Source organism: Corynebacterium riegelii (assembly GCF_016728505.1).
Classification (GTDB): Bacteria; Actinomycetota; Actinomycetes; order Mycobacteriales; family Mycobacteriaceae; genus Corynebacterium; species Corynebacterium riegelii.
Genome location: NZ_CP068159.1, coordinates 921,203 through 1,033,471 on the forward strand (window position 1 = coordinate 921,203; position 112,269 = coordinate 1,033,471).

Consider the following 112,269-nt stretch of genomic DNA (forward strand, 5'->3'; position numbering starts at 1 on the left):
CCGCGTGCCAAGGAGCAGGCTGGGTCGATGAGTGCGCGCTTAAGCTCCTATGGCGCAATCCCGCAGTCTGTGCCCACCATTTCCATGGAGCCGCCGCGCAACCCCGCGCAGATGGACCGTGCGATCAAGGGTATTGTTGAGGGCCGCTACCAGTGGGTGGTGTTTACCTCCGTCAACGCTGTTGATGCGGTGTGGGACAAGTTTGCTGAGCTGGGTTTGGATGCGCGTTCCTTTGCCGGCGTGCACTTGGCTGCGGTGGGGCAGAAGACTGCGGACGCTGTGCGCGCCCGCGGCATGATGCCGGAGCTGTTGCCGCACCGCACGAAGCAAAACGCGGCTGGCCTGGTTGAGGTGTTCCCGGAGTACGTCGAGGACATTGACCCAGTGTCGCGTGTGCTGCTGCCGCGCGCTGACCTGGGTACGGACGTGTTGGTGGACGGCCTTTTGGAGAAGGGCTGGGAAGTAGATGACGTGGTGGCCTACCGCACCGTGCGCGCCGCTCCGCCTGCACCTGAGGTGCGCGACATGATCAAGACCGGCGGTTTTGATGCCGTGTGCTTCACCTCTGCTTCCACCGTGAAGAACCTGGTTGGCATTGCTGGTAAGCCGCATCAGCGCACCATCATCGCCTGCATCGGCCCCATGGCGGCGGCTGAGGCGAAGGAGCAGGGCCTGCGTGTGGACGTGGTGCCGGAGGTTGCGGATGTGCCTTCGCTGGTCGACGCTTTGGCGGAGCACGTTGCGGAACTGCGCGCCGCTGGCCAGCTGCCGCCCCCGCGCAAGAAGCGCCGTGCCCGGCGGAAACCCGCTGAGGTAGAGACGGCCGCTGCAGCAGTTGCGGACGGAGCTGCGAGCGGGGAATAGGATGGGGCGCATGTCTTATGACTCCGCTATTGACCTGACCATGCTTCGCCGCCCGCGGCGTCTGCGCCAAAACCCGAAGATCCGTGAGCTGACGGCGGAAACCCGCCTGCACCCAGCGGACTTCATCCTGCCGCTGTTTGTCGCAGACGGCATTGATACCAAACGCGAGATTTCCTCCATGCCGGGTGTGTACCAGCACACCACGGACAGCCTGAAGGCCATCTGCCACGAGGCGTTGGAAGCCGGCGTGACGTGCGTGGACCTCTTTGGTGTTCCGCGCGATGAGGATAAGGATGCCACGGGTTCGGTGTCCTGGGATGAAAACGGCATTCTGAACCGGAACCTGACTGCGCTGCGCGAGGAGTTCGGCGATGACCTACTGATCATGGCAGACACCTGCTTAGATGAGTTCACGGATCACGGCCACTGCGGTGTGTTAGAAACGGACCGTTTTGGCCAGGAGATCGTGGCTAATGACTCAACGCTTGAGCTCTACGTGAAGATGTCACTGGCCCAAGCCGCCGCAGGTGCTCACATTGTGAGCCCATCCGGAATGATGGACGGCCAGGTTGCTGTCATCCGTGAGGCGCTGGATAGCGCTGGCTACCAGGATGTGGCGATTATGGCGTACTCCGCGAAGTACGCCTCCAAGTTCTTCGGCCCGTTCCGCGACGCGGTCGGCTCCTCGCTGAAGGGCGATCGCCGCACTTACCAACAGGACCCGGCAAACATTCGGGAGTCCATCCTGGAAACGCAGCTGGATATTGATGAGGGTGCGGACTTTGTCATGGTGAAACCCGCCATGCCGTACTTGGACGTGCTGGCCAAGGTGGCGGAGATGTCGCCAGTGCCGGTTGCTGCCTACCAGGTCTCTGGTGAGTACGCGATGTTGGTTGCCGCAGGCCAGAACGGCTGGATCGACTTTGAAGAGACCATGATGGAATCTCTCATTGGCATCAAGCGTGCTGGCGCTAACCAGATTCTGACGTACTACGCTATTGAGGCTGCCAAGCGCCTCAACCAAGCAGGGGGCGTGCGTGGTTAGTCTGCCGCCAGGCCCCACAGGGCCGAAAGGTCCCACAGGCAACCCCAACTCCGCCTCGCACGTTGACCCGGAGGCGGCCCGTGGCGGGAAGCCGGAAACGGTGCGCTACATGCTGGCGTGCTGGGCGTTCATGATTGGTGGTGAGCTGCTGCACCAGGCTTTGACCGTGGTTTCGCTGCTGATGGACCCCGCCGAATTGATTGCTTCAGCTAAGCAAGCCTCGAAGCAGACCGGGGCCATGTCCGGAGCCATGTCCGAGGGGTTGATGAACGTTGCGGTGTGGGGATCTGTTGCGCTGATGGCGTTGATTCAGCTGAGTATTTTGGCGTTGTTTGCGTTTGCGTTGGCGTCTATAAGCAGGCAGCGCAAAATGGCAGGAACCGCACGCAGGCTGCTGATGGTGTTCTCTGTGTTCTTCGCGCTTCGCGCGTTGATGGTGTTTGCCATGCGCCCAGCCAGCACCACGGTGCCACTTGCGTTCTACGCCTTCGATGGGGTTATCCAGATCATGCTTGGCGTGGCGGGCGCACTCGGCCTGTTCTACGCTTCCCAGAAGGAATCGGCTGATTGGGTAGACGCCGGCGCCGGCAAAAACGGAGCTAAAGGAGCCTAAAACGTGGCGGGCATGTTTCCAACGATGGTTGCGGACCCGAATGACCGCAACCGCAGGCATACAGATGCGGCGGGTGAGACCTGGCCAACGCCGCTGAAGGTGGCGTATTGGCTGGTTGTTGCTGCCGCAGTGCTGATGTTGGTCACGGCCGTTGACCTGTTTGCCACTGTGTTCCTAGGCACCTACGTGCCGCCGGATCTTGACACTGACGTGACCAAATCCCTGCTGTTGAACACGCGCATTGTTGCTGTGGGCAACATTGCGTTGGCCTTGGGGTTGGCGGTGTGTGCGGCGTTTTTTGAGCGCGGTTCCAAGCGTGCGCGCCGCTTCGCTTCTGTGCTGGTCATGCTCGCCGTGTTTATAAACTTGGCCGGTTTTTTCGTGCACGCAGTTGGTTTTGTGGCATTTGTCATTGTGATCCTGCTGGCGTTTGCTGGTTTCTTTATGTTCCGACCGGCGGCGAATGCTTTTGTTGATCACCGCAGCGGGGACCTGTGGGAAGGGCTGCGCTAAAGCGCAAGGTGAACCATGTCAGTTTCTGAAGATCTTTCCCGTTCGATTGAGCTCGCCCGCGACGCCGCGAGGCTTGCCGGAGTTGAGACCAGCGGGCAGGGCTTGCGTAATAGCGATGGCGATGATGACCACCAACACCGCAACATCTCCTATGCCTTTGAACTCGTAGGTGTGGAGGATGCCCCACAGCTGGCGGACATTGAGGAGGCGTTGGAGGAGATCCCGGGCGTGATCGCGCGCATGGTGTATCCGACGTCAATGGCGTGGATTACCGCGCCGTCTGATGTGCATCCGGAGCAGCTGGAGAACATCATCCAGGCGTTTGGTGTGGATCCGGTGATGACGGACACCACCTTGCAGCGCCAGGCGTTGCTGAAGGATGCGGTGGAGCCGCGTTCGCCGCGCAAGAGTACGCGTGGGATGTCGGTGCGGATTCGCCGCCGGCGCCGGGATGCGCAGGCGAGCCTGAGCGCTGCGCGTGATGCTGGCTTTGTGCGCCGTGCGCGTACCCGGTCCAGCTCTAATGACGTGCTGTTTACCGCCCGCGACCTGGTTACCCCGGCGAGGTTGATCACGGCAGTGGTGTTGTCGCTGCCGGTGATTGTGCTCAGTTACTCGCCGGCCGTACAGTTCCCGGGCTGGCAGTGGCTGTGTTTGGCGCTGACTACGCCGGTGGCGTTTTGGTGCGCGTTGCCGTTCCACCGCGCGATGGCTGGTGGCGTGCGCCGTGGTCTTTCGGCGCTGGATGGTGCGAGTTCGGTCGCTGTGCTGGCGGCGTATCTCTGGTCTGTTGTAGCGCTGTTGTTTACGCCCGCGGGTGAGATCGGTTGGGTGTCTGCAACCGGGTGGACGCCCACGCGGCGCGGGGATGAGATGGATCTCTTCTTAGACGTCGCCTGCGGTGTCACAGCGCTGCTGTTGGTGGGGCGTTTTTACGCGAAGCGTGCTGGTGCGTCGTTGGTGGATCAGATGGCGTTGTTTACTCCGCCCTCAGATACGGAATACAACGTGATTCGCCGTGGGCACGGTGATGAGGAAATCCTGCCGCTGTCTGAGATCAACCGCGGCGATGACGTGGAGGTAGGCCCCGGCCAGAGCATCCCCGTAGACGGCGAGGTGGTTGGCGGCTCAGCCCATCTGGATCACGTGCTGGTTGGCGTGGATGCGGAACCGAACGTGAAGGTGGGCGATGAGGTGGCCGCCGGGGCGATGGTTGACCGCGGCAAGATCAAAGTCCGCGCACGCCGCACCGGCCATGCGACCAAGTGGGCGTGGGTGAGCCGTTGGGTGGAGGAGGCGTCGCGTCGAGAAAACGCTGCGACGATGATGTCCACGCGTTCGGCCGGCATGATGATCCCGGCCGCGTATGCGCTGGCAGTGATTGATTTTGGGCTTTGGTGGCTTATCGACGGCAACATCAACGCCGCCTTCTCCACCGCCCTTGCCATCCTGGCCGTAGTTGCACCGGTGGCGCTGGCTATTTCACCCGCACTGGCGATCCGCCACGGCATTGAAGCGGCGGCGCGCCACGCGATTTTGGTGCGCGATGGTGCAACGCTGCGCAAGTGTGAAGAAGTGGACACGGTGGTGTTTAACCGCGTGGGCACTCTGGTGGAACCGGAGATGACCGTAGAGACGGTCACTGCCGCGGAAGGCGAGGACACCGAGGTGGTGCTCCTCGTTGCGGCGGCGCTCTTGGTGGAGTCCAACCACCCCTCTTCACGTGCGATTGTTGCCGCTGCACGTGAGGCGAAAGGCCACGGTGCACCGTGGCGTGTGGATCTGGAAGAGTCCACCATCCACCAGGACGGCACCACCACCGGGCGCGTGACCCTGCGTCCCGTGGTTGATGGGCGTGTGGCGGATGATGATGAGGCCACCCATCTCGACGCTGAGCTGTGGCGCCCCACCAACCTGTCGCGCCTGAAGGGGCGCTTGGCGCTGGCGGCGGTTAGCGGCGGTGCGCCGATTGTGGTGCGTTGGAAGAACCGCGACCGAGGTGTGATCACGCTGCATGACCCGGAGAAGCAGGATGCGGCGGATGCGGTTGATCGTCTAGAAGCAATGGGCACCTCCACTGTGATGCTGACGCGTGACACCTACGCGGTGGGACGCCGGTTTGCCAACATGCTGGGCATATCCTCGGTGCTGGCAGGAGTTACCGCGCATGACAAGGCGGGTGCCGTACGCCAACTGCACAGCCGTGGAGCAAACGTGGCCATGGTGGGCAGCCTGTCTGTGCTGGACGTTATTGAGGTCGGGGACCTTGGCGTTTTGTATGCCGAGGAGGATTTCTTCGAAAGCAACATGAAGAAAAACACCGAGCTTGAGATCGACGCGCTGGTCATGCGTGATGACGTGATGGCAGTGCCCCAGCTGCTTGAGCACGGCCGGCGCGTCTCTCGCATCATTGACTCCAACATGGCGTTCGCCCTGATCTATAACGCGTTAGCTGTGGGGCTGGCCATGACCGGTGTGCTGCCGCCGATGGGCGCCACCCTAGTCATGCTTGGTAGCTCTTTGATCATCGGGCAGCGTTCCTCGCGCGCTGGGCGTTTCCCGTCCTAAAGGTGCTGGCGGATCTGAAGTAGGCTTGTAAGCCATGACCAGACGTGAGCTTGTTAATGCCCCGCTTCTTCAGGCCGCTAACGGCCAGACCCCGTCGCGCACCCCGGTGTGGTTTATGCGCCAGGCGGGCCGCTCCCTGCCGGAGTACCTCAAGGTACGCGAAGGCATCCCCATGTTGGACTCCTGCTTCATGCCCGAGCTGCTGGCGGAGATTACGATGCAGCCGGTACGCCGCCACGATATGGATGGCGCGATTCTGTTTTCTGACATTGTGGTGCCGCTGAAGGCTGCCGGTGTTGGCGTTGAGATTGTGCCGGGCCGCGGCCCGGTGATGGATCAGGCGATCACCTCGCGTGCGGACGTGGATAATCTGCCGATTCTGGACCACCACGTGGAAGAGGTGGCCAAGGGCATTGAGATCATCCTGGGTGAGCTGAAAGATACCCAGGCGCTGATCGGTTTCGTGGGCGCGCCGTTTACGCTGGCCAGCTACCTTGTTGAGGGGGGGCCGAGCAAGAACCACGAGAAGACCAAGGCCATGATGCACGGGGATCCGGAGACTTGGCACGCGCTGATGCGTCGCCTGGTGCCCACCATCACCACGTTCCTGCGCACCCAGGTTGAGGCCGGCATTGACGCGATGCAGCTCTTCGATTCTTGGGCGGGCTTCCTCACGGAGGCGGATTACCGCGAGCACGTGCTGCCGTACTCGGTGGAGATCTTAGAGACGGTTGCCGGTGAGATCCCGCGCATTCACTTCGGCGTTGCCACCGGTGAGCTGCTCGGCGCCATGTCTGAGGCTGGTAGCGAGGTCATGGGCGTGGACTGGCGTGTGCCGTTGGATGTGGCGGCCAAGCGTTTTGCCTCCCCACGCGTGCTGCAGGGCAACCTGGATCCGGCGATGCTGTTCGCGGGCACCGATGTGGTGCGCGAGGAGGTCACCCGCATTAAGGCTGAGGCTGCCCGCGCGGTCGAAGTGGGGGATGCCACCGGCCACATCTTCAACCTCGGCCACGGCGTTTTGCCCACCACGGATGCGGATGCGATTACGGAAGCCGTACGCATTATTCACGAGGAGGCGTAGAAAGCGTGAACGTTGCCATTATTGGCGCAGGTCTCGCCGGGTTGACCGCAGCCTATGAGCTGCGCCGTTTGAGCGAGGCTGAAGGCGTAACTGATCTGCGTGTGGATGTCTACGAGGCGACCGACCGCATCGGCGGCAAGCTCTACACCGTGGCGTTTGAGGCCGGGCCGACGGATATGGGCGCGGAGGCGTTCATGGCGCGCAGGAAAGATGCTGTGGAGTTTTTCACCGAGCTGGGCCTCGGCGACTCTTTGGTGGAACCTTCGGGTCTGCGCTCCTTGGTGTGGGTTGACGGTACGGCGCGTGAGCTGCCAACCGGCGGTGTAATGGGCATCCCGTCATCCTCCGAAGGTGTGAAGCACCTAGTCAGCGAGGAGACTGCGCGACGTATTGACCAGGAGGGCGAGCAGCCCGGCTTCGAGTGGGAGATCGGCGGCGACGTGAACCTCGGCGCCCTTGTTCGCGAGCGCTACGGCGATGAGGTGGTGGACAACATTGTCACCGCACTGCTGGGCGGCGTGTACTCCTGCACTGCCGATGACCTGGGTGTTCGCGCGACTGTGCCGCAGCTGGCGGCGGAGCTTGACCGCCTTGCCGCGGATGGCCCCGTGCACTTGTCTACAGCCGTGGCCAACTTGGAGGCCGCGCGCAAGGAGCTACCCACCGGCCACGGCGCCGTGTTCAACTCCTTCCGCGAGGGCTACCAGGAGGTCTACGAGGCCCTGGCGGAGCAGTCCGGTGCCAACATTTACATCGACGCGTTTATCTCCGCGCTGACTCGCGATGGCGCAGGATACCGCCTCAAAGGCGGCGAGGATGTGGTGTATGACCACGTCGTCCTTGCCGTGCCTGCCCCGACGGCCGCGCTGCTGCTGAAGAGCGTTGCCCCCGAGGCCTCTGCTGCGCTGAAGTCGGTGCAGCTGGCGAACTCCGCGGTGGTGGGCATGCGTTTCGCCACCGATGAGGGCCTGCCGCAAAACTCCGGCGTGCTGGTAGCCAACGATGCTCAGGACGTGCACGCTAAGGCGTTCACCTTGTCTTCCCGCAAGTGGCCGCACCTGGCTGCGCGCGGCGGCGCGCTGGTGCGCGCCAGCTTCGGCCGCTTCGGTGACACCGTGGCGCTGTCCGCCAGCGAGGACGACCTTGTGGACTGGGCGTTGGATGACCTGCGCACCATCACGGGTTTCGACGGCCGCGAGGCCGGCCTCGAAGAAATCTACGTCCAACGCTGGTTCGGGGGCCTGCCGCGTTTCGACGCCACGCACCTGACCACCGTCGCCACCGTCAAGCAACTGCTCGCCGACGCGTTGGCGGGCGCTGGTGCTGGTGGTGTGAGTGTGACTGGCGCTTGGGTCGCCGGCGTTGGCGTGCCCGCGGTGATTGCAGACGCCCGCGCCGTCGCCGCCGACGTTCTGAAGTCCTAGCTGAGCCCCTGTTCGGTTCTGTACCCGTCGCCCCGTGGTCGCCGAACAGTTCCCAAAGGTAGATATGCAGGGGAAGATATGCAGGTTCGCAGGTCACGGGGCATTTTCATTAACGGGGCCCTTATTGAAAAAACGCTCTGACCATTACTCCTGCATATCTTCCCCTGCATTTCTTCACCTGCATATCTGTTGAAGCCGGACTTGGTTTGGGCTCGGCTTGGAATTGGCGTGGACTCGTGTGGAGGGGCTGTACCGCCGACATTGGTTACGGCATCAGTTCCTGGGCGCATGACGAAACCCCCATCGCCACACCAACCGGAGTTGGTGCGATGGGGGTTTCGCGTTGCTGACCGTTATTGACCGCTGTCTAGCGCGACTTACTTGGTCTCGGTTGCAGTGGAGTCCGTTGCAGTGTCTGCAGTGGAATCAGAGCTGGAGCCAGTGCTGGAGTCTGCAGTGCCAGTGGTGTCGCTGACGGTGGAGTCGGTCGTCGTTGCATCGTCAGCGCCGGTGTCGTTGCAAGCAGCCAGGCCGGTCGATGCGAGCAGAACAGCAGCAGCGGTAGCAGCAAAGCGGGTCTTGGTGTTGGACATGTCGTTTCTCCTTTAACAAAAACAGCTATTTCGTGCCAGCTGTGTTTCGCTAGCCCCATCATTGATACGAGCCGTTTCTGTATGTTGGTTGAATTTTGATTCAAAATCCCCATGTAATCTCACGTCGATTGGATCAGTAGCGCGAATTATTGGGCAGAGTTTCTGCCATGGGTTCGTCTGCACTGTGTTCTGCACTAGGTTGATTCCCTATGAGTGACAACGTGAGCGCCGGCGAGCCAAACGCCGAGCCAACCACCGCCGAAACCACCAACAAGGAATGGTGGGAAGAAGACGGCCTGCCGTGGAACGGTAAGCCGTCGAAGGCGGACTACTGGTGTCTTGGCTGGTTCGGGTTTGTTGGCCTGTTCGGCCTGGCCATGATCCCGCTGCGGGCCTGGCTGCTGGGACTAGACCCGCCGATCATGCTGGCGTTGACGGGTTCGAGGTTGGGTGCGGCGTCGACAGGAGCACTGGCAGCGGTGGGCCAAGCACCACACTGGCTGCTGTACCTGCTGATCGGCTCACTGGTTGCCATCAAATTTGACTGGATCTACTGGTGGGCAGGCAAGCTGTGGGGCCGGGGGATTCTGGAGGTCCAAGCATCCAACTCCAAACGCGCCGCCAAAAACATCGAGCGTGTTGAGTACTGGGCGCTCAAACTCGGCTGGCTCGGCATTTTCTTGGCGTATGTACCGATTCCGCTGCCCATCGCCTTCGTCGTGTTCGTGCTCATGGGCATGACCGGGATGCCGCTGTGGAAGTTCATGGTCCTGGACTTTGTGTCCAAGACGCTGTGGTCCTTCCTGTACCTGGGCCTTGGCTGGTGGATTGGCGAGCCTGTGGTCACCGTGTTGGACCACTACGCCAAGATTGCCAACTACATCGCCCTCGCCCTGGTGGTTGTGGTGTTTATCGGGGTGTTCCGGAGGCAGTCGAAGGCCAAGACGGCCAAGCCGCAGGCTTAAACGTTCGTTGCACTGACAAATTTGACAATTTCCCCTCTCTGTCAGGGTGGCGACCTGGGGAAATGTCAATCGGCTCGTCAAATTTGTCAGCCTGACCCAACGGGAGATGAAACAATTCCCGGAGGGTGAGCAGCCACCTGGGGAAATAGGCGCCGGAATGCACTAATCTGGAGATTGGTGCAGCGGCGCGCCCAAAACCGGCCCCAAAACCGGCCCCAACCACCCCCAGAACTACACGTCGCGGTTAACCACCACGGAGGACAGGTCCTTGTCGCCATTGCCGGCAGCCTGCTGTGCTTCCAAAGAGCGCAGGGCTGCGGCGACGGCGGGCAGGTCGGTGTCAGCGGCGTCGAGCATCAGGCGGGCATCCTTGGCAATGGCGTCTACCGAGAAGTCTCCAGGAGAAACAGAACGCTCACCCAGCAGGAACGGCGCCTTCATGTTCACGATGAACTCCAGGCCGGTGGAGCCGAGCATGGAAACCACCTCGGACTCAGAAAGGCCTTGCGAAAGACCCAGGTCCAGCGCTTCGCGGAAGCCTTCCAGGCTCACGGCCAGGGCCAGGTTGGCCAGCAGTTTGCCCACGGCGGCCTTGGCGGCGGTGTCTACTTCGCGCAGGCGCTCGGGGTTGGCGGCGGCCCAGGGGGAGACGGTTTGGGCGACTACGTGGCGTCGGGAAGCATCTGCTCCACCTACGTAAACTCCCAGCTTGCCGGCGCGGGCGGGCGGCAGTGTGCCAACCACCGGGGTGTGGACGAAGCCGGGGACGGCGGCGGCGAACTCGGCGGCATCCGCAGGCGAAATGGTGGTGGAATCCGCCCAGGTCACATCAGGTGCGATCAAGCCGGGCTCAATGACAACTTCGCGGACCTCATCCGGCCCGAACAGTGAGGTGATAACCAGCTCAGCGCCCTCAACCGCCTCCTCGGGGGTTGCTGCGGCGCGCGCACCGGCGGCAACCAAAGGTTCGGTTTTGGCTGCGGTGCGGTTCCAAACGGTGAGCTCGTGGTCATTGACAAGTTTGAGCGCAAGCTCAGTTCCCATGCGGCCGAGGCCTAAAAACGCGATCTTCATATGGCCTAGGATAGACAAGCATGACCACGCAGGACTTTAGTCAAATGCCAACCTCAGCCAACACCAAGCGCTCGGCGGAGCTTTTTGCCCGCGCGCAGCAACTGACCCCGGGTGGAGTGAACTCGCCGGTGCGCGGCTTCGGCTCCGTCGGTGGCCAGACTCGCTTTATCAAGAGCGCGCATGGCTCCAAGCTTATCGACGTTGACGGAAACGCCTACGTTGACCTCGTGAATTCCTGGGGGCCGATGATCAACGGCAACGCGCGCCCGGAGATCCTTGAGGCCGTCCAGGCGGCGATGGTTGACGGCCTGAGCTTCGGTGCACCGACCGAGGCTGAGGTGGAGATTGCAGAGCACATTGTGCAGCGCACCAGCGTTGAAGAGGTGCGCATGGTCAACTCCGGTACGGAGGCCACAATGTCTGCGGTGCGTTTGGCGCGCGGCTTTACGGGTCGGCCGAAGATTATCAAGTTTGACGGCTGCTACCACGGGCACGTGGACGCACTGCTGGCCTCGGCGGGCTCCGGCTTGGCTACGTTTTCCCTGCCGGACTCCCCGGGTGTGACCGGTGCGCAGGCGGCGGACACGATTGTGGTGCCGTACAACGACATTGATGCGGTGCGTCGTGCGTTTGAGGAAAACCCGGGCGAAATCGCCTGTGTGATCACGGAGGCCGCGGCCGGCAACATGGGCACCGTTGCGCCGAAGGACAACTTCAACCAGAAACTGAAGGATGTTGCGCATGAGCACGGCGCACTTCTGATTTTGGACGAAGTGATGACCGGCTTCCGCACTTCCTATTCCGGCTGGTACGGCGTGGACGGCGTGGCGGGTGACTTGACCACGTTTGGCAAGGTCATCTCCGGTGGTCTGCCGGCGGCGGCTTTTGGTGGTCGCCGCGAGATTATGGAGAAGCTCGCACCGAATGGTCCGGTGTACCAGGCGGGCACCCTCTCCGGTAACCCGGTGGCGATGGCAGCGGGCTTGGCCTCGTTGAAGCTTGCCTCTGAGGACATTTACCCGCAGCTGCACCGAAACGCGGACCTGCTGGGCAGCCTGATTAGCAGCGCCTTGACGCGCGAGGGCGTAGCCCACCACATCCAGCGTGCAGAGACCATGCTGTCCGTACGCTTCGCCGAGGGCGCTGGCCACAACTTCGCGGACATGAAGGCTGCGGACACCTGGCGTTATCCGGCGTTCTTCCACGCGTTGCTGGACGCGGGCGTGTTCGCGCCGCCGAGCGCGTTTGAGACCTGGTTTGTGTCCACGGCGCTCACCGATGAGGACTTTGGCCGTATTGAGGCGGCGCTGGTTCCGGCGGCGAAGGCTGCGGCGCAGGCGGAGCCAACCGCATGACGCGCACCATCGTTCACCTTGTGCGCCACGGCGAGGTGTTTAACCCGCAGCGCATTTTGTACGGGCGCCTGCCGGATTATCACCTGAGCTCTCGTGGACAGTCCATGGCTGCGGCCACCGCGGAGTTTTTTGAGGGCCGCGACGTGACCTACCTTGCGGCCAGCCCGCTTGAGCGCGCGCAGGAGACGGCGCAGCCGATTGCCCAGGTCACGGGTTTAAGCGTGGATACGTGCGAGGACATCCTTGAGGCCGGCAACACCTTTGAGGGGCTGCGCACCAAGGGGTGGCGTTCCCAGTTGTGGAACCCGAAGCGTTGGCGCTACATGCTCAAACCCTGGGAACCCAGCTGGGGCGAGCCGTACGAGGAGATTTTCCAGCGTATGGATCGCGCCATTGAGCAGGCACGTCAGAAGGCCGAGGGCCACGAGGCGGTGTTGGTGAGCCACCAGTTGCCCATTGTCACTGTGCAGCGCTTCGTGCAGGGCAAGTCTTTTGCGCACGCCAGCCGCGAGTGTGACCTGGCAAGTGTGACGTCACTTGTGTTTGAGGGTGACGTTGTTATTGACTGGTCATATTCCACCCCGGCCGGACACATCTAGAAAACCCTGAGCCAAACCTTAAGAAAGCTACTTGTGAGAACGAAACGAATCCTGCCCGCACTTGTGTGCGCGCTCGCCCTTGCTGGTTGCTCAACTACTGGCGGCGATAGCGGCGGAACGTTTTCGTTCCACTCTCCAGGCGGCCAGGTTGAGATCCGCTATGACCAGGCAGACCGCAAGCCGTTGGCAAACTTCAGCGGTGAGTCGCTGATGGAGCCGGGCACCGATATCAACCTGGATGACTTCGCTGGCCAGGTCGTGGTGTTGAACGCGTGGGGCCAGTGGTGCGCCCCGTGCCGCGCGGAGGTTGATGATCTGCAGGAGGTCCAAGAGCACTTCGAGGAGATCGGCACGGGCACAGTACTTGGTATCAACGTGCGTGACCCGAACCCGGAGATTTCGCGCGACTTCCTCAAAGACAACGCGGTGACCTACCCGTCTTTGTATGACCCGCCTTTTAAAACCGCGGCGTTTCTTGGCGGCGTGCCCAGCTCCGTGATCCCAACCACCGTGATCCTGGACAAGGAACACCGCCCAGCGGCGGTGTTCCTGCGTGAGGTAAGCGCCCAGGACATTCTTGACGTGGTTGCAGAACTTGAGGCGGAGTAGCCGATGGGGGAGGCGTTTTCACAGCTAGCGGCAGAAGGACCGCTGCTGCTTGGCATGCTGGCCGCGGCGTTGGCCGGGTTAGTCTCTTTTGCCTCCCCGTGCGTGATCCCGCTGGTGCCCGGCTACATTTCCTACCTCACGGGCGTGGTTGGCGGTGAGGTCAGCTACGGGGAGGACGGGCCGCGGGTGACTAGAAAACGAGGCGCGGTCGCCGGTGCGGCAGCGCTGTTCATTGCAGGGTTTACCGTGGTGTTCCTGTTGGCCACGGTCAGTGTGTTCGGGGCGATTAGCATGATTCGTCTCAACGCGGAGATGCTCATGCGCATCGGTGGTGTGGTGACCATCCTGATGGGCGTGGTGTTCATGGGGGCGGTCCCGGCGCTGCAGAAAGACACCCGCATGCAGCCGAAACGCTGGGCCACCATCTTCGGTGCGCCCCTTTTAGGCGGCGTGTTTGCGCTTGGCTGGACGCCGTGCCTTGGGCCGACGCTGGCTGCGATCATCTCCGTCGCCGCAGGTACTGAGGGCATGACGGCGGCGCGCGGCGCGATTCTGGTCACCGCCTACTGTTTGGGGCTGGGCTTGCCGTTTCTGCTTATCGCCATTGGCTCGGCGCGTGCGGTCAAAAGCGTGGATTTCCTGCGCAGGCATTCGCGCCAGATCCAGATCATCGGCGGTATCGCCATGATTGCGGTTGGCATTTTGCTGCTCAGTGGCGTGTGGGAGACATTTATTGGGTGGACGCGTCAGTTCACCGTCGGTTTCGGAGAGACAGTAATTTAAAGGATTCAACATGCAGATGCTGAAGAAGGCGTGGCACTGGCTGACAAGCATGCGCACCGCGCTTATCTTGCTGTTCCTGCTGGCCTTGGCGGCCATCCCGGGTGCACTGTTGCCGCAGCGGCAGGTCAGTGCGTCGCTGGTAGATGACTACCTCAAGGCCAACCCGACGATGGGGCCGATCTACGACAGGCTGCAGTTTTTCGACGCTTTCTCCTCCACCTGGTTCGTCGCCATCGTTGTGCTGCTGATGATCTCCCTTGTTGGCTGCATCATTCCGCGCTCGGTGGATCACTGGCGTGCGTACCGCGCGAAGCCGACGCGTGCGCCGAAGTTCCTCTCCCGCATGCCGTTGCATGAGTCCGGTGTGGTGGCGGCACCGGTGGATCAGGTGAGCGCAAATACGCAAAAAGCCCTTCGCCGCTGGCACACCGCGGTCTATGAGCCGGGGGAGGACCGTGCCGGCGCGCTGTCCATTTCGGCGGAGCGCGGCTACTCGCGAGAGCTGATGAACCTGCTGTTCCACGTGGGCATTGTGGGCATGATTGTCACCTTCACCCTTGGCAGGATGGCCTTTTATGAGGGCCAGGCGATCGTGGTCACCAACTCCGAATCCGAGCATGCGGTGCCCGTGCAAAACTCGCGCGAGTTCTGCAACACCAGCCCGTCTAACTTTGATGTGTTCAGGGCCGGTTCGCTTTTCGACGGCACCGGGCTGACCCCCTTCTGCTTCGAATCCCAAAACTTCCGCTCTGATTACCTGCCGAATGGCCAGGCGTTGGGCTTTTGGTCCGACGTGACCTACACCGATGACGTGACCGCGCCGAAGGAGACGTGGGAGCAGGCAACGCTGCAGGTCAACCACCCGCTGCGCATTGGCCAGGACCGCGTCTACCTGCAGGGGCACGGGTTTGCGCCGCAGATTACGGTGACGTGGCCGAACGGGGAGTCGCGCACGCAGATGGTGCAGTTTAGGCCCACGGACCTGCAGACGTTTTTGTCCTCTGGCGTGATGCGTTTTGATCCGCCGGCGGGCATGTATCCGGATCTGATGGAGCGCCGCCAAAACCAGCTGGCGTTTGAGGGCGTGTTCGCGCCGACTGCCCAGTGGACCGGCCCGAACCAGGACATGCTGCAGTCCGCCTTCCCGTCCATGGAGGACCCGGCGATGGCGGTGGAGGTGTATGTGGGCGACGCCGGCCTGGACACTGGCCGCCCGCAGAACATTTTCGTGCTGGACCAGTCGCTCATTGCATCCGGCCAGCTGCAGAAGACGCAGCGCCTCACCCTTGAGCCGGGCGAGGAAGCCCGCGTGGACGTGGGTGATCCGGCCGGCCCGATCACTGTGCGTTTCGATGGCGCCGCCGAGTTTGCCAACTACCAAATCTCCCGCGACCCGTTCCAGCGCTGGGCGCTGGTGACCACGATGATTATGTTGGCGGCGCTGGCGGCGTCGTTGACCATCAAGCGTCGCCGCGTGTGGGTGCGCCTGCACCCGGAGACCACCGCCGCCGGGGAGGCCGTTACCCGCGTAGAGATCGCCGGCCTTGCCCGCACGGACCGCGCCGGTTGGGGCAGCGAGTTCGAGGAACTGGTGGGCGTGATCCTTGGCACCCACGATGAGAGCGAAGAAGAGTTCGAAGAGGGTGACCTCTAGGACGTTGCTAACAGGCCTGTGACCCGCCAAAAGGTTGGAATTGGCCTGGTAAGTGGGGTACGTTAATGCACATGCTCGTGGATACAACAATGGCCTCACTTTCGGACTTGACGTTCCGCACGGCGTTTGTCATTTACATCGCTGCGCTGCTCATGTCCTGCATCTACTACGGTCGCCTGCTTGGCATCGTGGACCTTCGCCGTGAGCGTGCGGAGCTCGCCGCCCGCGCGGAGGAGAAAGTGGCCGTTGGCGCTGGTTCTTCGGTGCTGACCAAGGAGCGCCCCGAGGAGCCGGTTGATAGCGCTGCGCTGGACACCGAATATGAAACCCGTGTGGGCAAGGCGCGCCAGTGGGCGAACATGACCCAGGCGTTGGTCTGGTTCGGTGTGACGCTGCACATTGTCGCCTTTGTTACCCGCGGCATTGCGGCGCAGCGTTTCCCGCTGGGCAACCTGTATGAGTACATCCTGTTCATGACGGCGGTGATCATGGTGACCGCGGCCGCTGTGGTGCAGCGCAAGGGCTGGCACTCCCTGTGGCCGTGGCTGCTCTCACCGATGGTGATCACCATGTTCTTAAACTCCACGGTGTTCCACCTGCAGGCGGCTCCGGTGGTGCCGGCGCTGCAGTCCTACTGGATGCCGGTCCACGTGTCCACGGTGTCCATCGGTGCGTCCATTGGCATTGTCTCCGGCGTGTTCGCGCTTCTCTATCTGCTGCGCATGTGGCAGCCGAAGGGTGAGGAGCACGGCTTCTTCGGTGCACTTGCAAAGCCGCTGCCAAGCGCGAAGACCTTGGACACGATCACGTACAAGACGGCGATTGTGACCCTGCCACTGTTCGGCATTGGCATCGTCTTCGGCGCGATCTGGGCTGAGGTTGCCTGGGGCCGGTTCTGGAACTGGGACGCGAAGGAAACCGTGTCCATGATCACCTGGGTGCTCTACGCGGCGTACCTGCACGCGCGCGCAACCGCTGGCTGGAAGAACTCCAAGGCCGCGTGGATCAACGTCTTTGCATTGGCAATGACGGTGTTTAACATGACGTATGTGAACTTTGTTGCTGCGAGCCTGCACTCCTACGCTGGGCTGAACTAAACCATGAAGGTCCTGATTACAGGTGGGGCTGGCTATATCGGCTCCACCATCGCCAGCTGCTGCGCGGACAGCGGTATTACGCCGGTGATTCTGGACGATTTTTCTACCGGCCTTCGCGCCTTCGCCCAGCGTTTTGATTACTACGAGGGCGATATCGCAGATGCCGCCCTGGTCCACCGCATCGCCACCGAGCATCCTGATATTGACGCGGTGATTCACTGCGCGGCGAAGATTGTCGTTCCGGAAAGCGTGGAAAAGCCGCTTGCGTATTACCACAACAACGTGGCCAAAAGCATCGAGCTGCTGCAGACCCTGGACCGCCACGGCATCACGCGGTTCATTTTGAGCTCCACGGCGTCCATGTATGAGCCAGGCCCGGACTACATGGTGGATGAGCACAGCGCGGTCAACCCGCTGAGCCCCTATGCTGCTTCCAAGCGGATGGTGGAGCGCGTGCTGGAAGACACGCCTGCGATCACCTCGCTGTCGTTGCGATATTTCAACCCCATCGGCGCCGACCCGAAGATGCGCACCGGCCTGCAGAACCCGCACCCCACGCATGCGATGGGCAAGATGATCGAAGCGCACACCGCCGGCGAGCCGTTTACGGTCACGGGTGTGGACTGGCCGACTCGTGACGGCTCCGGCCTGCGCGACTACGTCCACGTGTGGGACCTTGCGCGTGCGCATGTGGCGGCGCTGCGCTTCCTGGCCGAGACTTCTCACGCCCACACCACCATCAACCTGGGCACCGGCCAGGGCACCACGGTCTTCGAACTTGCCCAGGCCTTCGGCGAGGCCACCGGCACACCCCTGGACATCCGCACCGCCCCGCCGCGCGACGGAGATGTGGTCGGCTGCGCCACCCGCACCACCAAAGCTTTGGAGGTTCTTGGTTGGTCCCCGGAGCTTTCGCTTATCGACGGCGTACGTCACGCCCTCACCTGGTCCCAACACCACCTACCGGCGGTGTTGGACGAAGAGGAAGGGCTGCGCGGTGACTAGCAGTGGCAGTGTGGCGAAGGGGCAACCGCGCAGTCAGCCAAGAAGTCAGCCCAGGGATACGCCTAGGAGTCAGCCGCGCAATAAGGTGGGCAAACCCGCCAGCAGCAACCCGACGTTGTTGGCGCTGGGGGAGCAGCTGGCTTCCCAGCGCCGCGAACTTGGCCGCGTGCAGCAGGACGTTGCCAGCGCTGCCGGTGTATCCCGCTCCACGCTGCACACCATCGAGCATGGTGGCGAGGGCGTGCGCTGGGAGAAAGTCGCCGCGGTTGCTGAGGTGCTCGGCCTCCGGCTGTCGCTCACGCCCGGCTCTGGTACCGGCGCCTAGCCCCGAAACCCCCCTGACCAGCGCTAACCCCACCTGTCACACTGGCCTCATTGCAAACATTTCGATTTGTTACGGATGTGACTAGAAAACCGCAGGACGCTGAAAGATTTCGCATTTGTTTTCAGCGCCAGCCCACGCGCGGCACCCGGGCAACCCCCGCTACTGCCCTTCTTCTCGACGCTTCCGCCGCTCCTCTTCCTCTTTCTTACGCCGTTCCGCCTCTTCTTTCGCGCGGCGTTCCTTGAAGCGGTTCTTCTCAATGTTCCAGAGGAACTCTTCGTCATCATCAGGGCCTTTGATGGCCGGGCGTTGCTCGGGGGCGCGGGTTCCGTAGCGTTCGGCGGAACCCGGGCCGAAGGCGCGCCACATGAGGTAGACGGCAAGGATGACAAGGAGGATGAGAAGTACGCGTCCCATAGATTCCAACATTACTAGTCGTCGCATTATGGTTGGGAAGCGTGACCGATACGCAACCAACCATTGACCCGAACGCCCGCGCCCGCGCAAACAAGGCGGCCGCCATCTACGGCTTGTACCGTTTGCTGCTGTTTTTGGCGCTGACGGTGGTGATCCAGGGCGTGGCCATGTTGATTGGCGCGCCGGTGCCGTTGATTATCTCTGCATTGCTGGCGTTGATTGTGGCGTTCCCGCTGTCCATGCTGGTCTTTACCAAGCAGCGTGTGGAGGCGACGGAGGCGCTTGCGCAGTTCAAGGCGCAGCGCCAGGCGCGCAAGGAGTGGATCGAAGGCGAGCTCGCCCAGCGCTAAAAGCGCTAGTGCCCGAACAGCAGCGCGATCACCAGCATTGCCGGCAGTGAGAGGAATGTGGTGATGAAGACGGTGTCGCGGGCCACGGTTTCGCCGACGCGGTAGGTGGCGGTGTAGTTGTACACGTTCTGCGCGGTTGGCAGGGCGGCGAGGATGACAGCGGCGTAGAGGTCGTTGCCGCTAAGCCCAAACGCCAGGCCGATGGCCCACGCCATCGCCGGCATGCCTACCAGTTTCAGGGTGGAGGCAACCAGGGTTGGTACGCGCTCCTCGTGTAGGACGCCGTCGCCCTTTAAGGAGGCGCCGAAGCTCATCAGGATCAGCGGGATGGACGCACCGCCGAGGATCTCTAGCGGCGCCATTATGGGTTCGGGCACCGTCCAGCCGGAGGCGGACACCACGAAACCGGCGATAGCGGCGATGACCATCGGCGCGGTCAGGCCGGCCACGATTGCTTTCAAAGTCGCGCCTTTTTCGGCGCCGCCCCAGTTCAGGCCGGTGATGATCAGTGGGGTGAGGATTGCTACTTGGAGCACCAGGACGGGCACGGCATAGGTGGCATCCCCGATCACGTAGGTGGCAATTGGCAGTCCAATGTTGATGGAGTTGTAGTAGCTGGAGCTGGCGGCGCCGGCCATGGTTTCGGCGACTGGGCGTTTAAAAGCAAAAAAGCTCAACAGCCAGTACAAAACCATGATGCCTACGGACGCCACCGCCACCACCCCAACCACCTTGGAGTAGAACACGCTGGTGTCGGATACCGCGACGCTGGAGAAAATCAGCGAAGGGGTGGCGATGTAAAACGCGATCTGGTTCAACATCAGCCGGTTGTTTTGACGAATGATGCCTTTCTGGGCAAGAAAGAAACCGGCACCAATCACCACGAAGATGATTGAGAAACCGGTTAAGACATCAAGCATGTCGGACAGCCTACGCCATTAGAATGGCATGCCAGCCGTAGGCAGGTGCATGGACCACCCGAAGTCGGCGCCGCCTTCGGTGTAGGGGACTGGCTGGCCCCAGAAATAAGCACCGAAGAACGCCAAGCCGAGGGCTGTTGTGATTGACCAGATCAGCATCGCTTTGCCGTTCATCCCCAGCACGGGGATCAGGTCCTTGCCAGTTGCGCCGCGGCGCACAATTACTATCGACGCCACCGCAAACGGCAAACCCGCAAACCCAACAAACACCAGCGGGGTACTGAATCCAAGCAGGATGGTGACTACGAATGGGACGAGGGTGAGGACGGTAAACAGGGTTCGAGACGCAGAATCACCAATGCGCACCGCGAGAGTTTTCTTGCCGGCGGCGGCGTCCGTGCGGATGTCACGAATATTATTGGCCAGATTCACCGCGGCCGAGATCGACCCGATCGCTATGGCACACAGGAAGCCTTCGCTGGAGAGGAATCCGGTCTGCACAAACTCCGTGCCCATTACGGCGACGAGGCCGAAGAAGATGAACACGGCCAGCTCGCCAAAGCCGGCGTAGCCGTAGGGACGCGAGCCGCCCGTATAGAACCACGCCGCGGCGATACAGATAATGCCGACCAACAGCAGCCACCACGATGAAGTTGCCGCCAGGATGAACCCGAACACCCCAGCTACACCGAACGCCACAAATGCCGCGAGCTTGACGGTTTCCGGCGGCACCGTTCCTGACGCCGTCAGGCGCGCTGGGCCCGTGCGGTCTTCATCAGTACCGCGGATGCCATCGGAGTAGTCATTGGCAAAGTTCACGCCAACGATCAACGCCCAGGCCACAAGGAGCGCGAGTAGCGCCTTGCCCACGTGCGGGCCCTCAGTACCCCAGTACGCCGCGGCACCCGTACCGGCGACGACCGGCGCGAACGCGTTCGGCCAGGTGTGGGGGCGCGACGCTTGCCACCACGCTTTCCAGTCAATTGCGTCTGTGAAGGGGTTCTTGCTTGCGCCCGAATGCACGTTGGTCATGGCAACTATCATGCCCTTTCGCGGCGAATGGGGCTAGCGGCGTGGGCTAGCGGCGTCTTGTCTGCTAGCACTTGTCTGCTCGCACTTGTCTGCTAGCAGGCAGCGTGGTTCGTGGGGTTCTACTAGCACACAACACGAAAGCGGTGCTGTGTCTACACATTTCACCTGGGGTTTTGCAAGCCTGTTTTCGTTATCTGCTAGCAGGCAGCGTGGTTCATGATGGTCTGCTAGCAATTTCCAAGAACGCCATGGATTCCGTGTCCAAAAAGACACCGGACTCCATGTCCAAAAACCCTATGGACATAACAGGACTAGCGGCGTCGACCTTGCCTTCCTCACCAGTGGGGATACCGTCATTTCCCTGATCGCACACGGATCGAGGGTGAAGTTGGCACCTTCCAAGAACTGCCCGGCGGCAACGACACCCAGATTGCGGCGACGTATTCAGCAGAGGACGTGGGGCCCCGTTAGCCTCAGTCCATCTGCAGCACGGTGCGAAGTTCCTCGAACAGCTCCGGGCGCAGCCGGTGTATGACCGTCCTGCCCTGGCGGCTCTTTTCTAGGAGGCCGGCCTTGGTAAGCATGTTGAGGTGGTGGGAAACTGTCGGTTGGCTTAGCCCCGAGAGTTGCGTGAGTTCGCCCACGCTCATCGGCTCGCAGCCCTCTTCGGCGATTCTGGAGAGAAGTTGTAGCCGGCCGGGGTCCGCTAAAACTTTGAATAGGTCCGCGTAACGCGTCGCGTCGGCTTCGGAGAGCAGACCGGAGCCCAGCGAGCAGCAGTCGCGGTCAGTGTTTTCTGTAGGGGCGACGTAATCTTCCATGCTTCCTACCTGGTCATATTGACGGTGATAAATATGAGGCTTAGTGTTCGTTTTGAATGCCGTCAATTGATAAGGATTCCAGATGGAAGACACAACCTCTCAGCCAGTAGAGCGTATGTCATTTCTTGACCGCTTCCTACCGGTGTGGATCATGCTCGCCATGGCAGCGGGCCTCGCCCTTGGCCGGGCAGTGCCGGGGCTTTCGGGCGCACTTGAGAGTCTCGAAGTCGGAAGCATCTCGCTTCCGATCGCGCTCGGCCTGTTGGTCATGATGTACCCGCCCTTGGCCAAGGTGCGCTACGACAAGACCCGCGAGATTGCCACCGACAAACGGTTAATGACCGTCTCAATCATCTTGAACTGGATTGTCGGCCCCGCGTTTATGTTTGCGCTCGCCTGGATTTTCCTGCCGGATGAGCCGGAGCTGCGCACTGGCCTAATCATCGTCGGCCTCGCCCGCTGCATCGCTATGGTGCTGGTGTGGTCGGACCTGTCTTGCGCCGACCGTGAAGCCACCGCAGTGCTCGTAGCCATCAACTCGGTGTTCCAAGTGGTCATGTTCGGGGTGCTCGGCTGGTTCTACCTGCAAATCTTGCCGAGCTGGCTGGGTTTGGAGACCACCTCGGTGGAGTTCTCCTTCTGGGCAATCGTGTCTTCCGTGCTGGTCTTTTTGGGCATCCCGCTGTTGGCCGGGTTGCTGTCTCGCATCATCGGCGAGCGCACCAAGGGTCGCGACTGGTACGAAAACACCTTCCTGCCCCGGATCTCCCCGCTCGCGTTGATCGGTCTGTTGTACACAATCGTCCTGCTCTTTTCGTTGCAGGGCGACCAGATTCTCTCCCAACCGTGGACGGTGGCACGGGTGGCGATTCCGTTGCTGTGCTACTTCGTTGGCATGTTCGCTATTGCACTTGTGGTGTCCAAGGCATTCGGGATGGGCTACGCCCAGTCCGCCTCCGTGTCCTTTACTGCGGCGGGCAACAACTTCGAGTTGGCCATCGCAGTGGCCATCGGCACCTTCGGCGCCACGTCCGCCCAGGCGTTGGCGGGCACCATCGGGCCGCTTATTGAGATCCCTATCCTCGTCGGCCTCGTCTACCTCATGCGCGGGGTCGGGCCGAAAACTGTTCCCGGGCGATCCCACCTTGCCCAAGTTGTCCTAAGGAGACGTTGTGAAGCCTTCAGTCCTGTTTGTGTGCGTTGGCAACGGCGGAAAGTCCCAGATGGCGGCGGCGCTCGCCGAGAAGCATGCGGGTAGCCAGCTCGGCATCCACTCCGCCGGGACCAAACCTGGCACGTCGCTGAATCAGGAATCGGTCGAGGCGATCGCAGAGGCTGGCGCTGACATGTCGCACGGTGCGCCCAAACCTATCGATCCGGAATTGCTGCGCAGCGTTGATCGCGTCGTGGTACTCGGCGAAGACGCGCAGGTGAACATGCCCGATGATGCCCGCGGCACGCTGGAGCGCTGGCGTACCGACGAACCCTCGCTCCGCGGCATCGAAGGCATGCAGCGCATGCGTCTTGTGTGTGACGACATTGACAATCGCGTGCGCTCGCTTATCGACGAGATGTTGGGGCAGTAACTACCAAGCGGGGGGCGACGGGTAGGAGTTTCAGTAGCTTTGTTACGAAGCGCTAGTCTAGCGCCGCGCCCGCCAGCACCTCGATGGCGTCGCGCCACGAGACGTTGCCGGTGTCGGGGGCGAAGCGGTCCGTCGTTACGAGGACGCAGCGGGACCCGGTGGGCAGGGTATCGAACGGCGCGAGCTCGCGCGCGAGCGTTGCAGGCTCAGCCACCGTGAGCGCCACCTGGACGAAGAGCGTGCGCTGACCGTCATTGGCGATGAAATCAATCTCCCCACCGGGTACCTTGCCGGTGGAAACCTGGTAGCCACGGCGGCGAAGCTCCAGATAGACCATGTTCTCCAGGTCGTGGCCGAAGTTGAACGCGCGGGAGCCGAGCAGCGCGGTGCGCAACCCCGGGTCGACGAAGTAGAACTTGCCGTTGGTGCTCAGCCACCGCTTGCCCTTCGTGTCGTAATCCCGACACTGATAAATAAGGTGCGCGTCCGACATCAGGCCGAGGTAGCGGTCCACGGTTTCACTCGACGCCTTGAGTCCCTCGTGCTTGAGGTGGCCCACGATGCGATTCGTGGACACCGGGTTGCCGGCGTTGTCGAAGAGGAAGCGGGCCACGCGCAGGAAAGCGTCGGTGTCCCTGATCTGGCCGCGCAGGCAAATATCGCGGGTGAAGATGGAATCGAAGAGTGAGGAGTTCGCCTGACGAATCACCACCGGGTCCGCGAGCTGCACCGTAGCGGGGAAGCCACCGATGGTGACCCACTCCTGAAACGCGCGATCAAGGCCCGGTCGCTCGTCCGCCGAGTAGCGGAACTCCATGAACTCCGCCAGGGAAAGCGGCAGCATCGGGATCTCGATGTAGCGCCCCGCCAAATAGGTCAGCGACTCGCCAACGAACAGGGAGGCGTTGGAGCCGGTCACGCAGATCTCCAGCTGCTCATTGAGCCGCAGTGAGTTGATCACGCGCGCCCAATCCTCCAGTTCCTGCACCTCATCGACATGGAGGTAGCGCAGGCCGGCTGCGATGCGTTCCTTGACGGCATCGTGGAAAGCGTTCGGTTCCCGCAGCGCTGCGTTGGCTTGGTCCTCGAAGTTGATCACCATGATGGCGTCTTCCGGGGTGCCGTGCTCGCGCAGGTGGCGACGGTACAACTCTAGGAGGGTCGATTTTCCGCAGCGGCGCACGCCGGTGATGATGCGCACGAAGTCGTTATCGGTGACTGCCAGCAGGTTATCCAGGTACTGCTGCCGTGGGTGCAGGACTCTCATAGATTTCGAATATACCTGAAATTTACGCCGGAATTGAGCATAGTTTCAGGTATACCCGAAATCCGGGCCAAGCAGGCCACCAGTGCATTGTGGGCCTTTGCTTTACGACGCCCCTTCGACCTGCGCCCGCAACCCATCGATAAACACGTCCACGAGCCACCCCTGCTACGCGTGAACACCTTCAGCTCCGGTCCGGACGGGGTGCCGGTGGCGGTGGCGGGGCCGGAGCCATGGTGCGCAACCGTGACGCGGTCGGCGCGATCGCGATCGGTGAGGGCGGTGCCACGGTCTACACCGCTTCCGGTAACGGTGCACCGTACGTGCAGATGCTGGGTGTTTAGTAAGCGGAACGGAACCCAGGACGCTTCACGATGAAGATGAGTTGCGATGAAGACGGTCGAGCTGATGGTGCGCTCCACGTGCGGTTCGTGCGAGCGGGTGGAGGCGCAGATTGCTCCGGTGGTGGAGAAGTGTGACACGGAGCTAGTGCTTGTCGACGTCGACCTGGACCCCGACAACGCCGCCCAATACGGCGATCGCGTGCCGGTTGTCGTCATTGATGGGGAGGAGTTTGCCTGCTGGGAAGTAGACAACGCAGACCTTGAAGCCGAGCTCCTCTTTCCAACGCTGGGGGTTCTTTCGTTTTTATGTTGTTATGTTCGTTCCCGGTCCGTCGATGACGGGCGTAGCAGTGCATTCCGGGGTGGGGCCGAGCTTCGCATCGACCCCTTCCCGTCGACCAACTCAGGTCAGCGCGGTGACGGTGCGGGCGATGCCGGAGTACGAAGGGATCCGCCAGATTGCAATAAGAAATCCAGCCCACACTCTGAGCTTGGCTCGGAGGCGGGCTGAACGATTGACATGGACCCTAGCATGAGCGAGGCTAGTTCCGCAGGCATGAAAACTCGTTTGTATCAATTTGATAGCTGTAGCTCCCCGGAGATGTTTGTTGGGCTCCTCCGCTAGGGTAAAAACTACGTAACTAGCGGGAGGTGAGTGATGACTGTTCGAGTCGACATTGCAGCATCGACGTTGCGTTGGGCCATACAGCGGACCGGCGTCACGGTTGAAGAACTTGCCCAAAAAAGCGATTTTCGGTTGGTCCAGCAATGGCTGGAAGGGGAGGTATCCCCGACGCTGCGTCAGGCTCAGCACTTGGCATCGCTTGCATGTATCCCGTTTGGATACCTGCTTCTCGACGACCCCACGGATGACCAACCGGATTTTCCAGATTTCCGCACCGTAGACAGTAAGAAAGTAACCGAGTTCAGCCCGGAGTTGAAGGAAACGATTTACGCCTGTGAGCGGCGTTTGGGTTGGTACGCCGAATTTGCTCGTGCAGAAGGCATTGAGCCCCCACGTTTCGGTGGCGAATGGACATTACGTGATAACCCGGACGATGCCGTGCGTGCATTACTTCCTCAGCTCGCCGATGCTGGATGGAAGCCAGGCAGGGCGGCTACTGGTCGAGAGAATGTGCTGGAATTAGCGGAGGCAATTGAGCACTGCGGTGTCTTGGTGATGCGAAACTCCGTACTTGGAAATAACAACCACCGCAAACTCGACATCGACGAGTTTCGTGCTTTCACACTGCTCGATGGTGCTTACCCCTTGATCTTCATCAACGGCAGTGATTACAAAGTTGGGCAGTACTTTAGCCTTGCTCACGAGCTAGGCCACGTGCTACTCGCTGCAGAAGGGCTCACTGGAGCCATGAACGATCATCACGATGTAGAGCGATGGTGTAACAGGTTTGCAGCTGCCCTGCTTCTGCCGCAGCATGCGTTGTTGCAGGAATGGGACAGAAATCCCGATCTGAAACACATCACTGAATGGGCATACGATGCGTACCGGGTAAGCGCGGATACGACACTGTGGTCCCTTGTGGGGCAGCGCCGCCTTGGCAAACCACAAGTGCAGGAATTCCTTCGGCAACGTCCCTCGAACCCTACGCCTCCGATTGTTAGTGGAGGCGGTGACTTCTTCGTCACGTTGAAGTCTCGGCTGGGTGGCCGGTTCTTGGACACCGTAACCGGCGCATATGCAGATGGCGCAATTTCTCAAGAGGAAGCTTCGCGCCAACTGGGCATTGCAAAGACTGCGACGCTGAAGAATGCGGTTACTCGTATGCAGGAGGTCGCATAGGTGTACCTCATCGATACGAATATCGTGATCAGTGCGTTCAATCACCGTCCGCGAGACATTTTTGAATCGTACGACGAGTCCGAAGACATGGTTGTTGAAGACCTTGAGTTCGGCGACCGCAAGTTCAAGATCGACTAGGGCGATTACTTTAACTTCAAGATTCCGCTGGTATCTTCCGTCCAGTCTGCTCTGGACGTGAAGCCGGGGGCAGTCAGCGAGGCAGTGGAAGGCATCTCCGAGCAGGTCGATACCTACATCGGCAAGCTCATGAAGGACGGAGTGAAGAACTCCAACAAGGTGGGCACCCTCCCGCTCGACATTGAGAAGAAGGACGCGTACAAGACGCTGGTGGCGCTGCGTAAGAAACTCAACGCCACTTCGGTTCCGAAGATGGCCGTTTCGTGATGGTTGGCCCGGAGATGGAATCGGCGTTGCTGTACGACGAGCGCCTGGGCAAGGCAGTGAACAACAGCAATCTCTTGAACGGTGAGATTGGTCGCCTGCTCGGGTTCCGCATCATTTCCGCGCCGACGGTGCCGACGGTGGCGGGCCGTGAGGTGTCATTGCGGGCCACCCGATGGCTACCGCGTTCGGCTACCAGATCACGGAGGTGGCGGAATCGTCCATGCTGCCGTTCCGTTTCACCCGTGCGATTACGGGCCTCCAGGTGTACGGCGGTTCCGTGTTCCGCCCGGAGGTGCTGGCGACGGCTGAACAGGATGTGGTGGAGCCGACCACGGCGGGTGCTACCGAGTAGACGCTAGCCCGTAGCAGGCAGCGAAGGGGGTCAGGGTGTGTGCCTTGGCTCCCTTTACCCATACCTGGATGAAGGGCACACCATGAATAATCCGTATCAGGAAGAACTATTTAACCGTCTCTGTGACCATGAGAACGCGAGGGGTGAACGTGAACTGACCCGGCTTATCAACTGGGCTACATCCGCTGTGTTGAAGTACACAGCTGTGCGGGCGCTCACTAAGACGATGATTGAGAAGTGAGTCAGAGTTAAGGCAGCAGGGTGTGTTCGATGCCGTCTAGGATCACATCGATGACGAGGTCGTAGTATTCCTCGGACATCGCTTCTTCTTCATCAGGGTGTGAGAGAGGCTCCAGGTAAGAGTTGACAATACTGGTCAGTCCAACAGATTGAGCCATCATAGGCTCAAGCCTGACAAGCATTTCGTGCAGGTTGTGGCGAGGCTGGATTTGATTGGATGCGCGCAGGTTTCTCGCTCCGATCGTGTGGATGATCGAGTTCGCGATAATTGTGTAGGCCACAGGCGAATTGTCACCAAACCCAGCTTCTTGTAGTTTGGCCCAGGCTCCATCGATCATCGGCAAAAACTGTTCGGTGAACTTGCCCCGCGCGAACCTGTCGGTAATCCCCGGATATGCTAACAATGCGGGGCGTAGATTGTGAGCCATAGCTCGAAACCAGGCTTTCCATTCAAGGTCCGGGTCGGGAACTTCAATCCCGACACATACCCGGTCTACAACAGCATCACAAATGGCTTCCTTGTTTGGAAAATAATGATAAATCACTGAGGGAACCACGCCCAGTTCACGGGCAATGTCCCGTACTGACCATCCCTCAACGCCACTGATCGCGCTTAACTGTACAGCTTGTTTGACAATCAGCTCGCGTGATAGCCCAGCCCTTCGCCCCGTTAGCACAGTGTCCATAAGGTGACCCTAACTTATTCCTTGACCCTTACTAGAACACCATTCTACAATATCCCTAAGTGAAACAGTGTTCTAGTAATGGAGTGTAGTGATGCCCGACCCTCGTAGTAATAAGCCGACACAGAGCTCTATTGATCCAGCAGCGCAAGCGAACCTGGTAGTGGGAATCGTTTTTCTCGCCTTTATGGGGCAAATGATTCTCAATCCGATCATCGCGCCACTGTCACGACAGATGGGATTGCGGGAATGGCATATTGGCGCCACTATCTCTTTGGCAGCGATTGTACTAGCGAGCTTGAGTGCTTATTGGGGGCGAGCTTCCCAACGTGTCGGCGCTAAACGTGTACTCGCTGCTGGGCTTGTGATCGCGATCATCGCTTTGAGCGCCTTCGGTATTGTCTCCTACCTGGGGATGAACCAGGTAGTTGGCGGTGTCGGACTAGTTTTTGGTGTTGTGATCACTCGTGGTTTGCTCTATGGTGGAGGGATTTCAGCGATCGCCCCGACCGCGCAAGCCCACCTGGTCACGCATGCTGCCAGCGAGAACGGGCGGGTAAAAGCACTGGGCATGATTGGAGCGGCTCAAGGGATGGCCTCCATTGTTGGAGGTGTTACTGGAGGTGTGTTAGCCGCTGCTGGTGGCCTGCTCTTGCCCTTGGTGGTCATGCCCGTTGTGATGGTGATTGGTCTGGTTGTTCTCTTGGTGAGTTTCGCACCTCAAAGCCGAGGGCAACTTTTTGCAAAGCCTCAACGGATTCGCTTCACTGATCCGCGTGTAGCTCCCTGGCTAGCAACTGGTCTGGTGATGTTTCTTGTGTTTTCTTCTGTTGCTACGATTTTTGGATTCACTGTCCAAGACCGCTTCGCCCTGTCGGCAACTGCGACCGCAGGTATTTCCGCGATTTACCTGACCATCATGGGCGTGACCATGATCATTGCCCAAGCGGTGATTGCTCCAAAGACAGGGTGGGGAGCAGCGAAGCTTTTACGTACTGGTCTGGCCATTACACTAGTTGCAACTGTGCTCATTTGGCCTACCTCCTCGCACGCTTTACTGGTTGTCGGGTGTATCGTGCTGGGGGTAGGTATGGGACTGGCGATGCCCGGGTACAACACTGGCCCAACCTTGAAGATGAGTGCAGATGAGCAAGGCGCAGTGGCTGGCATCATCAACGCTAATAATGGGTTGGCGTACGCGATTGCCCCGCTGGCTTCGACCGCCCTTTACGGGTGGAACCCGCTGGCACCCTTCGCCGTCTGTATCGCCTTGATTGCAGTGGTCGTCATCTACGCCCAGACCGTACCCGCACTACGCCAATAACTATGAGCGTGCCTGAAGTAGCCGTTCCATCATGTTATCCGCAGGAGTCGGCCCCGAGTAGTCCACCAGCGAGTTGTCTTTGACGACATCGAAAATCTCGTACCAGAGCGTATTCGCCTGCTTGCTAAACGACTGAGACATGGCCACGAATGGGGACGCGATAGCTGTTAGGACCACGGATTTAGTAACACTGTGGTGAGTATCCAGTAACGCCCGAGTGAGTATCGGGTAACACCCGGGCGTTGACTATGAGCCGCTACTGCGTATTGGCTTCGAGGCGCATGTTTGGTCCTTCGAGTGTGATGATCTCAGCGCCAACGACAAGCCGATTCAGTATCGACTCGGCGATGACAGCATCCGGGATGGACTTGTACCACTCATCGGGTGTGAACTGGGAGGTGACAATGGTTGATCCCCGGTGTTCACGCTCAGCAAGAATGTTGAGCAGCTGGTGTGCTGTGGCAGCATCAATCGGCGTTGTTAAGAAGTCATCAAGTACGAGTACGTCTGCCAGGTGTAAGTCTTGAAGAAACTCCATGCGTGCTGTGTCATCATGGCGTAGCACCATCAGCTGGTTGGCCAGGGTGTCTGTGCGGAAGAAACGAGCAGAGTAGTCGTTTCTGCACGCAGCGGTAAGGAGTGCTTGGGCCAGGTATGTTTTGCCGACGGATGATTTGCCGAGGATGACAATGCTTTGCGCTTTTTGGCACCATTGGCAGTGAGCGAGTCTGGTGATTTGCTCTTTGTTGAGGTTGCGGCCGGGTGTGTAGGTGATGTCTTCGATACACGCATCGAGATTTGGCGATCGGGATGCTTTGAGTAATTTGTTGACTCGTCGTTCACGCTTGGCCGCGACTTCTTTATCCAGCGCGTAGAGCACTTTGTCAGAAAAGCTCCACGAGTCGAAGATGGGATCTGCTGCAATATCAATCACGGTTCGGCCAAAAGCCGTCATACGTAGATCGGTAAAGACAGGCAGGATCGATTCATCAGGAAAGCGCGCTGATGCTGATGCTGGTTGTGGCTGTGTCATGACTGTAGGGGTCCTTTCTTCGTGAGGTTTTCCATGCTGAACTGGGCAGACCCACCCAGATATGCGCCGCGGGTATCGCGTGCGTGTTCCACCGGTGGTGTTTCAGGCGGTGTTATGGCTGGCAGATCATGGCCTGTCGGGCGGGTTGATTAAACCGGCCTGGGTTGGTGAGAGGGCATGATGTAACACAGGAGGAACATCATGGCTATCAGCCCTTACGATCAGGAGACCCGCCAGCGGGCGGTGCGCCTGTATTTCGAGGAGCTCGCTGACGGCGCTTCATCCAAGGCAGCCGCACTACGCGCTGTCGAAGCTGTCATCGGCATCAAAACATCGACTATCCGCAACTGGGTACGCGCAGAAGAGAAGAAGGTAGACGCCGCCGTCGAGCAATCCGATGCCGAGAAAGACGCGGAACTTATCACCCTGCGCAAGGAAAATGCCCGGCTCAAAGAAGCCAACGAGATCCTGAAACTGGCCTCAGCTTTTTTCGCCCAGGCGGAGCTCGACCGCAAACTAAAGTGATTGTGGACTTCCTCCGCACTCACCGGCACCTGTATTCCATCGAGCGGATGTGCCGCGTGCTCAACGAGCATGAATACGCTATTTCACCAGCAACGTTCTACCGCTTCCAGGCCCGTGGTTTCGGGCCCACCCCTGCCGAGCTGGACGAGGCTTACACCGCGCACCGGCTCTTTGAGCTGTGGCGGGCCAATCGGCGGGTCTACGGGCGACGAAAACTATGGAAAGCCGCCCACCGGGCAGGCTGGAACATTGGCCGTGACCAGGTGCAACGCCTCATGAATATCCTTGGAATCGCGGGTGTACTCCGACGCAAGACCACACGCACCACCGTTGCTGATCCCTCCGCCGAGCGTTTCCCGGATCGTATTCAACGGGCCTGGTCGCAGGCTCAGCGCCCCACCACTGATCGGCGGATAGAGGCCGGACGGACTGAGCAGAGACACGTTTGGTTTATTGGTGATGTGATTCCAGTAGGTATCTAGGCATTTTGTGTAGCGAGAGTTATTTTGAGCCCTAGGGCTTTCATGATTTTCGTGATAGCCGCAAAGGACGGGTTACCGTCTTTTGATAGTGACTTGTAGAGGGATTCACGGTTGAGTTGAGTCTCTTTAGCGAGCTGGCTCATGCCGTGTGCTCTTGCAATGTCACGCAAAACCACCTGTACGGTTTTCGTATCGCCGTCTTCGAGTGCGATAGCCAGGTAATCGTTCATTGCTTCTTGGCTATCGAGGTATTTGCTTGCGTCGAACGCTGAAAATGTTACTTCCTTCACGACTGTTCCTCCCTTACCTGTTGTGCGAGCTTTTGAGCGGTTCGAATATCTTTATCCTGGCTGGATTTATCTCCTCCGGCCAGCAGGAAAACCGTTATTGCGCCTAGTCGGGTGTAGTACACCCGATAGCCGGGCCCGAAATGAAATCTCATCTCGCTAACCTTCTCGCCAACGGGTTTGATGTCTCCAATCATTCTTCCGTGTGCTTCGCATCGTGCTATTGCATACAAAATGCGCCGCTGAGCATGTTTGTCTTTTAGTTCACCTAACCAGGCGTCAAACAAGCTGCTGGAAATGATCTCCACACGCCCAAGTGTAGCCTAAAAGCTACATAGCTCAAGTGAGGGATACGCCTCTCATGGCTGACTCTGCTTTCGGTTTGAAGATTGGTGATGACGCCAGGAAAGCGTCTAAAGACGCATGCAGACTTGAGGGTGCGGTTGATGAGTTGAGGTCGAGGTGGATGACACGTCCGCTATGACCCGGATCTTCGGTGAGGTGTTCAAAGCCAACCTGGCGGTTGAGGGACCACCACACCGCTTTTCGATTTTCGCGATGAAGCCACGCTCTCTCGAGCCTCAACTGTCAATGAACCAAACGGCGTTATTCTCGCAGCCCCTCCAAGATCCGCACCGTTTCCACCGCAACCCGCGTCACCTTGCTAATCAGGTCCACGATGTAGCGCGGGTTGCCAACCTCATCGGCCCAATCGTTCGGGTCGTTGACAATCCCGGATGCCTTGTCCTTCTTCACCTGGTAGCGGTCAATCAACCACGCCAGCGCGGAACGCGAACCCAGCATGTACTCATCAGCCTCAGCCGGGATCCCGCTTATGGTGACGCGCTTGTTGTAGATCAACTTGGTCACGTCGTTGACGTTCTTGTCGGTCTCTGGGTCCTTCTTACGTGCCCACTTCATCTTCAACACACGCCAGGTATCTGGGTCGGACTCGTCGCCCTTGACCGCGATGTCCAGCGGGTACGGCTCCACATCCTCGTACCCAACGTGCAGATCCATGAGTTCCTTGCCGGCACGCGCAAACTTGTCGAACTCTTCACGCGAACCCGGCGTTTCAATGTGCGGCAGCATCTTCTTCAAATCCGCCGCGTACGCCTCCCGATAGTTCGGGTCGTGCAGCTTGCCGTAGACAAAGTGGAAGATATCGTCACCAGTGACATCGGCACCCAGCGCGTCGCGGTAGAGCGCCTTGATCTCGTCAGTGATGTTGTCCTTGCGCACATACCCCGCAACGACCTCACCGACCTGCCCATAAATGGAGGGCTCGCCCTCGCTTATCGACGCTCCCTCGCCAAACAGCCCACCATCTTCAGCATCCACGGACTCCCAGGTGAAACGGGGGAAGAACTGGGCAGTGTAAGTAAAGAACGAAAGATCCGGGAGTACATCGGTAGCCAACAGTGCAAAAGGAACCGCTTCGCGTGGCGCCATCACATCAAACCCGATGTTGTGGTGCTGCTGCGTCGGGAACATCGACGGCAACTGGTACTGTCTATCGATCAATTCTTTCGCGAAGTAATTACGTTGTTTGAAAAACGGGCGGTACAACGAGGTGTAGACACGGTCGGTATTGACCGTAATCTCTGTTCCGCGGGCTAACTCCTGTTTCAGGTTGACGTTCCATGAACCTTGCGTGCTGTCGACTAACGCAGGATGCTGGGCAAACAGTGCATCGACACCCCGCTTACTTTCCTCGAACCCACCACTTCGCAACAGGTCTTGCGCTTGGCGGTAGTTCGCAACGTGCGTTCCGATGTTTTCTACGAGTTGGGCGGTTGAAGAAGAATACGACCACGCATCACGGCCAGTTTTTAAGCCTGCGGAATAGACGTCAAAAAATGTCGTCACATTTTGATTCTTCTCGCCGATGACCGGCCAGGTTGCGAACTCATCACTGCGCTGGTTCAACCAGTCACCGTGCTGGTTCGGAGTGATTGAACGCCACTCAATCTGATCAACTGAGGCATTCTCTGCAAACGCCAGCTTCTCTTCACGCTTCTGATAATCAGCAGTCTGCGCATAATGCAGGTGGAAGCCGGTCCTCGAAGGATCCTTCACACCGATCAGTACGGCAACGCCAACCCGAATATCGAAGACATTGCCACCCTCGCGCTTGGCTTGTTCGCCAGCCATCCGAGAATTACCGCGCAGGTTCAACACGTACAGGTCCGTGAAATCCTCAGCCATCGACAAACGCACACCGTCGCTGGTGTTGCCATCAAGCCAACCAGAGTTTGCAATAAACGCCACGACACCCTGATCCCCAATTCGGTCGGTTGCCCACCGGAACGCACGCAGGTATGAGTCGTACAGGGAGTTCTTATTCGTCGCCGTTGACTTCGCCGCGTACGTCTCCGCGATACGTGCGTCCAGTGTTGGATACTTCAGATTCGCGTTGTTATCGTTCGCGCTCGTCTGCCCCACCGAGTACGGCGGGTTGCCCACGATGACATTGATCGGGGCTTCCTTTTGCCGAACGATGCGCTCGTTGTTGTTCCTGAATACCGTGAGGTCGAGGATGTCGCCATCCTCGTGGATCTGGAACGTATCGGCAAGCGCGATGCCTTCGAAGGAAACATAACGGGGGGGGGGTGCGCTTTCGCAGCGTTTGGCGGCTTCAGCCTGCAACGCGTTAAACGTCGTTTCAATGTTGGCGGCCGCCACGTAATACGCCAGCAACATGATCTCGGTGGCGTGCAACTCGTTGGCGTACTTGCGGGCCAAATCCTTCGGATCGATCAACCCGGACTGCAACAGGCGAACCATGAACGTGCCGGTGCCCGTAAACGGATCCAGGATGTGCACGCTCTCGTCCGTAAGTCCGCGGCCGAAGTGCTTCTTCGACACGTCATCGGCAGCGCGCAGGATAAAGTCCACGATCTCGACTGGGGTGTAGACAATGCCCAGCTTGTCGGCGTCACGCTTGAACGCTTTTTGGAAGAAGCGCTCGTAGAGCTCCTTGATCACCTGCTGCTTCCCGGACGCGCTGGTGACCTCAGAAGCGCGCACACGCACCGAGGCATAGAACTTCTCCAACGAGTCAGTCTCAGCATCGAGGTTGCTGTCGTCGAGGGCATCAACCATGCGCTGCATGACTTGGGAGACCGGATTGTGGGCGGCGAAATCGTGCTCGCTGAACAGGGCGTCAAAAACCGGCGCGGTAATCAGGTGCTGGGAGAGCATGCTGATCGCCTCAGCGTCAGAGATTGAGTCGTTGAGGTTGTTGCGCAGGCCCTCAACAAAGCGCTCGAACTCCTGTTGAAGTGTCGGGCTGGCGTTTTCAAGAAGTTTGTTGATTCGGGTGATCTGGCTTTCTGCGATCACCGCGACATCGTCGGCCCAGTCTTCCCAGTAGGTTCGGGTGCCTACCTTGTCCACCAGCTTGGTGTAGATCGCCTCCTGCCACTGCTCAAGCGAGAACAACGCGATCTGCTGGGCGGTGAGCTCGTTCGAGTCAAAGCCGGCAACCTGATCCTGCTTATCCAGTTCGGCCTTGGCGTCCTTATCTTTACGCGGGTCCGTCACCGGGTCCACAACAATCGGCAGTTCATCCTGCAGGTTGTCGTTCAACGAGATCGAGTTGACCTTGGCGTTGAAACGGTCATCATGCGCGCGAAGCGCGTTGAGGATCTGCCAGACCACCTTGAAACGCGTGTTGTCATTCAATGCCTCAGAAGGGGATTTCCCCGGTGGCACTGCCACGGGAAGGATGATGTAGCCATAGTCTTTACCCTCAGACTTACGCATCACTCGGCCCACGGACTGCACCACATCCACCATGGAGTTACGCGGGTTGAAGAAGATTACGGCGTCCAGACCCGGCACGTCAACGCCCTCAGATAGACAGCGGGCGTTGGTGAGGATGCGGGTTTCTTCCTCATCCATCGAGGCTTCCAGCCAGGAGATCTTGTTGCCGCGCTCCATGGCGTTCATACCGCCATCCACATGTTGGACGGCAACGGAAAGATCCACGTTGTGCAAGGAAACGTCATTCGTCGCAGCGTGTTCGCGCAGTGTTTCCTGGTGGCTGGCAATGAGCCCCGGGTAGGTGTTTGCAATCAGCTTGGAGGTCTTAATGTCCTTCGCAAACGCAACGGTGCGCCGCATCGGAGCAGCACCCTCATCAAAGCCACCCTTGGCGCCCTGCAGTTTTCCGGAGCGTTTCGCCAACGCGTTCCACGCACCGATCATCGCTGACGCCGTGGTCAGGTTCATACCCTCTTGGGTGTTGCGGGCCATGGCTTCTGCGGCAACGTCCTCGTCCACGGTCATGACTAGGACCCGGTAGTCAGTGAGCAGGCCCTTGTCTACGGCCTCGCCGAAGCCCAGGCGGTGGAACTCCGGACCATAAATCGCCTCATCATCCATGGACGCAATCTCGGCGGAGTGTTCTTCGGCTTTGGTCTTTACGGTGTCGTCGAAAAGCCGTGGCGTTGCGGTCATGTACAAACGGCGCGCAGCCTTGATGTAGTCGGCATCGTGGATACGCACAAAGTTCGACTCATCCGCACCCGCAAGCGTTACACCAGTTGTCCGGTGAGCCTCATCGCAGATGACCAAATCAAAGTCATCCAGGCCTGCAGCCTGCGCATCATGCACCGCGGGCAGTGATTGGTAAGTGGAAAACACCACGTTCAGCCCCTTGGCGCGCCTGCCGGATGCAAAGCGATCCGCAATGTCCTTGCCGTTGGTAGATACCGGCACCTCAAGGTCATAGGAAGCAATATCTTCTGCTTGGCGGCTGGCTTTGTTATCCGAGCACACCGCGAAGCTCTTCAGATCCAAGCGGGCTTGCGCGGTCCACTCCCGCAGCGTCTGTGCAAGCAGCGCAATGGAAGGCACGAGGAGCAGCACGCGTGCGCGGCCGCCGTTGTCCTCTGCCACGCGTTCTGCAAGCCGCAATGCCGTGAACGTTTTGCCCGTGCCGCAGGCCATGATTAGTTTGCCCCGGTCATGCGTGCGGAAACCATCCATGACCTTGTCAATTGCTTCCTGCTGGTGTGGACGCGGCTCAAACGTCTCACGGCGCGACAGGTTGAAGTGAATCTCCGAGCCAGGGAACACCACATCCCAGTTCACAGGGGACTCCGCGATCTGGCTGTAACCAATACGGCTTGTGGGAATCTGCTGGTTTTCTAGCGCTGCCTCGGCGTGCTTCGACCACTTATCGGTTGTGGAAATGATGTAGCGGTGCGCGAAGTGCTCTACTGCAGACTCGGTTTCAAACGAGCGACCCGACGCCTCAAAAAACGAGTCGATGTTCTGCTTCTGAATACTGGTCGTGGGTTTGTAAAATTTCGCCTGGATGGCGACCCACTTACCGTCATCACGCCGGCGCGCCACCAGGTCAATACCGGTGTCCGTCTGGCCACCGTTGTAGCGCCACTTATCTCACCGACACACCTCATCAAACTCCGCAGACAGCACCGGATCCGTTTGGAAAAAGTTGACCATCAACTTCTCAAACGCAATGCCGTACTTGCCCTGGGGCTGGTTATCGCGGAGCTGATCGAGGACTTCACCGAATGAGGACATGCGCTACATTCTGCCCTGAACGCGCGGGGCTTTTGGCGTAAGGGGAAAGAAAAACTCCGGAGGGGAGCAGTTCATTCGGTTCAGAGCCTCATTGGGGATTTTCGACTTTATAGCCAGACTCTTTCAGCAAATCCGCAGCACGAGTCAAATTGCTACGGATAATGTTGTCTACCTCTGACTCGTAGAAGTGCTTCCGATGTAAAACGACAGACTCTTTCCATCCTTTTTCGGACGCAGCTCCGAACTCACATATCAACAATTCGATGACATCGGCTAGATGGAGCCGGAATTGAGAACCGCCCATAGGAAAGTGGATATCCTGCTGCTGCGCGGCAGTGTCGTATTTTCCCGCTCGGGCGAGCAACAAGCCGAGCGGGACTGAATCAGCATGGAATTGGAAGTGTGAATTTGGCTTGTTCCGAGCTTGCGACTCGTATTCGAAGCGTACGACGGGAACTGGTTTCTTAAGTGCGCGGAACTCGATCTTGAACGTACTTTTCTCTATCTCAAGCTGCCCTAACTGTTCGTCCAGACGCATCAAGTACTCGTAACGGAGGACGAGACGGTCGCTGCCCGAATGGGCGATTGTTACGGGATGTGTTCCTTCTACGAAAGCCCGCTCTCCGTCAGCAAGAATTTCCGCATCGATTGGGGAGGAGCCTGACAGCGTTGTCTCCAGCAGGTGGACGGTCTGAAACATAAACGCTTGAACCGCACGCTCAAGGCTCTGAGAAGTGCGCGATGTCACGCTACTCCGTACCGCAGCCACATGCAGGCGTCGTATCTATCTAAAAGACGCTCTTCTTCGTACTCAATCGCGCCAGCATCTCGCAAGCGACGGAGATGTTCAACGGAGAGAGGAGCCATCTGTTCTTTCAAACTGGCAAGTTCTTGATCTAGATCCTCCGCAGTCCGGCGGATCGGGGCTGCAACTTCTCTCATGGCACCTCCATTCTCGATTCCTTTTCGTAAGAGTATAAGGGCAAGGAAGCGTGGGATGAAGTGTACGAACACAGTCAGATCCTGCTCTTAAATAACCTTGCATCACGTCCGACATGGGTACGCATGGCGGTAGAGCTGGCAAAGCTAGGATGGTGCGCAGAATCGTCGATGTTTCGCTGAGGAGTGAGACCCCATGCGTTTTACCTACAAAGAAAATACGACGCTTGAAGGCCTCGTTTTGGAGAGGCCGCCGCATCTTGGTGAGATCCTTGCCGCCCAGTTTGCGATTGAGGACATTGAACTGGGCCTGCGGCCAGGCGAGCGCGTCACCCCGTTTCTGCGGTGGGTCGCTGATTATGGATCACCAGGCTTCAAAGTAGAACCCGTGGTGATTCAAAACCCCGAAGGGTAATCCACCGCGCTGGGGAAGCGGGGGGAGCGAAAGAGACTGTTGGCCTAATGGTAAAGAAAACCCCGTAAGGGTGCTGGTGGAGCGTCCTTACGGGGTGCGCGTGGTGGCGTCGATAAGCGAAAAAGCCCTAGTGCTTGTGCTCGCTGTGGTCCATGCCGCCGTGCTCGCCGTGGCCCAGGTCGCCGTAGTCCTCATCGCCCGGCAGCATGGTGCGAACGGCAACGTCCTTGACCTCTGCGGTGGTGCCGTCGGACAGCAACAGGGTCACATCGACGGTCTCACCGGCGGCGATCTCCGGTTCGTAGCCCATGATCATCAGGTGCTCGCCGCCCGGCTTCAGCTCAACCTGGCCGCCAGCCGGAATGGTGATGCCGCCCGGCTTCTCCTGCATGACGCCGTTGACTACCTCGTGGATCTCGTACATCGCGTCACCCAGGGACGTGGTGAAACCAGTCAGGGTGACATCCTCACCGCGGTGGTTCTCCAGCACACCGAAGATGGCGGTCATGGCAGAGCCGCCCTCAGCGTCAGCGGCAGCCTTCGCGCGCACAGTGCCGTCATGCAGCTGGACCTCACCCTCGCCCATCTTCTCTTCCTTCTCAGCAGCGCTTGTGCTTGCCGACGCCTCCGTGGTCTCCGAAGTCGCAGCCGCGGTGGCTGCCGAAGATTCAGCAGCAGTGGTAGCCGCCGCACCCGTGTCAGCGTTGTCGCTGGAGCATGCGGTCAGGGACAGAGCGATCGTTGCGGCGGTAACGATTGCAAGTGCAGGGCGCTTCATAAAAACAGCTTCCTCCGTAGTTTCAGACCCGGATGGCTTCCGGGTGGTTGTTAATTAGTCGGATGGCGGCGCGGGGGAGTTCCCGGGCGGAAACTTTGGCTACCCCCGACGGTGGGGGGGGGCTAGGCGCCGAGGACAGCGAGCGGGATGACATGCACACCACTTGGCAGCGTGTATGCGTATTCGGTTCCTGTGATGATGGCGAGATAGGAGGGGGATCCGACTTTTTCGGTGTCGACGCGTTCGTCGCGAAGCTTCAGCAAATTCTCCTCTGCTTGGGGGATCTGTCGGGCCCCAAGCTTGACTTCACATGCGCCCCACTTGCCGTCCTCGGGGTATTCAACAATGGCGTCAATCTCTAGCCCAGTGTTGTCACGGTAGTGATACACCTGGCCGAATTCTGCCGACGCCAAGGCGCGAAGGTCACGCACCACCATGGACTCAAAAACCTGTCCGAAATACTCAGGGTCATTTGCCAGCCTTTCCGTGCCGATGCCCAGCGCGGCACAGGCAAGGCTTGGATCTGCAAGATGCAACTTTGCTGAAGTGCGTAGGCGAGATTTGGAACGCAATGCCACACTCCACGCAGGTAGCTCGTCCAAGATGAATACACGGGCCAGGGCGGCGAGATATTCGGAAACGGTTTTTGGGTCCACAGAAGAATCGGGGCCTGAAATGTCTGCCGCCAGTGTGCGAAGTGTTGCCTCTCCTGCGATATTGCGAGCAATCGATTCAAGCAGGCGCTGAACCTTCAGCGCATCATGCCGCACACCATTGCCCTGGGGGATATCCACCGCGTAAGTGTTTTCAAGGTACGAGCGGTTGAACATAACAGCCTGACGTGCGCTTGCCCCTAGCAGCCCAGGCCAGCCACCACGAACAGCTTCTTCCGCAAGGTCGTTGTAGCTCAGTTTTGATATCGCACTTACCTTGCTTTGTGGTCCAAGCGAAGCCAGCGAAACGGCACCTGAAGACGCTCCACTTTCAACGAGGCTCATCGGCCTCATGCGGATTCTTCCAAACCGGCCGGCACCGGAATGCCTCGTTGTATCTTCGGAGGGAGTTGCTGAACCGGAAAGGATAAACTGGCCACGCTGACGGCGATCATCAATTTCATGCCGGATCGCATTCCACAGTGACGGTGCCAATTGCCACTCATCGACCAGACGGGGTGTCGGTCCATTCAAAATTGCGGCAGGGTTCAGGTCCGCTAACTGGGGTAGTTCAGGTGAACTGTCAAGGCGCACAGAGCTCTTCGATTGCTCAAGTGCGGTAGATGTTTTTCCGCAGCCTCGTGGTCCCTCAATTAGAACTCCGCCCATAACAGCAAGAAGTTCTTGTAATTGCTGGTCAGCAACCCTTGGATGGTAGGACATGCCAACACTATACCCGTTTTTGCAACGGTTTTGGACCCGCTTCTGCAACGGTTCTATACCCGTTTTTGCAACGGTTTTGGACCCGCTTTTGCAATTTCTAGAACATCTCACGCACGGCTGGGCGGTCCACCTTGCCGGGGCCCAACAGTGGCAGTGCCGGCACAGGTTTGAGGTCCTTCGGGATCTGCCAGCGGGGAAGTCGGCCGGTGGCGCTGAGCTCGTCGAGGTGGTCCAGGATGTCCGCCACGCTGGCGGAACCCGTATAGGCGGCGCAGATGCGCTGGCCAAGCCGGTAGTCATCAGTACCGACAACGCACGCGCCGGTTACTCCCGGGATTGCTAGCAGGACGCGTTCAAGCACCTCTGGGTGGAGCTTCAGCCCGCCGGAATCGATCACGTTGTCAATGCGGCCGTGGATGCTCAACACGCCGTTTTCCAACGTGCCCGCATCAGAGGTGCGGAACCAACCGTCCTGCAGGTCGGAGGCGGCATCCGGTGACGCCCCTCGGTAGCCACACGACACCATCGGCCCGCCAAGGCACACGCGTCCGTCCTCCACGCGAACGCGCGCGCCGGGGAGGGGGCGCCCGTCGTAAACACAGCCGCCGGAGGTCTCGCTTGAGCCATAGGTGGTGACCACGTTGATGCGCAGCTTGCGCGCAGATTTGAGAAGTTGTGGGTTGGTGGCGGCGCCGCCGATGAGGACGGCGTTGAAGCGTCGTAAAGCATCAATGCCCTGCAAAGTGGAAGTGGCCTTGGCCAGCTGCATCGGGGTCAGCGCGGTGTAGGTGCGCTCGCCGGTGTCGGCCAGCTCGTGGGTGCGAGCGGCGAACTCGGAGATGCTGAAACCGCCGGTCAGATCGATCGCGGCCGGCGTGACACCTGCGACCATGCTGCGCACCAACACCTGGATGCCCGCGATGTAGGCGGCCGGCATGGCAAGCAGCCACTGACCTTCGCCGCCCAGGGCCTGGTGGGTGGCATCCGCGCTGGAAATGAGGTTGGCGGCGGTGAGCATCGCACCCTTCGGAGTGCCCGTGGAGCCGGAGGTGGCGACGACCAGGGCGATGTCATCCTCAATCGGCTGGCCCACGCCCTGCGTGTTGCGCAGCAGGTTCGTGCGCGTCTGGTCCTCGGCCGGAGTGGGCAACAGGGTGCGCTGGCCGGTCAGCGCCTCTTCGAGCGCCGGCATGAGCGTCAGTGGATTTGCCGGGTCAACAGGGAAAAGCTCAAGGATGTGCGTCACGTGGGATAAGGGTAGTTGGGCGTGCTTGGTGGTGTGGGGTTGGCGGGCGAATGGGGATTCCAATACCACCTTCACTCCCACCCAGGAAGGTCGTCCTGCGACAACTCCTCCGGTTCTTCGAGGTCCTCGGCCCAACCGTGCGGGAAGCCTGCCGTAATGCCGTTCACTATGTCCATGGCGGACACAGAACCCGATGGGGAAGCACTGTTGTGCATCTTCTTCTCCTCTCGCATTGGGAGCCCACCCACTACCTAAACCCGCCGTCTGCGACGTAGCGGCCATCCGGCGCAACATAGCGCGCTTTATAGATGGCGGGGGCACCGGCTTGGAGCGACGCAGCGCTAAGAAGCAAGTGCCATGTGCCGCCGTCGTCGCAGGTGCCTTCGGTGATGTGCTCGATGAAGCCGGCTTGGCCTGCGTGGCCGGGTGGCGTCGGTTCGAGCGTGCCGCGGCAGCCCAGCTCCGGGTAGGTCACGTTGGGGTAGGCGATCTCCACGTTGAAGCTGTCGCCCCGCCAGTCGCGCTCGATGGAGTACTGGCGGAAAGAGCCGGCCAGCGGCTGCGCCAGCGGGTCGGTGTTAGCCAAGGTATCCAGCGTATTCAGCGCGCTTGGGTCGGTGGTGGGCAGCCAGCTGATCACATTGAATTCATCCAACGGGTTGCCAACAATGGTGTCCGTTGGCCCGCTGACCTGCTCCACGCGCCCGCCGCGCAGCTCATACTGCGTGATCGTCGCCGTGGTTTCGCCGAAGCGGTACTCCTCCAACCCCGGGTACATCCCGTTGGAAAACAGGAGGGTCCCATCGCCGTCTGCAAGCGTGCTCGCGGCCTGCTCCCCGGTTGCAAGGGCTATTGCTATTCGACGCTCACCGGTACCACCCTCACGCACCAACAACTCCGGTACGGCATCCCCATCCACGTCCAACAACGCGTATTGGAACGTGCCGTCATGCCCCGGCTGCGGCTCCGGGAAGAAGCGCGCCGGGTTAGCGATGGCATCTGCGTAAGTATCGCGCAGGCTTTGTTGCGGTGCTGGTGGTTGCGCAGGCGGTGCAGCGTCCTGCGTCGCCGTCACAGTCTCCCTCACGGTTTCAGTGGGTGCGGCCGAGTCCGCGATCTTGGTGGTCTCCGTGGCGGTGGCCGTTGCCTCCTGCGCGGGGTCCGCGGACTCCGACGTGCCGCATGAAGCGAGCGCCAGCACAGCAGCGGCGGCGCCGGCGGTGATGATCGTTCGGTTCAACATGCTGTGAGTCAACATGTGGTGAGGGTAGCGGCGGGGGCTGGGAGGACGCTGGGCGTCGATAAGCAAAAAGCTCCTAATAGTAGTAAGGGAACTCGTCCCAGTTCGGTGGGCGCTTCTGCAGGAAGGAGTCGCGGCCCTCCACGGCCTCATCGGTCATGTACGCCAGGCGAGTAGCCTCACCAGCGAACACCTGCTGGCCCATCAGACCGTCATCGACAAGGTTGAACGCGAACTTCAGCATGCGCTGGGCGGTGGGAGACTTCGTGTTGATCTCACGCGCAACCTGGATCGCCTCATTCTCCAGCTCAGCGTGGTCGGCGACGATGTTCACCGCGCCCATCCGCTGCATCTCCTCCGCGGAGTAGGTGCGGCCTAGGAAGAAAATCTCGCGCGCAAACTTCTGACCCACCATCTTGGCCAGGTAGGCGGAGCCGTAGCCGGCGTCGAAAGACCCGACGTCCGCGTCCGTCTGCTTGAAGCGGGCCTCTTCACGCGACGCGATGGTCAGGTCGCACACCACGTGCAGGGAGTGGCCGCCACCAGCCGCCCACCCGTTGACCACAGCGATGACCACCTTGGGCATCGTGCGAATCAGACGCTGCACCTCAAGAATGTGCAGGCGCCCGCCTTCAGCTTTGACGCGGGCCTCATCGACGGTGTCGGCTGTGTCGCCACCTGCGTACTGGTAGCCGCTGCGGCCACGAATGCGCTGGTCACCGCCGGAGCAAAACGCCCAACCGCCGTCCTTCTCGGACGGACCGTTGCCGGTGAGCAGGATCGTGCCCACGGACGGATCGCGGCGCGCATGATCCAGCGCGCGATACAGCTCATCCACCGTGTGCGGGCGAAACGCATTGCGCACCTCCGGGCGGTCAAACGCGATGCGGACAATGCCGTCTTTACGCTCCGTGCCCACGTGGCGGTGATACGTAATGTCCGTGAACGCTTCTTCGGTTGCCGGCTTCCACTGGGAGGCGTCGAAGGGGTTGGCGGTGGAGTACTGGGTGTTCTGGCTCATAGGGGTGATGGTACGTGGGCCGAACCTACCGCGTCAGCACCAGCACCACCGCGCCCAGGCCCAGCAACGTGACGGCGAAAACCATCACCATAACGCGTGCGATGTTGGGGGAGAGGGATTCGTTTTGGATTCCGTGGACGTCCCGCAGATAATCCGCACGGTTGGAGGACACCACGTAAATGGCGCACACCACCAGCACGGTGATCAAAGCGAAAATGGCAGGACCGTACGCATCCGCCCAGCGCAGCAGCGTCAAAGACACCACTAGCATCGCCATCGCGGTTCGCGCCCAAGACATAGAGGTGCGCTCCGGCTGCAGGCCCGGGTCCTCGTGTGCCTGCAGCGGCGCTTGCGAAGGAAGCAACCTGCCTGAACGCGGCATTTACACCGCCACCATCACAATGGTCACCGCCAGCGCCACAAACACGATGAAGGACAACACCGGGATAATCGCCGGCACGGGCAGAGGTCGGCCAGTGCGCATGGCCCGCTCCACGTGTACCCAGCGCACTGCGGCTCCGGCGGAGATGCACAGCCCGCCGAGGATCACCAGGACGGCGACGGCGGTTTGGTAGTCGGGGTGTAACCCGTCAATGTCGAAAGCGGCCAGCGCCACCCCGCCTGCCAAAAACGCCAGGGAGGTGCGCGTCCAGGCGAGGAAGGTGCGCTCGTTGGCAAGGGTGAAGCGCGGGTCGGGCTCGGTGCCGTCAGGAAACAGTCGCTGTGCCAGCCGGCTGCGTTCAGGTGCGCTCATGGTCACCCACGCTACGCTGGCGCGCATGGAACTGCCCGAAAACCCCCTCAACATCCAGGAAGTAATCCAGGAAATAATCCAAGAAATAAACGTTGATGACATCCTGCAGCGCTCCCACGTGGTGGCGTTGCCGATGCGGGTGAAGTTCCGCGGCATCACTACGCGCGAGGCGCTGCTGATTAACGGCCCGAAGGGGTGGGGCGAGTTCTCCCCGTTCACCGAGTACAAGCCGCAGGAAGCGAAGCACTGGCTGCGCGCCGGGCTGGAAGCTGCCTACCTGGGGCTGCCGGAAGCACACGGCGCGGTGCCAGTCAACGGCACGGTCCCGGCGGTTCAGCCGCAGGACGTCGAGGCTGTTCTTGAACGCTTTCCGGGCGTGCAGACTTTCAAGATCAAGGTCGCTGAATCCGGCCAGACGCTCCAGGACGACGTCATGCGCGTCAACCAGGTCCGCCGCCTGCGCCCGGAGGCCGCGATTCGTGTAGACGCCAACGGCGGCTGGAGTGTTGCCCAGGCGATCGAAGCAGAGCGCGCGCTTACTGAACGCGGCCCGCTCGAATATATTGAGCAGCCCTGCAAAACCGTCGAGGAGCTCGGCGCTGTCCAACACCAGGTGCATACACCCATCGCCGCGGATGAGTCGATTCGCCGCGCCGAGGACCCGGCGAGGGTGGTTGGGGTGGTTCCCGTGGGCGTGGTCAAGCAGGCGCCCCTGGGTGGTGTCCGAAGGACGCTGCAGCTAGCCAAGGAGCTGAACCTGCAGCTCACCGTTGCAAGCGCGCTGGATACGGCGGTAGGCATCGATGCCGGGCTGGTTGCGGCGAAGCTCACTGGCTCGCGCGCGGCCGGGCTGGCCACCCAGCGGTTGTTTGTGGAAGATGTTGCGCCGGAGCGGCAGCTTTTCGACGGCACGTTGCACCTCACCCGCACCACCCCCGACCCGGAACGTCTCCACGGGCTGCGCGCGCCGGGGGCGACTCGTGACTGGTGGTTCCAGCGTGTGAGGGAGTGCATTACCCACCTACGGGTGTAGAACTTGTCACACTTCGGTAGTTTTGGCGGGTTGGGCTACATGTGGCGTTAAAGTGCTATGCGGAAATTGTCATTCCCGTTTTTCGGTGACGTCAAAGAGAGGAACTCGAGATGTCTACTCCCGTAGTTCATGAATCCACCGCCTTGTCAGACGGTGACCGCGCCCCCGGCCCAGAGGCGGGCGAGTGGCGCCGCCAACTCATCGGATTGCTCACAGGCATTGTCCTGGCAATCTTGGTGTACATCTTCTTCCCGGCAGGAGCGGCTGACACCGTAGCCCAGTCCTCCGGCGCGAAGGAAGGCGTGGAGTACTCCGCGCAGGCCATGCGCGTTGTCGCCGCAACGACTGTCTTGATGGCAGCGTGGTGGATGACGGAGGCGATCCCGCTTGCCGCAACCGCCCTGGTGCCGATTGCGATCTTCCCGGTGATGGGCGTTGCGCCGTTTAAGAGCGTCTCTTCCCCGTACGCTTCCGCCACTATCTTCCTGTTCATGGGTGGCTTCCTGATGGCCCTTGGCCTGCAGCGTTGGAACCTGCACCGTCGCCTGGCGTTGGTCGTGGTGAAGTTGGTTGGTACCAGCCCGAAGCGCATCATCTTGGGCTTCATGCTGGCTACGGGCTTTATGTCCATGTGGGTGTCTAACACCGCAACCGCTGTGGTGATGCTGCCGATCGGTACCTCCGTGTTGGCATTGACCGCGGAGTCTGTGGGTGGCATGAAGAATCAGAAGCGTTTCGCCACCGCCCTGATGTTGGCAATTGCATATTCTGCGTCCATCGGTTCCCTGGGCACCCTGATTGGTACCCCGCCGAACGCCCTGCTGAAGGGTTACATGGAGGAAGCGCACGGCATCACCATCGGCTTCGGTGAGTGGATGCTTGTGGGTATGCCGGTTGCAATCGTGTTCACTTTTATTGCGTGGTGGATGCTCATCACCGTCTTCAAGCCTGAGGTTGACCAGATCCCGGGCGGTAAGGAACTGATTGACGCTGAGCTGAAGAAGCTTGGGTCGTGGACCTTCCCGCAGGTAGCCGTGGGTGTCATCTTCCTGCTTGCTGCGCTGACCTGGATTTTCATCCCGCTGGGCCGCAACCACTTCGGATGGGACTTCCCGTACGACGATGCAGTTGTGGGCATTATCGCCGGCCTGCTCATGTTCATTGTCCCGGCCAACAAGGACGGCAAGCGCATCTTGGACTGGAAGACCGCCAATGAGATGCCGTGGGACGTGCTGCTGCTCTTCGGTGGTGGCTTGAGCCTGTCCGCCATGTTCACCGCCACGGGCCTGTCCCTGTGGATTGGTGAGAAGGCCAAGGGCCTGTCGGTCTTGCCGGTGTTCCTGCTGTTGGCTGCGGTCGCGGCACTGGTGCTGTTCCTGACGGAGCTGACCTCCAACACGGCAACGGCTGCAACCTTCCTGCCAATCATGGGCGGTGTTGCAGTGGGTATTGGTTTGACCGAGTCCACCGAGATGAACGTCCTGATCCTGGCTATCCCGGTTGCGCTGGCCGCAACCTGTGCGTTCATGCTGCCGGTGGCAACCCCGCCGAACGCTATCGCGTACTCCTCGGGCCACGTCAAGATGGGCGAGATGATCAAGGGCGGTGTTGGGCTGAACCTGATCGGCCTGGTGCTGATCTCTCTGGCTACCTACTTCATCGCTGTGCCGGTGTTCGGTTTGGTGCTCTAACACTTACAGGCTTGGTGCGGTAACTTATGGCGCATGGATAACCAGACGCGCCAGTTCGGTGCGGGCGATTCGGGTGAACAATATCCGGGTCGCCCGCAGCAGTATTTTCCGGACCAGTCCAGCCAGTACGGGGGTGGCTACAACGAGCCGTATTACGGCGAGCCGGATTACGGCGTTTCAAGCTACAACACGCCGCAGAAGGGGACGAATACCGCGGCGTTGGCACTCGGTTTGCTTGCCGCGATCTTGGCGGTTGCGGCCGTAGTGCTGTTTTTCCTGTGGCGTGCTTCGGCACAGGAGGCGAACAAACCGCCGGTGACGGTGACGGAAACGTCCACGGCCACAACCACGGTGACCACTACGCGCAAACCCTTTGATTTCGGTTTCGGGGAGCGTGACAACGCGAATCCGGATGAGGAGCCGGCTCCGGTAGTACCCACTGAGGTGCTGCCTACGGATGTCCCGCTGCCGGACATCAATTTTGAAGAGCTGTTCAACAAGCTTGATGAGTTGTCGAGGGGGTAGGCGTGGAGTCTTTCGCTCTTGCCTCGGCGGTGGCTGAGGAGCTGGCAGAACATGTCACTGATGTGGTGATGAGTCCGGGTTCGCGCAACTCGCCGCTGGCGTACGCGTTGCTTTCTCGTGGGGATATCCAGGTGCATATGCGTATCGACGAACGCTCGGCCGCCTTCACAGCCTTAGGGCTCGCCCGCGTGCAGAAACGCCACGTTGGTGTGGTTATGACGTCTGGTACGGCGGTTGCGAACGCGCTTCCAGCGGTAGTCGAGGCGCACATGTCGCACACCCCGCTCGCGGTGATCAGCGCGGATCGCCCGGAACACCTGGTGGGCACTGGTGCGAGCCAAACTATCTGGCAGCAGGGCATCTTCGGCCGTTATGCACAAACGCAGCAGGTGCAGTTGCTGGAGCACGTCAGCGGGATCTCCTTTAGCGCCCCCCAAGTCCATATCAATGTGGCGTTGGATGTGCCGTTGGTGCCGGGGAACGTGGCGTCGGTAAGCAAGAAGCTCCGGAGGGTGGGGCCGGGCTCCCTGACTCAGGCGACAAGGTTTGTGGACCACGGCGTGGTGGATGTGGACCTGACGCGCGACACGCTGGTGATTGCTGGCGATGAGGCGTGGGAGGTGCCCGGGCTGGAGCACGTGCCGACGATTGCGGAGCCGACCGCGCCGACGCCGTTTCACCAGGTACACCCGCTGGCGGCGAGGTTTTTTGCGCAGTCGGAGGTGGCGATCTCTCATGACGGTGGTGATTTCGCGGCGTCCACCAAGCCGGAGCAGGTCATTGTGGTGGGCCACCCCACGCTGCACCGGGATGTGATGGCGCTGATGGCGGATCCGGCGATTGAGGTCATCGGGCTGTCGCGCAGTGAGATTTTCACGGGCAACCCGAGCGTGCGTGGTTCTTCCGTGCGTGTGACGGGCCAGCCGACGGACACGTGGCTGAAGATCTGCGAGGCTGCTGGTGACGTGGGCGCGGAGACCGTTCGCAGCGCGCTGGAGAGCGAAGCGTTTGGCTTTACCGGCCTGCACGTTGCCGCAGCGGTGTGCGACACCCTGGCGGTTGGGGACGCCTTTGTGTTGGGGGCGTCGAACCCGGTGCGTGATGCGTCCCTAGTCGGCATGCCCTTTGACGGTGTGGATACGTACGCGCCGCGTGGCGCTGCGGGTATTGATGGCACCTTGTCCCAAGCGGTCGGCGTTGCCCTGGCTACGCAGGCGCTGCGGCCGGATGAGATCCGCGCCCCGCGCACGGTTGCGTTGGTAGGGGATTTAACGTTCCTGCACGATGTGAACGGGCTGCTGATCGGCCCGGATGAGCCGCGGCCAGGCAACCTGACCATCGTGGTGGCCAATGACAATGGAGGCGGCATCTTTGAAACCCTGGAGGTAGGAGCGGATCACGTGCGCGAGTACTTCGAGCGCGCCTTTGGCACCCCGCATAACGCGGACATTGAGGCCATCGCCGAAGGCTATGGTGCTGATTACCGCCGTGCAGAAAATGTGGCGGAGCTGCAGCAGATCCTGGTTGACGTGGAAGCGCAGCCCGCGCCGATCACCATCGTGGAAGCCGTAACTACTCGTCACACGCGTCGCGCGCTGGCGCAGCGCTTAAACAAGTAGGTGTGTTGCTGGCCATGAGAATTCACGCGGACTTCACGTTGGGTTGCGCAAAAATTTCCTTAAGCGTGCAAGGGTGACTGAGTATGCGAGTGGGAATCGTTGCAGAATCGTTCTTGCCAAACATCAACGGCGTCACCAACTCCGTGCTGCGCGTACTTGAACACCTCAAAGCGGAAGGCCACGAGGCGATCGTGGTGGCCCCAGGTGCGCGCGACTTCCAGGAGGAGGTTCCGGACTACCTGGGTTTTGAGATTGTGCGCGTGCCCACGGTGCGTATCCCGTTGGTGGATTCGTTGCCGGTTGGCGTGCCCACTACCAACGTCACGGCGGCGTTGGCGGGGTTCAAACCTGATGTGATCCACTTGGCCAGCCCGTTTGTGCTTGGTGGTGCGGGCGCGTTTTCTGCATCCCAGCTGGGGATTCCAGCGGTGGCGCTGTATCAGACGGATGTTGCTGGCTTTGCCACGAAGTACCACGCGGCCATGGTTGCCTCCATTGCGTGGGAGTGGACGCGCACGGTGCACAACATGTGTGAGCTCACCCTTGCGCCGTCCTCTCAGGCGATCGCAGAGTTGGAACGGCACGGCATTGAGAACGTGCACCACTGGGGGCGCGGGGTGGACGCGGAGCTGTTTCACCCGCGGCGTCGTTCAGAGATGCTGCGCCGTAAGTGGGATCCGAGCGGCACGAAGCGCATTGTCGGGTTTGTTGGCCGTTTGGCTGCGGAGAAGTCCGTGCACCGCCTCGCGCCGCTTGCGGCAGACCCGTCGATTCAGCTGGTGATTGTTGGTGACGGCCCGGAGCGCGCCGCACTCGAAGCAGCGCTTCCCGGCGCGGTGTTCACGGGTGCTTTATCTGGCGAGCAGCTCGCGCGCGCCTACGCCAGCCTGGATCTTTTCGTGCACACCGGTGAGTTTGAAACGTTCTGCCAGGCCATCCAGGAGGCGCAGGCTTGCGGTGTGCCCACCATTGGCCCGAAGGCGGGTGGTCCGATCGACCTGATTGCTAACCACGTCAACGGCATGCTGCTAGACGTTGACACCTTTGAGCAGGACCTGCCGGAGGCCGCCGCCTGGATTCTTGATCCTGCCCGATTGGATGAGCTCAAAGCCAACGCGCGTGCCTCGGTTGCGGATAAAACTTGGGACGCGTTGTGTACGCAGCTAGTCGGTTACTACGACGAGGCGATCGCAGGCTATAACCGCACAGTAGTGAACATTTTTGGCCGCGAAGTACCGCTGCCAGGATGGGCGAAGATTCCGGGGAAAAGAAAACGGGCATAGGGGCCCCTTTTCGCGCCAGGTAAGGCTAAACTTACATGAGTAACCCTTACCTAATTCTTTTGACTTCAAAGGACGCGGCGCATGGCACAGGAGCTTTTGCTTATCGACGTTCCGGTGGGCACCCAAACCACCATCACCACCACCAACGCTGACGAGGCACTTGACCGTCGGCTGCACGAGCTGGGCCTGCGCCACGGCGCCGAGGTGACCGTGGTGCAAAAGACCGCCGGCGGCGGGCGTGTGGTGCGCACCAACAGCACCCGCTACGCGCTTGATGCACAGGCGCTGCGCAGCATTCACGTCCAGCACACGGAGGCGGCACTGTGAGTTCCCCAAGCACACCGATCAGCCCAATGAGCCCGGAATCCCATAGCGCATCCGCCTGCTCCCACTGCGGCACTACCCCGGACGAGGTCGCACACGGCCAGCCCACCATCGCGCTGGTCGGAGCACCCAACGCTGGCAAATCCACGCTCTTCAACGCGCTGACCGGCGCGGGCGTGACCATGGCCAACTACCCGGGAACCACCGTTGAGGTTTCCCGCGGCGTGTGGCACACCCGCAAGGGTTCGCGCCGGACGCCCAGTGAGAAGCACGGTGGGGACTACAACGTCATCGATTTCCCTGGTGCCTATTCGCTGGATCCGATCAGCCCCGATGAGGCGCTGACGCGCGAGCTGCTGTTGGATAACCCCGGCAGACTGGGGGAGGGCCGGCCTGATCTGGTCATGGTTGCGGTGGATACCGCCAACATCTCGCGCGGGCTCTATTTGGCTGCGCAGGTTGCGGAGCTGCCGTATCGCATGGTGATCGTGCTGACCAAGGGCGATGTCGCCCAGCGCCAGGGGCTTGAGGTGGACGCAGACGTCTTGTCGGCGAAGTTGGGGGTGCCGGTGGTGGCGCTTGACCCGAGGCGTAGAGAAGTAGCTGGTCTTGCTGAGGTGGTGCACGAAGAGCTGCACAAGCCGGTGGTCACGCACCGCCCGCACACCCCCGAGGATGACGGATTCGAGGCCGCCGATGCCCGCTTCACCTGGATCGATGATGCGGTCGCGGCCGCCACCCTGCGGGACGAAAGTCGCGCCACCACCTCCGAAACCATCGACCGTTTCGTGCTGCACCCAGTCCTTGGCCCGCTGATCTTCCTGGCGGCCATGTTTGTGGTCTTCGAGATCACCACCACCGTCGCCGCTCCTTTCCAAGACTGGATGGAAGGCTTCTTCACCGGGCCGTTATCCGACTGGGCGGCAGCCGGCCTTGTTGCGGTTGGCTTGGATTATCCATTTGTGCATGGCCTGCTTATCGACGGCCTCATCAACGGCGTCGGCATGGTCTTAACGTTCGTGCCTTTGATGGCGTTGATGTTTTTCTGCCTCGCGGTGCTAGAGGACTCCGGATACATGGCGCGCGCGGCCGTGGTGGCGGACCGCGTTATGCGGGCGATCGGCCTGCCGGGCAAGGCGTTTATCCCTCTGATTGTGGGCTTTGGCTGTAATGTGCCGGCGATTTCGGCGACGCGCGTTCTAGCGTCGCCAATCCAGCGTCGATTGACGTCCATGCTGGTGCCGTTTACCTCGTGCTCAGCCCGGTTGACGGTGTACGTGATGATGGCCAACGTCTTCTTCCCTGACCATGCGGGACTTGTGGTGTTTGCCATGTACGTGATCTCCATTGTGTTGGTGGTGCTCTCGGGCCTGGTATTGAAGAACCTGTTGTGGCGCACCATGGGTGCTGATCCGTTGGTGATTGACCTGCCGGTCTACCAGCTGCCCACGGCACATCTGACGGCGTCGGTGACTTGGGTGCGTCTGAAGGGCTTTTTACAAACGGCGGGCGGCATCATCGTCGCCACCGTGGTGGCCATCTGGTTCTTGCAGTCCACCCCGGCCGTTGCTGGTTACTCCTGGGGCGATGAGGAGCTGCACCCGCAGGACTCCGTCTACGGCGTGGTCTCTGAGGCAATCGCGCCGGTCTTTGAGCCGGCTGGCTTCAACTCTTGGTCACTCACCGGCCCGCTGATCACCGGATTTTTGGCCAAGGAGGCACTGATCTCCACTTGGGCGCAAACCTATGCGGTGGCTGATCCTCTGGAGGATGACGCCGGCCCCGAAGAGCAGGGTGACTCGGACCTGGCTAGGGCGGTGCGCGCGGACTTTGAGCAGTCCTCGGGCGGACACGCAACCGCCGCCGCCTGGGCGTACATGATCTTCCTGCTGGCCTACACGCCGTGTGTAGCAACGCTTGCCGCGCAGCGGCGTGAGATCGGCTGGAAGTGGACCATGATCACCATGGTGGGCCAGATCGGCGTGGCGTGGCTTTTAGCCGTGTTGACATTCCAGGTGCTGCGGGTGTTCATGTGATGTTTCGCAGAAAAACTCAAGCGCGAACGGCAACGCTGGACCTGCCGCCAATGGAGGCGGTCACCACCGCCATGCGTGAGGGTGCACGCAGCCGTAGGGAGATTTGCCAGCGCACTGGCTTGTCCACCTCCACAGTGGATGCGATCATCCACCACTTGGAGCGCACGGACCTGCTGAAGTTAGAACCGCTGGGCTCAGCGTGCTGCGCTGGCGGCTGCGGGTCCTGCAGTGCGTCGAAGTCGTGTACGGGGGAGCGCACCGCCAGCGGGCCTGTGGCGCTGGTGTTGATGACTCGGCCGGGTGCTGCTGGCAAGTAGCGCCGCAAGTAGAGTGGCCGATATGTCAGTCGGCGATCTTTCTCCCAGCACCCAGAACTATCTCAAGGGCATCTGGGCGCTGTCGGAGTGGTCGGATCAGCCGGTCACGTCTACCTCGTTAGCCAAGCACCTTGATCTGCGTAAATCCACCGTTTCTGAGGCGGTGCGCAAGCTGGGGGAGCAAGGCTTGGTCCAGCACCAGCCCTATGGAGCCGTCGAGCTCACAGAGACCGGCTACCGTTACGCGGTAGCGATGATCCGTCGCCACCGACTCATTGAAACCTTCTTGGTGGAAGCGCTTGGTTACACCTGGGATCAGGTGCACGATGAGGCCGAGAACCTCGAGCATTCCGTGAGTAATTTCATGGTTGAGCGCATCGACGCGTTCCTGGACCACCCCACCCGCGACCCACACGGGGATCCCATCCCTTCTGCCAGCGGGCGCATCGACGCACCCGAGGCCGTCCCGCTCACCGGCGTTGAGCCGGGACAGACGGCCACGATTGAGCGGATTGCTGACGATGACCCGAAGCTGCTCCAATTCTTGGACAGCCACGGGCTTGTTGTCGGCGCCACCCTGGAGGTGGGCCAGGGGGCGCCTTACTCCGGTGCGCTTGAGGTGCGGCTGGCCGGCGCCAGCGCAGCGGTCCCGCTTGGTCAGGAAGCCACAGACTCCGTCTTTGTGCGCTTGGAGGCGTAACGGCGCTCCCGGGTCACCCCGTGCGGGCCGAACAGGTACACCACGGCAAACACCACACCCTGCGCCAGCACGATCATCCCGCCAGAAGCCGTGTCTAGGTAGTAGGAGCAGTACAGGCCAATGATGGCGCATGCCGCGGACATGGCCGGCGCAATGATCAGCATGATGCCGAACTTGTTGGTGAGCAGATACGCGGTAGCGCCCGGGATGATCAGCATGGCCACCACCAGGATCACGCCGACAGCCTGCAGCGCCACCACCGAAGTCAGCGCCAACAGCGCCAGCAATGCCGCACCCAGCAACCGCGGGTTAAGCCCAATGGCATGCGCGTGGATCGGGTCGAAGGCGTAGAGCGTAAAGTCGCGGCGTTTGAGCACCAGCACGCTAAAGACAATCGCGCCCAGGATGGCCACCTGCAGCAAGTCATCGCGGGAGACACCAAGCAGGTTGCCAAAGATGATGTGGTTTAGATCCGTATGCGAGGGCGTGACCGAAATCAGCACAAGCCCCAGCGCGAACATGGTGGTGAACACGATGCCAATGGCCGCGTCCTCCTTCACCCGGGAGGTATCACGCACCAGCCCGATCAGCGCCACTGCGATGAAGCCGAAGACCACCGCACCCAGGGCAAACGGCACGCCCACGATGTAGGCCAGCACCACGCCGGGAAGCACCGCGTGGCTGACCGCATCACCCATCAGGGACCAGCCAACCAACACCAGCCAGCAGGACAACACCGCGCACACAACCGACGCCACCAGGGATGTGGCAAGTGCGCGCACCATGAAGTCATACGCAAACGGTTGCGTCAAGATATCGATCATGTTGCTGATCATGATGCGACCCCCATCCCGAAGCCCTGCACCAGGTTGTCGGGCTCTAACACCACGTCAGTTGGGCCGTGCATGAGCACCCGACGGTTCAACAGAACCGTCTCCGGCGCGAGCTGTGGCAACGCCACCAAATCGTGTGTGACCACAAAAATCGTCGTCCCTTCTGAAGCTAGCTCCTTAAGCAGGGCGGTGATGGTCGCCTCGGAGTGTTTGTCTACGCCGGCAAAGGGCTCGTCTAAAAGCATGATGCTCGCGCCTTGTGCAATGCCCCGGGCGATAAACGCGCGCTTTTTCTGTCCGCCGGACAGCTGCCCGATCTGGCGATTCGCAAACTCGGTGAGGTGGGTGCGCGCAAGGGCACTATTAACCGCCGCGATGTCATCGGCATGCGGGCGGCGGGTAAACCCCATGTGTCCGTAGCGGCCCATCATCACCACGTCGCGCACGGTGACCGGGAACTGCCAGTCCACCTCTTCGCTTTGCGGAACGTAGCCCAATACCTGTGTTTTGCGGGCGCGAAGCGGGTCCATGCCGTTGATGCGCACTTCGCCGCAGTCTGGCTTCGCCAACCCCATGATCGCCTTGAGCAACGTGGATTTGCCAGCGCCATTCATGCCGATCAGGCCGCAAATGCGGCCCGGCTCCACGGTCAGCGTTGCGCCGTCGAGCGCGAGCACATCGCCGTATCGCACCACGACGTTGTCAACCTCTATCGCCGGTGTCACTTTGTCCTCCCAGTCAGGCCCTCGATGATGGTGTTGGTGTCATGGCGGATCAGATCCAGGTAGGTCGGCACCGGACCGTTTTCTTCAGACAGGGAGTCCACGTACAGCGTGCCGCCGAACTGAGCGCCGGTGGCCTCAACCACCTGCATCATCGGGGCGTTGGAGACCGTGGACTCACAGAACACGGCAGGGACGTCGTTTTCCTTCACAAACTCAATGGCACCCGCGATCTGCTGTGGGGTGGCCTCCTGCTCCGCGTTGACTGGCCAGATGTAGCGCTCCGTCAGCTTTGCGTCGCGCGCCAGGTAGGAAAACGCACCCTCACACGTCACCAGCGCACGCTGGTTGTCGGGTACTTTTGCCAGCTTGGTTTCCAGCTCATCCTGGACGCCCTGGAGTTCGTTTTTGTATTTCTCGCCGTTGGCCTTGAAGTCCTCGGCGTGCTCTGGGGCGAGCTCACTGAACGCCTTCACAATGTTGTCCACGTACTTCTGCACGTTTACCGGGCTCATCCAGGCGTGCGGGTTGGGCTTGCCGGCATACGCGTCCTCGGCGATGTCGATCGGATCCACGCCCTCGCTGACCACGGCGTGCGGCACATCCAGATCAGCAACAAACTGCGCGAACCAGTTCTCCAGGTTCATGCCGTTATCCAAAATCAGGTCCGCATCCGCAGCGCGTGCGATGTCGCCTGGGGTGGGCTCGTAGCCGTGGATCTCCGCGCCGGGTTTGGTGATGGATTCCACCTTCAGGTGCTCGCCAGCCACGTTGGCGGCAATGTCTTGGATCACCGTGAACGTGGTCAGCACTACCGGCAGGTCCTTGTCGCTTGCAGTGGTGGAGGTTGTTTCCTGCGAGCTTTCCGCAGAGCAGCCCACCAGGCCAATGGAGAGGGCAGCGGTGAATGCAAGGGCAAGTGCCTTGGTTTTTATCATGTGGTTCCTTACTTTATGCGTTGGGAAGTGGCTTTTAGAGGTATGGAAGCGGCGGCGGGCCGACGCGGTGGGACGTGGCGATGAAACGGTCTAGTTTCTGCGCAGACTCATCACGCAGGTACACGGCAAGCAGCCGCATGAGGTTGAGCGTGACTTTTTCGGGATCGGCGCTTGAGTGCACGAGGCGTGCTGAGGCCACGTGGTCGCCGTCGCGAGCAGTCTCAAACAGCGTGATGGCTTCAAGCCACGCGCCCATGTTGGCTTCGTCATGTCCCATGGTGGTGAATAGTAAAGTTCGGCTACCCGAACTTGCAAGTAGAGGGAGGGTGAACAGCCTTCTTTTGTGGGTGGCGAAGTAGACTTGCGCAGCATGGCCAAGGCGGATCTGGAGAAAAAACCCTTCGACGTTGCCGGGATGTTCGACGACGTGGGCAAGAATTACGACAAAACCAATACAGTTTTGTCGTTTGGGCTGGATAAATACTGGCGATGCCGCACGCGCGAACGCCTCGAACTCAAACCCGGCGAGAAGGTCCTCGACCTAGCTGCCGGCACCGCTGTGTCCACCGTGGAGCTAGCCAAGTCCGGCGCATGGGTGGTTGCGTGCGACTTCTCCCAAGGCATGCTGGCGGCCGGCAAGGATCGCGACGTGCCCAAGGTTGTGGGCGACGCCATGTACCTGCCATTTGCAGACAACACCTTTGACGCCGTGACTATCTCCTACGGCCTGCGCAACGTGCACGACTTCGAAGCCGGCCTGCGCGAGATGGCACGCGTGACCAAACCAGGCGGGCGCCTGGCGGTCAACGAGTTCTCCACCCCCGTCATCCCCGGATTCCGCACCCTGTACAAGGAATACCTACCGCTGGCCCTGCCGCCGATTGCCAAGGTGTTTTCCTCCAACCCGGAGGCCTACGAATACCTGGCGGAATCCATCCGCGCCTGGCCTGACCAGGAGGCGCTTGCGCGCGCGATTAACGCCAACGGTTGGTCCGATGCGGGCTGGCAGAACTTGAGCGGTGGCATCGTTGCCATCCACAGTGCGGTGAAGAAAGGCTAGCGGCCCAAAACTAGCGCTGCACGTCCCACAGAGGGGCGTTTCGTGGCGCAAGCTTGGACACGGCGCGCCACGCCCTGGCGATCACATCGCGGTCGTTTTCGCTGACCAAATTGCCCATCAAGCGCGCCGCCGCCGGCATAAGGAAACGCCCGCCCACACCACGCATAGCCAAGGGTCCTGCGACTGGTAAGAACTGGGGATAGGTGAGCATGCGTGCAGCCGTGCGTGCCAAGACGAAAGCGTCACCGTAGGCCTCACGCAGCGCGAACGGCCACGCCAACGTCAGATCCATCGTGCCACCGGCGTTTGAGGCATCCGCGATCATGTCGATTACCATCACGGCAGTCTCCATGCCGTAGTCAATGCCCTCGCCGTTTAAAGGGTTGACGCACGCCGCAGCGTCACCAATCAGCGCCCAGTTCGGGCCAGCAACGTTGGACACCGCGCCACCCATCGGCAAAAGCGCAGAGGTGACGTCCTGCACAGGACCCAGCTGCCAGTGACCCACCTGCTGCTCGGCGTAGGTGCGCAGCAGCTTTTTGGTGTTTACCTTCGCCGGTCGGGCGTTGGTGGACAGGGCGCCGCAGCCGAGGTTCACATAGCCGTTACCAAGCGGGAAGATCCAGCCGTAGCCCGGTTGCACCGCAGACTCATCGCGCAGCTCAACATGGGAATGCATCCACGGGTCATCGCTGCGTGGGGATGCACAATATGATCTCGCCGCAATCCCATACACCTCACCCTTATGCCACTTTCTCCCCAGCTGCTTGCCAAAGGGGGAGCGCACACCGTCCGCAACAATCACCCACTTGGCGCGCACATCACCCTTTTGGGTGTGCACGGTGTGGATCGCGCCATCACGAAACGTCACGGACTCCGCCGCACACGACTGCCACACCGTGGCACCTCGTGCCTCAGCCTCAGCAACCAACGCCGCATCAAACGCTGCGCGCGGGCTGGCGGAACCAACCGCCGGATACTGGCCATCAGGCCACGGGGCGGTTACGTCCCCGCCGTAGCCGTGCAGCTTCAACCCCTTGTTGCGATACGCAGGCAACACATGCTCTAAACCAAGCGCCTGCAGCGTTGCCATTGCCCGGGGGGTGAGGCCGTCGCCGCAGGTTTTGTCGCGGGAGGGTGGCGCAGCGTCGATAAGCAAACAGCCCAAGCCGCGCTCCTGGGCGGCAATCGCCGCCGTTGCCCCAGCCGGACCTGCACCCACAACTACGACATCGAACATCACGTGCTCATTGTGCCAGCCCGGCCCTGCTGCAATCCCACAGGCATTGTGTGGACTACGGTTGTCACTGTCATATGCCCGTTTTCAACCTGCAAGGACATCATCGATGACCAACGGCATCCAGCCGTCACCACGCGGCGCGTTTCCCGTAGATCTTGGTAACGACGCGCTCAATGCACGCGTGACCAACGGCATGGCAAAGGTAGAAGCGCTACTAGCGGAGCGCCTCTCCAACGGAGAGCCGTTTATCACCGAAAAGGTCAACCACCTTGCCTTTGCCGGTGGCAAGCGTTTCCGTCCTCTGATGGCGCTGCTGTGCTCCGAATTCGGGCCGAACCCGGATGCTGAGAACGTGACCAAAGGTGCCGTGCTGACCGAGATGGTGCACCTGGCCACCCTCTATCACGACGATGTGATGGATGAAGCCGAGCGCCGCCGCGGCGTGGAATCCGCCAACGCACGCTGGGGTAATTCCGTGGCCATCCTCGCCGGCGACGTGCTGCTTGCGCACACCTCGCGCTTGATGGCGGAGATTGACACCGAAACGGTTGCCCACTTCGCCGACACCTTCCAAACGCTGGTCACCGGCCAGATGCGCGAAACCATCGGCGCGGGCGATCAGGACCCGGTGGAGCACTACCTGAAGGTGATTGAGGAGAAAACCGGCGTGCTCATCGCGTCCGCCGCCTACCTTGGCGCGCTGTTCGCCGGCGCCCCGCGCGAGACTGTGGAAAGCTGCCAGCGTCTCGGTGCCGCGGTTGGCCTCATCTTCCAGATTGTGGATGACATCATCGACATTTTCTCCGACCCCGAACAGTCCGGAAAAACCCCAGGCACCGACCTGCGCGAGGGCGTGTTCACCCTGCCGGTCCTCTACGCCATGGAGGAAGACTCAGAGGCCGGCCAGCAGCTGCGTGACATGCTCACGGGGCCCCTGCCTGACGACGCTCACGTGAACTACGCCCTCAACCTCATCTCCCAAACCCGCGGCAGGGAACGCGCCCTGGAGAAAGTCCACGAGTACCTCGCTGTGGTGGAACGCGAGCTTTCCTTGCTTCCGGACGTCCCCGCCAAGCAAGCCTTAGCCAACCTTTCCACCCTGACTGTGGACCGTGTTGGATAGCGCTTGGCTGGAGTTTTGTTGGGTGCTACCTGGCGATTTGCAAACTTGCGCATCCGGTGATGTAGAGTAATCCACGCGCTTACAGCGCACGCCAGGTTGCCCGAGCGGCCAAAGGGAGCGGACTGTAAATCCGCCGGCATTGCCTTCAGAAGTTCGAATCTTCTACCTGGCACCAAAGTAGAAAAACCCGTCCACGCAGATTGTTGCGGAGGGCGGGTTTTTCGCGTTCCCGGGCTGTCTCCGGGCCGTTCCCGCTCGGAGTCGAATGCAGTAATTCCGGGAGATGGTGTTGTTACCTGGGGGAATGGGGGTCAGAATGCAGTAATTCGGGAAATCTTTCGGTGGCTGGCCAAAGCCCTCTAAAACGCAAGCGTTATAACCCTTATAAAAACGCCGATTAACCTGCCGATTTGTGTTTAACTCACGTATCGGGTTAATCTTTCCCAGGCTTCAACGGAGCGGGTCACACCGAAAGGTGAGGTCCACAACATAGAGGCTGTGCCCCCTTAGCTCAGTCGGCAGAGCGTTTCCATGGTAAGGAAAAGGTCATCAGTTCGATTCTGATAGGGGGCTCTGCTGTTTGTTACGGTATCTACCTAGCAAACGCATGGCGGTGTAGCTCAGTGGTAGAGCAAGCGACTCATAATCGCTGTGTCGCGAGTTCAATTCTCGCCATCGCTACGTAACTCGGTTACGCGGCTTGTTTTGGCCGCGTGGTAGGGTCTAGGTGCATTTGCACTCTAGGGGCGTGGCGCAATTGGTAGCGCAACGGTCTCCAAAACCGTAGGTTGCAGGTTCGAGTCCTGTCGCCCCTGCCAGAACTTTCAAGTTGGAGGAGTTCTTTTGACTAACCCGAATGGTCAGACCCCCGCACAGCCGACCGGTAAGCGTCAGCTGCACGGGGCAACTCCCGTTTCCTCCGAATCCTACGAGGATAAGCACGGCTCCAAGCGCGCGGTTGCAACCGCTGACGATGATGAGCACGTAGCCGGCGGTATCGCAGCGTTCCCGGGCGAGGTGGCCCAGGAGATGAAGAAGGTCATCTGGCCTTCGCGCACCCAGATGCTGAACTACACCCTCATCACGTTCGCGTTCCTGATCATCCTGACCGCGTTTATGTCGGGCACGGACTGGCTTGGTACGCGTCTGGTTGAGTGGGTGCTCATCCGTTAGCTATACTGCACTTTGAACGTTTTCCCGCCACCTTGGCAGCAAGCCAGGGGAGGCGGGATACTTTTTCGCTAAGTCACCACCACGTGGGTGGGTAGGCTGGTGGGACAAGTAGGCGTCGGTAAGCAACAAGCTCTAGAAGATGGAAAAGCGAATGGATACTGAAAACCAGAACCTGAACGAAGCTGAACTCGAAGTCGAGGACAACCAGGAGATGATCGGCGAGGGTGCACCGGTGGAGCCGGAGACCGAGCCGCTGGAGCAGGAAGCCGCCCAGGAGGCTGACGCTGACTCTGAATACCGCGCTCGCCTGCGCGAATACACCCGTGAGCTGAAGAAGCAGCCGGGTGACTGGTACATCATCCAGTCCTACTCGGGCTACGAGAACAAGGTGAAGACCAACCTTGACATGCGTATTCAGACGCTTGAGGTGGAGGACTCCATCTATGAGGTTGTCGTGCCCATCGAGCAGGTCATGGAGAACAAGGACGGCAAGAAGAAGCTGGTCAAGCGCAAGCTGCTGCCGGGCTACGTGCTTGTTCGCATGGACATGAATGATGCCGCGTGGTCCGTGGTGCGCGAGACCCCGGGCGTGACCAGCTTCGTGGGTAACGAAGGCAACGCGACGCCGGTGAAGCACCGCGACGTGGCGAAATTCCTCATGCCGAAGGTCGCCCCGGTTGAGGGTAAGTCCAACGCGAACGAGGACGGCGAGACCGTCATCGCTATGCCGGAGGAGCAGACCAAGCAGCAGCTGGCACACGACTACCAGGTTGGTGAGGCCGTGACCATCCTGTCCGGCGCGCTGGCAAGCGTTTCTGCGACGATTAACGCGATTGATCCGGAGACCGGCAAGATCCAGGCCTTGGTGTCCATCTTTGGCCGTGAGACCCCGGTGGAGCTGACCGCCGACCAGATCGAACGCATTATGTAGGGCTGTTTTGCTTATCGACGCTTAAACCGCGTAACCTTAAACGCCGTCCGTCTTTTTCGGGCGGCGTTTTTCATTCGTTCATCCCCGGTTGCTGGGCTAAACCCGGAATCCGGAAGGGCGCACGCTAAACATCGTGGCTGCGTCCTGTACCAAGGAATTGAGGTAATTCGATGGCTAAGAAGAAGGTCACTGGCCTGATTAAGCTTCAGATCGAAGCTGGTATGGCTAACCCGGCTCCGCCGGTTGGTCCGGCACTTGGTGCCCACGGTGTGAACATTGTTGAGTTCACCAAGGCATACAACGCTGCAACCGAGTCCATGCGTGGCAACGTTGTCCCGGTTGAGATCACGGTTTATGAAGACCGTTCCTTCGACTTCATCCTGAAGTCCCCGCCGGCAGCGAAGCTCCTGCTGAAGGCTGCTGGCCTGCAGAAGGGCTCCGGCGTCCCGCACACCCAGAAGGTTGGCAAGGTCACCTGGGAGCAGTGCAAGGAAATCGCTGAGACCAAGAAGGCTGACCTGAACGCTCGTGACATCGAGGCTGGTGCGGCGATCATCGCTGGTACCGCTCGCTCCATGGGCATCGAGGTTGAGAAGTAAATAACAACGCCTTTGTGCGTGAGTGGCAGGGCCAAGCCAGGCCCGCAGACCACAACTCCTGAAAGGAACCCAACATGGCTAAGAAGTCCAAGAACTACAACGAGCAGTTTGCAAAAGTTGACCGCGACAAGCTGTACTCCCCGCTGGAGGCTGTGAAGCTGGCGAAGGAGACCTCGTCTGCTAAGTACGACTCCACCATCGACGTTGCAATGCGCCTGTCCGTTGACCCGCGCAAGGCTGACCAGCTGGTCCGCGGCACCGTGAACCTGCCGCACGGCACTGGTAAGACCGTCCGCGTTGCCGTTTTCGCTGAGGGCGAGAAGGCTACCGCTGCTAAGGAAGCTGGCGCTGACATCGTTGGCACCGACGAGCTGATCGAGCAGATCAACGCTGGCCAGCTCGACTTCGACGTGGCTATTGCTACCCCGGACCAGATGGCCAAGGTTGGCCGTGTGGCTCGTGTGCTTGGCCCGCGTGGTCTGATGCCGAACCCGAAGACCGGCACCGTTACCCCGGACGTTGCAAAGGCTGTTGAGGAGTCCAAGGGCGGCAAGATCGCTTTCCGCGTGGACAAGGCAGCTAACCTGCATGCTCTGATTGGTAAGGCGTCCTTCACCCCGGAGCAGCTCGCTGAGAACTACGGCGCTCTGCTGGATGAGGTTCTGCGTCTGAAGCCGGCTTCTGCCAAGGGTGTCTACCTGAAGAAGATCACCGTTTCTGCAACCCAGGGCCCGGGCGTTCCGGTTGACCCGTCCGTTCAGAAGAACTACGCAGAGGCATAAGCTTCTCGAGCTTCTAGGCTTTTCCAGCGCCCCGGCGCCAGGCTTTCATTGTCTGGGCCGGGGCGTTTTGGTGTTTTCGGGGTTGTTGGGGTGGTTTTGGGTGGTTTTCGGGTAGTTTTGGGGCGCCGCTGGCGGAAATCCTGACAAATTCGACGTGACCCCCGGCCCGGTTTGGCAAACTTGCAGGTCGCGAAAGCTCACGCTGTTCGACGGAACATATTTGTCAGGCGCTGGCGGAAATCCTGACAAATTCGACGAGCGGCCCTTAGTGATCTGACTAGGACCTGGGGAAACGCAAACTGCATCGTCAACTTTGTCAGGGGGGTGATCAGACGGGACCCGAGCTGGCGCTTTTGCATCGGCGCTTAATGAAAGTAGTATTCGTTAAGTGTTGAGAACAGTTCCCAATAAGGTGAAGGCGCTCTGGCTGGTGCCTGTCATTGCTGTCGTGCTGGCCATGGTGTGCATTGCGGCGTTTCCGGCAGGGGTGGCTAAAGCCGATACGCAACGCTTCGACCGCGGACACATTGACGCATTTAACGTCACCGTTAACGGCAGCGATCTGACGCTTGACCTGCAGGAAGATGTGACGGGGAGTCATGTGCGTCGTCAACCGGAAAGTGTGGAGCTGATCGTTGGGGAGGCGGCATATACCGAGGAGACGGTAAACGTCGCAGAGATCGCCACGGCCGGCTACCTGCTTCCACAGACGCAGCGTTCTGATCTGCTGTGGCCGGGTTGGGACACCCAAGGCGTGCGCGAAGGGGGTTTCGGCCGCGTGGATCTGGAGTTCTTAGAGGTCAGTGGCCCTGGCGAGGTTTACCTGTTCCAGACCGGCAGCTTCGGCTCGTTCCAGTCAGTCCTGGATGGTGGGCAGGCGAAGTTGGGCAGTGGTGCTCGCATTGTGCAGGAGGAGCCGTCCCACGTGCACGCGAACTGGCTGTTTGCCCAACCCGGTGTGTACACCATGCGAGTGGTGGCGAAGGCCGATGGTGTGGAGTCGAACCAGGCGGAGTACACGTGGCGAGTCGGGGATGGTGCAGCGACCACTAACACAAACGCCGAGGTTGAAAACCGTGCCAGCGAGCCCGCACCAGAGGCCCCAAAACAAGAGGCCCCAAAGCAAGAGGCCCCAAAACAAGAGGCTCCAAAACAAGAGGCGCCAAAACAGCAACCACAGCCACAGCAGCAGGCGCCGAAGTGCACGGCAACCCTGCGTCCGATGATCAAGGATGACCGCAACGTGCCGGCCACGTGGACGCGTCCGGAGGACTTGGTGTTTGGGCTTGGTCAGGCGGCAGAGGTGGACTTACCGCAGGCGGTCGGCCCAGTGCCGGCTGGCAAGGCGTGGATGATCGGTGCGACGCAGCAGGATAGCGTTCCGTGGCTTGGTGCGAACACGCAGCATGAAAGCTTGATCGCCAACACTACGGGCGAGGTCGCGTGGGAGGTCACGGGCTTTGACGGGCCTGGTTCCATGGTGGTGTTCACCCAGGGTGGCTTGGGCCAGGTGGTGGGGGAGCAGTGGTTTTCTGCAAGCAACGGCAAGCTAGAAGGCCGCCACACTATTCCGGCGAACTCGCATGTGCACCCTAACTGGGTGTTTTCGGCATCAGGGTCGTACCGGGTGAAGATTCGCCAGACTGCCACCACCAAGGCCGGTGAAGCCGTTAGTGGTGAGGCGGTGTTGACGTTTAACGTCGGTACGCCCGGCAACGCGGATAGTGGACACTTCGACTTCGGTTCGGTGTTTGACCCGGAGGGCAGCTGCGCCGCAACAGCAGGCCAAAACAGCGGCAACAACAGCAACGGCAACACCACAGAGACCCGCCCGGACGCCCTCGCGGAGACTGGCACCACCGTGATGACGGTGCCGTTTGCCATCCTTGGCCTGGGCATCCTGGTCTTTGGCGGCGGCATGATGTGCCTTGATACGGCGCTGCGCCGCAGGCTGCTCGGCACGTTCGGGGTAGGCCAGTGAAACCGCAAAACGCAGCCGCCCTCATCGCCGCGAGCATGCTGCTCAGCGCGTGCACCCCAGCCGAGTCGGCTGCTGGTGGGGAGGACGGTGAGGGGTTGGGCGTGGTGGCGTCGACAAGCATCCTGGCGGACGTTGTGCAGAATGTGGCGGGCGATGCTGCCGAGGTGACCTCGCTGATACGGCGCGGCGCGAACCCGCATAGCTATGAGCCGACGCTGCACGCCACGCGCGACATTGCGTACGCCGATGCGGTGTTTACCAACGGGCTGCTGCTGGAGCCGCAGGCGCTGACCCGCACGATTGCGTCGACGGCGCGGCCTGACGCGCATGTGGTGGCACTGGCGGAGCAGACGCAGCGCTACGGCTACGCCCCGATTCCGCTGGTGGAGGACGCCAGCCTGGACACGGTGTGGCTGGGGTTGCGGTTTGAGGCGGACCTTCCACCTACTGCGGTGACGGAGCTTTCGCTTATCCACGCCACCGGCCCCGGCACCGCCTCCGCCTTCATCCTGGGAACGTTTGGCACCCCGGAGTTGCTCTTTGATTCCGCGGGTGGTTCGACCATGCTGCCAGTTGGCGCACACACGCACGTGAGCTGGGCGTTTTCGGCACCGGGGGTGTATCAGTTGCGCTTGAAGGCGTCAGTAAAAGACGCAGTCAACGCGCCGGAGCGCAGTGCCGCCGAGGGGGCGATCACGGTGGTGGTGGGCCAGGACCCGGCGCAGGTTACCCCCGGCAAGCTGGCGATTGAACACGGGCACGTGGACATTGCCACGCGTGTGGACGAGGCGGGCACTCACCTGACGCTGCACTCTGATGAGCACGGCGAGATCAACCCGGACGAAGCCGTGGTGGTGGTGCCTACGACAACGCTGCAGCCGATTCCGCCGCAGCGCGAGTTCCGTTTCTTAGGTAACCCGGATGATGAGACGTACCTGCTTCCGCAGGCGGTGCTGGGCCGCCACGTGCACGGTGAGCTGGACCCACACATTTGGCACGACCCAGCGGCGATGAAAGCCGTGGTGGATGTGGTGCGCGATGAGCTTTCCGCCATTGACCCGAAGCGCGCAAGCCAGTTCGCCGCCAACGCGAAGCGCTACCAGGAAGAGCTCGATGAGGCGGATCGGACGGTGCGCGCCTTGTATGAGCAGATCCCGGAAACCAACCGCAACCTGGTTACCACCCACCACGGCTACGCCTACCTGGGGCGTGCCTATGGGCTGCGCATCGCGGGCTTTGTTACCCCGAACCCGAGTGTGGAGCCGAGCCCGCGCGACCTGCTGGCGCTAACCCGCACGCTGGAAAACCTGGATGTGCCGGCTGTGTTTGTGGAATACGGCAGTGAGCAAGAAACGCCGGTGCTCACCCAGACGGCGGCGATGCACGGGGTGCGGGTGTGCCCGATCTGGGGCGATTCCCTCGACCCGCCGGGGCAGGGGCCGGCGCAGACGTATGTGGAGTTTGTGCTGGCCAACGGGGAATCAATAAGCAACTGTTTGAAAGGACAATAATGAAAAAGATTTCAGCACTCGTTACCGCAGCACTGATTGCAACGGCACCGGCAGCAGCGTTGGCGCCGTTGTCTACAGCCCAGGTGCAGGACAACAACCCGGCACTGCAGCAGGTAGTGGAAGCAAACGAGGCGATTGCCCCGCTGGGTGAGCGAACGGTGATTAGCGCAGGCCACGCCGATCTTGGTGCCATGTTTGTAGACGGTCAGCTGCAGTTCCTGGTCCGCGACGACACCCACACCCCAGCAGTGTGGCGTCACCTGGAGGACGTGGTCTTTGAGGTTAGCGACGCCGCCAAGCAAACTCTGCCGGACACCAACGATTTTGATTTCACTGGCGCCAAGCCCGGCAGTGACGTGTGGGTCGTGCCCCAGACGGAGGTTGCAGGTGTGCCGTGGTTGGGGTGGAACTCGCAGGCGCCGTCCTTGCTGGAGCGCTCCACGAGCGGCATGAGCCTGGAGTACGGCGGGCACAGTGGCCCGGGTAGTTTTTCCCTGTTTGTGCAGCCGGGTGGTTTCCACGAGCCACAGCAGCTGTGGAACTCAAGCACGTCAGGTGCGCAGTCCATGTGGGTGGAGCCGAACACGCACACCCACGCCAACTGGGTGTTCACTGAGGCCGGCGTGCAGCTGGTTAAAGTGCGCGTGAACGTTGAGGACACTGAGGGCACCGTGCACACCGATGAGCAGGTGTTGCGCTTTGCCGTATCGACGGATGCGAGCCAGGCCTTTGACGCCCAGTTCACGGCAAGCGAAGGGGCGCAATCAAGCACAAGCACCGGGCTCATCGCTGGTGTAGGCATCGGTGTGCTCATCCTGGCGGCACTTGCCTTTGTTCTGGTCAGGGGGCGGAAGAAGTGAGGCCGCACGCCATCACAGTGCGCGACCTGAGCGTGTCCTACCCGGGCCGCGAGGTGTTTCAGAGTGTGGATCTGACGCTGCGCGGCGGCGAGTTCACGGGGCTGCTCGGGCCGAATGGTGCGGGTAAAACCACGCTCATGCGGGCCATGTTGGGACTGGTTCCCGCTGAAGGCACGGTTGAAGTTACCGGCTCCCGCGCGATCCGCAACGTTGTTGGATACGTGCCGCAGCGCCACAACGTCGCTTGGGATTTTCCTATCGACGTCTACGCCGCCACCCTCAACGCCACCCTGGGCCAGCGGCCGTGGTACCGCCGCGCCGGCGAGCGCGAGCACACCTGGACACAGCGCGCACTGCAGATGGTGAACCTTGCTGACCTGGCCGATCGCCCGATCAGCGACTTGTCCGGCGGCCAGCGCCAACGCGTGCTCATCGCGCGCGCCCTGGTGCGCCGCCCGCGCATGCTGCTTCTGGACGAGCCTTTTACCGGCCTCGACATCCCCACCACCGAGCATCTTTTGGGACTGTTTCGCAAGCTTGTGGACAAGGGCCTGGGCGTGGTCATGTCCACCCATAACATCGCCGAAGCCGTCGATGCGTGCGACCGCCTCATCCTATTCAAAGGGGGAGTGGTGGCGGATAGCCAGGTAGATCAGCTTGATAGCGCCGCGCCGTGGATGGACACCTTCTCTGTTGCCGAAGACTCGCCGTGGTTGCGCGGTGTGCGCACCCATTTGGAGGCCAACTTTGCCTAACCTGTTGCCCGAGATTTCCTTCCTGCAGTTTCTTGCAGACATGGCCAACCCGCAGCTGGCGTTTCTGCCCCGTGCTCTGCTGGCCGCGGTGATCGCCGCGCTGCTGTGCGCAGTGGTCGGCTGCTTTGTGGTGCTGCGCGGGATGGCGTTTATTGGCGACGCCGTCGCCCACGCCGTCTTCCCCGGCATCGCCGTCGCCTTCGCGCTGCAAACCTCGGTCCTGCTGGGCGGGGCGGTGGCCGGTGCGCTGGTGGCGGTGCTGATCGCCGTGATGTCTCAACGCCGCACGATTAAAGAGGACTCCGTCATCGGCATCGTGTTCACGGCTGCCTTCGCCGTGGGCCTGGTGATCATCTCCCGAGTGGAGGGCTACACCGCCTCCGTCAGCTCCTTCCTCTTTGGCTCGCTGACCGGCGTGAGTACCCGTGATTTGCTCATCAACGCGGTCGTGGGCGCGTTGATCGTCGGCGTGGTGATTGTGCTGCGGCCCTGGTTCACCGCCGTCGCCCTGGACCGCGAAACCGCCCGCGCCATGAACCTGCCCGTCGCAGCGCTAGACCTAGCGCTGTACTTAAGCGTCACCTTCGCCGTGGTGCTTGCCGTGCAGACCGTGGGCAACATCCTGGTCGTAGCACTCCTGATCACCCCTGCCGCCGCCGCACGAATGTTCACTGACCGGCTGGAGACCATGATGCTCATCGCCGCCGCAATCGGCACCATCGGCAGCGTGCTGGGGGTGTGGCTGGCGTGGGCGTATGACTCACCAACAGGCGCAACCATCGTCTTATCCCTTACCGTCCTGTTCGCGCTGAGCTGGCTGTTTGCCCCAGCACGTGGCGTGTTAGCAAAGGCGGTGCACGCATGAAGCGCCTTCTAGCAGCAGCGTTCGTAGCCGCGCTGAGTGTTGCTGGGATACCCCTCGCCCAGGCCAGCACGGAACCCAGCATTGAATCCAGCACAGAGCACAAGCCGGGCGCGCCGGGCCACAGCGTGACCCTGGATGAGGATGTGGACCACCCGTGCGCTGGCCGCAAGCTGCTCTACCACTCCCACAACGACGCCCTCTACGGCACCCGCTCCGGTGGCAAACTCGCGGTGATGGCGGTAGATGGCCAGCAGGTGACCACCCAAGACGCGGTGTGTTTCCGCCTGGCCCCGGATGCGGATGCAGACGGCAACGACCTGTCCAAGCTCACCATTCCTGAAGACGGCACCCTCGACTTCCTTGGCCCCCGTGGCAGCGAAGTATGGGCCGCGCCCCAAAGCGTGGACTGGACCGACAACTGGCGCCCCATCTGGTCGGGCCTTGGTGCTTTCGACCCAGCACACGAGTTGGATCCATCTTCGATCCCGACCAACTTCAAAGGCGATGTCATGCACTTCGACCTGGTTGAGATGGACGGACCCGGCGACATCAACGTCATGTTCACCAGCCGTGTCTCCGAGCCGGAGCGGCTATTCGACTCCTCGGATCCAGACATGCGCACCATCACCTACGAAGTCGGCGGCCACGGACACTTCACGTGGACCTTCTCCAAGCCGGGTGTGTACGCACTGACGTGGCAGGGCAGGGCCGAGCACACCGATGGAAAAACCGAACGCTCCGAGCCCGTCACCCAGTACTGGCTAGTTGGTGATGACGCTACCGTCGGCCTTCCCGAAGGCACCACCACCGGCCTGCGCGCACCGAAGTCTTCAACGCCGGAAACCAGCACGGCCCCGAGTTCTGCAGCGCCAACCACAGCGCCAACCACAGCACCGACTGCAGCGCCGACTGCGGCGCCGGTGCCGTCGTCAAGCAAACAAGCCCCCTCGCAGCGCACTGTGATCACGGCGGGTCATATGGATATGGCGCTGGTCAGCGAGGGTGGGCAGCTAAGCACCATGCTTATCGACGACTCCGACCCCCTCCACCCCGCCCACCGTCCATCAGGCAGCTTCATTTTTGCCGTGCCGGATACGGCACGCACCAACCTGCCGGAGAGTGTGCGTGGCAGCTTCCCGGGCAGCCCGGAAGCGATGTGGATTCTGCCGCAGGCGCAGGATCGAAGCCTGCCCTGGCTGGGCTTTTCCACCACAGGACTGGCGGCAGATGCGATTGCAGACGGCAGCCGTGTCACTGTCAGCATGCGCAACGTCACGGGACCGGGCCGCATCATGACCTGGCACGAGGACCTGCGTGGTTTACGCATTGAGTTGGATTCCGGTGATGCTTCCAAGACCATCGAATACCCGGTGAACGCCCATGACCATCAGGGTTTCGGTTTTACCGAACCCGGCATGTACACAGCGACCTTCGTGTATTCCGGCACTACGCGTGCAGGTACGGCGTTTGAGAAGGAACTCGTGGCACACTTCGCGGTTGGCGACGACGCCATTGCCAACGCCCACGCCAACCCCAACGGCTTTGGGGGTGGGGCAAGCGGCGGCAACCTGACGTTGCCGCAGGCGCTGGCTGGCGGTATTCGTGACATAGGCAAAGAGATAAAGAAGATCGGCGACTCAATCACGCCCACCTCACGCGCCAAACAACCAACCACGACTCCGCCTGCGAAACCGAGTACGAAGCCGACGTCGTCCGCCGCTGCTTCGCGGCCAACCGCAGCGGCGCAACCGACTGCAGCAGCGCGTCAGAGTTCAGCAGCGCGGCCGACCTCCGCGGCGCGCTCAGCAGCGCCGACCACCCAGGCTGCCGCTCGTGCGGCGCAGCCGACAAGCACTGCTAGCGCCACCAGCGCTGCCGCAAGCGCTGACACCGGCACGGCAACCGCTGACACTGCGAACACCGACACCTTGTCTAGCGGCATGCATCCGACGCAGACGGGGGCAGACCCGCAGGCCGAATACGTTGCAGCTGGTACTTCTTCTACCGGCGGCGGGTTCTGGGCTGGCCTTGCCATTGGTGTTGGCGTGATGGCGCTGATCGGCGGATGTGTCCTGTTCATTGCGGCGTTGAGTTTGCTGCGTAAGGCGGAACAGGGGAAAGGGCAGTAGTAATTTGGTTACCGTGCGCACGGCCGCTAAGATACCCAGCTGAAGTTTGAACGGCTCGCTAAAAAGCGGGCTGAGCTCAAGTTTCACCGAAGACCGTCGGCTACTCCCAGCGAATATCAAAGGGAGTTGAAGGATCCCCCTCAAGGGATCGGCCCACGCAGGAGAAACGTGGCTTTCCTTTCAAAGGTGCGCCTCGTGCTTCTGCACGGGGCAATTTTTATTGCTCCGGGCGGATACAACATGAAGAAGTATTGGAAGGAGGCGTGTGTCATGGCAAACCCGAAGAACGTTGCCGAGCTAGCTGCACTGAAGACGAAGTTCGCTGACTCGGATGCTCTGTTCCTCACCGAGTACCGCGGTCTGACCGTGGGTCAGCTGCAGCAGCTGCGTGGTGAGCTCGGATTTGATGTTGAACTGCACGTCGCCAAGAACACCCTCATCAAGATCGCTGCTGCTGAGCAGGGTATTGAGGGTCTCGATGATCTTCTGGTCGGCCCGACCGCTATCGCTTTCATCAAGGGCGATGCATCCGTGGACGCCGCGAAGACCATGAAGAAGTTTGCCAAGGACAATGACAAGTTCATTGTCAAGGGCGGCTACATGGACGGTAACGCTCTCGACGCAGCTCAGGTTGACGCTGTTGCTGAGATGGACAACCGCGAGACCACCCTTGCCAAGCTCGCTGGCGCGTTCCAGGGCTCTCTGGCGAAGGCTGCCGGCCTGTTCCAGGCTCCGGCATCCAAGACGGCACGACTCGTTGCCGCGTTGCAGGACAAGCAGGAAGCTGCCTAAGCGGCAGGTTCCCACAAAAACTACACACCCCATATATCGGCCGTAATGCGGCCAAAGAAAGGATGCCATCATGGCTAAGCTCACCAAGGACGAGCTCATTGAGCAGTTCAAGGAAATGACCCTCATCGAGCTCTCCGAGTTCCTGAAGGAATTCGAGGAGGTCTTCGACGTGACCGCTGCTGCTCCGGTTGCAGTTGCTGCTGCTCCGGGCGCTGCTGGCGATGCTCCGGCTGCTGAGGAGAAGGACGAGTTCGACGTTGTTCTCGAGGACGCTGGCGACAAGAAGATCGGCGTGATCAAGGTTGTCCGCGAGCTGGTTCCGGGCCTGGGCCTGAAGGACGCCAAGGAAATGGTCGAGGGTGCTCCGAAGGCAATCCTCGAGGGCGCAAACAAGGACGACGCAGAGGCTGCAAAGACCAAGCTCGAAGAGGCTGGCGCAAAGGTCACCCTCAAGTAAGAGCTTCTTGCTTTTCGACGCCACCCCCTCCGGCCGCATCCGCGACCAGAGGGGGTTTCGCGTTTCTGTTTTCTGCTGTTTCCGCGCCCCCTCCCAGGAACCGCGCCCCTCCCAGGAACACAGATATGCAGGGGAAGATATGCAGGTCTGCAGGCCACAGGCCATTTTCATTAACGGGCCCCTTATTGAAAAAACGCTCTGACCAGGGAACCTGCATATCTTCCCCTGCATATTTGTTGAAACAGGTGCTGCCGAGCCCCAGTGGAAGCCGGGGTGTCGCACATCTGCGGTAAAGTAGCGCATCATGCATAAGTCCCGTTCCTTGCCAGCGCTGTTCATGGTGTTGGGTATCGCGTTGCTTGTTGGGGGACTGGTAGCGCCGAAATTCCTGGTGTGGGATGCGCGCTTGCCGTTGAAACTAAGCTCCGCCACCTGGACGTTGAGCGATCCTGATGGCATGCGCGGCGGGGAGCCAGCGCCCGTGACCCGTCAGCTGCACATGGAGATTCGTGAGCCATCGGATGAAAACACGATGTCGGTGCGCGTGGGGGACACGTTGCGTGCGGGGGACGCGCCGAGTGACTTTGAGAACCTGGTAACGGCCTCGACGTGGTCGTATCAGATGGGCCGGCTGACTGGCGAAGCCCTAGGGCCAGCCGACGTGCAGCTGGTGATGGCCATGCCGGAAGTGTCTGTGCCGATTGAGGGGGCGTGGCTGAAGTTCCCGGCAAACGTGGAGCAGCGCGACTATGAGGTCTTTGACCCGACCTTGCGCGGCGCGGTACCTGCCCAGTTCGTGGGCGAGGAAGAGATCGAAGGCCGCACCGTCTACACCTTCCGCCAAGTCATTGAGCCAACGAACTTGGCGCAGCGTTTCGCTGATGATCGCAACCTCGGCTTTGCCGAAGACCAGCGCACCTATCTTTTCCACGCCGCGGAGCGTGAACTGCTGGTAGATCAGGCATCTGGCCTGGTGGTGGGGCTGCGTGAAGCGGTGGATGACTACTATGCGGACGCTGAGGGTAATGGGCTGGAAAACGTCGTAAAGTATGACGCAAAGACGGACCCGGAGCAGGTCAGCGCGCTGCTCAAGGAGCTGGCTCGCTTGTCCGCACCGACGTGGGGTACGCTTGCTTCCCGCGTCGCCATTGGTGCTGGTGGCATCCTGACGCTGGCGGGGCTCGTGTGGATACTCGCGCAGCGCCGTTCGGGTGGTAGGGTGTCCGCGGGTGGGGCATCTCTTTACAAGAGCGGAGATGTGGTATAAGCTCATTCGTTGCGCTGGAAGCCGTCTCCAGTGTGCGCGCAAACCTTGCAGATGCGGTAGATGAAGGCCGATTTGACAAGGTGATTTTGTTGTCTCTGGGGGCGGAACTTCCGAAGCAGACCGAATGCTAACTTAACCAGCGGAAACGTCGCAGATCTGTATGCCAGAGCAGATTTTTGCGGCCTCCGCTAAGGTGCTGGAAGGACCCAACTTGGCAGTCTCAGACCAGACCATGTCAATGGCTGAAATCCCCGGGGCGCCCGAGCGTTACTCGTTCGCCAAAATCAATGAGCCCATTACCGTCCCGGGCCTGCTCGATGTGCAGCTTGAATCTTTTGCGTGGCTCGTGGGCACGTCCGAGTGGCGTGAGCGCGAGCAGCAGCTGCGCGGCGAAACCGCTCGTGTGACGAGTGGCTTGGAGGACATCCTTGAGGAGATCTCTCCGATCCAGGATTACTCGGGCAATATGAGCCTGAGCTTGTCCGAGCCGCGCTTCGAAGATGTGAAGTACACCATCGAGGAAGCTAAAGACAAGGACATCAACTACTCCGCGCCGCTGTACGTCACGGCGGAGTTTATTAACAATGACACGCAGGAGATTAAGTCCCAGACCGTGTTTATCGGCGATTTCCCGCTGATGACGGAGAAGGGCACCTTCATCGTGAACGGCACGGAGCGTGTGGTTGTTTCCCAGCTCGTACGTTCTCCGGGCGTGTACTTCGACGAGACGATTGATAAGTCCACGGAGCGCCCGCTGCACTCTGTGAAGGTGATTCCGTCGCGCGGTGCGTGGCTGGAGTTTGACGTGGACAAGCGCGACACGGTTGGTGTGCGTATTGACCGTAAGCGTCGCCAGCCGGTGACCGTTCTTCTGAAGGCGCTTGGCTGGACCACCGAGCAGATCACGGAGCGCTTCGGCTTCTCTGAGATCATGATGGCCACCCTTGAGTCTGACGGTGTGGCAAACACAGATGAGGCGCTGCTGGAGATTTACCGCAAGCAGCGTCCGGGCGAGCAGCCGACGCGTGACCTTGCGCAGTCCCTGCTGGAGAACTCCTTCTTCAAGGCAAAGCGTTATGACCTTGCTCGCGTGGGCCGCTACAAGGTCAACCGCAAGCTGGGCCTCGGCGGCGATCATGACGGTTTGATGACGCTGACCGAAGAGGACATTGCAACTACCCTTGAGTACCTGGTGCGCCTGCACGCAGGTGAGTCCGAGATGACCTCGCCGTCCGGTGAGATCATCCCGATCAGCACGGATGACATTGACCACTTTGGTAACCGTCGTCTGCGCACGGTGGGCGAGCTGATCCAGAACCAGGTTCGCGTGGGCCTGTCCCGTATGGAGCGTGTTGTGCGTGAGCGCATGACCACGCAGGATGCGGAGTCCATCACCCCGACGTCCCTGATCAACGTGCGTCCGGTGTCTGCTGCTATTCGTGAGTTCTTCGGTACCTCGCAGCTGTCCCAGTTCATGGACCAGAACAACTCCCTGTCTGGCCTGACGCATAAGCGTCGTCTCTCCGCGCTGGGCCCGGGTGGCTTGAGCCGTGAGCGCGCCGGCATCGAGGTGCGAGATGTGCACCCGTCGCACTACGGCCGTATGTGCCCGATTGAGACCCCGGAAGGCCCGAACATTGGCCTGATCGGTGCTCTCGCGTCCTACGCACGCGTTAACCCGTTCGGCTTCATTGAGACGCCATACCAGAAGGTTAACGACGGCAAGCTGACCGACCAGGTTGACTACCTCACCGCTGATGAGGAGGACCGCTATGCCATTGCGCAGGCGGCTACTCCGATGGATAAGGACGGCAACCTGACCGGTGAGCGTATTGAGGTCCGCTTGAAGGACGGCGACATCGGCGTTGTCGGCCCGAAGGGCGTTGACTACCTGGATATCTCCCCGCGTCAGATGGTGTCTGTTGCTACGGCGATGATTCCGTTCCTCGAGCACGACGATGCTAACCGTGCGCTGATGGGTGCGAACATGCAGAAGCAGGCTGTGCCGCTGCTGCGCGCAGAGGCTGCGTACGTGGCAACCGGTATGGAGCAGCGCGCTGCATACGATGCTGGCGATACCGTGATCTCCCCCAAGGCTGGTGTGGTTGAGACCGTGACCGGTGACTACATCACCGTCATGGATGATGAGGGTGGCCGCGACACCTACATGCTGCGCACCTTCGAGCGCACCAACCAGGGCACCTGCTACAACCAGACCCCGATTGTGAGCCAGGGCGACCGCGTTGAGGCTGGCCAGGTCATTGCTGATGGCCCGGGCACCAAGGACGGCGAGATGGCACTTGGCCGCAACCTGCTGGTTGCGTTCATGCCGTGGGAAGGCCACAACTACGAGGACGCCATCATTCTCAACCAGCGTGTGGTTGAGGAGGACATCCTGACCTCCGTGCACATTGAGGAGCACGAGATTGATGCCCGTGACACCAAGCTGGGTGCTGAGGAAATCACCCGCGAGATCCCGAACGTGTCCGAGGACGTGCTGAAGGACCTGGATGAGCGCGGCATTATCCGCATCGGTGCGGACGTGCGTGACGGCGACATCCTGGTGGGTAAGGTCACCCCGAAGGGTGAGACCGAGCTGACCCCGGAGGAGCGCCTGCTGCGCGCCATCTTCGGTGAGAAGGCTCGCGAGGTGCGCGATACCTCTCTGAAGGTGCCGCACGGTGAGCAGGGCAAGGTTATTGCTGTTCGTCGCTTCGCGCGTGAGGACGATGATGATCTGGCGCCGGGTGTCAACGAGATGATCCGCGTCTACGTTGCACAGAAGCGCAAGATCCAGGACGGCGACAAGATGGCTGGCCGCCACGGCAACAAGGGTGTTGTTGGCAAGATCCTGCCGCAGGAAGACATGCCGTTCATGGCGGACGGTACCCCGGTGGACATCATCCTGAACACCCACGGTGTTCCGCGTCGTATGAACATTGGCCAGGTCCTTGAGGTGCACTTGGGCTGGCTGGCTAAGGCCGGCTGGACGGTGAACCCGGATGACCCGAAGAACGCGAAGCTGTTGGAGACGCTGCCGGAGCACCTGTATGACGTGCCGGCGAACTCGCTGACTGCAACCCCGGTGTTTGACGGTGCGACCAACGATGAGATCGCAGGGCTTTTGGCTAACTCCAAGCCGAACCGTGACGGTGACGTCATGGTGGATGAGAACGGCAAGACCATGCTGTTTGACGGCCGTTCCGGTGAGCCGTACAAGTACCCGATTTCCGTCGGCTACATGTACATGCTGAAGCTGCACCACCTGGTGGACGAGAAGATTCACGCTCGTTCCACCGGCCCGTACTCCATGATTACGCAGCAGCCGCTGGGCGGTAAGGCCCAGTTCGGTGGCCAGCGTTTCGGCGAGATGGAGGTGTGGGCAATGCAGGCATACGGCGCTGCCTACACCCTGCAGGAGCTGCTGACCATCAAGTCGGATGACGTTGTTGGCCGCGTGAAGGTCTACGAGGCGATTGTGAAGGGCGACAACATCCCGGATCCGGGTATTCCGGAGTCCTTCAAGGTGTTGCTGAAGGAGCTGCAGTCGCTGTGCCTGAACGTGGAGGTCCTCTCCACGGATGGCACGCCGATGGAGCTTGACGGCGACGATGATGAGTTTGATCAGGCCGGATCCTCGCTGGGTATCAACCTTTCCCGCGATGAGGGTGCGGCAGCTGATACGGCGTAAGGCTAGGGCGGGGCGTCGAGAAGCATGCTGCTTGTCGACGTTGCCGCGAACACTACGAACCTCAACCCCAAACCACTACTGAAAAGGAAGTTTTACGTGTTTGACGTAAACCTCTTCGATGAGCTTCGCATCGGCCTGGCCACCGCCGACGACATCCGTCGTTGGTCCCACGGCGAGGTAAAGAAGCCGGAGACCATTAACTACCGCACCTTGAAGCCGGAGAAGGATGGCCTCTTCTGTGAGCGCATCTTCGGCCCCACCCGTGACTGGGAGTGTGCCTGCGGCAAGTACAAGCGCGTCCGCTACAAGGGCATTATCTGTGAGCGCTGTGGCGTCGAGGTGACCAAGTCCAAGGTTCGCCGCGAGCGCATGGGCCACATTGAGCTGGCTGCGCCGGTGACGCACATCTGGTACTTCAAGGGTGTGCCGTCGCGTCTGGGCTACCTGCTGGACCTGGCGCCGAAGGACCTTGAGCGCATTATTTACTTCGCTGCCAACATCATCACCAGCGTTGATGATGAGGCACGCCACAATGATCTCTCCACCCTTGAGGCAGAGATGATCATGGAGAAGAAGGAAGTCGAGGACGACACCAACTCTGAGATCGCCGAGCGCGCTCAGAAGCTGGAGGAGGACCTGGCTGAACTTGAGGCTGCCGGCGCAACCGCGGCTGCACGCAAGAAGGTGCAGAACGCTGCGGACAAGGAGATGACGCACCTGCGTGAGGCAGGTGAGCGTGAGGTGGAGCGTCTGGACGAGATCTGGACCACCTTCACCAAGCTGGCTCCGAAGCAGATGATTATTGATGAGAACCTGTACGAGGAACTCGTCGACCGCTACGAGGACTACTTCACCGGCGGCATGGGTGCGGAAGCTATCCAGACCCTGATCCGTAACTTCGACCTGGATGCTGAGGCAGAGGAGCTGCGCGGCATCATCGCTGAGGGCAAGGGCCAGAAGAAGGTCCGCGCACTGAAGCGTCTGAAGGTTGTCGCTGCGTTCCAGCGCTCCGGCAATGACCCGGCAGGCATGATCCTGGATGCGATCCCGGTGATCCCGCCAGAGCTGCGCCCGATGGTGCAGCTGGACGGTGGCCGTTTCGCTACCTCCGACCTCAATGACCTGTACCGTCGCGTGATCAACCGCAACAACCGCCTCAAGCGCATGATTGACCTCGGCGCGCCCGAGATCATTGTGAACAATGAGAAGCGCATGCTGCAGGAGTCCGTGGACGCGCTGTTTGACAACGGTCGCCGCGGCCGCCCGGTCACCGGCCCGGGTAACCGTCCGCTGAAGTCCCTGTCTGACCTGCTGAAGGGTAAGCAGGGCCGCTTCCGCCAGAACCTGCTGGGTAAGCGTGTGGACTACTCCGGTCGTTCCGTGATTATTGTTGGTCCGCAGCTGAAGCTGCACGAGTGTGGTCTGCCGAAGCTGATGGCACTTGAGCTGTTCAAGCCGTTCGTGATGAAGCGCCTGGTGGACAATGACTACGCGCAGAACATCAAGAGCGCCAAGCGCATGGTGGAGCGTCAGCGTCCTGAGGTGTGGGACGTGCTGGAAGAGGCCATTGCAGAGCACCCGGTGCTGTTGAACCGCGCACCGACGCTGCACCGCCTTGGTATCCAGGCGTTTGAGCCGAAGCTGGTTGAGGGTAAGGCAATTCAGCTGCACCCGCTGGCTTGTGAGGCGTTCAACGCCGACTTCGACGGTGACCAGATGGCTGTTCACCTGCCGCTTTCCGCTGAGGCACAGGCTGAGGCACGCATCCTGATGCTGTCCTCCAACAACATCCTGTCCCCGGCGTCCGGCAAGCCGCTGGCTATGCCGCGTCTGGACATGGTGACCGGCCTGTACTTCCTGACCATGCTGAAGGGCGAAAACGAGATCGGCGGCGAGGGCGCATACGCTCCTGCTGATGAGAACGGCCCGGCACGTGGCGTGTACTCCTCCTACCGTGAAGCCATCATGGCTTACGACCTGGGTGTACTTGGCCTGCAGGCACCGATCCAGGTGCGCATTGATCACCTGCGTCCGACGCCGGAGATCGAGGCCGAGCAGTTCCCGGACGGCTGGGAGAAGGGCCAGGCTTGGACCACTCAGACCACCCTGGGCCGCATCATGTTCAACGAGCTGATGCCGTTCAACTTCCCGTACCAGGAAGGCGCCATGGTGCGCAAGGGCGGCGGCTCCGGCAAGGTGCTGCTGGGTGACATCATCCAGTCCATGGTGGAGAAGTACCCCATGATCACCGTTGCTCAGGTGCTGGACAAGATGAAGGACGCTGGCTTCTACTGGGCTACCCGCTCCGGCATCACCATCTCCATGTCTGACGTGCTGGTGCTCCCGAACAAGAACGAAGTCTTGGAGGAGTACGAGCGCGAGGCAGAAGAGATTGAGCGCAAGTTCTGGGAGAAGGGTGCGCTGACCGAGGAGAACCGCTACGACCGCCTGGTCGAGCTGTGGCAGGACGCCACCAACAAGGTGGGTCAGGCCGTGGAGGATCTCTACCCGGATGACAACCCGATTCCGATGATTGTGAAGTCCGGTGCTGCCGGTAACATGCGCCAGATCTGGACCCTGGCCGGCATGAAGGGCATGGTTGTGAACTCGCGTGGTGAGTACATCACGCGTCCGATCAAGACCTCCTTCCGCGAAGGCCTGACCGTGATGGAGTACTTCAACAACTCCCACGGTTCCCGTAAGGGCCTGGCCGATACGGCTCTGCGTACCGCGGACTCCGGCTACCTCACCCGTCGTCTGGTGGATGTGGCGCAGGACGTCATCGTCCGCGAGGACGACTGTGGCACCCACCAGGGCGTCAAGGTACCTGTTGCCGTTGTCCTCGCAGGCTCGGACAACGAGAAGAAGTACGCCCGTCATGACCTGGTCGAGACCTCTGTTGCCGGCCGTGTCCTGGCAGCTGACGCGAAGGACGTCGAGGGCAACGTCGTGCTTGAGGCTGGCGCTGAGCTTTCTGAGGAGCGTATCGACGCACTCGTGGCCGCCGGCATCGTGGACGTCAAGGTCCGCTCCGTATTGACCTGCCAGACCCCGACCGGTGTCTGCGCGAAGTGCTACGGCAAGTCCATGGCTACCGGCCAGCTGGTTGACATCGGCGAGGCCGTCGGCATCGTGGCTGCACAGTCCATTGGTGAGCCGGGTACCCAGCTGACAATGCGTACCTTCCACCAGGGTGGTGTCGGTGGCGACATTACCGGTGGTTTGCCGCGTGTTCAGGAGCTGTTCGAGGCACGTGTGCCAAAGAACTGCGCACCGATCGCATCCGTGGCTGGCACGATCACCCTTGAGGACGAGGGCAACTTCTGGACCCTGACCATCCACCCGGATGACGGCTCGGATGTTGTGGTCTACGAGAAGCTGTCGAAGCGTCAGGGCCTGGCCCAGGTGCGCCGCCCGATGGAGTCCAACCCGGACGCCTACATCGAGCGTTCCCTGCGCGAGGGCGACCACGTTGAGGTGGGCGACCGCCTGCTCCGTGGTGCTGCTGACCCGCACGACGTGCTCGAGGTTCTCGGCCGTCGTGGTGTGGAGAAGCACCTGATCGATGAGGTCCAGGCTGTGTACCGCACCCAGGGTGTGTCCATTCACGACAAGCACATCGAGATCATCATCCGCCAGATGCTGCGCCGCGGCACCGTCATCGACTCGGGTACCACCGAGTTCCTGCCGGGCACCCTGGTGGATCTGGCGGAGGCTCGCCAGGTCAACGCCGCTGCTGTCACCGACGGTGGCCAGCCGGCTGAGATGCGTTCCGAGATCATGGGTATCACCAAGGCCTCCCTGGCTACGGAGTCCTGGCTGTCCGCAGCCTCCTTCCAGGAGACCACCCGTGTGCTCACGGACGCCGCTATTAACAAGCGCTCCGACAAGCTGATCGGCCTGAAGGAGAACGTGATCATCGGTAAGCTGATCCCGGCCGGTACGGGCATTTCCCGCTACCGCAACATCCAGGTCAAACCGACCGAGGCGGCACGCTCCGCGGCTTACTCGATCCCGAGCTTCGGCGACTCCATCTACGGCGACGAAGGCTACGGCGAGTTCACCGGCGCCTCCGTCCCGCTGGATGAGTACGGCTTCGATCAGATCTAGTTCTCTGGCATGTAGCTAGGTCTGCTTCCCAAAAGCCCGGTGCCTTCCCGTTTGTGGAAGATGCCGGGCTTTTGGTTTTTCAGCGCGACGGCCAGGGCCCGGTTTTTCTACAGCTTGACGTGTGCCAGCACGCGACCGGTTGGCTCAGCGGCGCCTGCGGAAATTTCTTCGGTTACCAGCACCGACGTTGCGTCGCCAGGCAGCGGCATCCACACGTCGGTGTGGGGATCCTGCCCAATGACACCTGCGGACATTGTGGCGCCATCCGACATCACAGCCCAGACCTGGGCGCCCATCCCGGGCTCAAGATCCGGCTGGCCATTGACCATGGCGCCGCCCTTGTTCATATCGTTGCTGACAACAATATCCAGGATGGCGCCACCTGCTTCGGCTTTGCCTTGGCGAACGTCAGCGGCACTCATCACCGCGTGCATCTCTTCAATACCGGGTGCGGCGACCACACTCGTCGAGTCCGGAGCATCGGAACCATTGAACTGGTTTATGACCACACCAGCACCGGCGAAAACTAGAATCGTGGCTGCTGCCGCGGCGAACCACTTTCGTGCCGGTGTGCGTGAGCGTCGCATTTCCTGCAGATCACGCTCTGCATTCAAATCGATGATCTCCGCTGAAGCTGCGGTTTGCGCTGCCTCTTGCTCTCCACGTTGCGGGGTCTCCGCGATACGACGCAAGATGTCGGATTTCAGGGAGGGGGGCGGTGCGATGGGGGCCGCGGCGGCGTCGAAAAGCGGAGCAAAGCTCTGCACATTATCATCGCCCTGCTGGGGCTTAAAAGCGTCGTTCATCACAGCCCTCCATTTGCTGAGACTGCTTCGCGTAACTTCCGAAGACCGTCACGGACCCGTGTTTTCGCAGTGCCAAGCGGCACTCCGGTGATCTCCGCGATCTCCTGGTGCGTGAGATTGCCATAATAAGCCAGCATGAGCGCACTTCGGTGCGGCTCCCCAATAGAGTCTACGAGCCTGCGGAGCTCTTCGGACTCCAAGTGCTCCTGCGCTTCATCCTCCGCCGCCACCCACGTGGTGAGCTGCCGGTAGAAGTCAGCCTGGTCACGTGCCTGCGAGCTGCGCCAACTGCGCAACCGGTCAATCGCCCGAAGCTTAGTCAAGCGAAGAACCCAAGATTTTGCCCCGCCCCGGCTGGCATCAAATTGCTGCGCATTCTGCCAGACCTCTACAAAAACCTCTTGGGTGACCTCTTCGGCCTGCGCAGAATCCCGAAGGATGTGAACAGCCAGACCGAATGCTTGGGAAGCCATGGCGTCATATAACTGCCCGAACGCTGCCTGGTCGCCTTCAGCAACGCGCGTAAGCAGATGGTCTAAATCCACGGCTTCCAAACTTAGCACTCGGTCACCTGCCCAGTGTTGGTTACTGCTTCTTTTCCTCGGTGCTCATCATGGACTCGGAAGACATCATGGAGTCTTCCTTCATGGCGTCCTTCTCCATGGAGTCCTTTTCCGGCTTCATCATTTCGGAGGACATTTGCTCCGTCGGCGTCATCTTCGTATCTTCCTTCATGCCGTCGGTGTCGTTGCAAGCAGCAAGACCGGTTGCGGCCAGCACTGCGCAGAGTGCGGTCGCGCCGAAGCGTGCGCGGCTGGAGGTGGTGTGGGTGGTAGTGGACATGGGTTGCTCCTTCGTTGTGGTGCTGATCAAAATTTCCTGACCGCCGGTTTGGTGGCCAGCTATGAGTAACTACGGAACCAACCGTGCACGCGGATTGGAGGAGCGGGAAAAAATTTTTCTGCAACATTTTCCAATCCTTTAGAGCCCTGTGCTTCGTAGAGCTTGACATAGTGACCGCTTGAAAAAGAAGGGTGAAAGACGATGTTGGGCGTTGTAATTGTCGGGTTTGTCGGAGGGGTGCTCACGGGCTTATCGCCCTGCATTTTGCCGGTGTTGCCAGTGGTGCTCAGTGTGAGTGTGGGCCGAAAGCCAACTCGGGTAGTTGCAGGACTGACGCTGAGCTTTGCTGCTATTGCGTTGCTGGGTTCACTTGTTCTTGGCCTGTTGCATCTGCCGCAATCGCTGCTTCGCTGGGGCGGTATTGTGCTGCTGGCGTTGGTGGGCATCGGCATGTTCGTGCCGCAGGTGGGGGAGTTGCTGCAGAAGCCGTTTGATGCGCTTCCACGCCCCACGGTGTTGCAGGAGAAGGCGCGGGGGAAGGGCGGCTTTCTCATTGGTATGGCGCTGGGGGCTGTCTATGCGCCGTGTGCGGGCCCGGTGCTTGCTGCGGTGACGGTAGCTGGCAGTACGGGGGAGATCGGCTGGTCAACGGTGGCGCTGACGCTGTCGTTCGCAGCCGGTTCGGCGTTGCCGCTGCTTGCGTTCGCGTTTGCGGGCAACCGCATTGGTCAGAAAGTTGATCTTGTGCAGCGCCACCGCAGGTTGGTGGGTGCGGTGATTCTCGTGTTCACGCTGGCTCTTGCGTTGGATGCGCCTGCTGCGCTGCAGCGCTCTCTTCCGGATTGGACTGCGGGAGTGAAAGAGAAGTTTGAAACCTCTCAGCTGGCCAATGATGCTCTAGGTCAGGTGAGCCAGACTGCGGGTGCGTTTGATGAATGCAGGCGCGCTGATCCTGGACAGCTGCAGGATTGCGGTCCTGCGCCGGAGTTTGCGGGGTTGGAAAACTGGATCAACACGGCGTCGCCGGATGCTGGGCCGACTCCGCATGACGGGAAGGTGACATTGGTGGATTTCTGGGCGTACGCCTGTATCAACTGCCAGCGTGCGGGCGAGCACATCACTGCACTGTATGACACGTACCGTGACTCCGGCCTTGAGGTCGTTGGCGTGCACTCGCCCGAGTACGGCTTTGAGCACGACTTGGGCAATGTGAAACGGGCCGTGGAGCAGGAGGGCATCCACTACCCGGTTGCGCAGGACAATGATTTCCTGACCTGGCGCAATTACGGCAACCGCTACTGGCCGGCGCGCTACCTCATTGACACGGAGGGCAATGTCCGCCAGATCGTGGAAGGGGAGGGCTCCTACGCTGAAACGGAGCAGCTTATTCGGGCTTTGCTTGCCGACGCCACCGACGCACCCCTCCCCAACCCCATCGAGCGGTCTTCCGTGACTACGGGGGTGGACGGTCGAAACCCGGAGACCTACCTGGGTACGAAACGTGCGAGCTACACCGCCAATGCGGATTACACGCCCGGCCAGCATGATTTCGGAACGCATTCTGATCCGCAGCGAGGCCAGTTCGTGCTTAACGGCACATGGGAACTCGGCCCAGAATCCATCGCCGCGGAAGGTGGGCACCTTGCCATCAACGTCTATGCCGCGTGGGTGCAGCTGGTTGTCTCTGGGCAGGGCAATGTCAAGGTGGAATACCCAGATGGGGCAACAAAGACTTTTGAGGTCACCGATGGCACTATTGACCTGCTGAAACAGTCCGAACCGCTCTCTGGTGTGGTACGGATTACCCCGGATGCGGGCGTGCGTCTGTACTCGCTGACATTTGGATAAGCATGTAGATAAGTCGGGCGCGCCGCCGCAAGCCGTGCTTGAATTCTTGGTGTGCACGGATTTGTCAGGTCTGTAGCCAGCGACATCTTTACGCGCACCAATGTGACCATTCTGGCGCTAGTGGTGTTTGTTGGCCTCCTTGGGTTACGTGGCGGCTTTGAGAAGGCCGACCCCGAGGGGTTCATCCATGCCAGCGCGCCGGTCGGGATCAACGCCTTGGCGCAGCCGGTGGAGGTGGAGGTCGCGCCGTTTGATATCCAGATCCGCAAGACCTACGTCTTGGACGGCTCGCGAGTGGTGGAGATGAGCCTGACCAACACGCAGTCGCGCCCGGTGACCCGTCTGCTTTCGGCATTCGACCTGGAAGTCTCCGGGCTGCCTGAGGAACAGCAGCCGCGGTTTTTGGTCTCGGCGGCGCGCCGTTCGCCCGGCGGGGAGCCGCTTGAGCTGCCCGTCTATGACGTGATTAACCCCAACCCGGGTGTGCCCTTGGACATTGCGGTGGTGTTCACCCCAGCCGATGAAGGGCCGCAGGGGCAGCAGCTTATCGACGCCGCCGATACCCTCACCATCTGGACCCTCGAATACAAGCGCTCCTTCTTGGACAACCAGATGATGTGGCTGCCAACGCAGCGCATGGCGGAGGTGAGTCTGCGGTGATGGATGGGATTGCGCGTCGAGTATGGACCGTCGCTGCGGTCCTGGCCCTGCTTAGCCTTGGGGTGTTTCTCCGCGGGCAGCTGCCGAACCCGGTTGACCGCGTCTTTGCACCCTTCGACTACACAAGCAGCGCCCCGGAGATTGGCACCGTGGAGGACACCCGCGCGTACGTCACGCCGGTGTTTAACGGGATGGACACCAACGCTTCGTGGGTGGTGGTGGATTTCAGGGTGACCCCGGAGGCGTCGATAGGCTTCGTGCGAGGGAGCATCACGGCTGCCGACGGCACGGAGTTCACCCAGTCCAACAGCTGGAGCAACAGCTGCCCCGTGTTGTACCCGGGCAGGACTGTGGACTGCACGTTTGTCTTTGAGATGCCGCAGGACAAGATTGATAACGCCACGCTGAGAGTCCTAGCGTCCTGGGATCATATGGCGCCGAGGGTCGCAATCAAGCTAGAAAAGCCCCTGGTTGAGGGGGAGATTGTCCGTGAGGGGGTGACGGTGTGAGGAAGGCCTGGTGGGTGGCGGCGCCGGTGGCTGTGGCGCTGATGGTTGGCGCGTCGATGCAGCCGTACTTCAGCATCGTGCGGCCGTGGACGTGGAGCGACGAAGAGCTGGTTTCGGCTGGCGGCGAGGGGAGCTTCGCGTTTCCGATCGCGGATGTTGAAGGCGCGATGTATCAGGCGCAGGTTAGCGTGTTGGAGTTCCAGGAGCTGAACCCGAAACAACAGGACGTTTTGGAGGTGCACGCGCCGGAGGGTTTTAGTCCGTGGCTGGTGCTCACGGAGTGGTCAGCGCCGCAGGAGTCGGTGCTGGCGGGGTGCCGGATGTGGGTGACGGCCTCGGACGGGCGCGAGTACCAGCTGGTCGATAGAGCTTTTGTGGAGCCAGTGATTCAGCAGGATCTGAGTACTGCGAACGGTTGCACCCTGCCGGGTCAGGGCGGCCCGCTGGTAGGGGACGGGGAGATTGTTGAGGGCTTCGGCGACCCCCGCCCTGACACCTGGCGCAAACTCACCCCCATCGCCATGCCGGACGGCGTGCAGCCGCTCAAATTGCACGTTGGTTGGGAGGAACCGCACTACGTGACGTTGGTGCTGCCAGAGCCCGAACCCTTCGGGGAGTTTGCCGACGGCAAGTAGGTGCTGCGCAGGAAGTGATCCAGCGCCGCGGCGACGAGACACACCACCACCATCAGATACGCCATGCGCGCGAACACCAGGATGAGCGTGGCAGCCTGCTCACTCTGCAACGACTGCTGCGGCCCGGCAACGAGACGGCCAAGCTCGACTACGCCCAGCTCAACGCTTGTGGCCAGCATGAACACCAGGCAGAAGATCACCATGGGCACAAGTCCAGCGCGGGCGAGGGTGCGCAGCCCCTTCCACGTGGTTTTCAGCGGGCCGGCGACGGGCTTTAGGGCATCATCCATCACCGTTTTCGCCTCACTGCGCGCGGCTTGTTTCATGCGTTGGCGCAGGCGGGGGTTGGAGGCCTTGGCGTCGGTGTCTGTGTTTGTGGCTTCGGGTTTAGTGCTTTCGGCCGCCTGCTTCGCTACCAGTGAGGTGCCAAAGACCACAGCACCCAGCGTCAACCAGGCGATCGGCACGGTAATGAGCTGGCTAAACGCGGGCAGTTTCGCCGCGAGCCATGCCCAGGACTCCGCAAGAAACCCGGCGGAGTCCTCGATGTTTTCCGAAAGCTCGACGTAGGAGCGGTACGTCGGCGCAATGCTTCTGCGCGTTAGCGCCCAGTCCTGCACAGCTGAGAGCTGGTTGGTTAGAAACACCGACACCGTGGTCATCCACAGCACCTCAAGGTACGCGGAGAAGTACGTCAGGCCGAGGCCTTTCTCCGCAAGCGCGAAATAGCCGATGATTTTGCGCAGGATGATCGTGCCCAGAATCAACGCGATGAGCCCTGCCGTGCTGTCCACAAACGCGCGGCTGAAGTCGGCGTTGAAGCCTTGGTTCATGTATTCGTCGATGGTTGTGGCGCGTCGGAAATCCCGCAGGTCCTCCTTCAACATTCCGTGCGTGGCGTACACCGTGAGGAAGGACACCAGCAGCCCGCCTACCGACAGGAGCCTTGCGCGCGATTGCGTCTCCGCCCTCTCCGGGAACGTCTCTGCCAAAAAGGGCAACGATGGCCGTAACACCCACAGGCACAAGATCAGCGACATCATCACTGAAAGCGGCGCAAGCGGCATGATTAGCGACGCCCCGAAGCTGCTGTAGTTAGACAGCCACACCGCCAGCCAGATCACCGCCTGCCTGCCGGCCAAACCGGCGCAGATGAGCGCGATCAGTTGGGGGAGATGACGCACAAGCAGGCGCAACGCACTGACAGGAATGGTTGCAGAAGCTGCGATCATGTCACGCGTGGAGCGAAGCGCTAACCCAGTGCGGCCGGTCATGCCAGCAGTGTAAAACGGAATCGACGGGTGTGCGGGGCTTGGTGTCACCGCCAGCGTGAGTCAGGTGAATCTCGTTGGTTGTTGCTACGCGTCTTACAGACTGTCTAGTATTACTGATCGCTCAACATTATTGAACAAGGCAGGTCCAGAGTCTAAAATATGGCGCATGCTGACGATCGACGACTGGAACCACGCTCTGGATAGAGCGAATGTAGGTGTGCAGATCTCCCTTGGGCATAACAGTGAAGTGGCGGTGGGTCCAGATTATGTCGCGGAGGCCGAGCTGCTTGCTGACACTGGTTCTGAGCGGGTTGTCGTGGTGGCAGAACAGTTATCAAAACGCTTAAGCCCTGGGCGCCTTGGGGCCGTTCCACGCGTGGTGCTCATGGAGAAAGCGACTCCCGCAAAAACTAAGAGAGTGCAAGGTGGTGGGGGCATGTATGTAGACCTGCATGGCAACTGCTTTTTCTCTTTCCCGTCCATGCACGTGGACGTGCGGGGGAGGGGGCCTACCAAAAAGTCTTCTGCTGCCGTTGGGAAGAAAGGTCGGCGAGCAAGTGCTGCTTCACTTTTTACGCCGAGACGTGCTCAGGTGTCAGCGATGCTGCTGTCATATCCGGGCGTCTTAGAGCTTCCGAGCCGAGATCTGGCGGTGTTGAGCGGCACATCGGCGGGCACTGTGACGGGGACCCTGCAGCTACTCGCCGAGGGCGGCTATCTCTACAGGGGTGACGGGCGTTATTGGTTTGCGCAGGAGAAGCTCGGCACTTTTATCGACGCATGGGCGGACGCATACCCCTCGGGATTGGGTGCGCACCTTGAACTTTTTCGAGGAGATGCAAAGCTCCCTTTGCCTGATTGGAGTAATGCACAGGTGTGGCTGAGCGGTGAGCAAGCTGTACCGGACTTGATTTTCGGCGGCACTTCGCTCGATGCGTATGTCGAAGACGAGAAGGATGCCCGCGACATCATACGCGAGTTGCGTTTGCAGCGCTCCCCGCGAGGCAACGTGCGCATCAGGCGAGCATTCTGGGATACTCGTGCGGCGCTGGTCTTCGAAGAAGGTAGCGTGACTGCAGAGACCCGTGAACGGAAAAATGCGCCGCTTGCACTGGTGTACGCCGACGTGCGTGCCCACGGGGATCCACGACTACTCGAGGTATCAGAGCATGTGAAGTCTGTAATTAGGGGAAGGATTCAGAATGCCCAGCATTGACCGGGCAGACGACGATCTGAAGCTGCTGTTCCAGCACCTCAGTGCTGTGGTGGACACAAACAAGGTCATGCTGGTGGGGGCGCGGTGCCGTGACATTTTGCACCGCCGTTATTCTGCTGTGCCTCCGCAGCGTAAAACGGAGGACATTGACATAGCAATCGCCATCAATTCCGCGGCCGAATTCAAGCGGCTTCGAGAAAAGTTTGCTGCACCACGATCTCCATGGCAGCGCCTCAGTATTGCAGGGATGAGCGTCGATGTGGTTCCGTTTGGTGGGGTTGAAGCGCCCCCGAGGCTTTTCATATCAGCAGACGGTCATGCGCTTAACGTATCCGGTTTCAGAGAAGTCTTTGCAGCGTCTGAGTGCTACCAGCTTTCCGGGCTCGATGGAGTAGGCGCTCAGGTAGCGTTTCGTTTGCCAACTCCAGCTGGGCTGGCGGCGCTCAAGCTTCATGCGTGGCTTGACCGCTACCCGAAGGGGCAGTACAAAGATGCGATTGATTTAGCTCTCATTATCGCTTGGTATAACAGTGATGATCTGTCACTGTGGGACACGTATTTTGCTCTTGAGTGCAGTCACGTTGAGTTTGACGGGGACCCTGACCTCATGGCGGCCTATGTTCTAGGGGACCAGATCTCGGCGCTACTTGGTCTCGATGCGGCGACCTATCTCCTTGACCGTCTCCGCTCCGATCTGGCCAACAGTCCAAATCATGAGCTTCTAGCGACTAAGCTTGTCGCAGGCCAGGGGTGGGATCGCTCCCTTTCTGTCCGTCTGCTGCAGATTGAGGCTTTGATTGCGGGCATGGCTGGTCATTTTCAGGGGCTTTAGCGGGCCAGCGACGGGTTTCATCGCGTTGTCCATCACCGTTTGTCCATCACCGTTTTCGCTTCACTGCGCGCGGCCTGCTTCATGTACTAGCGCAGGCGTGGGCCGGGGTGTCTGCCAGCCAGGCCGGCACAGATGAGTGTGGCCAGGTAGGGGAGATGACGCACAAGCAGACGCAACGCGCTGACAGGAATGGTTGCAGAAGCTGCGATCATGTCACGCGTGGAGCGAAGCGCTAACCCAGTGCGGCCGGTCATGGCAGCAGTTTAAAACGGATTTGGCGCGTGTGTGGGGGTTTGACGTGGGCGTCGATAAGCGAAATTTGCTCCCAAAACTATCCCTGTAGTATTCTTGTCAAGGTTTCGCCCGCATTCTCGCGCGGTGCGAAAGTTTCGAACTCCATGCGACACCAGTTGCATGCGTTGGTTCATGCAGACGGAAGGGCCCCGCGAAAGAGCCCCCATTTTTGCATGTATAGACGCGTGTGCGGGGTCGTGAAGACAGAAAGAGCGTGAATGCCTACTATTCAGCAGCTGGTCCGCAAGGGCCGCAAGGATAAGAAGTCCGAGGTTGCTACGGCCGCCCTGAAGGGCTCCCCGCAGCGCCGCGGCGTGTGCACCCGCGTGTACACCACCACTCCGAAGAAGCCGAACTCTGCACTGCGTAAGGTCGCACGTGTGCGCCTGACCTCCGGTATTGAGGTTTCCGCATACATTCCGGGTGAGGGCCACAACCTGCAGGAGCACTCCATGGTGCTCGTGCGCGGCGGTCGTGTGAAGGACCTGCCGGGTGTGCGCTACAAGATCATCCGTGGCGCTCTGGATACCCAGGGTGTGAAGGACCGCAAGCAGGCTCGCTCCCGTTACGGCGCGAAGAAGGGACAGTAAAGAACAATGCGTAAGCAAAAAGCACCTGTACGTCCCGTAGTTAAGGATCCGGTATACAACTCCGAGCTGGTTACCCAGCTGGTGAACAAGATCCTGAAGGACGGCAAGAAGTCCACCGCAGAGCGCATCGTTTACGGCGCGCTTGAGATCTGCCGCGAGAAGACCGGTACTGACCCGGTTGGCACCCTGGAGAAGGCACTGGGCAACATCCGCCCGGACCTTGAGGTTCGTTCCCGCCGTGTTGGTGGCGCTACCTACCAGGTTCCGGTCAAGGTTGAGCCGGGCCGTTCCAACACGCTTGCTCTGCGTTGGATGGTGACCTTCACTCGCCAGCGTCGTGAGAACTCCATGATTGAGCGCCTCGCTAACGAGATCCTGGATGCGTCCAACGGCCTGGGTGCATCCGTGAAGCGTCGTGAGGACACTCACAAGATGGCAGAGGCAAACCGCGCCTTCGCCCACTACCGCTGGTAATAGGTTCGCGCCTTATGAGCTCACGTTTCGGCCCGTGGATAAGTTGTCCGCACGCGTACGCGTCGGAGTCTTGCTCCCGGGCCGTTTGCGTAGCGACGGGTGCGTAACCTGCCTCCACGCGCAATTAGTGGAATAATCGACCAAGGACAATATCCGCCAAAGACGCTATCTCGGCTCCCTAGCGTGCGCCGGGGCGGTGTCGACAACTTATAAGTTGGGGTAAAAACGTGGCACAAGAAGTGCTTAAAGACCTGAACAAGGTCCGCAACATCGGCATCATGGCTCACATCGATGCTGGTAAGACCACCACGACCGAGCGCATCCTGTTTTACACGGGTATCAACCGCAAGGTTGGCGAAACCCACGACGGTGGCGCAACCACCGACTGGATGGAGCAGGAGAAAGAGCGCGGCATCACCATTACGTCTGCTGCCGTGACGTGCTTCTGGAACAACAACCAGATCAACATCATTGACACCCCGGGCCACGTGGACTTCACCGTTGAGGTGGAGCGTTCCCTGCGTGTTCTGGACGGCGCTGTTGCTGTCTTCGACGGCAAGGAAGGCGTTGAGCCGCAGTCTGAGCAGGTTTGGCGCCAGGCTGCGAAGTACAACGTGCCGCGTATCTGCTTCGTGAACAAGATGGACAAGCTGGGTGCAGACTTCTTCTACACCGTTGGCACCATCGTTGACCGTCTCGGTGCGAAGCCGTTGGTTATGCAGATTCCGATCGGCGCTGAGGATGACTTCGACGGCGTTGTTGACCTCATCCAGATGAAGGCTTACATGTGGCCGGGCAAGGTTGAGACCGGCACCCCGCCGCAGATTGTTGACATCCCGGCTGAGCTGCAGGACAAGGCTGAAGAGTACCGTGAGAAGCTGCTCGAGACCGTCGCTGAGTCCGATGAGGAGCTCATGGAGAAGTACTTCGGCGGCGAGGAGCTCACCGTCGAGGAGATCAAGGCCGCTATCCGCAAGCTGACCGTTAACTCCGAGATCTACCCGGTGTTCTGTGGTACCGCATACCGCAACAAGGGCATCGAGCCGATCCTGGACGCTGTTGTGGACTACCTGCCGAGCCCGCTGGACATCGGCGAAGTTCGCGGCACCTCCGTAGACGGCTCCGAGGAGCTCGTGCGTAAGCCGTCCGTTGAAGAGCCGTTCTCCGCACTGGCATTCAAGATTGCTGTGCACCCGTTCTTTGGCAAGCTGACCTACGTGCGCGTCTACTCCGGCCAGGCAATCCCGGGCGAGCAGATGCTGAACTCCACGAAGTCCAAGAAGGAGCGCGTGGGCAAGCTCTTCCAGATGCACGCGAACAAGGAGAACCCGGTTGAGCACGCTGACGCCGGCAACATCTACGCGTTCATTGGCCTGAAGGAAACCACCACGGGTGACACCCTGTGCAACCCGGATCACCCGATCATCCTGGAGTCCATGGACTTCCCGGATCCGGTTATCCAGGTGGCCATTGAGCCGAAGACCAAGGCTGACCAGGAGAAGCTGGGTACCGCTATTCAGAAGCTGGCGGAAGAGGACCCGACCTTCACCGTCAAGCTGGACGAAGAGACCGGCCAGACCATCATCGGCGGCATGGGCGAGCTGCACCTCGACGTGCTGGTTGACCGCATGAAGCGCGAGTTCAAGGTCGAGGCAAACATCGGTTCCCCGCAGGTTGCTTACCGCGAGACCATCCGCAAGAAGGTGGAGTCCCTGGACTACACCCACAAGAAGCAGACCGGTGGTTCCGGCCAGTTTGCAAAGGTCATTGTCACCATCGAGCCGTACAACCCGGACCCGGAGACGCTGGAGGAGGGCGAGAGCGCAACCTACAAGTTCGAGAACGCCGTCACCGGTGGCCGCGTGCCGAAGGAATACATCCCGTCCGTGGACGCTGGTATCCAGGATGCGATGCAGTACGGCTACCTCGCTGGCTTCCCGTTGGTGAACATCAAGGCCACCCTTGAGGACGGCGCCTACCACGACGTTGACTCCTCTGAAATGGCCTTCAAGCTCGCTGGCTCCCAGGTTCTGAAGGAAGCAGTTGCTAAGGCTAAGCCGGTTCTGCTTGAGCCGGTCATGGCTGTTGAGGTTGTGACCCCGGAGGAGTACATGGGCACCGTCAACGGTGACATCAGCTCCCGCCGTGGCCAGGTCTACGCAATGGAGGACCGCTCCGGTGCGAAGGTTGTTCGCGCTAAGGTGCCGCTGTCCGAAATGTTCGGCTACATTGGTGACCTGCGTTCCTCGACCGCGGGCCGCGCGAACTTCACCATGGTGTTTGACTCCTACGCTGAGGTTCCGCAGAGCGTTGCTCAGGAGATCATCGAGCAGCGCACCGGCAAGTAAATTGCCCTAACGCTTTGCGCCTTCTGCTTATCGACGGCTACGCCAGAGCCGTCGATAGTAAAAAGCTCGGCGCGAAGCGCACCCTAGCGGGTGCGGCCTACTGAAGTTCCAGCCCAAAATCCCAGCAAGATGGGGTGGTGCTTGAGTTGGCCGTTACTCACTAGGTGGATCCGCGGTTTGCACGGATCGGCCGGTTTGAAAAACGGTCATTCAGAATCTAGGATCATGTAACTGGCACATTGTGAAATGGTCGATGCAGCATGTCTCGCGCATGCGGGCCATGAGGCAAGGCAAATGTAAACAACGTGGCTGCGAAGGTCGTAGCCACATGGAAGTCCAGGAGGACAACAAGTGGCAAAGGCAAAGTTCGAGCGTACGAAGCCGCACGTCAACATTGGCACCATCGGTCACGTCGACCACGGCAAGACCACCACCACGGCTGCCATCACCACCGTGCTGGCTCAGGAGTACCCGGAGGAGAACAAGGCGTTCGACTACTCCGCAATTGACAAGGCTCCGGAGGAGCGCGAGCGCGGTATTACCATCAACATCTCCCACGTGGAGTACAACACCCCGAAGCGCCACTACGCTCACGTGGACGCCCCGGGCCACGCCGACTACATCAAGAACATGATCACCGGCGCTGCTCAGATGGACGGCGCAATCCTCGTGGTTGCAGCTACCGACGGCCCGATGCCGCAGACCCGCGAGCACGTGCTGCTGGCTCGCCAGGTTGGCGTTCCGTACATCCTCGTTGCACTGAACAAGTGCGACATGGTCGATGATGAGGAAATCATCGAGCTGGTTGAGATGGAAGTTCGTGAGCTGCTGGCTGAGCAGGAGTACGACGAGGATGCACCGATCATCCACATCTCCGCTCTGAAGGCTCTCGAGGGCGAGCAGAAGTGGGTTGACTCCATCCTGGAGCTCATGCAGGCATGTGACGACTCCATTCCGGACCCGGAGCGCGAGACCGACAAGCCGTTCCTGATGCCGATCGAGGACATCTTCACCATTTCCGGCCGCGGTACCGTGGTTACCGGTCGTGTGGAGCGTGGCGTGCTCAACCTCAACGACGAGGTCGAGATCATCGGTATCCGCGAGAAGTCCCAGAAGACCACCGTTACCTCCATCGAGATGTTCAACAAGCTTCTCGACACCGCTGAGGCTGGCGACAACGCAGCTCTGCTGCTCCGTGGTCTGAAGCGTGAGGACGTTGAGCGCGGCCAGGTCATCATCAAGCCGGGCGCTTACACCCCGCACACCAAGTTCGAGGGCTCCGTCTACGTTCTGTCCAAGGACGAGGGCGGCCGCCACACCCCGTTCTTCGACAACTACCGTCCGCAGTTCTACTTCCGTACCACTGACGTGACCGGCGTTGTGAAGCTGCCGGAGGGCACCGAGATGGTTATGCCGGGCGACAACGTTGAGATGACCGTTGAGCTCATCCAGCCGGTTGCTATGGACGAGGGCCTGCGCTTCGCTATCCGCGAGGGCTCCCGCACCGTCGGCGCTGGCCGTGTTACCAAGATCCTCGGCTAATTCCAGCCACCAGGGTCTAACTGGGTAACCCAGTAACGCCTTAAAGGCCGCCACTCCCACACGGGAGGGCGGCCTTTTTGCATGCCCATACGTGGGCAGGTGTTTGGGGGTAGGTGTTTGGGCAGCTATAGCCTGGATCGGGGAGCCTGCCCGGTCCTGTCCGGTCCGGTCCTGTCCTGTCCGGTCCGGTCCTGCCCCAACAGATATGCAGGGGAAGAAATGCAGGTCTGCAGGTAGCGGCCAATTTTCATTAAGGCCTCACTTATTGAAAAAACGCTCTGAGCTGGGAACCTGCATATCTTCCCCTGCATATCTGTGTTCCAGCGCTATTCGCAGGCCGTTCGTCCTGCTTACGCAAACGCGATCAGCGTGAGGAGGCCGCGTTGCGGAGTACGAACTCGCGGCCTCAACTTGTGCCAGATCAGATGGGACGGGCTCGGCTACAATGCTCGCGTGCACGAAACTGACCCGACCCGCATCCCTAAACTCATAGCGAGGCTCCAAGATGCGTGGGAAGGCCAACCAGACCTCACACTCCCGGCTTTTCTAGGTGTGTTGCAGAACCGTGGACTGTCCTGGGGCTCCACCGAGGACGAGCTGCTGGCAATCCTGGATGAGGTTGCAAGAGAACACCCATCCCTGCTGACAGCGCCACTGGAACGCACTGTGTGCATCGCTACGACAGCGCCACAGCTCACCATCACACTGACAAGCACCACGGCGATAGTGCGAAACGCTGCAGACCCGAAACGGATGCCCGGGGTGTGGCGCTATGACGCCTTCCGGCCAACAGGGCCGGGCCGGCCACTGGTGGTGCGGGATACAGAAGGCGTAGAGCACCGGCTGGGCGTCGTTGAAATGATCACCGGGTTGCCACCGAAAGACGCCGACATGCTCGATGGCCTGCGGCGTGTGGACGTCGGCTCGGAACGCTGGCTCCTGCAATGTGAGGACGGCTCTAGGGTGATCCTCGGGCAGCGGATCTGGTTATGGACTGTGCAGGGGAGACAATCGCTGCTTGAAACGATCGCGTGGGACCAGCTGCTGGCTTGTACGCCGGGCGCTGAGATAGTTGTAGCCCCAGCCGGCGGCGGGAGGCCGCGCAAACTGGGGCTACTGAAAGAGGCGTATCTGTTGGAGGCCTAAACGCTGGTAGCGGCTACGCTGCGACGCGGTCCAGCTGCAGCTTCCACACCGTGTCAATTTCCATGGTGTGGTTGGCTACGCGGAAATCCTCGTTAGCGCTTTCAATGGCGCTGATCGCCTCACCCAGGTCATAGGAAGGGTTAGCGATGACGGTAAAGGTAGCGGTTGGGCGTTTGCCCACCATTGCAACCTTGCACGACGCACGCGATACGGACGGGGATTGCGTAATCGCCGTACAGGCCGCCTCGGCAACGCGCTGGACATTGATCACCGTGTCGCCGTGTGCCGGGTCCGCTGCCGCGATCTCCCTGTTGGAGAACGCGCGGCTGCGGATGTTGGCCAGGATTAGCCACAGGCCGACGAAAAACAGGACGATCGCCGCGATAATCAGCGCGGTGTTGTACCAGCCGTAGTAGGGCACCTCCGAAATCGATGCCCGGTTGAACTGGTTAATCCAATCACTGACGTAGGGGATGTCCCAGTACAGCGCCACCGGCACAAAGCCAGCAACAATAAGCAGCAGTCCGAAGAGGAAGACTACGAGGCGGTCGAAGAAGGAAAGTCCCTTAGTCATCGCTGTACCTCCTGTTCAGTAGTAGCGGTCTCCGGCGCAGGTGCCGGTTGGTTCACCTTCACTGCCACCGCAGGCGGCGCCTGCAGACGGCTGAACTCACCATTAAGCAGGCTGGTCACACGCTCCTGGGTTGAGCCAGTGCCGTCATCATCAATCTCAACCGTCAGCTTCTTACGGTTCGCCTTCGAGCGGACCGTAGTGCTGCCGGTCTCAGCGCGGGCTGCGTTGGTTGCCTTGCGGGCAATATCCACGGGACGTACCCAAATAGAAGCGGGGGAGTCCACGCGCACATGGGTACGAGCCCTCGGGATGAAGGCGGTGATGACAAACCAAAGCCCGACAAGGGCGATGATGATGCCGAGGGTGACCACCTTTGCGTCGATAAGCGAGGAAGCCATCGTGTTAAATACCGGCAACAACCAAGAGGTAAACGGCTGGTCCTGGGCGTAGAACCAAAGCTCCCGAACCAACACGCCGGAAAGCGCAATCAGGAGCACGCCAAGCACAACAGTGATCCAACGGACAGCCGGATTCGCACGCGGCTCAGCGCCAGGGTGCGGACCAAGCGGGCGGTTTGGCGCTTCCGTGTGGTCCTTAACGGGTGCGGTCATAATACTTCTCCACCGGTCGAATCGTGATTTGCTTCAACGGCTGCGGCATCGGGGCCTCAGGGCGCTTCACAGGTCTCGGCGAGGGCACCCCAACCGGACGCAAGTGCGGCGCCGCGGGAGCGCTTACCGGCACAACAGAGCTCCGGTTGATGTACACCTCTTTGAGCGCGCGCCGCGGCGGCACCGTAGCGCCCTTGACCGGGCGCGGGTACGGAGCGTGTACGGACGCAGCCTGCGGAACGAAACGCTGCACTTCAGCAAGCTGGCGCGGCTGAGGAGTCTCAGGCGAAAACGTCTCAAGCGGCGGTGGCACGACAATGTCGGTGAGCTGCAGCGGCGGTGCGTCAAAGCCTGTGGTGCGAACCTCAGGTGGCGCAGGAACCGTCACTTCGCGCAGTTCATCCAGCTGTGAGTCAACCTCAATCGGCGAAAGTGCGATGGGGTCCTTCGTTACCGGGGAGGTGACCGGCGAAGGGGATATGCGGATACCAACCGGCTCAGCCGATGCATTGTGGCTAGCCACATCATCCCAAGTCACACGGTGGCCGTCCGTCTCAGTTTGCACATTGGCCACGTGCACCTGAACGCGGGAAACATCCAGCCCACACAGGGAACGGATGTGGGCGATGATGGTGGCTCGCACCGCGTCCGTAATAGCCGCAACTGGGGCAGGGTAGGTGGTGGCAATTTCGGCCTCTACCGCAGCAATTGCTGAGGCGCGGTCCAAGTGCACATTCACCCGCGGGTACTTGCGCCCCGCAAGGCCAGCTAGCTGGGCGTCGAGGCTGAGTACACCGGGAACAGTGAGCACGGCTTGCTCTGCTACGTGCTCAACTGCCTTCTCGCTGATGTGGTAAAACGTGCCGTCCATTAGCTTTGGCCCTTGCCGGAGGTCTTGCTCACGGCGCGGGCCAAGTCCAGCCGGCCATCAAGCTGAGCGCCGATTACGCCACCGATGACGGTGAACAGCAGCAGCCAAATCAGGCCGAACACACCGCCAAAGGTGACGAAAAACGCAACGATCAGGCCGATGATGATGCCCAGCACCGTCTTGTTTTCGAAGATATTCATGGGGAACACCAAATCTTCCAGATTGTCTTCCAGTTAGTGTGACGCGCGGACAGCATCCGCCACCACAACGTCTACAAAACCGAGAGAAGTAGCCTGAAGTACCGCTTCACGAACGTCGGTTGCAACAGCCTGCACTTCGCGCTCAGAGCCAACGTCAAACACAACGTGGACCTCAAGGCCAAGTTCGGTGCCGTGCTCTCCGCCGTTATCGCCGCCACGCTCAACGCTGCGGCGAGAGTTACGAAGCCCCTCGATGCGTTCACCGGGAAGCAGAATTGCTACTTCGCCGAAGCGGCCTCCGTGGAGGCCGGCAACGCCGGGGACTGCAAGTGCTGCGGTACGGGCTGCCTCCGCGGTTTCTCGGGTTACGGAGGTCTGCGCCATAACTACTGGCCCAGTGCCGGGTTAGCAGCCTGGTAGTTCACGTTCTCGTCGTACTGCTCCGGCACAGCGGTCTCCTGCTCCGGCAGGTTCACGTCGTGCACCGTCACATCAACGCGGTCCACAATCAGGCCGGTCATGCGGGTGATGGCAACGGTGATGTTCTCGCGGATAGCGTTAGCCAGCTCGTGGATGGCAACGCCGTACTCAGCGATGATGGCAACAGCAACGCTGACGTGGCCCTGGTCCACCGCAACGTTCACGCCCTGCTGGACGTTGGTGGAGGAGGTGAAGGACTCGCGCACAGCACCCCACATACGTGCAGCGCCGCCGCCCAGGTTGTGAACGCCAGAAACTTCACGGGCTGCGATGCCGGCGATCTTGCCCACCACGTTGTCATCAATAACGGTGGTGCCGTGATCGGTCTCCAGGTTCTCGTTGCGCGGGCGAACCTGCTCCGTCTCTACTGCCTTGGAATCGGCAGCGGAATCAGTGGTAGACGGGGTGTTCGGGGTCTTCGGGGTGTTGTTGTCAGCCATGATGATCCTTTCATTGGATTGGTGTACCTGCTCAACCCTACCCGTTTAGCCCCGCTGGGCGCTGGGCTCATGCATAATGTGGGTCCATGACGCAGGACATTCGCAAGACGCTTATCAGCGCATACTTCGGTGAATTTGGTGGACAGTATGTACCGGATTCGTTGTACCCGGTCTTAGATGAGTTGGAGCAGGCGTTTGTTGATGCTCGGCATGATGAGGAGTTTCTCGCCGAGCTTGCAGAGCTGCAGGCTAAGTACCTGGGGCGCCCAACCCCGGTCTATGAGTGCCTGAACTTGCCACGCTCCAAGAAAACGGGCAAGAAGCTTGAAAACGTCCGTCTGTTTTTGAAGCGTGAAGACTTGGCGCACGGCGGTGCGCACAAGGCTAACCAGGTGTTGGCGCAGGCGCTGATTGCAAAGCGTTTGGGTAAGCGTCGCCTGATTGCAGAGACCGGTGCAGGCCAGCACGGTACCGCTACCGCTATGGTGGCTGCGCTTCTGGGCATGGAGTGCGTTATTTATATGGGTGCGCAGGATGTTGCGCGCCAGCAGCCGAATGTTCGCCGTATGCGCCTGATGGGTGCGAAGGTCTCGCCGGTGACCAATGAGGACGGCGGTTCTATGTCGAATGCGATTGACGTGGCGCTGGGGGACTGGCTGGAGAACCTTTCCACGACGCACTACGTGCTGGGTTCCGCCTGCGGCCCGCACCCGTTCCCCACGTTGGTCAAGGAGTTTCAGGCTGTGATCTCGCGCGAGTCGCGTGAGCAGATGCTGGCTGAGACTGGTCGTTTGCCGGATGCTGTCATCGCTGCCGTTGGTGGCGGCTCCAATGCCATCGGTGCATTCGCGCAGTACTTGGAGGATCAGCCGGGCAATGACAATGTGCGTCTGATTGGTGTTGAGCCTTCGGGCGAAGGCCTGGACACCAATAAGCATGGTGCGCCGCTGGCTCACGGCAAGATCGGTTTCCTCCACGGCTCTCGTTCCTATGTGGTCACTGACCAGGATGGTGAGCTGATGGCTGAGTCACATTCGGTGTCTGCCGGCCTGGATTACCCGGGCGTTGGTCCGGAGCATGCGTATCTGAAGCAGACGGGCCGCGCTGAGTACGTGGTGGCGTCCGATGTGGAGGCGCTGCAGGCGTTTCGTATCCTCTCGCGTTATGAGGGCATCATTCCTGCCCTTGAGTCCTCCCACGCGTTGGCGCACGCGCTGCGCATGGCGGAGGAGGCGGAAGAGACTGGTGAGGAGCTGAACCTCTTGGTCAACCTTTCCGGCCGTGGTGACAAGGATATGGACTACGTGTTCAACATCCTGGGGGACCAGATTTTTGAGGACCCGTATGAGTCGCCCGTGGCGGACATCAAGGTCACCGAGGTGCTCGCGGAGATGACGTCCGCTTCCAACGAGCGGGAGGCCGGTAACGCGGTTTCGCACCACTAGGGAGCTTTTGCTTATCGACGCATCCCCCGTCCACTTTCTTCTCACGCGCGACGGGGGTTTGCGCTTTTGTGGCCTTTGTGTTTAAATACTCGGGTTGCTTTGACATGGCTCGTTGTAAAAGGCGAGCGATGGTGAGGTAACCATGACACCTTCACCGGGAAGGGGCCATGGCAAATAAACAGCGGCAGTACGCGAAGAGTCACGCACCCTTCCGAGTCTGACATCCACGTCATATATGTGCCTTATGCAGGTAAGTAGGCGCGGGGAAAGCACTGGAGACGTACGCGAGCAGTTTGTTGCACGCCCGTCCCAACTTTCTGAAGTGTCATGACAGTCAATTACAAGACACTGGCGTTGAGCCAAGGGCCCAGCCCGGACAACGTTATAGAGAAACTAGAAGCTACAACCCCACCGCTTCGCCCGTTTCTCACTCCGTTCAAAACGAGCGGGGAGGGAAAGGAATCGAACGTGGGGATGCGAGGAAGAGGTAAGCGTGGCGGGACAGAAGATCCGCATCAGGCTCAAGGCCTACGATCATGAGGCGATCGACGCATCCGCGAAGAAGATCGTTGAGACGGTCACCCGCACGGGTGCCCGCGTCGTGGGGCCGGTGCCGTTGCCCACTGAAAAGAACGTGTACGCCGTCATTCGTTCTCCGCACAAGTACAAGGATTCTCGCGAGCACTTCGAGATGCGCACCCACAAGCGCCTCATCGATATTCTCGATCCGACGCCGAAGACCGTCGATGCGCTCATGCGCATTGACCTTCCGGCCAGCGTTGACGTGAACATCCAGTAAGCAGGAGAACTGAAATGTCTGACAACCAGATGAAGGGCATTCTGGGCAAGAAGATCGGCATGACCCAGATCTTCGACGAGGACAACCGTGTTATCCCGGTTACCGTCGTCGAGGCTGGTCCGTGCGTGGTCACCCAGATCCGCACCCCCGAAATCGATGGCTACTCTGCCATCCAGATCGCTTATGGCGATATTGACCCCCGTAAGACCAAGAAGCCGCAGGCTGGTCACTTCAAGAAGGCCGGTGTGAACCCGCGCCGCCACGTCGTGGAGATCCGTATGGATGACACCTCCGCGTACGAGGTTGGCCAGGAGTACAACGCCACCATCTTTGAGGGTGACACCTACGTTGACGTGGTCGGCACCACCAAGGGCAAGGGCTACGCTGGCGCCATGAAGCGCCACGGCTTTGCTGGCCAGGGTGCTTCGCACGGTAACCAGGCTGCTCACCGTCGTGTGGGTGGCATCGGTGCATGTGCTACCCCGGGTCGCGTGTTCAAGGGCACGCGTATGGCTGGCCGCATGGGCGGTAACCGCGTTACCACCCAGAACCTGAAGATCCAACGCATCGACGGCGACAACAACCTGATCCTGGTCAAGGGCGCAATCCCGGGTGCCAAGGGCAGCATTGTTACCGTCAAGACCGCAGTGAAGGGCGGTGCTCACGCATGACGAACCTGACGCTTGACGTCCACACCGCTGATGGTAAGACCAACGGCTCCGTTGAGCTTCCGGCAGAGTTTTTTGACCGCGAGGCATCTATTCCCCTGATGCACCAGGTTGTAATTGCACAGCTGGCTGCAGCACGTCAGGGTACGCACGCAACGAAGACCCGTGGCATGGTTTCCGGCGGCGGCAAGAAGCCGTTCCGCCAGAAGGGCACTGGCCGTGCTCGCCAGGGCTCGACCCGTGCTCCGCACTTCACCGGTGGTGGCACCGTCCACGGTCCGCAGCCGCGTTCCTACGCGCAGCGGACCCCGAAGAAGATGATCAAGGCCGCTCTCGCAGGTGCGCTGACGGATCGTGCTCGCAACGAGCGCATCCACGTGGTGGAGGATCTGGTCCCTGGCCAGAACCCGTCCACCAAGTCTGCACGTGCTTTCATTGAGCGCCTGACCGACCGTAAGTCCGTTCTGCTGGTCCTGGGCAGCGACGATGTGAACTCCCGCCTTTCCGCAAGGAACCTGCCGGGCGTGCACGTTATCGCTCCGTCCATGCTGAACACCTACGACGTCCTGAATGCAGATGACGTTGTGTTCTCGGTCGAAGCACTGCACACCTTCATCAACCGCGGCAACGTCGTGGCTGCACCTGCCGGCGCGGCAGCGACGGCTGAGGAGGAGAAGTAAATGGCTAAGGTTGCGAATCCGCGCGACATCATCATCGCACCGGTCCTCTCTGAGAAGACCTACGCGCTGATGGAGCAGAACACGTACACGTTCTTCGTGAACCCGTCTGCAAACAAGACCCAGATCAAGATTGCCGTGGAAGAGATCTTCGGCGTTGACGTTGCTTCGGTGAACACCGCCAACCGTGAGGGCAAGCGCAAGCGCTCCCGCACCGGCTTTGGCAAGCGTAAGGACACCAAGCGCGCCTACGTCACTCTCCGCGAGGGCAGCGACTCCATCGACATCTTCGGCGGTGCGACGGCCTAAGGCCATCGCTCTGATGAAGAGACGATAGAAAAGGACAAACTATGGCTATTCGTAAGTACAAGCCGACAACCCCGGGTCGCCGCAACAGCTCCGTTTCCGAGTTCGAGGAGATTACCCGCTCCACGCCGGAGAAGTCCCTGCTGCGCCCGCTCCCGAAGAAGGGTGGCCGCAACACGCACGGCCACATCACTACTCGTCACCGCGGCGGCGGCCACAAGCGTCGCTACCGCGTGATTGACTTCCGTCGTTCTGACAAGGACGGCGTGCTGGCAAAGGTTGCTCACATTGAGTACGACCCGAACCGCACCGCAAACATTGCACTGCTGCACTACTACGACGGCGAGAAGCGCTACATCATCGCGCCGAAGGGCCTGAAGCAGGGCACCGTTGTGGAGTCCGGTCCGAACGCCGACATCAAGGTTGGCAACAACCTGCCGCTGCGCAACATCCCGACCGGTACGACCATCCACGCTGTGGAGCTCAAGCCGGGCGCTGGTGCAAAGCTGGCTCGTTCCGCAGGTACGTCCATCCAGCTGCTGGGTAAGGAAGGCAACTACGCAGTGCTGCGTATGCCGTCTTCTGAGATCCGCCGCGTGGACATCCGTTGCCGCGCAACCGTTGGTGAGGTTGGCAACGCTGACCAGATCAACATCCGCTGGGGTAAGGCCGGCCGTATGCGCTGGAAGGGCTGGCGCCCGACCGTGCGTGGTGTGGTTATGAACCCGGTTGATCACCCGCACGGTGGTGGTGAAGGTAAGACCTCTGGTGGTCGCCACCCGGTGAGCCCGTGGGGCCAGAAGGAAGGCCGCACCCGCAACCCGAACCGTTACTCGAACAACATGATTGTGCGCCGCCGTCGCACCAAGAAGAAGCGCTAAGAGGAGGTAAGACAACATGCCACGTAGCCTGAAGAAGGGCCCGTTCGTCGATGAGCACCTCCTCAACAAGGTGGACGCTCAGAACGAGGCCGGCACCAAGCAGGTCATCAAGACCTGGTCTCGCCGCTCAACCATTCTCCCTGACTTCATCGGTCACACTTTCGCCGTCCACGACGGTCGTAAGCACGTTCCGGTGTTCGTCGACGAGTCCATGGTTGGTCACAAGCTCGGCGAGTTTGCACCCACCAAGACCTTTAAGGGTCACGTCAAGGAAACGAAGGGACGTCGATAAGCAATGGCTGACACCATCACCACTGCATCCGCGACGGCCAAGTTCGTGCGCACTTCCCCGATGAAGGCCCGCCGCGTGCTGGCTCTCGTCCGCGGTAAGTCTGTTGCTGAGGCTCTCGCGATCCTGAAGTACGCGCCGCAGGAAGCCGCTAAGCCGGTTGCCAAGGTCGTCGCTTCTGCTGCGGCCAACGCCGAGAACAACTTCGGCTTGGATCCGCGCACCCTGGTTATCGCAGAGTGCTACGCAAATGAGGGTCCGACCATGCGTCGTTACCAGCCGCGTGCACAGGGCCGCGCTTTCCAGATCCGTAAGCGCACCTCTCACATCACTGTTGTCGTCGAGTCCAAGGAAGAGGCGAACTAATGGGTCAGAAAATCCACCCCCACGGCCTACGCCTGGGCATCACTTCCGATTGGAAGTCCCACTGGTACGCCGACAAGAACTACGCCGACTACGTCGCTGAGGACATCAAGATCCGCGAGTTCTTCCAGAACAACCTGGAGCGCGCAGGCATCTCCGATGTTGTCATCGAGCGCACCCGTGACCGCGTTCGCGTGGACATTCACACCGCCCGCCCGGGCATCGTGATTGGCCGCCGCGGCGCTGAGGCTGACCGCATCCGCCGTGAGCTGGAGAAGCTCACCGGCAAGATGGTTGCGCTGAACATCCTCGAGGTCAAGAACGTCGACGCTGACGCGACCCTGGTCGCACAGTCCATCGCAGAGCAGCTTGTCAACCGTGTGGCATTCCGCCGCGCGATGCGCAAGGCTATCCAGTCTGCGATGCGCAACCCGCAGGTCAAGGGCATCAAGGTTCTGTGCTCTGGCCGTCTGGGCGGCGCCGAAATGTCCCGTGTTGAGCGCTACCACGAGGGCCGTGTGCCGCTGCACACCCTTCGTGCGGAGATTGACTACGGCACGGCTGAAGCACACACCACCTTTGGCGTCATTGGCGTCAAGGTGTGGATCTACAAGGGCGATGTCGTAGGTGGCGTTCGCGAGTCCGAGCTCAATGCGCCGAGCAATGAGCGTCGTGGCCGTGGCGACCGCGATCGTCGTCCGCGCCGCGGTGGCCAGCGCCGCCAGCAGCGCGCCGAGCAGAAGCAGGAGGGCTAAGCATGCTTATTCCTAAGCGCGTGAAGTACCGCCGTCAGCACCGCCCGACCCGTTCCGGCGTGTCCAAGGGCGGCAACAAGATCAACTTTGGTGACTACGGCCTCCAGGCTCTTGAGCCGGCTTACGTTACCAACCGCCAGATCGAGTCGGCTCGTATCGCTATCAACCGCCACGTCAAGCGTGGTGGCAAGGTCTGGATCAACATCTTCCCGGACCGTCCGCTGACCCAGAAGCCGCTCGGCGTGCGTATGGGTTCCGGTAAGGGCCCGGTTGAGAAGTGGGTGGCCAACGTTAAGCCTGGCCGCATCCTTTTCGAGATGTCCTACCCGAACGAGGAGACTGCAATGGAAGCTCTGCGCCGCGCTGGTGCGAAGCTGCCGTGCAAGACTCGCGTGATTAAGAAGGAGGACCAGTTCTAATGGCTGCCGGTACCCCCGCATCCGAATTCCGCGAGCTCAACGATGATGAGCTGCGTACCCGCCTGACCGAGGCAAAGGAAGAGCTGTTCAACCTGCGCTTCCAGCTTGCCACTGGCCAGCTGACCAACAACCGCCGCATCTCCACGGTGAAGCGCGACATTGCTCGCATCTACACGGTGCTGCGCGAGCGTGAGCTCGGCCTGTCCGTTGTACCCGAGTCTGCAGGAGCTGAGGCATAACCATGACTGAGGCAAACGTGACTGAGAAGAACACCGGCAAGGGCCCGAAGCACACCGAGGCTAAGCCGAAGGAGAAGGGCCTGCAGAAGCGCCGCCGCGGCTACGTCGTGTCCGACAAGATGGACAAGACGATCGTGGTCGAGGTTGAGGACCGTAAGTCCCACGCTCTGTACGGCAAGATTGTGCGTACCACCAAGCGTGTGAAGGCTCACGATGAGAACAACACCGCCGGCGTCGGCGATCTCGTTCGCATCGAGGAGACCCGCCCGCTGTCCAAGGACAAGCACTTCCGTCTCATTGAGATCATTGAGAAGGCTCGCTAGTTCTAGCTAGTTACTAGCGCCAAAGGCCGCACCCCCGTTTCCCGGGTGGTGCGGCTTTTCGCATTTTGCTTATCGACGCCTAACGTGTCCCAACCTTCTGTACCCTAGCGGGCATGTCTACCGGAAAATTTTGTGTAACCATTGCCCACGCTAAGAACGACACGGATCTGGCCACTGTTGGCTTTGTCGTAGCCAACGCTGCCGTCGGCTCCGCCCAGGACACCATGGTCTTCCTCTCCTCCGAGGGCGCCTACCTGGCTGTTGACGGCTACGCCGACGACATCCACGAGGAGGGCTTCGCACCGCTCAAGGAGCTCATTGCAAACTTCATCGCCGCTGGCGGCGCCCTCTACGTGTGCGCGCCGTGCATTAAGAAGCGCGGCTACACGGAAGACCAGCTGATCGAGGGGGCACAGATCGTCGGCGGTGCAAAGCTCGTCGAGTTCCTGGCAGATGGCACGCCGAGCGTGTCCTACTAGGCATAACAACGTGGCAGAAGCAACTCACCCGTACGCGCCCCACACCAGTTTTGATGGGGGAGACCTTGACTGCGGCAATGGCCTGCTGCTGCTGATCCGTCAGCACATCGACCCGCTGGATCCGGGCCAGCTGCTGGAGATCATCTCCTACGAGCCGACTGTCCCGGATGATCTTCCTTCTTGGTGCCGGCTTACCGGCAATGAGCTGGTGAACATGATCGAGGAGACGGATCAAGGCCGCTGGCGTTTCCTAGTGTGTAAAGGAGCGTTCGCAGGGGCTGACACGCCTTCGGATGAACCAGCGGAGCCCGAGAGTGCGCCGCAACCAGTGGTGAAGAAGCGCGGCGCAAAGCAGCGCAAGCGCCCGCAGATGCCGGTGACCCAGGAAGTGGTCACCCCCACGGTGCCAACGGATTTCCCGGCGCCTGCGCCGGCGCCGCAGATTGCGCCGCTTTCGGTAATGACCATGGGGTCGTGGCCGCGTAAGCCGTGGCTGCTCGAAGCGGTGCACGAGAATCTGGCTGGCCGGATGCCGGAAGATCAGTTCCAGGCCACCGCCGATGATGCGGTGGAGCTCGTGTTGGCCGCCCAGCAGCGTGCCGGCGTGGATGTGGTTACTGACGGTGAGATGCGCCGCGACAACTACTCCAGCTTCGTTGCAGGAAGGCTGCAGAACTGCCAGCTCATTCCTATTACGGACTTGCTTCCGTACGTGGATGATCCGGAGGAGTTTGAGCGCGAGCTGCGCGCGTTGGACGTTCCTGCGGGAGATGTCCGCCACCCCGCGGTCTTCGGCCTGCTCGGGCGCGATAAGCCGCTGGTGGCTCATGAGGTCCGCTTCCTGCAGTCCCTGACGGACGCGCCGGTGAAGGTGTGTCTGCCTGGGCCGTATCTTTTGACCCGCACGATGTGGATGGAGTGTGTCTCTGACCGGGCGTATGAAAGCCGTGAGGAGATGGCCGTCGACATTGTGCGCGTGCTGCGCGAGGAACTCCATGAGCTGTACTCGCTGGGCACCGCGATGATTCAAATTGATGAGCCGGTGCTGACTGAGGTGGTCTACGGCCGACACGACGGTGGCGGGCGCACTTTCATGTGCGGCGCGCTCGATGAGCTGTCCGGCAGCGTGGATGAGGAGCTCGCATTTGCGCAGTCGCTGCTTGAGCAGCTGACGGAGGGCTTCGACCCGCAGCGGCTTGCGTTGCATGTGTGCCGCGGCAACTGGACCACGGACGAATCGGCGGCACTCGAAGGCGACTACGCCCCGTTTGTAGACCTGTTTGCTGCACTGAATGTGGGCACGCTCTCCTTGGAGCTGGCCACTCCACGTGCCGGCAGCTTGGATGCGCTGAGCGGGATTCGCGAGGACCAGCGGGTCTGCGTCGGCGTGCTCAACCAAAAGCAGCAGGCACTTGAGCCGACGGAGGACGTGGTGGCCCGCATTGCCGCTGCGGTTGAGGCCTTTGGCACAGACCGCGTGCTGCTGAGTACTGACTGCGGGTTTGCAACCTTTGCGGACAACCCGATCGTGGCAGATCGCCTTGCGCAGCAGCAGCTGGCGCAGATCGTCCAAGCGCGCGACACCTACCTGCAGCAGGTGGGGGATACGCAGTAGTGGAGCTTATGGAAGAGCCGCCCGAGTCGCAGCACTATTGGGATGCGGAAGACATCGCCTGCGGTGATGTACTCGTGCGGCTTTTCCTGCTTTTTCGGGACCAGATGGAGGTGGGCGAGGTGCTTCACCTGCGCTCTATCAACGAGGCTATTCATATTGACCTCTACGCCTGGTGCGGGCTGACTGGCAACTCCCTGCTCTACGCAGACGCGCCGCACTACTACCTACGCAAGGTTGGGTAAGCAAAAAGTTCAGTAACTGTTCACCTGGACTTCCCCGGTTGGTTAGTTAACGGAAATAACGTTTGCGGCGTTTGTGACCGCTAGCAATCATCGCTACCAACGTTTCTTAGGGGAGACCATAATGTCCATTGTGGGTAAGAACCTTTTTCACTCCAAGCGCTCCAGCCTGACCTGCACCTACAAGTGCGGTAATGCGTGTGCAGGTGAATGCACCAACGAATCCGATAACCCGTACTTCGGCGACATTATGTCGCGTCGTGGCGTGTTGAAGGCCTTCGGCGCTTCCACCGTGGCGTTCGGCGGTACCGCCGTGCTGGTTGCCTGTGGCGCTGAGGGCGATGCGGGTACGCAAACCCAGGCCGCAACCCCCACGTCCGGCACGGACGCCGCGGCTGCAATGATCACCCCGGTTGCAGGCATGCGCTTTGAAAGCGTTGCGCCGAACGAATTGGACGAGGTTGTCGTCCCGGCTGGCTATGCCACCTCCGTGCTGATCGCGTGGGGTGATCCGGTCTATGAGGATGCCCCGGAGTTTGATCCGAATAACCAGACTGCTGCAGCCGCTGCCCGCCAGTTCGGCTTCAACAATGACTTCGCTGGTTTGATGGAGCACCCGACTGACAAAAATCGTATGGTTTACGTCTGCTCACACGAGTACTCCACGGAGCCGCAGATGCTGCCGAACTATGATCCGGAGAACCCGACGGACGAGCAGATCAACATCGGTATTGTCAGCCACGGCCACACCATCCTTGAGGTCTCGCGCGACGACAAGACCGGTGAGCTGACCCGCGAGTTTGGCCCGCTGAACCGTCGTATCACCGGTGAGACGGAGTTCAAAATTGTCGGCCCGGCTGCCGGCCACGACCTGCTGAAGACCTCCGTGGATCCGACCGGTACCAAGGTGTTCGGCACCTTCAACAACTGCGCCGGCGGCGTGACCCCGTGGGGCACCTTCCTGTCTGGTGAGGAAAACATTGATCAGTACTGGGCCAATGCAAAGGCTGTGACGGGGGAGCGCCCGGCGGCCGACGTGAAGCGCTTCGGTGTGCCGGAGGAGGCTTCTGAGCGTAAGTGGGAGCGCCTGCACGACCGCTTTGACCTGGCGAAGGAGCCGAACGAGTTCAACCGTTTCGGTTACCTGGTGGAGATCAACCCGTATGACCCGGATTCCATTCCGGTGAAGCACACGGCTTTGGGACGTTTCAAGCACGAAGCTGGCAACATCCACGTCACCGAGGACGGCACCGTGGTCTGCTACTCCGGCGATGACGCTCGTTTTGAGTACATCTACAAGTTCGTCTCCTCCAAAAAGATCAAGGAGGGCGATGTTGCACACAACATGACCATCCTGGATGAGGGCACGCTCTACGTTGCCAACCTGGAGGGCAACTCCCCGCAAGGCGAGATCACCGGTGATGGCGACCTGCCTTCGGACGGTGAGTTTGACGGCACCGGCACGTGGATCCCGCTGTTGACCGCGCACGCGGACGGCACCGCTGAATCCCACGTTGATGGCTTCACCGGTGAGGAGGTTGCCATCTACACCCGCCTTGCTGCGGATGAGGTTGGCCCAACCAAGATGGACCGCCCGGAGGACTTCGAGGTCAACCCGGTTACCGGCAAGGTGTACCTGTCGCTGACTAACAACAAGTACCGCGGCGCAACCGGTGAGAATGAGAAGAAGAGCAAGGAAGACGTCACCGAGTACGCTCCAATCCGCGAGAACAAGAACGGCCTGGTCATGGAGCTTGTAGATGACCACGCTGGCACTGACTTCTCCTGGAACCTCCTGCTGGTCTGCGGTGACCCGGAGGCGGCGTCGACCTACTTCAGCGGTTTCCCGAAGGAGCAGGTTTCCCCGA

General features: G+C 60.6%; 117 protein-coding genes, 4 tRNA genes and 3 pseudogenes (2 of these 124 only partly in view). 87 read left to right on the forward strand and 37 right to left on the reverse strand.

Features of this window, described 5'->3' with window-relative positions:
* The 7 genes in view from I6I71_RS04180 to I6I71_RS04210 are tightly spaced (at most 34 nt apart) and all read left to right on the forward strand, a layout consistent with a single transcriptional unit that may run on beyond the window.
* A protein-coding gene (locus I6I71_RS04180; RefSeq protein ID WP_201822496.1) for a bifunctional uroporphyrinogen-III C-methyltransferase/uroporphyrinogen-III synthase crosses the window boundary here: on the forward strand, positions 1-864 show its 3' portion. It extends 861 nt beyond the left edge of the window; the window shows 864 of its 1,725 coding nt (coding positions 862-1,725); the start codon falls outside the window, past its left edge; the stop codon is at positions 862-864.
* Between the two features lie 10 nt (positions 865-874).
* Positions 875-1,909: a porphobilinogen synthase gene (hemB, locus tag I6I71_RS04185; protein WP_201822498.1), complete on the forward strand. Its 1,035-nt coding sequence runs from the start codon at positions 875-877 to the stop codon at positions 1,907-1,909.
* Positions 1,902-2,522 (forward strand): hypothetical protein, encoded by a 621-nt coding sequence (locus I6I71_RS04190; protein ID WP_201822500.1) that lies wholly within the window; start codon positions 1,902-1,904, stop codon positions 2,520-2,522. Before hemB ends, I6I71_RS04190 begins: the two co-directional genes overlap by 8 nt.
* Positions 2,523-2,534: 12 nt before the next feature.
* Positions 2,535-3,035, forward strand: a complete 501-nt coding sequence (locus tag I6I71_RS04195; RefSeq protein WP_236587433.1) for a hypothetical protein — start codon at positions 2,535-2,537, stop codon at positions 3,033-3,035.
* Between the two features lie 15 nt (positions 3,036-3,050).
* Positions 3,051-5,603 (forward strand): heavy metal translocating P-type ATPase, encoded by a 2,553-nt coding sequence (locus I6I71_RS04200; protein ID WP_201822509.1) that lies wholly within the window; start codon positions 3,051-3,053, stop codon positions 5,601-5,603.
* Positions 5,604-5,637: 34 nt separating this feature from the next.
* On the forward strand, positions 5,638-6,687 hold the full coding sequence (hemE, locus tag I6I71_RS04205) for a uroporphyrinogen decarboxylase (protein ID WP_052205487.1): 1,050 nt from the start codon (positions 5,638-5,640) through the stop codon (positions 6,685-6,687).
* A gap of 5 nt (positions 6,688-6,692) precedes the next feature.
* Positions 6,693-8,111, forward strand: coding sequence for a protoporphyrinogen oxidase (locus I6I71_RS04210; RefSeq protein WP_201822511.1), 1,419 nt, complete (start codon positions 6,693-6,695; stop codon positions 8,109-8,111).
* 377 nt (positions 8,112-8,488) lie between these two features.
* Here the strand turns inward: I6I71_RS04210 and I6I71_RS04215 are convergent, their stop codons facing one another.
* On the reverse strand, positions 8,489-8,704 hold the full coding sequence (locus I6I71_RS04215; protein WP_101733771.1) for a hypothetical protein: 216 nt from the start codon (positions 8,702-8,704) through the stop codon (positions 8,489-8,491).
* A gap of 209 nt (positions 8,705-8,913) precedes the next feature.
* On the opposite strand from I6I71_RS04215, the gene I6I71_RS04220 reads away from it, so the two are divergent.
* On the forward strand, positions 8,914-9,669 hold the full coding sequence (locus I6I71_RS04220) for a DedA family protein (RefSeq protein WP_052205485.1): 756 nt from the start codon (positions 8,914-8,916) through the stop codon (positions 9,667-9,669).
* A gap of 231 nt (positions 9,670-9,900) precedes the next feature.
* Here I6I71_RS04220 and I6I71_RS04225 read toward each other — a convergent pair whose 3' ends face one another.
* Positions 9,901-10,743: an NAD(P)-dependent oxidoreductase gene (locus tag I6I71_RS04225; RefSeq protein WP_201822513.1), complete on the reverse strand. Its 843-nt coding sequence runs from the start codon at positions 10,741-10,743 to the stop codon at positions 9,901-9,903.
* A 20-nt stretch (positions 10,744-10,763) separates the two neighbouring features.
* Between I6I71_RS04225 and hemL the strand changes: the two genes are divergently transcribed.
* From hemL to I6I71_RS04265, 8 genes are all read left to right on the forward strand, one after another.
* A complete protein-coding gene (hemL, locus tag I6I71_RS04230) occupies positions 10,764-12,098 on the forward strand; it encodes a glutamate-1-semialdehyde 2,1-aminomutase (RefSeq protein WP_201822515.1) in 1,335 nt (444 codons plus the stop codon).
* Complete coding sequence (locus I6I71_RS04235) at positions 12,095-12,697, forward strand: histidine phosphatase family protein (protein ID WP_201822518.1); 603 nt, start codon at positions 12,095-12,097, stop codon at positions 12,695-12,697. The genes hemL and I6I71_RS04235 overlap by 4 nt, the downstream gene beginning before the upstream one ends.
* A gap of 33 nt (positions 12,698-12,730) precedes the next feature.
* Positions 12,731-13,306: a TlpA disulfide reductase family protein gene (locus I6I71_RS04240; protein ID WP_052205482.1), complete on the forward strand. Its 576-nt coding sequence runs from the start codon at positions 12,731-12,733 to the stop codon at positions 13,304-13,306.
* Positions 13,307-13,309: 3 nt separating this feature from the next.
* Positions 13,310-14,089 (forward strand): cytochrome c biogenesis CcdA family protein, encoded by a 780-nt coding sequence (locus I6I71_RS04245; protein ID WP_070495028.1) that lies wholly within the window; start codon positions 13,310-13,312, stop codon positions 14,087-14,089.
* A 10-nt stretch (positions 14,090-14,099) separates the two neighbouring features.
* Entirely contained in the window at positions 14,100-15,743 is a 1,644-nt protein-coding gene (locus I6I71_RS04250; RefSeq protein WP_201822520.1) for a cytochrome c biogenesis protein ResB, read from the forward strand.
* A gap of 71 nt (positions 15,744-15,814) precedes the next feature.
* Positions 15,815-16,840, forward strand: a complete 1,026-nt coding sequence (gene ccsB, locus I6I71_RS04255) for a c-type cytochrome biogenesis protein CcsB (protein WP_201822522.1) — start codon at positions 15,815-15,817, stop codon at positions 16,838-16,840.
* 3 nt (positions 16,841-16,843) lie between these two features.
* Positions 16,844-17,845, forward strand: a complete 1,002-nt coding sequence (gene galE, locus I6I71_RS04260) for a UDP-glucose 4-epimerase GalE (protein ID WP_201822524.1) — start codon at positions 16,844-16,846, stop codon at positions 17,843-17,845.
* 85 nt (positions 17,846-17,930) lie between these two features.
* On the forward strand, positions 17,931-18,170 hold the full coding sequence (locus I6I71_RS04265) for a helix-turn-helix domain-containing protein (protein WP_236587392.1): 240 nt from the start codon (positions 17,931-17,933) through the stop codon (positions 18,168-18,170).
* Positions 18,171-18,329: 159 nt separating this feature from the next.
* Here the strand turns inward: I6I71_RS04265 and I6I71_RS04270 are convergent, their stop codons facing one another.
* Entirely contained in the window at positions 18,330-18,587 is a 258-nt protein-coding gene (locus I6I71_RS04270) for a hypothetical protein (protein ID WP_070495063.1), read from the reverse strand.
* Between the two features lie 41 nt (positions 18,588-18,628).
* Between I6I71_RS04270 and I6I71_RS04275 the strand changes: the two genes are divergently transcribed.
* A complete protein-coding gene (locus tag I6I71_RS04275) occupies positions 18,629-18,937 on the forward strand; it encodes a DUF4229 domain-containing protein (protein WP_201822528.1) in 309 nt (102 codons plus the stop codon).
* A gap of 5 nt (positions 18,938-18,942) precedes the next feature.
* On the opposite strand, the gene I6I71_RS04280 is transcribed toward I6I71_RS04275, so the two are convergent.
* The 3 genes from I6I71_RS04280 to I6I71_RS04290 all read right to left on the reverse strand — a co-directional run bounded on the left by I6I71_RS04280 (position 18,943) and on the right by I6I71_RS04290 (position 21,710).
* The gene (locus tag I6I71_RS04280; protein WP_201822530.1) at positions 18,943-19,857 is read right to left on the reverse strand and encodes an AEC family transporter; all 915 of its coding nucleotides are present in this window, start codon (positions 19,855-19,857) and stop codon (positions 18,943-18,945) included.
* An 18-nt stretch (positions 19,858-19,875) separates the two neighbouring features.
* Positions 19,876-20,889 carry a 1,4-dihydroxy-2-naphthoate polyprenyltransferase gene (locus I6I71_RS04285; RefSeq protein WP_201822532.1) on the reverse strand — a complete coding sequence of 338 codons (1,014 nt, stop codon included), beginning with the start codon at positions 20,887-20,889 and terminating at the stop codon, positions 19,876-19,878.
* Positions 20,890-21,362: 473 nt separating this feature from the next.
* On the reverse strand, positions 21,363-21,710 hold the full coding sequence (locus I6I71_RS04290; RefSeq protein ID WP_201822534.1) for an ArsR/SmtB family transcription factor: 348 nt from the start codon (positions 21,708-21,710) through the stop codon (positions 21,363-21,365).
* Between the two features lie 82 nt (positions 21,711-21,792).
* On the opposite strand from I6I71_RS04290, the pseudogene arsB reads away from it, so the two are divergent.
* Both arsB and I6I71_RS04300 read left to right on the forward strand, forming a co-directional pair.
* A pseudogene (gene arsB, locus I6I71_RS04295) lies at positions 21,793-22,873 on the forward strand (ACR3 family arsenite efflux transporter).
* A 60-nt stretch (positions 22,874-22,933) separates the two neighbouring features.
* A complete protein-coding gene (locus I6I71_RS04300) occupies positions 22,934-23,296 on the forward strand; it encodes an arsenate-mycothiol transferase ArsC (RefSeq protein ID WP_201823337.1) in 363 nt (120 codons plus the stop codon).
* Positions 23,297-23,348: 52 nt separating this feature from the next.
* Here the strand turns inward: I6I71_RS04300 and I6I71_RS04305 are convergent, their stop codons facing one another.
* Positions 23,349-24,563 carry an ATP-binding protein gene (locus I6I71_RS04305; RefSeq protein WP_201822536.1) on the reverse strand — a complete coding sequence of 405 codons (1,215 nt, stop codon included), beginning with the start codon at positions 24,561-24,563 and terminating at the stop codon, positions 23,349-23,351.
* A gap of 387 nt (positions 24,564-24,950) precedes the next feature.
* Between I6I71_RS04305 and I6I71_RS12030 the strand changes: the two are divergent.
* From I6I71_RS12030 to I6I71_RS04335, 6 genes and pseudogenes are all read left to right on the forward strand, one after another.
* A pseudogene (locus I6I71_RS12030) lies at positions 24,951-25,178 on the forward strand (glutaredoxin family protein); the annotation flags it as partial.
* A gap of 384 nt (positions 25,179-25,562) precedes the next feature.
* On the forward strand, positions 25,563-26,708 hold the full coding sequence (locus tag I6I71_RS04315; RefSeq protein WP_201822547.1) for an ImmA/IrrE family metallo-endopeptidase: 1,146 nt from the start codon (positions 25,563-25,565) through the stop codon (positions 26,706-26,708).
* The gene (locus I6I71_RS04320) at positions 26,709-26,846 is read left to right on the forward strand and encodes a hypothetical protein (RefSeq protein ID WP_201822548.1); all 138 of its coding nucleotides are present in this window, start codon (positions 26,709-26,711) and stop codon (positions 26,844-26,846) included.
* Between the two features lie 57 nt (positions 26,847-26,903).
* Positions 26,904-27,113 carry a hypothetical protein gene (locus I6I71_RS04325; protein WP_201822550.1) on the forward strand — a complete coding sequence of 70 codons (210 nt, stop codon included), beginning with the start codon at positions 26,904-26,906 and terminating at the stop codon, positions 27,111-27,113.
* Between the two features lie 172 nt (positions 27,114-27,285).
* A complete protein-coding gene (locus I6I71_RS04330) occupies positions 27,286-27,465 on the forward strand; it encodes a hypothetical protein (RefSeq protein ID WP_052205466.1) in 180 nt (59 codons plus the stop codon).
* Positions 27,466-27,547: 82 nt separating this feature from the next.
* Positions 27,548-27,706, forward strand: coding sequence for a hypothetical protein (locus tag I6I71_RS04335; RefSeq protein WP_201822552.1), 159 nt, complete (start codon positions 27,548-27,550; stop codon positions 27,704-27,706).
* A gap of 7 nt (positions 27,707-27,713) precedes the next feature.
* Here I6I71_RS04335 and I6I71_RS04340 read toward each other — a convergent pair whose 3' ends face one another.
* Complete coding sequence (locus I6I71_RS04340) at positions 27,714-28,391, reverse strand: TetR/AcrR family transcriptional regulator (RefSeq protein ID WP_201822554.1); 678 nt, start codon at positions 28,389-28,391, stop codon at positions 27,714-27,716.
* Positions 28,392-28,482: 91 nt separating this feature from the next.
* Between I6I71_RS04340 and I6I71_RS04345 the strand changes: the two genes are divergently transcribed.
* A complete protein-coding gene (locus I6I71_RS04345) occupies positions 28,483-29,712 on the forward strand; it encodes an MFS transporter (RefSeq protein WP_201822556.1) in 1,230 nt (409 codons plus the stop codon).
* Here the strand turns inward: I6I71_RS04345 and I6I71_RS04350 are convergent, their stop codons facing one another.
* On the reverse strand, positions 29,713-29,853 hold the full coding sequence (locus I6I71_RS04350) for a hypothetical protein (RefSeq protein ID WP_201822558.1): 141 nt from the start codon (positions 29,851-29,853) through the stop codon (positions 29,713-29,715).
* Positions 29,854-29,968: 115 nt separating this feature from the next.
* Positions 29,969-30,745, reverse strand: a complete 777-nt coding sequence (locus I6I71_RS04355; protein WP_201822560.1) for an ATP-binding protein — start codon at positions 30,743-30,745, stop codon at positions 29,969-29,971.
* A gap of 201 nt (positions 30,746-30,946) precedes the next feature.
* Between I6I71_RS04355 and I6I71_RS04360 the strand changes: the two genes are divergently transcribed.
* Positions 30,947-31,270: a transposase gene (locus tag I6I71_RS04360; protein WP_052204545.1), complete on the forward strand. Its 324-nt coding sequence runs from the start codon at positions 30,947-30,949 to the stop codon at positions 31,268-31,270.
* A 2-nt stretch (positions 31,271-31,272) separates the two neighbouring features.
* Positions 31,273-31,752, forward strand: coding sequence for an IS3 family transposase (locus I6I71_RS12035; RefSeq protein ID WP_236587393.1), 480 nt, complete (start codon positions 31,273-31,275; stop codon positions 31,750-31,752).
* Here the strand turns inward: I6I71_RS12035 and I6I71_RS04370 are convergent.
* Together I6I71_RS04370 and I6I71_RS04375 are read right to left on the reverse strand one after the other, a co-directional pair.
* Positions 31,749-32,042 (reverse strand): addiction module antidote protein, encoded by a 294-nt coding sequence (locus tag I6I71_RS04370; RefSeq protein WP_004009166.1) that lies wholly within the window; start codon positions 32,040-32,042, stop codon positions 31,749-31,751. The two genes, I6I71_RS12035 and I6I71_RS04370, sit on opposite strands and share 4 nt — an antisense overlap.
* Positions 32,039-32,347, reverse strand: coding sequence for a type II toxin-antitoxin system RelE/ParE family toxin (locus tag I6I71_RS04375; protein WP_070482101.1), 309 nt, complete (start codon positions 32,345-32,347; stop codon positions 32,039-32,041). The genes I6I71_RS04370 and I6I71_RS04375 overlap by 4 nt, the downstream gene beginning before the upstream one ends.
* 53 nt (positions 32,348-32,400) lie before the next feature.
* Here I6I71_RS04375 and I6I71_RS12165 point away from each other — a divergent pair, with 53 nt between their 5' ends.
* Positions 32,401-32,523, forward strand: coding sequence for a hypothetical protein (locus tag I6I71_RS12165; RefSeq protein ID WP_269090349.1), 123 nt, complete (start codon positions 32,401-32,403; stop codon positions 32,521-32,523).
* A gap of 122 nt (positions 32,524-32,645) precedes the next feature.
* Here the strand turns inward: I6I71_RS12165 and I6I71_RS04380 are convergent.
* Together I6I71_RS04380 and I6I71_RS04385 are read right to left on the reverse strand one after the other, a co-directional pair.
* A pseudogene (locus tag I6I71_RS04380) lies at positions 32,646-37,595 on the reverse strand (DEAD/DEAH box helicase).
* A gap of 88 nt (positions 37,596-37,683) precedes the next feature.
* On the reverse strand, positions 37,684-38,343 hold the full coding sequence (locus I6I71_RS04385; RefSeq protein WP_201822562.1) for a hypothetical protein: 660 nt from the start codon (positions 38,341-38,343) through the stop codon (positions 37,684-37,686).
* Positions 38,344-38,730: 387 nt separating this feature from the next.
* Here I6I71_RS04385 and I6I71_RS04390 point away from each other — a divergent pair, with 387 nt between their 5' ends.
* Positions 38,731-38,949 (forward strand): hypothetical protein, encoded by a 219-nt coding sequence (locus tag I6I71_RS04390; RefSeq protein ID WP_052205457.1) that lies wholly within the window; start codon positions 38,731-38,733, stop codon positions 38,947-38,949.
* Between the two features lie 127 nt (positions 38,950-39,076).
* Here the strand turns inward: I6I71_RS04390 and I6I71_RS04395 are convergent, their stop codons facing one another.
* From I6I71_RS04395 to I6I71_RS04425, 7 genes are all read right to left on the reverse strand, one after another.
* Complete coding sequence (locus I6I71_RS04395; protein ID WP_201822565.1) at positions 39,077-39,727, reverse strand: copper chaperone PCu(A)C; 651 nt, start codon at positions 39,725-39,727, stop codon at positions 39,077-39,079.
* 122 nt (positions 39,728-39,849) lie between these two features.
* Complete coding sequence (locus I6I71_RS04400) at positions 39,850-41,103, reverse strand: ATP-binding protein (protein ID WP_101733791.1); 1,254 nt, start codon at positions 41,101-41,103, stop codon at positions 39,850-39,852.
* A gap of 97 nt (positions 41,104-41,200) precedes the next feature.
* A complete protein-coding gene (menE, locus tag I6I71_RS04405) occupies positions 41,201-42,349 on the reverse strand; it encodes an o-succinylbenzoate--CoA ligase (protein ID WP_236587394.1) in 1,149 nt (382 codons plus the stop codon).
* 247 nt (positions 42,350-42,596) lie between these two features.
* The gene (locus tag I6I71_RS04410; protein ID WP_201822568.1) at positions 42,597-43,607 is read right to left on the reverse strand and encodes a hypothetical protein; all 1,011 of its coding nucleotides are present in this window, start codon (positions 43,605-43,607) and stop codon (positions 42,597-42,599) included.
* Between the two features lie 58 nt (positions 43,608-43,665).
* On the reverse strand, positions 43,666-44,610 hold the full coding sequence (locus tag I6I71_RS04415) for a 1,4-dihydroxy-2-naphthoyl-CoA synthase (RefSeq protein ID WP_201822570.1): 945 nt from the start codon (positions 44,608-44,610) through the stop codon (positions 43,666-43,668).
* 25 nt (positions 44,611-44,635) lie between these two features.
* Positions 44,636-44,992, reverse strand: a complete 357-nt coding sequence (locus I6I71_RS04420) for a DUF202 domain-containing protein (RefSeq protein ID WP_052205443.1) — start codon at positions 44,990-44,992, stop codon at positions 44,636-44,638.
* The gene (locus I6I71_RS04425; protein ID WP_201822572.1) at positions 44,993-45,364 is read right to left on the reverse strand and encodes a YidH family protein; all 372 of its coding nucleotides are present in this window, start codon (positions 45,362-45,364) and stop codon (positions 44,993-44,995) included.
* A gap of 25 nt (positions 45,365-45,389) precedes the next feature.
* On the opposite strand from I6I71_RS04425, the gene I6I71_RS04430 reads away from it, so the two are divergent.
* The 9 genes from I6I71_RS04430 to I6I71_RS04470 all read left to right on the forward strand — a co-directional run bounded on the left by I6I71_RS04430 (position 45,390) and on the right by I6I71_RS04470 (position 54,892).
* A complete protein-coding gene (locus I6I71_RS04430) occupies positions 45,390-46,397 on the forward strand; it encodes an o-succinylbenzoate synthase (protein ID WP_201822574.1) in 1,008 nt (335 codons plus the stop codon).
* A gap of 110 nt (positions 46,398-46,507) precedes the next feature.
* Positions 46,508-48,088, forward strand: a complete 1,581-nt coding sequence (locus tag I6I71_RS04435) for an SLC13 family permease (protein WP_201822583.1) — start codon at positions 46,508-46,510, stop codon at positions 48,086-48,088.
* Between the two features lie 33 nt (positions 48,089-48,121).
* Positions 48,122-48,613 (forward strand): hypothetical protein, encoded by a 492-nt coding sequence (locus I6I71_RS04440; RefSeq protein WP_201822585.1) that lies wholly within the window; start codon positions 48,122-48,124, stop codon positions 48,611-48,613.
* Positions 48,614-48,615: 2 nt separating this feature from the next.
* Positions 48,616-50,232: a 2-succinyl-5-enolpyruvyl-6-hydroxy-3-cyclohexene-1-carboxylic-acid synthase gene (gene menD, locus I6I71_RS04445; RefSeq protein ID WP_201822587.1), complete on the forward strand. Its 1,617-nt coding sequence runs from the start codon at positions 48,616-48,618 to the stop codon at positions 50,230-50,232.
* 83 nt (positions 50,233-50,315) lie between these two features.
* The gene (locus I6I71_RS04450) at positions 50,316-51,515 is read left to right on the forward strand and encodes a glycosyltransferase family 4 protein (RefSeq protein ID WP_201822589.1); all 1,200 of its coding nucleotides are present in this window, start codon (positions 50,316-50,318) and stop codon (positions 51,513-51,515) included.
* Between the two features lie 81 nt (positions 51,516-51,596).
* Positions 51,597-51,842, forward strand: a complete 246-nt coding sequence (locus I6I71_RS04455) for a FeoA family protein (RefSeq protein ID WP_201822591.1) — start codon at positions 51,597-51,599, stop codon at positions 51,840-51,842.
* 26 nt (positions 51,843-51,868) lie between these two features.
* The gene (gene feoB, locus I6I71_RS04460; RefSeq protein ID WP_201823343.1) at positions 51,869-53,875 is read left to right on the forward strand and encodes a ferrous iron transport protein B; all 2,007 of its coding nucleotides are present in this window, start codon (positions 51,869-51,871) and stop codon (positions 53,873-53,875) included.
* Positions 53,875-54,192, forward strand: a complete 318-nt coding sequence (locus I6I71_RS04465; protein WP_201822593.1) for a MarR family transcriptional regulator — start codon at positions 53,875-53,877, stop codon at positions 54,190-54,192. The genes feoB and I6I71_RS04465 overlap by 1 nt, the downstream gene beginning before the upstream one ends.
* A 22-nt stretch (positions 54,193-54,214) precedes the next feature.
* Positions 54,215-54,892 carry a metal-dependent transcriptional regulator gene (locus I6I71_RS04470; RefSeq protein WP_201822595.1) on the forward strand — a complete coding sequence of 226 codons (678 nt, stop codon included), beginning with the start codon at positions 54,215-54,217 and terminating at the stop codon, positions 54,890-54,892.
* On the opposite strand, the gene I6I71_RS04475 is transcribed toward I6I71_RS04470, so the two are convergent.
* Genes I6I71_RS04475 through I6I71_RS04490 form a run of 4 tightly spaced genes read right to left on the reverse strand, consistent with a single transcriptional unit; the run spans position 54,850 to position 57,662 of the window.
* Positions 54,850-55,716: a metal ABC transporter permease gene (locus I6I71_RS04475; protein WP_157045392.1), complete on the reverse strand. Its 867-nt coding sequence runs from the start codon at positions 55,714-55,716 to the stop codon at positions 54,850-54,852. The genes I6I71_RS04470 and I6I71_RS04475 overlap by 43 nt on opposite strands.
* An 8-nt stretch (positions 55,717-55,724) precedes the next feature.
* Positions 55,725-56,450: a metal ABC transporter ATP-binding protein gene (locus I6I71_RS04480; RefSeq protein WP_052205434.1), complete on the reverse strand. Its 726-nt coding sequence runs from the start codon at positions 56,448-56,450 to the stop codon at positions 55,725-55,727.
* Positions 56,447-57,385, reverse strand: coding sequence for a metal ABC transporter substrate-binding protein (locus I6I71_RS04485; RefSeq protein WP_201822597.1), 939 nt, complete (start codon positions 57,383-57,385; stop codon positions 56,447-56,449). Before I6I71_RS04485 ends, I6I71_RS04480 begins: the two co-directional genes overlap by 4 nt.
* A 34-nt stretch (positions 57,386-57,419) precedes the next feature.
* Positions 57,420-57,662, reverse strand: a complete 243-nt coding sequence (locus I6I71_RS04490) for a hypothetical protein (RefSeq protein WP_052205433.1) — start codon at positions 57,660-57,662, stop codon at positions 57,420-57,422.
* 93 nt (positions 57,663-57,755) lie between these two features.
* Between I6I71_RS04490 and I6I71_RS04495 the strand changes: the two genes are divergently transcribed.
* Positions 57,756-58,445, forward strand: a complete 690-nt coding sequence (locus I6I71_RS04495) for a demethylmenaquinone methyltransferase (RefSeq protein ID WP_201822599.1) — start codon at positions 57,756-57,758, stop codon at positions 58,443-58,445.
* Between the two features lie 10 nt (positions 58,446-58,455).
* On the opposite strand, the gene I6I71_RS04500 is transcribed toward I6I71_RS04495, so the two are convergent.
* Entirely contained in the window at positions 58,456-59,685 is a 1,230-nt protein-coding gene (locus tag I6I71_RS04500; protein ID WP_201822601.1) for a geranylgeranyl reductase family protein, read from the reverse strand.
* Between the two features lie 106 nt (positions 59,686-59,791).
* Between I6I71_RS04500 and I6I71_RS04505 the strand changes: the two genes are divergently transcribed.
* The 20 genes from I6I71_RS04505 (at position 59,792) to I6I71_RS04600 (ending at position 82,711) form a co-directional block, all read left to right on the forward strand.
* Positions 59,792-60,808: a polyprenyl synthetase family protein gene (locus I6I71_RS04505; protein WP_201822603.1), complete on the forward strand. Its 1,017-nt coding sequence runs from the start codon at positions 59,792-59,794 to the stop codon at positions 60,806-60,808.
* A 90-nt stretch (positions 60,809-60,898) separates the two neighbouring features.
* Positions 60,899-60,983, forward strand: a tRNA-Tyr gene (locus I6I71_RS04510).
* Positions 60,984-61,308: 325 nt separating this feature from the next.
* Positions 61,309-61,381, forward strand: a tRNA-Thr gene (locus tag I6I71_RS04515).
* A gap of 36 nt (positions 61,382-61,417) precedes the next feature.
* Positions 61,418-61,489, forward strand: a tRNA-Met gene (locus tag I6I71_RS04520).
* Between the two features lie 61 nt (positions 61,490-61,550).
* Positions 61,551-61,626: transfer RNA gene (locus tag I6I71_RS04525), tRNA-Trp, on the forward strand.
* A 25-nt stretch (positions 61,627-61,651) separates the two neighbouring features.
* Positions 61,652-61,981 (forward strand): preprotein translocase subunit SecE, encoded by a 330-nt coding sequence (gene secE / locus I6I71_RS04530; RefSeq protein WP_070493879.1) that lies wholly within the window; start codon positions 61,652-61,654, stop codon positions 61,979-61,981.
* 151 nt (positions 61,982-62,132) lie between these two features.
* Positions 62,133-62,912 carry a transcription termination/antitermination protein NusG gene (gene nusG, locus I6I71_RS04535; protein ID WP_052205428.1) on the forward strand — a complete coding sequence of 260 codons (780 nt, stop codon included), beginning with the start codon at positions 62,133-62,135 and terminating at the stop codon, positions 62,910-62,912.
* Between the two features lie 170 nt (positions 62,913-63,082).
* Positions 63,083-63,511, forward strand: a complete 429-nt coding sequence (rplK, locus tag I6I71_RS04540; RefSeq protein ID WP_052205427.1) for a 50S ribosomal protein L11 — start codon at positions 63,083-63,085, stop codon at positions 63,509-63,511.
* Between the two features lie 74 nt (positions 63,512-63,585).
* On the forward strand, positions 63,586-64,293 hold the full coding sequence (gene rplA, locus I6I71_RS04545; RefSeq protein WP_052205426.1) for a 50S ribosomal protein L1: 708 nt from the start codon (positions 63,586-63,588) through the stop codon (positions 64,291-64,293).
* 430 nt (positions 64,294-64,723) lie between these two features.
* Entirely contained in the window at positions 64,724-66,274 is a 1,551-nt protein-coding gene (locus I6I71_RS04550; RefSeq protein ID WP_201822606.1) for a TIGR03773 family transporter-associated surface protein, read from the forward strand.
* 35 nt (positions 66,275-66,309) lie between these two features.
* Complete coding sequence (locus tag I6I71_RS04555) at positions 66,310-67,785, forward strand: anchored repeat ABC transporter, substrate-binding protein (RefSeq protein ID WP_201823358.1); 1,476 nt, start codon at positions 66,310-66,312, stop codon at positions 67,783-67,785.
* A complete protein-coding gene (locus I6I71_RS04560) occupies positions 67,785-68,645 on the forward strand; it encodes a choice-of-anchor M domain-containing protein (protein ID WP_201822608.1) in 861 nt (286 codons plus the stop codon). The genes I6I71_RS04555 and I6I71_RS04560 overlap by 1 nt, the downstream gene beginning before the upstream one ends.
* Positions 68,642-69,400 carry an anchored repeat-type ABC transporter ATP-binding subunit gene (locus I6I71_RS04565; RefSeq protein ID WP_201822615.1) on the forward strand — a complete coding sequence of 253 codons (759 nt, stop codon included), beginning with the start codon at positions 68,642-68,644 and terminating at the stop codon, positions 69,398-69,400. The genes I6I71_RS04560 and I6I71_RS04565 overlap by 4 nt, the downstream gene beginning before the upstream one ends.
* A gap of 40 nt (positions 69,401-69,440) precedes the next feature.
* Positions 69,441-70,265 carry an anchored repeat-type ABC transporter permease subunit gene (locus I6I71_RS04570; protein ID WP_236587435.1) on the forward strand — a complete coding sequence of 275 codons (825 nt, stop codon included), beginning with the start codon at positions 69,441-69,443 and terminating at the stop codon, positions 70,263-70,265.
* The gene (locus I6I71_RS04575; RefSeq protein WP_201822617.1) at positions 70,262-72,394 is read left to right on the forward strand and encodes a choice-of-anchor M domain-containing protein; all 2,133 of its coding nucleotides are present in this window, start codon (positions 70,262-70,264) and stop codon (positions 72,392-72,394) included. Before I6I71_RS04570 ends, I6I71_RS04575 begins: the two co-directional genes overlap by 4 nt.
* A 270-nt stretch (positions 72,395-72,664) precedes the next feature.
* The gene (rplJ, locus tag I6I71_RS04580) at positions 72,665-73,186 is read left to right on the forward strand and encodes a 50S ribosomal protein L10 (protein ID WP_052206462.1); all 522 of its coding nucleotides are present in this window, start codon (positions 72,665-72,667) and stop codon (positions 73,184-73,186) included.
* Positions 73,187-73,256: 70 nt separating this feature from the next.
* Positions 73,257-73,643, forward strand: a complete 387-nt coding sequence (gene rplL, locus I6I71_RS04585) for a 50S ribosomal protein L7/L12 (protein WP_201822619.1) — start codon at positions 73,257-73,259, stop codon at positions 73,641-73,643.
* A 304-nt stretch (positions 73,644-73,947) separates the two neighbouring features.
* Positions 73,948-74,910: a PorA family protein gene (locus I6I71_RS04590; protein ID WP_052205420.1), complete on the forward strand. Its 963-nt coding sequence runs from the start codon at positions 73,948-73,950 to the stop codon at positions 74,908-74,910.
* A gap of 193 nt (positions 74,911-75,103) precedes the next feature.
* Positions 75,104-78,601 (forward strand): DNA-directed RNA polymerase subunit beta, encoded by a 3,498-nt coding sequence (gene rpoB, locus I6I71_RS04595; RefSeq protein WP_201823374.1) that lies wholly within the window; start codon positions 75,104-75,106, stop codon positions 78,599-78,601.
* Positions 78,602-78,697: 96 nt separating this feature from the next.
* The gene (locus I6I71_RS04600) at positions 78,698-82,711 is read left to right on the forward strand and encodes a DNA-directed RNA polymerase subunit beta' (protein ID WP_101733989.1); all 4,014 of its coding nucleotides are present in this window, start codon (positions 78,698-78,700) and stop codon (positions 82,709-82,711) included.
* Positions 82,712-82,818: 107 nt separating this feature from the next.
* Here the strand turns inward: I6I71_RS04600 and I6I71_RS04605 are convergent, their stop codons facing one another.
* From I6I71_RS04605 to I6I71_RS04615, 3 genes are read right to left on the reverse strand one after another with little or no spacing between them, the layout of a single operon-like run.
* On the reverse strand, positions 82,819-83,517 hold the full coding sequence (locus tag I6I71_RS04605; protein WP_201822621.1) for an anti-sigma factor: 699 nt from the start codon (positions 83,515-83,517) through the stop codon (positions 82,819-82,821).
* On the reverse strand, positions 83,517-84,062 hold the full coding sequence (locus I6I71_RS04610) for a sigma-70 family RNA polymerase sigma factor (RefSeq protein ID WP_201822624.1): 546 nt from the start codon (positions 84,060-84,062) through the stop codon (positions 83,517-83,519). The genes I6I71_RS04605 and I6I71_RS04610 overlap by 1 nt, the downstream gene beginning before the upstream one ends.
* 40 nt (positions 84,063-84,102) lie before the next feature.
* Entirely contained in the window at positions 84,103-84,360 is a 258-nt protein-coding gene (locus tag I6I71_RS04615; protein ID WP_236587396.1) for a hypothetical protein, read from the reverse strand.
* A gap of 201 nt (positions 84,361-84,561) precedes the next feature.
* Here I6I71_RS04615 and I6I71_RS04620 point away from each other — a divergent pair, with 201 nt between their 5' ends.
* The 4 genes from I6I71_RS04620 to I6I71_RS04635 are packed head-to-tail and all read left to right on the forward strand — an operon-like array spanning position 84,562 to position 88,012.
* On the forward strand, positions 84,562-86,208 hold the full coding sequence (locus I6I71_RS04620) for a cytochrome c biogenesis protein CcdA (RefSeq protein WP_201822626.1): 1,647 nt from the start codon (positions 84,562-84,564) through the stop codon (positions 86,206-86,208).
* 51 nt (positions 86,209-86,259) lie between these two features.
* Positions 86,260-86,868, forward strand: coding sequence for a hypothetical protein (locus tag I6I71_RS04625; RefSeq protein ID WP_101733817.1), 609 nt, complete (start codon positions 86,260-86,262; stop codon positions 86,866-86,868).
* Positions 86,826-87,377: a hypothetical protein gene (locus I6I71_RS04630; RefSeq protein ID WP_201822628.1), complete on the forward strand. Its 552-nt coding sequence runs from the start codon at positions 86,826-86,828 to the stop codon at positions 87,375-87,377. The genes I6I71_RS04625 and I6I71_RS04630 overlap by 43 nt, the downstream gene beginning before the upstream one ends.
* On the forward strand, positions 87,374-88,012 hold the full coding sequence (locus I6I71_RS04635; RefSeq protein WP_157045329.1) for a hypothetical protein: 639 nt from the start codon (positions 87,374-87,376) through the stop codon (positions 88,010-88,012). Before I6I71_RS04630 ends, I6I71_RS04635 begins: the two co-directional genes overlap by 4 nt.
* Here I6I71_RS04635 and I6I71_RS04640 read toward each other — a convergent pair.
* Positions 87,952-89,286, reverse strand: coding sequence for a hypothetical protein (locus I6I71_RS04640; RefSeq protein ID WP_201822630.1), 1,335 nt, complete (start codon positions 89,284-89,286; stop codon positions 87,952-87,954). The genes I6I71_RS04635 and I6I71_RS04640 overlap by 61 nt on opposite strands.
* A gap of 166 nt (positions 89,287-89,452) precedes the next feature.
* Here I6I71_RS04640 and I6I71_RS04645 point away from each other — a divergent pair, with 166 nt between their 5' ends.
* Both I6I71_RS04645 and I6I71_RS04650 read left to right on the forward strand, forming a co-directional pair.
* Positions 89,453-90,502, forward strand: a complete 1,050-nt coding sequence (locus tag I6I71_RS04645) for a type IV toxin-antitoxin system AbiEi family antitoxin (RefSeq protein WP_201822632.1) — start codon at positions 89,453-89,455, stop codon at positions 90,500-90,502.
* Entirely contained in the window at positions 90,489-91,334 is an 846-nt protein-coding gene (locus I6I71_RS04650) for a nucleotidyl transferase AbiEii/AbiGii toxin family protein (RefSeq protein WP_201822634.1), read from the forward strand. The genes I6I71_RS04645 and I6I71_RS04650 overlap by 14 nt, the downstream gene beginning before the upstream one ends.
* Positions 91,335-91,420: 86 nt before the next feature.
* On the opposite strand, the gene I6I71_RS04655 is transcribed toward I6I71_RS04650, so the two are convergent.
* Entirely contained in the window at positions 91,421-91,588 is a 168-nt protein-coding gene (locus I6I71_RS04655; RefSeq protein ID WP_201822636.1) for a hypothetical protein, read from the reverse strand.
* Positions 91,589-91,846: 258 nt separating this feature from the next.
* Here I6I71_RS04655 and rpsL point away from each other — a divergent pair, with 258 nt between their 5' ends.
* The 5 genes from rpsL to I6I71_RS04680 all read left to right on the forward strand — a co-directional run bounded on the left by rpsL (position 91,847) and on the right by I6I71_RS04680 (position 97,728).
* Positions 91,847-92,218 carry a 30S ribosomal protein S12 gene (rpsL, locus tag I6I71_RS04660; RefSeq protein ID WP_052205411.1) on the forward strand — a complete coding sequence of 124 codons (372 nt, stop codon included), beginning with the start codon at positions 91,847-91,849 and terminating at the stop codon, positions 92,216-92,218.
* 6 nt (positions 92,219-92,224) lie between these two features.
* The gene (gene rpsG, locus I6I71_RS04665; RefSeq protein ID WP_052205410.1) at positions 92,225-92,692 is read left to right on the forward strand and encodes a 30S ribosomal protein S7; all 468 of its coding nucleotides are present in this window, start codon (positions 92,225-92,227) and stop codon (positions 92,690-92,692) included.
* Positions 92,693-92,919: 227 nt separating this feature from the next.
* On the forward strand, positions 92,920-95,040 hold the full coding sequence (fusA, locus tag I6I71_RS04670) for an elongation factor G (protein WP_201822638.1): 2,121 nt from the start codon (positions 92,920-92,922) through the stop codon (positions 95,038-95,040).
* A 351-nt stretch (positions 95,041-95,391) separates the two neighbouring features.
* On the forward strand, positions 95,392-96,582 hold the full coding sequence (tuf, locus tag I6I71_RS04675; protein ID WP_052205408.1) for an elongation factor Tu: 1,191 nt from the start codon (positions 95,392-95,394) through the stop codon (positions 96,580-96,582).
* A gap of 453 nt (positions 96,583-97,035) precedes the next feature.
* Positions 97,036-97,728: a hypothetical protein gene (locus I6I71_RS04680; RefSeq protein WP_070465762.1), complete on the forward strand. Its 693-nt coding sequence runs from the start codon at positions 97,036-97,038 to the stop codon at positions 97,726-97,728.
* A 13-nt stretch (positions 97,729-97,741) separates the two neighbouring features.
* On the opposite strand, the gene I6I71_RS04685 is transcribed toward I6I71_RS04680, so the two are convergent.
* From I6I71_RS04685 to I6I71_RS04710, 6 genes are read right to left on the reverse strand one after another with little or no spacing between them, the layout of a single operon-like run.
* Positions 97,742-98,302 carry an Asp23/Gls24 family envelope stress response protein gene (locus I6I71_RS04685; protein ID WP_052205406.1) on the reverse strand — a complete coding sequence of 187 codons (561 nt, stop codon included), beginning with the start codon at positions 98,300-98,302 and terminating at the stop codon, positions 97,742-97,744.
* Positions 98,299-98,913 carry an Asp23/Gls24 family envelope stress response protein gene (locus tag I6I71_RS04690; RefSeq protein WP_201822646.1) on the reverse strand — a complete coding sequence of 205 codons (615 nt, stop codon included), beginning with the start codon at positions 98,911-98,913 and terminating at the stop codon, positions 98,299-98,301. The genes I6I71_RS04685 and I6I71_RS04690 overlap by 4 nt, the downstream gene beginning before the upstream one ends.
* Positions 98,897-99,784: an Asp23/Gls24 family envelope stress response protein gene (locus I6I71_RS04695; RefSeq protein ID WP_101733822.1), complete on the reverse strand. Its 888-nt coding sequence runs from the start codon at positions 99,782-99,784 to the stop codon at positions 98,897-98,899. The genes I6I71_RS04690 and I6I71_RS04695 overlap by 17 nt, the downstream gene beginning before the upstream one ends.
* A complete protein-coding gene (locus I6I71_RS04700; RefSeq protein ID WP_052205403.1) occupies positions 99,784-99,984 on the reverse strand; it encodes a hypothetical protein in 201 nt (66 codons plus the stop codon). The genes I6I71_RS04695 and I6I71_RS04700 overlap by 1 nt, the downstream gene beginning before the upstream one ends.
* A 33-nt stretch (positions 99,985-100,017) precedes the next feature.
* Positions 100,018-100,368: a hypothetical protein gene (locus I6I71_RS04705; RefSeq protein WP_070465722.1), complete on the reverse strand. Its 351-nt coding sequence runs from the start codon at positions 100,366-100,368 to the stop codon at positions 100,018-100,020.
* A 2-nt stretch (positions 100,369-100,370) separates the two neighbouring features.
* Positions 100,371-100,904, reverse strand: a complete 534-nt coding sequence (locus tag I6I71_RS04710) for an Asp23/Gls24 family envelope stress response protein (RefSeq protein WP_101733823.1) — start codon at positions 100,902-100,904, stop codon at positions 100,371-100,373.
* 86 nt (positions 100,905-100,990) lie between these two features.
* Between I6I71_RS04710 and trpB the strand changes: the two genes are divergently transcribed.
* The 16 genes from trpB to I6I71_RS04790 form a co-directional block, all read left to right on the forward strand.
* Entirely contained in the window at positions 100,991-102,349 is a 1,359-nt protein-coding gene (trpB, locus tag I6I71_RS04715) for a tryptophan synthase subunit beta (protein ID WP_201822648.1), read from the forward strand.
* 493 nt (positions 102,350-102,842) lie between these two features.
* The gene (gene rpsJ, locus I6I71_RS04720) at positions 102,843-103,148 is read left to right on the forward strand and encodes a 30S ribosomal protein S10 (protein ID WP_003848085.1); all 306 of its coding nucleotides are present in this window, start codon (positions 102,843-102,845) and stop codon (positions 103,146-103,148) included.
* A gap of 14 nt (positions 103,149-103,162) precedes the next feature.
* Positions 103,163-103,819, forward strand: a complete 657-nt coding sequence (rplC, locus tag I6I71_RS04725) for a 50S ribosomal protein L3 (RefSeq protein WP_052205399.1) — start codon at positions 103,163-103,165, stop codon at positions 103,817-103,819.
* Positions 103,816-104,496 (forward strand): 50S ribosomal protein L4, encoded by a 681-nt coding sequence (gene rplD, locus I6I71_RS04730; RefSeq protein ID WP_052205398.1) that lies wholly within the window; start codon positions 103,816-103,818, stop codon positions 104,494-104,496. The genes rplC and rplD overlap by 4 nt, the downstream gene beginning before the upstream one ends.
* Positions 104,497-104,802, forward strand: a complete 306-nt coding sequence (gene rplW / locus I6I71_RS04735) for a 50S ribosomal protein L23 (protein WP_052205397.1) — start codon at positions 104,497-104,499, stop codon at positions 104,800-104,802.
* Between the two features lie 41 nt (positions 104,803-104,843).
* Positions 104,844-105,680, forward strand: coding sequence for a 50S ribosomal protein L2 (rplB, locus tag I6I71_RS04740; RefSeq protein ID WP_052205396.1), 837 nt, complete (start codon positions 104,844-104,846; stop codon positions 105,678-105,680).
* 16 nt (positions 105,681-105,696) lie between these two features.
* Positions 105,697-105,972: a 30S ribosomal protein S19 gene (gene rpsS / locus I6I71_RS04745; protein ID WP_052205395.1), complete on the forward strand. Its 276-nt coding sequence runs from the start codon at positions 105,697-105,699 to the stop codon at positions 105,970-105,972.
* A 3-nt stretch (positions 105,973-105,975) separates the two neighbouring features.
* Positions 105,976-106,335: a 50S ribosomal protein L22 gene (gene rplV / locus I6I71_RS04750; RefSeq protein ID WP_052205394.1), complete on the forward strand. Its 360-nt coding sequence runs from the start codon at positions 105,976-105,978 to the stop codon at positions 106,333-106,335.
* Complete coding sequence (rpsC, locus tag I6I71_RS04755; RefSeq protein ID WP_052205393.1) at positions 106,335-107,087, forward strand: 30S ribosomal protein S3; 753 nt, start codon at positions 106,335-106,337, stop codon at positions 107,085-107,087. Before rplV ends, rpsC begins: the two co-directional genes overlap by 1 nt.
* Before the next feature lie 2 nt (positions 107,088-107,089).
* A complete protein-coding gene (gene rplP / locus I6I71_RS04760) occupies positions 107,090-107,506 on the forward strand; it encodes a 50S ribosomal protein L16 (protein WP_052205392.1) in 417 nt (138 codons plus the stop codon).
* Positions 107,506-107,745: a 50S ribosomal protein L29 gene (rpmC, locus tag I6I71_RS04765; RefSeq protein ID WP_052205391.1), complete on the forward strand. Its 240-nt coding sequence runs from the start codon at positions 107,506-107,508 to the stop codon at positions 107,743-107,745. The genes rplP and rpmC overlap by 1 nt, the downstream gene beginning before the upstream one ends.
* A 2-nt stretch (positions 107,746-107,747) precedes the next feature.
* Complete coding sequence (gene rpsQ, locus I6I71_RS04770; RefSeq protein WP_052205390.1) at positions 107,748-108,068, forward strand: 30S ribosomal protein S17; 321 nt, start codon at positions 107,748-107,750, stop codon at positions 108,066-108,068.
* 113 nt (positions 108,069-108,181) lie between these two features.
* A complete protein-coding gene (locus tag I6I71_RS04775) occupies positions 108,182-108,547 on the forward strand; it encodes a DsrE family protein (RefSeq protein ID WP_201822650.1) in 366 nt (121 codons plus the stop codon).
* Between the two features lie 10 nt (positions 108,548-108,557).
* Complete coding sequence (locus I6I71_RS04780; protein WP_201822652.1) at positions 108,558-110,162, forward strand: sulfurtransferase TusA family protein; 1,605 nt, start codon at positions 108,558-108,560, stop codon at positions 110,160-110,162.
* Between the two features lie 8 nt (positions 110,163-110,170).
* On the forward strand, positions 110,171-110,404 hold the full coding sequence (locus tag I6I71_RS04785) for a sulfurtransferase TusA family protein (protein ID WP_201822654.1): 234 nt from the start codon (positions 110,171-110,173) through the stop codon (positions 110,402-110,404).
* Positions 110,405-110,525: 121 nt separating this feature from the next.
* Positions 110,526-112,269 carry the 5' portion of a PhoX family protein gene (locus I6I71_RS04790; protein ID WP_201822656.1) on the forward strand. The gene runs 347 nt beyond the window's last position, so only the first 1,744 of its 2,091 coding nucleotides appear in the window; the start codon lies at positions 110,526-110,528; its stop codon lies beyond the right edge, outside the window.

Bases quoted from the DNA above. Each gene is read 5' to 3' on its own strand.
- hemB (WP_201822498.1), top strand. From the start codon at position 875: ATGTCTTATGACTCCGCTATTGACCTGACCATGCTTCGCCGCCCGCGG.
- I6I71_RS04195 (WP_236587433.1), top strand. From the start codon at position 2,535: ATGTTTCCAACGATGGTTGCGGACCCGAATGACCGCAACCGCAGGCAT.
- I6I71_RS04200 (WP_201822509.1), top strand. From the start codon at position 3,051: ATGTCAGTTTCTGAAGATCTTTCCCGTTCGATTGAGCTCGCCCGCGAC.
- hemE (WP_052205487.1), top strand. From the start codon at position 5,638: ATGACCAGACGTGAGCTTGTTAATGCCCCGCTTCTTCAGGCCGCTAAC.
- I6I71_RS04215 (WP_101733771.1), bottom strand. From the start codon at position 8,704: ATGTCCAACACCAAGACCCGCTTTGCTGCTACCGCTGCTGCTGTTCTG.
- I6I71_RS04220 (WP_052205485.1), top strand. From the start codon at position 8,914: ATGAGTGACAACGTGAGCGCCGGCGAGCCAAACGCCGAGCCAACCACC.
- I6I71_RS04225 (WP_201822513.1), bottom strand. From the start codon at position 10,743: ATGAAGATCGCGTTTTTAGGCCTCGGCCGCATGGGAACTGAGCTTGCG.
- hemL (WP_201822515.1), top strand. From the start codon at position 10,764: ATGACCACGCAGGACTTTAGTCAAATGCCAACCTCAGCCAACACCAAG.
- I6I71_RS04235 (WP_201822518.1), top strand. From the start codon at position 12,095: ATGACGCGCACCATCGTTCACCTTGTGCGCCACGGCGAGGTGTTTAAC.
- I6I71_RS04245 (WP_070495028.1), top strand. From the start codon at position 13,310: ATGGGGGAGGCGTTTTCACAGCTAGCGGCAGAAGGACCGCTGCTGCTT.
- I6I71_RS04250 (WP_201822520.1), top strand. From the start codon at position 14,100: ATGCAGATGCTGAAGAAGGCGTGGCACTGGCTGACAAGCATGCGCACC.
- ccsB (WP_201822522.1), top strand. From the start codon at position 15,815: ATGCTCGTGGATACAACAATGGCCTCACTTTCGGACTTGACGTTCCGC.
- galE (WP_201822524.1), top strand. From the start codon at position 16,844: ATGAAGGTCCTGATTACAGGTGGGGCTGGCTATATCGGCTCCACCATC.
- I6I71_RS04270 (WP_070495063.1), bottom strand. From the start codon at position 18,587: ATGGGACGCGTACTTCTCATCCTCCTTGTCATCCTTGCCGTCTACCTC.
- I6I71_RS04280 (WP_201822530.1), bottom strand. From the start codon at position 19,857: ATGCTTGATGTCTTAACCGGTTTCTCAATCATCTTCGTGGTGATTGGT.
- I6I71_RS04285 (WP_201822532.1), bottom strand. From the start codon at position 20,889: ATGACCAACGTGCATTCGGGCGCAAGCAAGAACCCCTTCACAGACGCA.
- I6I71_RS04290 (WP_201822534.1), bottom strand. From the start codon at position 21,710: ATGGAAGATTACGTCGCCCCTACAGAAAACACTGACCGCGACTGCTGC.
- I6I71_RS04300 (WP_201823337.1), top strand. From the start codon at position 22,934: ATGGCGGCGGCGCTCGCCGAGAAGCATGCGGGTAGCCAGCTCGGCATC.
- I6I71_RS04305 (WP_201822536.1), bottom strand. From the start codon at position 24,563: ATGAGAGTCCTGCACCCACGGCAGCAGTACCTGGATAACCTGCTGGCA.
- I6I71_RS04315 (WP_201822547.1), top strand. From the start codon at position 25,563: ATGACTGTTCGAGTCGACATTGCAGCATCGACGTTGCGTTGGGCCATA.
- I6I71_RS04330 (WP_052205466.1), top strand. From the start codon at position 27,286: ATGGCTACCGCGTTCGGCTACCAGATCACGGAGGTGGCGGAATCGTCC.
- I6I71_RS04335 (WP_201822552.1), top strand. From the start codon at position 27,548: ATGAATAATCCGTATCAGGAAGAACTATTTAACCGTCTCTGTGACCAT.
- I6I71_RS04340 (WP_201822554.1), bottom strand. From the start codon at position 28,391: ATGGACACTGTGCTAACGGGGCGAAGGGCTGGGCTATCACGCGAGCTG.
- I6I71_RS04345 (WP_201822556.1), top strand. From the start codon at position 28,483: ATGCCCGACCCTCGTAGTAATAAGCCGACACAGAGCTCTATTGATCCA.
- I6I71_RS04350 (WP_201822558.1), bottom strand. From the start codon at position 29,853: ATGTCTCAGTCGTTTAGCAAGCAGGCGAATACGCTCTGGTACGAGATT.
- I6I71_RS04355 (WP_201822560.1), bottom strand. From the start codon at position 30,745: ATGACACAGCCACAACCAGCATCAGCATCAGCGCGCTTTCCTGATGAA.
- I6I71_RS04360 (WP_052204545.1), top strand. From the start codon at position 30,947: ATGGCTATCAGCCCTTACGATCAGGAGACCCGCCAGCGGGCGGTGCGC.
- I6I71_RS12165 (WP_269090349.1), top strand. From the start codon at position 32,401: ATGGCTGACTCTGCTTTCGGTTTGAAGATTGGTGATGACGCCAGGAAA.
- I6I71_RS04390 (WP_052205457.1), top strand. From the start codon at position 38,731: ATGCGTTTTACCTACAAAGAAAATACGACGCTTGAAGGCCTCGTTTTG.
- I6I71_RS04395 (WP_201822565.1), bottom strand. From the start codon at position 39,727: ATGAAGCGCCCTGCACTTGCAATCGTTACCGCCGCAACGATCGCTCTG.
- I6I71_RS04400 (WP_101733791.1), bottom strand. From the start codon at position 41,103: ATGTCCTACCATCCAAGGGTTGCTGACCAGCAATTACAAGAACTTCTT.
- I6I71_RS04410 (WP_201822568.1), bottom strand. From the start codon at position 43,607: ATGTTGACTCACAGCATGTTGAACCGAACGATCATCACCGCCGGCGCC.
- I6I71_RS04415 (WP_201822570.1), bottom strand. From the start codon at position 44,610: ATGAGCCAGAACACCCAGTACTCCACCGCCAACCCCTTCGACGCCTCC.
- I6I71_RS04420 (WP_052205443.1), bottom strand. From the start codon at position 44,992: ATGCCGCGTTCAGGCAGGTTGCTTCCTTCGCAAGCGCCGCTGCAGGCA.
- I6I71_RS04425 (WP_201822572.1), bottom strand. From the start codon at position 45,364: ATGAGCGCACCTGAACGCAGCCGGCTGGCACAGCGACTGTTTCCTGAC.
- I6I71_RS04430 (WP_201822574.1), top strand. From the start codon at position 45,390: ATGGAACTGCCCGAAAACCCCCTCAACATCCAGGAAGTAATCCAGGAA.
- I6I71_RS04435 (WP_201822583.1), top strand. From the start codon at position 46,508: ATGTCTACTCCCGTAGTTCATGAATCCACCGCCTTGTCAGACGGTGAC.
- I6I71_RS04440 (WP_201822585.1), top strand. From the start codon at position 48,122: ATGGATAACCAGACGCGCCAGTTCGGTGCGGGCGATTCGGGTGAACAA.
- I6I71_RS04450 (WP_201822589.1), top strand. From the start codon at position 50,316: ATGCGAGTGGGAATCGTTGCAGAATCGTTCTTGCCAAACATCAACGGC.
- I6I71_RS04455 (WP_201822591.1), top strand. From the start codon at position 51,597: ATGGCACAGGAGCTTTTGCTTATCGACGTTCCGGTGGGCACCCAAACC.
- feoB (WP_201823343.1), top strand. From the start codon at position 51,869: ATGAGCCCGGAATCCCATAGCGCATCCGCCTGCTCCCACTGCGGCACT.
- I6I71_RS04465 (WP_201822593.1), top strand. From the start codon at position 53,875: ATGTTTCGCAGAAAAACTCAAGCGCGAACGGCAACGCTGGACCTGCCG.
- I6I71_RS04470 (WP_201822595.1), top strand. From the start codon at position 54,215: ATGTCAGTCGGCGATCTTTCTCCCAGCACCCAGAACTATCTCAAGGGC.
- I6I71_RS04475 (WP_157045392.1), bottom strand. From the start codon at position 55,716: ATGATCGATATCTTGACGCAACCGTTTGCGTATGACTTCATGGTGCGC.
- I6I71_RS04485 (WP_201822597.1), bottom strand. From the start codon at position 57,385: ATGATAAAAACCAAGGCACTTGCCCTTGCATTCACCGCTGCCCTCTCC.
- I6I71_RS04490 (WP_052205433.1), bottom strand. From the start codon at position 57,662: ATGGGACATGACGAAGCCAACATGGGCGCGTGGCTTGAAGCCATCACG.
- I6I71_RS04495 (WP_201822599.1), top strand. From the start codon at position 57,756: ATGGCCAAGGCGGATCTGGAGAAAAAACCCTTCGACGTTGCCGGGATG.
- I6I71_RS04500 (WP_201822601.1), bottom strand. From the start codon at position 59,685: ATGTTCGATGTCGTAGTTGTGGGTGCAGGTCCGGCTGGGGCAACGGCG.
- I6I71_RS04505 (WP_201822603.1), top strand. From the start codon at position 59,792: ATGACCAACGGCATCCAGCCGTCACCACGCGGCGCGTTTCCCGTAGAT.
- nusG (WP_052205428.1), top strand. From the start codon at position 62,133: ATGGATACTGAAAACCAGAACCTGAACGAAGCTGAACTCGAAGTCGAG.
- rplK (WP_052205427.1), top strand. From the start codon at position 63,083: ATGGCTAAGAAGAAGGTCACTGGCCTGATTAAGCTTCAGATCGAAGCT.
- rplA (WP_052205426.1), top strand. From the start codon at position 63,586: ATGGCTAAGAAGTCCAAGAACTACAACGAGCAGTTTGCAAAAGTTGAC.
- I6I71_RS04555 (WP_201823358.1), top strand. From the start codon at position 66,310: ATGCTGCTCAGCGCGTGCACCCCAGCCGAGTCGGCTGCTGGTGGGGAG.
- I6I71_RS04560 (WP_201822608.1), top strand. From the start codon at position 67,785: ATGAAAAAGATTTCAGCACTCGTTACCGCAGCACTGATTGCAACGGCA.
- I6I71_RS04570 (WP_236587435.1), top strand. From the start codon at position 69,441: ATGGCCAACCCGCAGCTGGCGTTTCTGCCCCGTGCTCTGCTGGCCGCG.
- I6I71_RS04575 (WP_201822617.1), top strand. From the start codon at position 70,262: ATGAAGCGCCTTCTAGCAGCAGCGTTCGTAGCCGCGCTGAGTGTTGCT.
- rplJ (WP_052206462.1), top strand. From the start codon at position 72,665: ATGGCAAACCCGAAGAACGTTGCCGAGCTAGCTGCACTGAAGACGAAG.
- rplL (WP_201822619.1), top strand. From the start codon at position 73,257: ATGGCTAAGCTCACCAAGGACGAGCTCATTGAGCAGTTCAAGGAAATG.
- I6I71_RS04590 (WP_052205420.1), top strand. From the start codon at position 73,948: ATGCATAAGTCCCGTTCCTTGCCAGCGCTGTTCATGGTGTTGGGTATC.
- I6I71_RS04605 (WP_201822621.1), bottom strand. From the start codon at position 83,517: ATGAACGACGCTTTTAAGCCCCAGCAGGGCGATGATAATGTGCAGAGC.
- I6I71_RS04615 (WP_236587396.1), bottom strand. From the start codon at position 84,360: ATGTCCACTACCACCCACACCACCTCCAGCCGCGCACGCTTCGGCGCG.
- I6I71_RS04620 (WP_201822626.1), top strand. From the start codon at position 84,562: ATGTTGGGCGTTGTAATTGTCGGGTTTGTCGGAGGGGTGCTCACGGGC.
- I6I71_RS04640 (WP_201822630.1), bottom strand. From the start codon at position 89,286: ATGACCGGCCGCACTGGGTTAGCGCTTCGCTCCACGCGTGACATGATC.
- I6I71_RS04645 (WP_201822632.1), top strand. From the start codon at position 89,453: ATGCTGACGATCGACGACTGGAACCACGCTCTGGATAGAGCGAATGTA.
- I6I71_RS04650 (WP_201822634.1), top strand. From the start codon at position 90,489: ATGCCCAGCATTGACCGGGCAGACGACGATCTGAAGCTGCTGTTCCAG.
- I6I71_RS04655 (WP_201822636.1), bottom strand. From the start codon at position 91,588: ATGACCGGCCGCACTGGGTTAGCGCTTCGCTCCACGCGTGACATGATC.
- rpsL (WP_052205411.1), top strand. From the start codon at position 91,847: ATGCCTACTATTCAGCAGCTGGTCCGCAAGGGCCGCAAGGATAAGAAG.
- rpsG (WP_052205410.1), top strand. From the start codon at position 92,225: ATGCGTAAGCAAAAAGCACCTGTACGTCCCGTAGTTAAGGATCCGGTA.
- I6I71_RS04685 (WP_052205406.1), bottom strand. From the start codon at position 98,302: ATGACTAAGGGACTTTCCTTCTTCGACCGCCTCGTAGTCTTCCTCTTC.
- I6I71_RS04690 (WP_201822646.1), bottom strand. From the start codon at position 98,913: ATGACCGCACCCGTTAAGGACCACACGGAAGCGCCAAACCGCCCGCTT.
- I6I71_RS04695 (WP_101733822.1), bottom strand. From the start codon at position 99,784: ATGGACGGCACGTTTTACCACATCAGCGAGAAGGCAGTTGAGCACGTA.
- I6I71_RS04700 (WP_052205403.1), bottom strand. From the start codon at position 99,984: ATGAATATCTTCGAAAACAAGACGGTGCTGGGCATCATCATCGGCCTG.
- I6I71_RS04705 (WP_070465722.1), bottom strand. From the start codon at position 100,368: ATGGCGCAGACCTCCGTAACCCGAGAAACCGCGGAGGCAGCCCGTACC.
- I6I71_RS04710 (WP_101733823.1), bottom strand. From the start codon at position 100,904: ATGGCTGACAACAACACCCCGAAGACCCCGAACACCCCGTCTACCACT.
- trpB (WP_201822648.1), top strand. From the start codon at position 100,991: ATGACGCAGGACATTCGCAAGACGCTTATCAGCGCATACTTCGGTGAA.
- rplC (WP_052205399.1), top strand. From the start codon at position 103,163: ATGTCTGACAACCAGATGAAGGGCATTCTGGGCAAGAAGATCGGCATG.
- rplD (WP_052205398.1), top strand. From the start codon at position 103,816: ATGACGAACCTGACGCTTGACGTCCACACCGCTGATGGTAAGACCAAC.
- rplW (WP_052205397.1), top strand. From the start codon at position 104,497: ATGGCTAAGGTTGCGAATCCGCGCGACATCATCATCGCACCGGTCCTC.
- rplB (WP_052205396.1), top strand. From the start codon at position 104,844: ATGGCTATTCGTAAGTACAAGCCGACAACCCCGGGTCGCCGCAACAGC.
- rpsS (WP_052205395.1), top strand. From the start codon at position 105,697: ATGCCACGTAGCCTGAAGAAGGGCCCGTTCGTCGATGAGCACCTCCTC.
- rplV (WP_052205394.1), top strand. From the start codon at position 105,976: ATGGCTGACACCATCACCACTGCATCCGCGACGGCCAAGTTCGTGCGC.
- rpsC (WP_052205393.1), top strand. From the start codon at position 106,335: ATGGGTCAGAAAATCCACCCCCACGGCCTACGCCTGGGCATCACTTCC.
- rplP (WP_052205392.1), top strand. From the start codon at position 107,090: ATGCTTATTCCTAAGCGCGTGAAGTACCGCCGTCAGCACCGCCCGACC.
- rpmC (WP_052205391.1), top strand. From the start codon at position 107,506: ATGGCTGCCGGTACCCCCGCATCCGAATTCCGCGAGCTCAACGATGAT.
- rpsQ (WP_052205390.1), top strand. From the start codon at position 107,748: ATGACTGAGGCAAACGTGACTGAGAAGAACACCGGCAAGGGCCCGAAG.
- I6I71_RS04775 (WP_201822650.1), top strand. From the start codon at position 108,182: ATGTCTACCGGAAAATTTTGTGTAACCATTGCCCACGCTAAGAACGAC.
- I6I71_RS04785 (WP_201822654.1), top strand. From the start codon at position 110,171: ATGGAAGAGCCGCCCGAGTCGCAGCACTATTGGGATGCGGAAGACATC.